109 protein-coding genes, 3 pseudogenes and 1 riboswitch (2 of these 113 cut by a window edge) are annotated in these 112,151 nt (G+C 59.4%); of the genes and pseudogenes, 56 read left to right on the top strand and 56 right to left on the bottom strand.

Features of this window, described 5'->3' with window-relative positions:
• Positions 1-188, top strand: partial view of a translational GTPase TypA gene (typA, locus tag OYW20_RS24805; RefSeq protein WP_268798497.1) — the 3' portion only. Its footprint begins 1,633 nt before the window's first position; only the last 188 of its 1,821 coding nucleotides appear in the window; the start codon falls outside the window, past its left edge; the stop codon is at positions 186-188.
• A 193-nt stretch (positions 189-381) separates the two neighbouring features.
• Here typA and OYW20_RS24800 read toward each other — a convergent pair whose 3' ends face one another.
• The 3 genes from OYW20_RS24800 to OYW20_RS24790 all read right to left on the bottom strand — a co-directional run bounded on the left by OYW20_RS24800 (position 382) and on the right by OYW20_RS24790 (position 3,717).
• Complete coding sequence (locus tag OYW20_RS24800) at positions 382-837, bottom strand: YkgJ family cysteine cluster protein (RefSeq protein ID WP_268798496.1); 456 nt, start codon at positions 835-837, stop codon at positions 382-384.
• A gap of 119 nt (positions 838-956) precedes the next feature.
• On the bottom strand, positions 957-2,345 hold the full coding sequence (locus tag OYW20_RS24795; protein WP_268798495.1) for a GTPase/DUF3482 domain-containing protein: 1,389 nt from the start codon (positions 2,343-2,345) through the stop codon (positions 957-959).
• Positions 2,338-3,717 (bottom strand): DUF2868 domain-containing protein, encoded by a 1,380-nt coding sequence (locus tag OYW20_RS24790; protein WP_268798494.1) that lies wholly within the window; start codon positions 3,715-3,717, stop codon positions 2,338-2,340. Before OYW20_RS24790 ends, OYW20_RS24795 begins: the two co-directional genes overlap by 8 nt.
• Positions 3,718-3,945: 228 nt before the next feature.
• Here OYW20_RS24790 and OYW20_RS24785 point away from each other — a divergent pair, with 228 nt between their 5' ends.
• On the top strand, positions 3,946-4,458 hold the full coding sequence (locus OYW20_RS24785; RefSeq protein ID WP_268798493.1) for a dihydrofolate reductase: 513 nt from the start codon (positions 3,946-3,948) through the stop codon (positions 4,456-4,458).
• Positions 4,459-4,698: 240 nt separating this feature from the next.
• Positions 4,699-5,754 carry a haloacid dehalogenase-like hydrolase gene (locus OYW20_RS24780; RefSeq protein ID WP_268798491.1) on the top strand — a complete coding sequence of 352 codons (1,056 nt, stop codon included), beginning with the start codon at positions 4,699-4,701 and terminating at the stop codon, positions 5,752-5,754.
• 44 nt (positions 5,755-5,798) lie between these two features.
• Here the strand turns inward: OYW20_RS24780 and OYW20_RS24775 are convergent, their stop codons facing one another.
• Positions 5,799-7,067: a DASH family cryptochrome gene (locus OYW20_RS24775; RefSeq protein ID WP_268798490.1), complete on the bottom strand. Its 1,269-nt coding sequence runs from the start codon at positions 7,065-7,067 to the stop codon at positions 5,799-5,801.
• A 161-nt stretch (positions 7,068-7,228) separates the two neighbouring features.
• On the opposite strand from OYW20_RS24775, the gene OYW20_RS24770 reads away from it, so the two are divergent.
• Positions 7,229-7,690: a DUF3429 domain-containing protein gene (locus OYW20_RS24770; protein ID WP_268798489.1), complete on the top strand. Its 462-nt coding sequence runs from the start codon at positions 7,229-7,231 to the stop codon at positions 7,688-7,690.
• A gap of 79 nt (positions 7,691-7,769) precedes the next feature.
• Here OYW20_RS24770 and ilvD read toward each other — a convergent pair whose 3' ends face one another.
• Positions 7,770-9,617 (bottom strand): dihydroxy-acid dehydratase, encoded by a 1,848-nt coding sequence (gene ilvD, locus OYW20_RS24765; RefSeq protein ID WP_268798488.1) that lies wholly within the window; start codon positions 9,615-9,617, stop codon positions 7,770-7,772.
• Between the two features lie 428 nt (positions 9,618-10,045).
• Between ilvD and OYW20_RS24760 the strand changes: the two genes are divergently transcribed.
• A complete protein-coding gene (locus OYW20_RS24760) occupies positions 10,046-10,486 on the top strand; it encodes an REP-associated tyrosine transposase (RefSeq protein ID WP_268798487.1) in 441 nt (146 codons plus the stop codon).
• 172 nt (positions 10,487-10,658) lie between these two features.
• Here the strand turns inward: OYW20_RS24760 and OYW20_RS24755 are convergent, their stop codons facing one another.
• Positions 10,659-11,855, bottom strand: coding sequence for a class I SAM-dependent rRNA methyltransferase (locus tag OYW20_RS24755; RefSeq protein ID WP_268798486.1), 1,197 nt, complete (start codon positions 11,853-11,855; stop codon positions 10,659-10,661).
• Between the two features lie 192 nt (positions 11,856-12,047).
• Here OYW20_RS24755 and OYW20_RS24750 point away from each other — a divergent pair, with 192 nt between their 5' ends.
• The 3 genes from OYW20_RS24750 to OYW20_RS24740 all read left to right on the top strand — a co-directional run bounded on the left by OYW20_RS24750 (position 12,048) and on the right by OYW20_RS24740 (position 14,227).
• Positions 12,048-12,914 carry an HDOD domain-containing protein gene (locus tag OYW20_RS24750; RefSeq protein ID WP_268798485.1) on the top strand — a complete coding sequence of 289 codons (867 nt, stop codon included), beginning with the start codon at positions 12,048-12,050 and terminating at the stop codon, positions 12,912-12,914.
• Positions 12,915-12,950: 36 nt separating this feature from the next.
• Entirely contained in the window at positions 12,951-13,763 is an 813-nt protein-coding gene (mutM, locus tag OYW20_RS24745) for a bifunctional DNA-formamidopyrimidine glycosylase/DNA-(apurinic or apyrimidinic site) lyase (RefSeq protein ID WP_268798484.1), read from the top strand.
• A gap of 113 nt (positions 13,764-13,876) precedes the next feature.
• Complete coding sequence (locus OYW20_RS24740; protein ID WP_268798483.1) at positions 13,877-14,227, top strand: multidrug transporter; 351 nt, start codon at positions 13,877-13,879, stop codon at positions 14,225-14,227.
• Here the strand turns inward: OYW20_RS24740 and ggt are convergent.
• The 6 genes from ggt to OYW20_RS24710 form a co-directional block, all read right to left on the bottom strand.
• Complete coding sequence (gene ggt / locus OYW20_RS24735; RefSeq protein ID WP_268798482.1) at positions 14,209-15,966, bottom strand: gamma-glutamyltransferase; 1,758 nt, start codon at positions 15,964-15,966, stop codon at positions 14,209-14,211. The genes OYW20_RS24740 and ggt overlap by 19 nt on opposite strands.
• 78 nt (positions 15,967-16,044) lie before the next feature.
• Positions 16,045-16,296: a YfhL family 4Fe-4S dicluster ferredoxin gene (locus OYW20_RS24730; RefSeq protein WP_268798481.1), complete on the bottom strand. Its 252-nt coding sequence runs from the start codon at positions 16,294-16,296 to the stop codon at positions 16,045-16,047.
• Positions 16,297-16,397: 101 nt separating this feature from the next.
• Positions 16,398-16,877 carry a pantetheine-phosphate adenylyltransferase gene (gene coaD / locus OYW20_RS24725; protein WP_268798480.1) on the bottom strand — a complete coding sequence of 160 codons (480 nt, stop codon included), beginning with the start codon at positions 16,875-16,877 and terminating at the stop codon, positions 16,398-16,400.
• A 123-nt stretch (positions 16,878-17,000) separates the two neighbouring features.
• Positions 17,001-18,593: a GMC family oxidoreductase gene (locus tag OYW20_RS24720; RefSeq protein WP_268798479.1), complete on the bottom strand. Its 1,593-nt coding sequence runs from the start codon at positions 18,591-18,593 to the stop codon at positions 17,001-17,003.
• Positions 18,594-18,630: 37 nt separating this feature from the next.
• A complete protein-coding gene (locus OYW20_RS24715) occupies positions 18,631-19,176 on the bottom strand; it encodes a twin-arginine translocation pathway signal protein (RefSeq protein ID WP_268798478.1) in 546 nt (181 codons plus the stop codon).
• Between the two features lie 67 nt (positions 19,177-19,243).
• A complete protein-coding gene (locus OYW20_RS24710; RefSeq protein WP_268798477.1) occupies positions 19,244-20,683 on the bottom strand; it encodes a coniferyl aldehyde dehydrogenase in 1,440 nt (479 codons plus the stop codon).
• A 91-nt stretch (positions 20,684-20,774) separates the two neighbouring features.
• Here OYW20_RS24710 and OYW20_RS24705 point away from each other — a divergent pair, with 91 nt between their 5' ends.
• From OYW20_RS24705 to OYW20_RS24695, 3 genes are all read left to right on the top strand, one after another.
• Positions 20,775-21,971 carry an MFS transporter gene (locus OYW20_RS24705; protein ID WP_268798476.1) on the top strand — a complete coding sequence of 399 codons (1,197 nt, stop codon included), beginning with the start codon at positions 20,775-20,777 and terminating at the stop codon, positions 21,969-21,971.
• 72 nt (positions 21,972-22,043) lie between these two features.
• Entirely contained in the window at positions 22,044-22,715 is a 672-nt protein-coding gene (locus OYW20_RS24700) for a TetR/AcrR family transcriptional regulator (RefSeq protein WP_268798475.1), read from the top strand.
• A 62-nt stretch (positions 22,716-22,777) separates the two neighbouring features.
• Positions 22,778-23,632 (top strand): sulfurtransferase, encoded by an 855-nt coding sequence (locus OYW20_RS24695; protein ID WP_268798474.1) that lies wholly within the window; start codon positions 22,778-22,780, stop codon positions 23,630-23,632.
• A gap of 241 nt (positions 23,633-23,873) precedes the next feature.
• On the opposite strand, the gene OYW20_RS24690 is transcribed toward OYW20_RS24695, so the two are convergent.
• From OYW20_RS24690 to OYW20_RS24675, 4 genes are read right to left on the bottom strand one after another with little or no spacing between them, the layout of a single operon-like run.
• On the bottom strand, positions 23,874-24,884 hold the full coding sequence (locus OYW20_RS24690; RefSeq protein ID WP_268798473.1) for a hydrolase: 1,011 nt from the start codon (positions 24,882-24,884) through the stop codon (positions 23,874-23,876).
• Between the two features lie 40 nt (positions 24,885-24,924).
• Positions 24,925-25,542: a 16S rRNA (guanine(966)-N(2))-methyltransferase RsmD gene (gene rsmD, locus OYW20_RS24685; protein WP_268798472.1), complete on the bottom strand. Its 618-nt coding sequence runs from the start codon at positions 25,540-25,542 to the stop codon at positions 24,925-24,927.
• Entirely contained in the window at positions 25,542-27,035 is a 1,494-nt protein-coding gene (locus OYW20_RS24680; protein ID WP_268798471.1) for a M16 family metallopeptidase, read from the bottom strand. The genes rsmD and OYW20_RS24680 overlap by 1 nt, the downstream gene beginning before the upstream one ends.
• Positions 27,028-28,383, bottom strand: coding sequence for a M16 family metallopeptidase (locus OYW20_RS24675; protein WP_268798470.1), 1,356 nt, complete (start codon positions 28,381-28,383; stop codon positions 27,028-27,030). Before OYW20_RS24675 ends, OYW20_RS24680 begins: the two co-directional genes overlap by 8 nt.
• Before the next feature lie 303 nt (positions 28,384-28,686).
• On the opposite strand from OYW20_RS24675, the gene ftsY reads away from it, so the two are divergent.
• From ftsY to OYW20_RS24650, 5 genes are all read left to right on the top strand, one after another.
• The gene (gene ftsY / locus OYW20_RS24670) at positions 28,687-30,183 is read left to right on the top strand and encodes a signal recognition particle-docking protein FtsY (RefSeq protein ID WP_268798469.1); all 1,497 of its coding nucleotides are present in this window, start codon (positions 28,687-28,689) and stop codon (positions 30,181-30,183) included.
• Positions 30,180-30,851 carry a cell division ATP-binding protein FtsE gene (gene ftsE, locus OYW20_RS24665; RefSeq protein WP_268798468.1) on the top strand — a complete coding sequence of 224 codons (672 nt, stop codon included), beginning with the start codon at positions 30,180-30,182 and terminating at the stop codon, positions 30,849-30,851. Before ftsY ends, ftsE begins: the two co-directional genes overlap by 4 nt.
• A complete protein-coding gene (gene ftsX, locus OYW20_RS24660; protein ID WP_268798467.1) occupies positions 30,848-31,870 on the top strand; it encodes a permease-like cell division protein FtsX in 1,023 nt (340 codons plus the stop codon). The genes ftsE and ftsX overlap by 4 nt, the downstream gene beginning before the upstream one ends.
• A 132-nt stretch (positions 31,871-32,002) precedes the next feature.
• Positions 32,003-32,857, top strand: coding sequence for an RNA polymerase sigma factor RpoH (rpoH, locus tag OYW20_RS24655; protein WP_268798466.1), 855 nt, complete (start codon positions 32,003-32,005; stop codon positions 32,855-32,857).
• A gap of 104 nt (positions 32,858-32,961) precedes the next feature.
• Positions 32,962-33,300 carry a hypothetical protein gene (locus tag OYW20_RS24650; RefSeq protein ID WP_268798465.1) on the top strand — a complete coding sequence of 113 codons (339 nt, stop codon included), beginning with the start codon at positions 32,962-32,964 and terminating at the stop codon, positions 33,298-33,300.
• Here the strand turns inward: OYW20_RS24650 and mtgA are convergent.
• The gene (gene mtgA / locus OYW20_RS24645; protein WP_268798464.1) at positions 33,278-33,988 is read right to left on the bottom strand and encodes a monofunctional biosynthetic peptidoglycan transglycosylase; all 711 of its coding nucleotides are present in this window, start codon (positions 33,986-33,988) and stop codon (positions 33,278-33,280) included. The two genes, OYW20_RS24650 and mtgA, sit on opposite strands and share 23 nt — an antisense overlap.
• Before the next feature lie 80 nt (positions 33,989-34,068).
• Here mtgA and OYW20_RS24640 point away from each other — a divergent pair, with 80 nt between their 5' ends.
• From OYW20_RS24640 to OYW20_RS24620, 5 genes are all read left to right on the top strand, one after another.
• Positions 34,069-34,452: a DUF423 domain-containing protein gene (locus tag OYW20_RS24640; protein WP_268798463.1), complete on the top strand. Its 384-nt coding sequence runs from the start codon at positions 34,069-34,071 to the stop codon at positions 34,450-34,452.
• A 115-nt stretch (positions 34,453-34,567) separates the two neighbouring features.
• Positions 34,568-34,768 carry a sulfur carrier protein ThiS gene (gene thiS / locus OYW20_RS24635; RefSeq protein WP_268798462.1) on the top strand — a complete coding sequence of 67 codons (201 nt, stop codon included), beginning with the start codon at positions 34,568-34,570 and terminating at the stop codon, positions 34,766-34,768.
• Positions 34,769-34,832: 64 nt separating this feature from the next.
• Positions 34,833-35,627, top strand: a complete 795-nt coding sequence (locus tag OYW20_RS24630) for a thiazole synthase (RefSeq protein WP_268798461.1) — start codon at positions 34,833-34,835, stop codon at positions 35,625-35,627.
• Between the two features lie 55 nt (positions 35,628-35,682).
• Positions 35,683-36,396 (top strand): tRNA (guanosine(46)-N7)-methyltransferase TrmB, encoded by a 714-nt coding sequence (trmB, locus tag OYW20_RS24625; protein ID WP_268801227.1) that lies wholly within the window; start codon positions 35,683-35,685, stop codon positions 36,394-36,396.
• 181 nt (positions 36,397-36,577) lie between these two features.
• Complete coding sequence (locus OYW20_RS24620) at positions 36,578-37,018, top strand: hypothetical protein (RefSeq protein WP_268798460.1); 441 nt, start codon at positions 36,578-36,580, stop codon at positions 37,016-37,018.
• Positions 37,019-37,217: 199 nt separating this feature from the next.
• On the opposite strand, the gene OYW20_RS24615 is transcribed toward OYW20_RS24620, so the two are convergent.
• From OYW20_RS24615 to OYW20_RS24575, 9 genes are all read right to left on the bottom strand, one after another.
• Positions 37,218-37,541, bottom strand: a complete 324-nt coding sequence (locus tag OYW20_RS24615) for a DUF3392 domain-containing protein (protein ID WP_268798459.1) — start codon at positions 37,539-37,541, stop codon at positions 37,218-37,220.
• Positions 37,542-37,560: 19 nt separating this feature from the next.
• Complete coding sequence (hemW, locus tag OYW20_RS24610; protein WP_268798458.1) at positions 37,561-38,775, bottom strand: radical SAM family heme chaperone HemW; 1,215 nt, start codon at positions 38,773-38,775, stop codon at positions 37,561-37,563.
• A complete protein-coding gene (rdgB, locus tag OYW20_RS24605) occupies positions 38,772-39,368 on the bottom strand; it encodes an RdgB/HAM1 family non-canonical purine NTP pyrophosphatase (RefSeq protein WP_268801226.1) in 597 nt (198 codons plus the stop codon). Before rdgB ends, hemW begins: the two co-directional genes overlap by 4 nt.
• Positions 39,365-39,817, bottom strand: a complete 453-nt coding sequence (locus OYW20_RS24600) for a DUF4426 domain-containing protein (RefSeq protein WP_268798457.1) — start codon at positions 39,815-39,817, stop codon at positions 39,365-39,367. The genes rdgB and OYW20_RS24600 overlap by 4 nt, the downstream gene beginning before the upstream one ends.
• A 35-nt stretch (positions 39,818-39,852) precedes the next feature.
• Entirely contained in the window at positions 39,853-40,473 is a 621-nt protein-coding gene (gene metW / locus OYW20_RS24595) for a methionine biosynthesis protein MetW (RefSeq protein WP_268798456.1), read from the bottom strand.
• 7 nt (positions 40,474-40,480) lie between these two features.
• On the bottom strand, positions 40,481-41,620 hold the full coding sequence (gene metX, locus OYW20_RS24590; protein ID WP_268798455.1) for a homoserine O-succinyltransferase MetX: 1,140 nt from the start codon (positions 41,618-41,620) through the stop codon (positions 40,481-40,483).
• A gap of 181 nt (positions 41,621-41,801) precedes the next feature.
• On the bottom strand, positions 41,802-42,392 hold the full coding sequence (locus tag OYW20_RS24585) for a YggT family protein (protein WP_268798454.1): 591 nt from the start codon (positions 42,390-42,392) through the stop codon (positions 41,802-41,804).
• 10 nt (positions 42,393-42,402) lie between these two features.
• Positions 42,403-43,221, bottom strand: coding sequence for a pyrroline-5-carboxylate reductase (gene proC / locus OYW20_RS24580; RefSeq protein ID WP_268798453.1), 819 nt, complete (start codon positions 43,219-43,221; stop codon positions 42,403-42,405).
• 25 nt (positions 43,222-43,246) lie between these two features.
• Positions 43,247-43,933 carry a YggS family pyridoxal phosphate-dependent enzyme gene (locus tag OYW20_RS24575; protein WP_268798452.1) on the bottom strand — a complete coding sequence of 229 codons (687 nt, stop codon included), beginning with the start codon at positions 43,931-43,933 and terminating at the stop codon, positions 43,247-43,249.
• Positions 43,934-43,987: 54 nt separating this feature from the next.
• Here OYW20_RS24575 and OYW20_RS24570 point away from each other — a divergent pair, with 54 nt between their 5' ends.
• A complete protein-coding gene (locus tag OYW20_RS24570; RefSeq protein WP_268798451.1) occupies positions 43,988-45,022 on the top strand; it encodes a type IV pilus twitching motility protein PilT in 1,035 nt (344 codons plus the stop codon).
• Between the two features lie 88 nt (positions 45,023-45,110).
• On the opposite strand, the gene OYW20_RS24565 is transcribed toward OYW20_RS24570, so the two are convergent.
• A complete protein-coding gene (locus OYW20_RS24565) occupies positions 45,111-45,845 on the bottom strand; it encodes a C40 family peptidase (protein ID WP_268798450.1) in 735 nt (244 codons plus the stop codon).
• Positions 45,846-46,095: 250 nt separating this feature from the next.
• Here OYW20_RS24565 and OYW20_RS24560 point away from each other — a divergent pair, with 250 nt between their 5' ends.
• A complete protein-coding gene (locus OYW20_RS24560) occupies positions 46,096-46,512 on the top strand; it encodes an NINE protein (protein WP_268798449.1) in 417 nt (138 codons plus the stop codon).
• A 124-nt stretch (positions 46,513-46,636) separates the two neighbouring features.
• On the opposite strand, the gene OYW20_RS24555 is transcribed toward OYW20_RS24560, so the two are convergent.
• The 7 genes from OYW20_RS24555 to gshB all read right to left on the bottom strand — a co-directional run bounded on the left by OYW20_RS24555 (position 46,637) and on the right by gshB (position 52,819).
• Positions 46,637-47,908, bottom strand: coding sequence for a dihydroorotase (locus OYW20_RS24555; RefSeq protein ID WP_268798448.1), 1,272 nt, complete (start codon positions 47,906-47,908; stop codon positions 46,637-46,639).
• Positions 47,905-48,909, bottom strand: coding sequence for an aspartate carbamoyltransferase catalytic subunit (locus tag OYW20_RS24550; protein ID WP_268798447.1), 1,005 nt, complete (start codon positions 48,907-48,909; stop codon positions 47,905-47,907). Before OYW20_RS24550 ends, OYW20_RS24555 begins: the two co-directional genes overlap by 4 nt.
• A 26-nt stretch (positions 48,910-48,935) precedes the next feature.
• Positions 48,936-49,457 (bottom strand): bifunctional pyr operon transcriptional regulator/uracil phosphoribosyltransferase PyrR, encoded by a 522-nt coding sequence (gene pyrR, locus OYW20_RS24545; RefSeq protein WP_268798446.1) that lies wholly within the window; start codon positions 49,455-49,457, stop codon positions 48,936-48,938.
• Positions 49,458-49,532: 75 nt separating this feature from the next.
• Entirely contained in the window at positions 49,533-49,973 is a 441-nt protein-coding gene (gene ruvX, locus OYW20_RS24540) for a Holliday junction resolvase RuvX (RefSeq protein WP_268798445.1), read from the bottom strand.
• Entirely contained in the window at positions 49,973-50,542 is a 570-nt protein-coding gene (locus tag OYW20_RS24535; RefSeq protein WP_268801225.1) for a YqgE/AlgH family protein, read from the bottom strand. Before OYW20_RS24535 ends, ruvX begins: the two co-directional genes overlap by 1 nt.
• Positions 50,543-50,725: 183 nt before the next feature.
• On the bottom strand, positions 50,726-51,628 hold the full coding sequence (locus OYW20_RS24530; RefSeq protein WP_268798444.1) for an energy transducer TonB: 903 nt from the start codon (positions 51,626-51,628) through the stop codon (positions 50,726-50,728).
• 234 nt (positions 51,629-51,862) lie between these two features.
• Complete coding sequence (gshB, locus tag OYW20_RS24525; protein ID WP_268798443.1) at positions 51,863-52,819, bottom strand: glutathione synthase; 957 nt, start codon at positions 52,817-52,819, stop codon at positions 51,863-51,865.
• 252 nt (positions 52,820-53,071) lie between these two features.
• On the opposite strand from gshB, the gene pilG reads away from it, so the two are divergent.
• The 6 genes from pilG (at position 53,072) to OYW20_RS24495 (ending at position 63,103) form a co-directional block, all read left to right on the top strand.
• Positions 53,072-53,482: a twitching motility response regulator PilG gene (gene pilG, locus OYW20_RS24520; RefSeq protein ID WP_268798442.1), complete on the top strand. Its 411-nt coding sequence runs from the start codon at positions 53,072-53,074 to the stop codon at positions 53,480-53,482.
• Between the two features lie 45 nt (positions 53,483-53,527).
• Positions 53,528-53,893, top strand: a complete 366-nt coding sequence (pilH, locus tag OYW20_RS24515; protein WP_002551739.1) for a twitching motility response regulator PilH — start codon at positions 53,528-53,530, stop codon at positions 53,891-53,893.
• A 16-nt stretch (positions 53,894-53,909) separates the two neighbouring features.
• Positions 53,910-54,449, top strand: a complete 540-nt coding sequence (locus tag OYW20_RS24510) for a chemotaxis protein CheW (protein ID WP_268798441.1) — start codon at positions 53,910-53,912, stop codon at positions 54,447-54,449.
• A 73-nt stretch (positions 54,450-54,522) separates the two neighbouring features.
• Positions 54,523-56,562, top strand: a complete 2,040-nt coding sequence (locus OYW20_RS24505) for a methyl-accepting chemotaxis protein (protein ID WP_268798440.1) — start codon at positions 54,523-54,525, stop codon at positions 56,560-56,562.
• A 27-nt stretch (positions 56,563-56,589) separates the two neighbouring features.
• Positions 56,590-62,619 carry an Hpt domain-containing protein gene (locus OYW20_RS24500; protein ID WP_268798439.1) on the top strand — a complete coding sequence of 2,010 codons (6,030 nt, stop codon included), beginning with the start codon at positions 56,590-56,592 and terminating at the stop codon, positions 62,617-62,619.
• Positions 62,612-63,103, top strand: coding sequence for a chemotaxis protein CheW (locus OYW20_RS24495; protein WP_268798438.1), 492 nt, complete (start codon positions 62,612-62,614; stop codon positions 63,101-63,103). Before OYW20_RS24500 ends, OYW20_RS24495 begins: the two co-directional genes overlap by 8 nt.
• A 42-nt stretch (positions 63,104-63,145) precedes the next feature.
• Here OYW20_RS24495 and OYW20_RS24490 read toward each other — a convergent pair whose 3' ends face one another.
• Both OYW20_RS24490 and OYW20_RS24485 read right to left on the bottom strand, forming a co-directional pair.
• Positions 63,146-63,433: a type II toxin-antitoxin system RelE/ParE family toxin gene (locus OYW20_RS24490; RefSeq protein WP_268798437.1), complete on the bottom strand. Its 288-nt coding sequence runs from the start codon at positions 63,431-63,433 to the stop codon at positions 63,146-63,148.
• Positions 63,411-63,659 carry a CopG family ribbon-helix-helix protein gene (locus OYW20_RS24485; RefSeq protein WP_268798436.1) on the bottom strand — a complete coding sequence of 83 codons (249 nt, stop codon included), beginning with the start codon at positions 63,657-63,659 and terminating at the stop codon, positions 63,411-63,413. The genes OYW20_RS24490 and OYW20_RS24485 overlap by 23 nt, the downstream gene beginning before the upstream one ends.
• A gap of 390 nt (positions 63,660-64,049) precedes the next feature.
• On the opposite strand from OYW20_RS24485, the gene mdcA reads away from it, so the two are divergent.
• From mdcA to madM, 9 genes are all read left to right on the top strand, one after another.
• On the top strand, positions 64,050-65,729 hold the full coding sequence (mdcA, locus tag OYW20_RS24480; RefSeq protein WP_268798435.1) for a malonate decarboxylase subunit alpha: 1,680 nt from the start codon (positions 64,050-64,052) through the stop codon (positions 65,727-65,729).
• The gene (locus OYW20_RS24475) at positions 65,729-66,619 is read left to right on the top strand and encodes a triphosphoribosyl-dephospho-CoA synthase (protein WP_268798434.1); all 891 of its coding nucleotides are present in this window, start codon (positions 65,729-65,731) and stop codon (positions 66,617-66,619) included. Before mdcA ends, OYW20_RS24475 begins: the two co-directional genes overlap by 1 nt.
• Before the next feature lie 2 nt (positions 66,620-66,621).
• Entirely contained in the window at positions 66,622-66,921 is a 300-nt protein-coding gene (locus OYW20_RS24470) for a malonate decarboxylase subunit delta (RefSeq protein ID WP_268798432.1), read from the top strand.
• Positions 66,914-67,765: a biotin-independent malonate decarboxylase subunit beta gene (locus tag OYW20_RS24465; protein WP_268798431.1), complete on the top strand. Its 852-nt coding sequence runs from the start codon at positions 66,914-66,916 to the stop codon at positions 67,763-67,765. Before OYW20_RS24470 ends, OYW20_RS24465 begins: the two co-directional genes overlap by 8 nt.
• Positions 67,762-68,565 carry a biotin-independent malonate decarboxylase subunit gamma gene (mdcE, locus tag OYW20_RS24460; protein ID WP_268798430.1) on the top strand — a complete coding sequence of 268 codons (804 nt, stop codon included), beginning with the start codon at positions 67,762-67,764 and terminating at the stop codon, positions 68,563-68,565. The genes OYW20_RS24465 and mdcE overlap by 4 nt, the downstream gene beginning before the upstream one ends.
• Positions 68,566-69,201 (top strand): malonate decarboxylase holo-ACP synthase, encoded by a 636-nt coding sequence (locus OYW20_RS24455; RefSeq protein ID WP_268798429.1) that lies wholly within the window; start codon positions 68,566-68,568, stop codon positions 69,199-69,201. It abuts the gene before it with no gap.
• A complete protein-coding gene (gene mdcH / locus OYW20_RS24450) occupies positions 69,198-70,133 on the top strand; it encodes a malonate decarboxylase subunit epsilon (RefSeq protein ID WP_268798428.1) in 936 nt (311 codons plus the stop codon). The genes OYW20_RS24455 and mdcH overlap by 4 nt, the downstream gene beginning before the upstream one ends.
• A gap of 66 nt (positions 70,134-70,199) precedes the next feature.
• Entirely contained in the window at positions 70,200-70,604 is a 405-nt protein-coding gene (gene madL, locus OYW20_RS24445) for a malonate transporter subunit MadL (protein WP_268798426.1), read from the top strand.
• Between the two features lie 5 nt (positions 70,605-70,609).
• Positions 70,610-71,374 carry a malonate transporter subunit MadM gene (madM, locus tag OYW20_RS24440; protein WP_268798425.1) on the top strand — a complete coding sequence of 255 codons (765 nt, stop codon included), beginning with the start codon at positions 70,610-70,612 and terminating at the stop codon, positions 71,372-71,374.
• A gap of 300 nt (positions 71,375-71,674) precedes the next feature.
• On the opposite strand, the gene OYW20_RS24435 is transcribed toward madM, so the two are convergent.
• Positions 71,675-72,595, bottom strand: coding sequence for a LysR family transcriptional regulator (locus tag OYW20_RS24435; protein WP_268798424.1), 921 nt, complete (start codon positions 72,593-72,595; stop codon positions 71,675-71,677).
• Between the two features lie 161 nt (positions 72,596-72,756).
• Between OYW20_RS24435 and trhA the strand changes: the two genes are divergently transcribed.
• The 8 genes from trhA to hydA all read left to right on the top strand — a co-directional run bounded on the left by trhA (position 72,757) and on the right by hydA (position 80,525).
• A complete protein-coding gene (trhA, locus tag OYW20_RS24430) occupies positions 72,757-73,374 on the top strand; it encodes a PAQR family membrane homeostasis protein TrhA (RefSeq protein ID WP_268798423.1) in 618 nt (205 codons plus the stop codon).
• A 350-nt stretch (positions 73,375-73,724) separates the two neighbouring features.
• The gene (locus tag OYW20_RS24425) at positions 73,725-74,501 is read left to right on the top strand and encodes a transporter substrate-binding domain-containing protein (protein WP_268798422.1); all 777 of its coding nucleotides are present in this window, start codon (positions 73,725-73,727) and stop codon (positions 74,499-74,501) included.
• A gap of 49 nt (positions 74,502-74,550) precedes the next feature.
• Positions 74,551-75,228, top strand: a complete 678-nt coding sequence (locus OYW20_RS24420; protein WP_268798421.1) for an amino acid ABC transporter permease — start codon at positions 74,551-74,553, stop codon at positions 75,226-75,228.
• Positions 75,225-75,959, top strand: a complete 735-nt coding sequence (locus OYW20_RS24415) for an amino acid ABC transporter ATP-binding protein (RefSeq protein ID WP_268798420.1) — start codon at positions 75,225-75,227, stop codon at positions 75,957-75,959. The genes OYW20_RS24420 and OYW20_RS24415 overlap by 4 nt, the downstream gene beginning before the upstream one ends.
• 22 nt (positions 75,960-75,981) lie before the next feature.
• Positions 75,982-77,229: a cysteine desulfurase-like protein gene (locus OYW20_RS24410; RefSeq protein WP_268798419.1), complete on the top strand. Its 1,248-nt coding sequence runs from the start codon at positions 75,982-75,984 to the stop codon at positions 77,227-77,229.
• An 18-nt stretch (positions 77,230-77,247) separates the two neighbouring features.
• Positions 77,248-78,120 carry a MurR/RpiR family transcriptional regulator gene (locus tag OYW20_RS24405; RefSeq protein ID WP_268798418.1) on the top strand — a complete coding sequence of 291 codons (873 nt, stop codon included), beginning with the start codon at positions 77,248-77,250 and terminating at the stop codon, positions 78,118-78,120.
• A 55-nt stretch (positions 78,121-78,175) separates the two neighbouring features.
• The gene (locus OYW20_RS24400) at positions 78,176-79,072 is read left to right on the top strand and encodes an allantoinase PuuE (RefSeq protein ID WP_268798417.1); all 897 of its coding nucleotides are present in this window, start codon (positions 78,176-78,178) and stop codon (positions 79,070-79,072) included.
• Positions 79,073-79,085: 13 nt separating this feature from the next.
• Positions 79,086-80,525, top strand: a complete 1,440-nt coding sequence (gene hydA / locus OYW20_RS24395; RefSeq protein ID WP_268798416.1) for a dihydropyrimidinase — start codon at positions 79,086-79,088, stop codon at positions 80,523-80,525.
• Positions 80,526-80,581: 56 nt separating this feature from the next.
• Here hydA and OYW20_RS24390 read toward each other — a convergent pair whose 3' ends face one another.
• The 3 genes from OYW20_RS24390 to OYW20_RS24380 form a co-directional block, all read right to left on the bottom strand.
• Entirely contained in the window at positions 80,582-81,178 is a 597-nt protein-coding gene (locus tag OYW20_RS24390) for a YceI family protein (RefSeq protein WP_268798415.1), read from the bottom strand.
• Between the two features lie 29 nt (positions 81,179-81,207).
• Positions 81,208-81,759, bottom strand: a complete 552-nt coding sequence (locus OYW20_RS24385) for a cytochrome b (protein ID WP_268798414.1) — start codon at positions 81,757-81,759, stop codon at positions 81,208-81,210.
• 271 nt (positions 81,760-82,030) lie between these two features.
• On the bottom strand, positions 82,031-83,833 hold the full coding sequence (locus OYW20_RS24380; protein WP_268798413.1) for a flavin monoamine oxidase family protein: 1,803 nt from the start codon (positions 83,831-83,833) through the stop codon (positions 82,031-82,033).
• A 235-nt stretch (positions 83,834-84,068) separates the two neighbouring features.
• Here OYW20_RS24380 and OYW20_RS24375 point away from each other — a divergent pair, with 235 nt between their 5' ends.
• Both OYW20_RS24375 and OYW20_RS24370 read left to right on the top strand, forming a co-directional pair.
• A complete protein-coding gene (locus OYW20_RS24375) occupies positions 84,069-85,475 on the top strand; it encodes an adenosylmethionine--8-amino-7-oxononanoate transaminase (RefSeq protein WP_268798412.1) in 1,407 nt (468 codons plus the stop codon).
• A gap of 63 nt (positions 85,476-85,538) precedes the next feature.
• Entirely contained in the window at positions 85,539-86,258 is a 720-nt protein-coding gene (locus OYW20_RS24370) for a 16S rRNA (uracil(1498)-N(3))-methyltransferase (RefSeq protein ID WP_268798411.1), read from the top strand.
• A 57-nt stretch (positions 86,259-86,315) separates the two neighbouring features.
• On the opposite strand, the gene OYW20_RS24365 is transcribed toward OYW20_RS24370, so the two are convergent.
• The 4 genes from OYW20_RS24365 to ahcY all read right to left on the bottom strand — a co-directional run bounded on the left by OYW20_RS24365 (position 86,316) and on the right by ahcY (position 92,138).
• A complete protein-coding gene (locus tag OYW20_RS24365) occupies positions 86,316-88,226 on the bottom strand; it encodes a DEAD/DEAH box helicase (protein ID WP_268798410.1) in 1,911 nt (636 codons plus the stop codon).
• A 267-nt stretch (positions 88,227-88,493) separates the two neighbouring features.
• Positions 88,494-89,588 (bottom strand): hypothetical protein, encoded by a 1,095-nt coding sequence (locus OYW20_RS24360; protein ID WP_268798409.1) that lies wholly within the window; start codon positions 89,586-89,588, stop codon positions 88,494-88,496.
• A gap of 111 nt (positions 89,589-89,699) precedes the next feature.
• The gene (gene metF / locus OYW20_RS24355) at positions 89,700-90,545 is read right to left on the bottom strand and encodes a methylenetetrahydrofolate reductase [NAD(P)H] (RefSeq protein ID WP_268798408.1); all 846 of its coding nucleotides are present in this window, start codon (positions 90,543-90,545) and stop codon (positions 89,700-89,702) included.
• 183 nt (positions 90,546-90,728) lie between these two features.
• On the bottom strand, positions 90,729-92,138 hold the full coding sequence (ahcY, locus tag OYW20_RS24350) for an adenosylhomocysteinase (protein WP_268798407.1): 1,410 nt from the start codon (positions 92,136-92,138) through the stop codon (positions 90,729-90,731).
• A 21-nt stretch (positions 92,139-92,159) separates the two neighbouring features.
• A riboswitch (S-adenosyl-L-homocysteine riboswitch) is annotated at positions 92,160-92,271 on the bottom strand.
• A 191-nt stretch (positions 92,272-92,462) separates the two neighbouring features.
• On the opposite strand from ahcY, the gene OYW20_RS24345 reads away from it, so the two are divergent.
• Positions 92,463-92,867 carry an acyl-CoA thioesterase gene (locus OYW20_RS24345; RefSeq protein WP_328284799.1) on the top strand — a complete coding sequence of 135 codons (405 nt, stop codon included), beginning with the start codon at positions 92,463-92,465 and terminating at the stop codon, positions 92,865-92,867.
• A 112-nt stretch (positions 92,868-92,979) separates the two neighbouring features.
• Here the strand turns inward: OYW20_RS24345 and otnI are convergent, their stop codons facing one another.
• From otnI to ltnD, 5 genes are all read right to left on the bottom strand, one after another.
• Positions 92,980-93,771: a 2-oxo-tetronate isomerase gene (otnI, locus tag OYW20_RS24340; RefSeq protein ID WP_268798406.1), complete on the bottom strand. Its 792-nt coding sequence runs from the start codon at positions 93,769-93,771 to the stop codon at positions 92,980-92,982.
• 22 nt (positions 93,772-93,793) lie between these two features.
• Positions 93,794-95,251, bottom strand: a complete 1,458-nt coding sequence (locus OYW20_RS24335; RefSeq protein ID WP_268798405.1) for a GntT/GntP/DsdX family permease — start codon at positions 95,249-95,251, stop codon at positions 93,794-93,796.
• An 81-nt stretch (positions 95,252-95,332) separates the two neighbouring features.
• On the bottom strand, positions 95,333-95,971 hold the full coding sequence (gene otnC / locus OYW20_RS24330) for a 3-oxo-tetronate 4-phosphate decarboxylase (protein ID WP_268798404.1): 639 nt from the start codon (positions 95,969-95,971) through the stop codon (positions 95,333-95,335).
• Positions 95,968-97,257 carry a 3-oxo-tetronate kinase gene (gene otnK, locus OYW20_RS24325; protein ID WP_268798403.1) on the bottom strand — a complete coding sequence of 430 codons (1,290 nt, stop codon included), beginning with the start codon at positions 97,255-97,257 and terminating at the stop codon, positions 95,968-95,970. Before otnK ends, otnC begins: the two co-directional genes overlap by 4 nt.
• A gap of 10 nt (positions 97,258-97,267) precedes the next feature.
• Positions 97,268-98,173, bottom strand: a complete 906-nt coding sequence (gene ltnD, locus OYW20_RS24320) for an L-threonate dehydrogenase (protein ID WP_268798402.1) — start codon at positions 98,171-98,173, stop codon at positions 97,268-97,270.
• 790 nt (positions 98,174-98,963) lie between these two features.
• Here ltnD and OYW20_RS24315 point away from each other — a divergent pair.
• A complete protein-coding gene (locus tag OYW20_RS24315; protein WP_268798401.1) occupies positions 98,964-99,698 on the top strand; it encodes a hypothetical protein in 735 nt (244 codons plus the stop codon).
• 160 nt (positions 99,699-99,858) lie between these two features.
• Here OYW20_RS24315 and OYW20_RS24310 read toward each other — a convergent pair whose 3' ends face one another.
• Together OYW20_RS24310 and OYW20_RS24305 are read right to left on the bottom strand one after the other, a co-directional pair.
• Positions 99,859-100,674, bottom strand: a complete 816-nt coding sequence (locus tag OYW20_RS24310) for a DeoR/GlpR family DNA-binding transcription regulator (protein WP_268798400.1) — start codon at positions 100,672-100,674, stop codon at positions 99,859-99,861.
• 241 nt (positions 100,675-100,915) lie between these two features.
• Positions 100,916-101,293, bottom strand: a pseudogene (locus OYW20_RS24305) (sigma 54-interacting transcriptional regulator); the annotation flags it as partial.
• Between OYW20_RS24305 and OYW20_RS24300 the strand changes: the two are divergent.
• Positions 101,287-101,793: pseudogene (locus tag OYW20_RS24300) on the top strand (formate/nitrite transporter family protein); the annotation flags it as partial. The pseudogenes OYW20_RS24305 and OYW20_RS24300 overlap by 7 nt on opposite strands.
• 70 nt (positions 101,794-101,863) lie before the next feature.
• Here the strand turns inward: OYW20_RS24300 and OYW20_RS24295 are convergent.
• On the bottom strand, positions 101,864-103,123 hold the full coding sequence (locus tag OYW20_RS24295) for a cation:proton antiporter (RefSeq protein ID WP_268798399.1): 1,260 nt from the start codon (positions 103,121-103,123) through the stop codon (positions 101,864-101,866).
• Positions 103,124-103,390: 267 nt separating this feature from the next.
• On the opposite strand from OYW20_RS24295, the gene OYW20_RS24290 reads away from it, so the two are divergent.
• Complete coding sequence (locus OYW20_RS24290; protein WP_268798398.1) at positions 103,391-104,161, top strand: response regulator; 771 nt, start codon at positions 103,391-103,393, stop codon at positions 104,159-104,161.
• A gap of 29 nt (positions 104,162-104,190) precedes the next feature.
• Positions 104,191-105,537, top strand: coding sequence for an ATP-binding protein (locus OYW20_RS24285; RefSeq protein ID WP_268801224.1), 1,347 nt, complete (start codon positions 104,191-104,193; stop codon positions 105,535-105,537).
• 84 nt (positions 105,538-105,621) lie between these two features.
• On the opposite strand, the gene OYW20_RS24280 is transcribed toward OYW20_RS24285, so the two are convergent.
• Complete coding sequence (locus tag OYW20_RS24280; protein ID WP_268798397.1) at positions 105,622-107,592, bottom strand: TonB-dependent receptor domain-containing protein; 1,971 nt, start codon at positions 107,590-107,592, stop codon at positions 105,622-105,624.
• Between the two features lie 112 nt (positions 107,593-107,704).
• Positions 107,705-108,868: an MFS transporter gene (locus tag OYW20_RS24275; RefSeq protein ID WP_268798396.1), complete on the bottom strand. Its 1,164-nt coding sequence runs from the start codon at positions 108,866-108,868 to the stop codon at positions 107,705-107,707.
• Positions 108,869-109,089: 221 nt separating this feature from the next.
• Here OYW20_RS24275 and OYW20_RS24270 point away from each other — a divergent pair.
• The 3 genes and pseudogenes from OYW20_RS24270 to OYW20_RS24260 all read left to right on the top strand — a co-directional run.
• A pseudogene (locus OYW20_RS24270) lies at positions 109,090-109,497 on the top strand (EamA family transporter); the annotation flags it as partial.
• 13 nt (positions 109,498-109,510) lie between these two features.
• Positions 109,511-109,897, top strand: coding sequence for an MAPEG family protein (locus OYW20_RS24265; protein WP_268798395.1), 387 nt, complete (start codon positions 109,511-109,513; stop codon positions 109,895-109,897).
• Positions 109,898-109,921: 24 nt separating this feature from the next.
• A complete protein-coding gene (locus OYW20_RS24260) occupies positions 109,922-110,371 on the top strand; it encodes a c-type cytochrome (protein ID WP_268801223.1) in 450 nt (149 codons plus the stop codon).
• Between the two features lie 111 nt (positions 110,372-110,482).
• Here the strand turns inward: OYW20_RS24260 and OYW20_RS24255 are convergent, their stop codons facing one another.
• Together OYW20_RS24255 and ligB are read right to left on the bottom strand one after the other, a co-directional pair.
• Positions 110,483-110,902 carry a DUF1090 domain-containing protein gene (locus tag OYW20_RS24255; protein WP_268798394.1) on the bottom strand — a complete coding sequence of 140 codons (420 nt, stop codon included), beginning with the start codon at positions 110,900-110,902 and terminating at the stop codon, positions 110,483-110,485.
• A 59-nt stretch (positions 110,903-110,961) separates the two neighbouring features.
• Positions 110,962-112,151, bottom strand: partial view of an NAD-dependent DNA ligase LigB gene (gene ligB, locus OYW20_RS24250; protein WP_268798393.1) — the 3' portion only. 496 nt of this gene lie beyond the right edge of the window; 1,190 of the gene's 1,686 nt are visible here — the last part of the coding sequence; its start codon lies off the right edge, out of view; its stop codon occupies positions 110,962-110,964.

Here is a 112,151-nt window from a genome sequence, read left to right as displayed (position 1 = left end):
ACATGCGTGCTTCCGGTAAAGACGAAACCATCGCTCTGGTTCCGCCTATCCGCTTCACGCTGGAACAAGCGCTGGAATTCGTTCAAGAAGACGAATTGTGCGAAGTGACTCCAAAGTCGATTCGCCTGCGTAAGAAAATCCTTGGCGAAAGCGAGCGTACCCGCGCTGCCAAGAAAAGCGGCAACTGATTAGTTTTTAATCAGCCGTAAAAAAACGCCCCCGACCGCAAGGTCGGGGGCGTTTTTGTTTGCGCTGAGCGGGTTGATGCTGCGCGATGTCGGTGTAGGAACGCGCCTGCCCGCGATAACGTAATTCGTCGCGCCAGTAATATCGGCTGACACGACGCAATCGCGGGCAAGCGCGCTCCTACAGCAAGCCCCATCAAAACTTCAGCGGCGCACGCCCTGTGTTTGAGCCCAGCGTTCCGCGATCTTCACGCACAACGGCTTTGGGTATGTACGCGCAGTAGCCTGGGCGCGGCCCGATTTTCGGGTGATTGCGGCAGGTGTCGGGGCGTTTTTCGTAAATCGTGCACAAGCGGCTTTTGCGGTCCAGGTACAGGCAGTCGTTGTTGCTCATGCGCTGCAAAGTAAAAATCCCGGTCTTCTGATTGAAGCGCTCGACGATCCCTTCCTTCTGCAAACGCTTGGCGATGTTCTTAGGGTTTTCGCCCATTTCGAACTCATCAACGATGCCAATCCGGATCAGATCCTTGATCTTGGTTTCTACCGGCAATGTGCAGCAACTGGAAATGCAGCCTCCGCACATGTGGCTGGAATATTTGGCCCAGGTATCGAGACGGTCGATTTCTGCGGCAGCGATCAAGGTGGGTTTCATGTGTATCCGGTTCCGGGTGTATCGGGCGCGGGATCATACCGGGGCTGACGCGTTAACAGTATCCCCAAATCATCGGGGCGACTGTCGGCGTTATTTAGCGGTTCACGCACCCAAAATGCTCAAGCGGTATTGAGGCTTGCAGCCAGCGCTTCAATCGACTCCTGTCGCTCGGCCTGATTCAACTTCGAATGCGGGTTAAGCGACGACCACTGCGGGTGAGCGCGCGCTTTGCGCAAGTCGTCGGGGAGCTTGCCCTCGCGCCACGTTTTGTCCTGCGGGGCGCTCAGTTTGATGCTGTCCATCGCCGCGTGTCCGCGGGCTTCCAGCGCTAACAGCAGTTGCCGCTGCCGCAATGCCAACAGCCTCAGCACTGCGTCGTCGACCGTCAGTTCGCGTTGACCTTTGATCTTGCCCAGTAGTCGGCCGCCGTAACTGCGCGCAGTCTGCAACGCACCGCCGGCAATCGCCCCCACCAGCGCCGCAGCTCCCAAGGTGATTCCGCCCACCAGCAGGTCCACGCCAGCACCTGCCGCTGCACCTGCCGCGATTCCGCCACCCACCCGAACGCCCAGCAATTTCAGGGTTTCGGGGTTGAAAAGATCATCACCCCAGCGTCCGTCGAGCAGTGGCAGGTCACTGGCCGAAGCGTCCTGAGGGCGAAATGCGTAGAGCGTGAGCAGCGACTCGACGCAGCGTTGTTCACGTTGGCGCACGGCCTTACGCAGGTCCGAAATGGCCGTTTGCACTTGATCGGATTGCGTTGCGACGCTGCGACGACACGCCGCGCAATCGAGCAGTAATTCGGCAATCAACCGCGCAGCGCTATGCCGCCGCGCCACGCGCTGGAGGTGTTGATCGGCGATGAGCCTTTCCAGCTGGGGACGTGATGTTTCAAGCAGCAGCGCCAGACTCTCATACAGCCTTTGCTCGCCATCCTCGGGCGGCGCCACGCTGTCGAAACGCACCAGCGCGTGCAACCCCAGTCGCGCAAGTGCCTCGCGCCAGGCGGGCTCGCGGTGTTGCGCGCTGCTGACGAAATTCAGGACGGGCAGCAAAGGTTTCCCGCAACTGGCGAGCACGGCCAGTTCATCGCGGTATTTGGCAAGCACTGGCTCACGGGCGTCGATGACGTACAGGCCGGCATCGGACTCCAGCAACTGGCGCAGTACCTTGGCCTCTTGCTCGAATCGTTGACGCGCCTCGCTGCCTTCCAGAAATCGCGCCAACCGGGCAGGGCCGTCGAGCCTTTCGCCCGGCCGATCGAGCTGCTCCAGATAATCAAGCAATGCAATGGCGTCTTCCAAGCCTGGCGTGTCGTACAACTCCAGCAGCGCTTCGCCGTCCACCGACAGGCGGGCGCCTTCAACGTGCCGAGTGGTGCTGGGTCGATGGGACACATCACCGAAACCGCCATCGCGGGTCAGTGTGCGCAGCAGGGACGTTTTGCCGACATTAGTGTGGCCCACGACGGCCAGCCGAAGCGCTTGAGTGGTTTTGCTGTCAGTCATGCCCCGTCTCCAGCCACGTCAGCGGCGCAGTGTCCGCCCAGTTCACTTCCAGTTGTTGGAGCGCCGCGTGCCAGTCGCCGAGGCGATCAGCGTCCAGCGCCTGACCGGTGGGTGCAGGCAGCAGCCAGACCCGTGTCGAGCCCGCGCAGCGAGCCAGCTCCGCGATCAGCGCAACACTGCCACGATCGGGCGAGCGCCTCGGGTCGCAGGCGATAGCAAGGCGTGCGGGGGGAAATCGAGTGAGTTGATCAAGCAGTTTTTTACGGGATTCGCGACTGTCCAGAATCCCGGCATCTGCCACGGTACTGGGCAGTTTGGGTGGCCAGCTTCTCTGATCGTCCAGCTCGATGGCGACCAGTAATGCGCCGTCGCTCTCAAGGGAACTGGCGCCCTGCAACACCTGATGCAGATGCTCTGGCGCTGCATCGTTGACTCCAAGGCGCTCGCTGCTGGGCATCAACCGCTCACGCAGCTGGGCATATCCGGGCAGGTTCAGATCCAGCGCTAATTGCGTTTTGCCGCGCCGCCATCGCCAGAAACACAGCAGTGCCAACAGCAAACGCGGCGCAATGCCATACACCAGCAGCACACCGACCAACCAGGCCGCCCACGCCTGGCGGGCATTCTCAACGATGGAGGCGCTGTCGCCGCTTGCGCGGATCATTGCGTCGCTCGGGACGCTGAAGCCCAGCACTGAGGGGATCTGGCCAAGGGTGTGAGTCAGCGCCACGAACGTGTCGCTGCCCAGAATGGTGGTCTCCCAGACGAAACCGTAGCGTCGGGTCGCCATCAGCATCAACAGCATCACCAGCGCGCTAAACAGCGCCAACAGCCACAGACTGTGGATAAGTGTGCCCAGCGCCCAACGGTTCAGACGTTTGCGTTGCAGCAACAAAATCAGTGCCGGGCCCAATTGAGCGGCTTGGGCGTCGCGGGCGAGCTTTTCACTCAGCCACAGCCATAAACGTCCCAGGCTTGCCGTGCTTTCTCCGGCGAAGATCAGGCCGAGCGCCCAGCTCACTAGCAGGATCAGGTTCAAGCCCAGCAAGCTGCCCAGTGCCCAGAACACGTTGACCGGGGTCTGTCCGTCGCCCAATGCGGCGAAGGCCAGGCCTGCGCCACTGAAGACTGCAATCACCGCCAGTACGATCAGCGATAACCGGGCGCCTTGCTTCCAGTGGTGCAGCGCGGCACGCATTCCGTCGCGCTCTGCCAGCCAGTGCGCGCGGTGTTTGATTCGGGTCAGCAGATCACCACCCTCAGCACGGGCGCGGCGGTTGGCTTCGGCGTCTTCGAGGGCGCCAGCGTGTTCTTCGCGCAGGCGCACGGCTTCGGTCAGCCACAGGTCATCGAGTGGGGTCAGCGCAGTCACACGGCATCTCGTTAATGAAGTCAGGGCAAGCATACCTGCTGCGGGCAAAACCGCGCACGGCAGCAGGATTGTGGTGCTTGGACCGTCTTAATCGCGAGCAAGCTCCCTCCCACTGATGTGTCCTCATTGTGGGAGGGAGCTTGCTCGCGATGCGGCGTCAAGGCGACTCGATATTTCGGATCAACTGCCAGGCTGAGCATTATCCTGCGCTCTGGTATTCTCGCCGCCATGAAAAAACATCTCCCTCTCAGTCTGATTGCCGCCCTGGGCCAAAACCGGGTGATCGGCGTCAACAATTCAATGCCCTGGCATCTGCCGGGGGATTTCAAGTATTTCAAGGCGACCACCCTCGGCAAGCCCATCATCATGGGTCGCAAGACTTGGGATTCGCTGGGTCGTCCGTTGCCCGGCCGGCTGAACCTGGTGGTCAGCCGCCAAGCCGAGCTGACGCTCGAAGGCGCCGAAGTGTTCACTTGCCTTGAAGACGCCATTACCCGCGCCGAAGCCTGGGCCAAGGAGCAGGGCGTTGATGAGGTGATGTTGATCGGAGGCGCGCAGCTTTACGCGCAAGGTCTGGCGCAGGCTGACCGGTTGTACCTCACGCGCGTCGATCTGAGCCCTGATGGGGATGCGTGGTTTCCGGAGTTTGATGAAGTCGACTGGAAGCTGGTCTCCAATGAAGAGCATCCGGCCTTGAATGACAAGCCGGCGTACGGCTTTGAGGTCTGGGAGCGCGGTTAAGACCCTTTCGCGGGCAAGCGAGCTCCTGCACTCGACTCCGGTAAATCTTTAGGCGCGCGCTTGCCCGCGATGGCTTCGCTGCGGTGTTTACTCTGTCACAAAAGTGTCGTTTTCTACCTTTTTGTCGCGAATCGCCCCCACGGTGACGCCATCAGAACGCGCGCGGTCGCTGACATACCCAAACAGTAACCGCATTTTGCTACGGTCAAATCCTTGAATCAAAAAGGGGAGGACACTTTTATGAAGCTCGTACCAAAACTATTGGCCGCTGCACTCTGTCTCGGCCTGGCCAGCCACGCTTTCTCCACAGAGCTGAAACACTGGCCGGAACCTGCCGCCAAACAACTCAACGAAATGATCGCCGCGAACGCCAACAAAGGTAGCTTCGCGGTGTTCGACATGGACAACACCAGCTACCGGTACGACCTGGAAGAATCGCTGCTGCCGTTCATGGAAAACAAAGGGCTGATCACACGTGAGTCTCTGGACCCGTCCCTCAAGCTGATCCCGTTCAAGGACACCGCCAACCACAAGGAAAGCCTGTTCAGCTACTACTATCGCCTCTGCGAAATCGACGACATGGTCTGCTATCCGTGGGTCGCGCAAGTGTTTTCCGGCTTCACCCTCAAACAGCTCAAGGGCTATGTTGATGAGCTGATGGCGTCCGGCAAGCCGATCTCGAGTACCTATTACGACGGCGATGTGGTCAAAGCCATCGAGGTCAACCCGCCGAAAGTTTTCACTGGTCAGGCCGAGCTGTACAACAAGCTGATGGAGAACGGCATTGAGGTCTACGTCATGACCGCTGCCTCCGAAGAGCTGGTGCGCATGGTCGCGTCCGATCCGAAGTACGGCTACAACGTCAAACCGCAGAACGTGATTGGTGTAACGACGCTGTTGAAGAATATCCAGACCGGCGAACTGACCACTTCGCGCAAACAGATCACGGCTGGCAAGTACGACGAGAAGGCCAATCTGGGCCTGGAATTGACGCCGTATCTATGGACGCCCGCCACGTGGATGGCTGGCAAGCACGCTGCCATCCTGACCTATATCGATGAATGGAAAAAACCGGTGCTGGTGGGCGGCGACACACCGACGAGCGATGGCTACATGCTGTTCCACGATGTTGACGTGGCCAAGGGTGGCGTTCACTTGTGGATCAATCGCAAAGACAAGTACATGACCCAGCTCAACGGCATGATGGCCAAGCACGCAGCAGCGCAGGCCAAAGAAGGCTTGCCGGTGACTGCGGACAAAAACTGGGTGATCGTGAAGCCTGAAGAGATTCAATAACCGGCTCGCCAGGCAGCACGGCGATTGATCGTGCTGCCTTGGTGCTAGGCCCATAACCGTCGATAAACGCCGTCCGCGTCATGGTCACTTGCCTGCTTGACCGTGTTGAAACGCCGTCCTCCCCTTGGGTCCGTCCCGAATCCCGCGATATACAGCCAATTGCCCTGATTGCTGTAAACGTCGTAATCCACCAGTTGCGCCTCAAACCAGGCAGCCCCCGCACGCCAATCGCATTTAAGGTCATGGATCAGGTAGCTGGCGACGATCTGGCGCATGCGATTGGACAGGTAACCCGTGGCGGCCAGCTCGCGCATGCCCGCATCGACCAGAGCTTCCCCGGTTTCGCCGCGGCACCAGCGCTCGAACCCCTGCGCGTTGTGATGGGGCAAGTCGCTGCCAATCAAACCGCTGGGCCGGTAAAGAAGCCGTCCATATTTGAGGTGCAGGAAACGAAAGTAGTCGCGCCACAACAGCTCGAAAAAAATCCAGTACGTGCTGTCGTTGGCACCTTGCGCAGCTTCAAAACGTTTCAGCGCTTGATCGATCTGTGGGGCCGACAATGCGCCCTGCGCCAGCCAGGCAGAGAACTTGGTGGAGTCATCCACCGCGCTCAGGTTATTGCGCGTGGCCTTGTAACTGTTCGCCAACCGACGCTCGAAATACTGATGCAAATGCGCCTGTGCTGCGTTCTCGCCACCACTGAAGGCTGGCGTTTGGTAAGGAAACGCGGAGCGCGGATCAAGATCGGGCAGCACAAGGGGGCTGATCGGTGCGGCAACCAAGCCCTGTGGAGGTGCCGGTATCGTTGTCGGCACCGGCACAATCGGGCGGGCCTGCGTGTGTGCTTTCTCAATCAAGCGTCGGAAGCTGCTGAACACATCGGGCAATTGGTCAACGCTCATCGGCAGTGCCTCAAGGCTGAACACGCTCGATTGCCAGTGATCTTCCACCGTCAGTCCGGCTGAGCGTAGCGCCTCGACCTGAGCATCCTCCTCGGGCGCGGCGATGCGTTCGCAGATAATTTTTTCGGCGCCAAAACGCTGTGCAAGCACCAGTAGTTGCTCAATGGGGTCGCCCTCTATCTGCATCAGCGCACTGCCGCGAGCGCTCAATTGATCGGCGAGGGCGCGCACTGCCGTTTTTTCGAAATACTCACGATGGCAGCCCACACGCTGAAATCCCCAGGCCGTCGACGCCTGCGTCGGCGTGCAATACACGGGCAATAAGGTGTGAGCCTGCTCGCACGCGAGCGTGAACGCGGGATTGTCGGCAAGCCGAAGGTCTTGGCGAAACCAGTAGATCAAGGTACTCATGGGCAGGTCTCGTTCGTGGCGGTTTTAGGGCTGACAGGTACGCTTAGGACCTATGGCTTCGCCCAGGGTTGCCGGTGTTTGCAGTTGAGTCAGGAGACAGTGAACCCTGACAGTGCTTTTGGGCCTACAGTCTTGAGTGCCATTCACTTTAAGGAGCTGAAATGAACGTGTCGTCCTCGACTTCGCCGCCAACGCCTGTTGGCTTGTTGGGTTATGGCGGTCTTCTGCCCTTTATCGGGCTGGTGCTGGTGATCCCTTTCTCTGACGAGCATGGAGAGTTTCTGGGGCGGGCGCTCGTCGCCTACGGCGCTGTCATTCTGAGCTTCGTCGGCGCCTTGCATTGGGGGTTCGCCATGACGCTGCACGACATGAGCCCTGAGCAACGCCGTGCCCGATTCATCTGGAGCGTCTTGCCTGCGCTGATCGCCTGGCCTTCGACATTGCTGCCGGTGCCTTTGGGGTGTGTGCTGCTGATTGCCGGCTTCGCCGCCCACTATTGGCAGGACAGGCACTTGGTGCGCACGCTGCCTTTGCCTGATTGGTACTTGCCGTTGCGCATCCAGTTGACGTCCGTTGCGAGCGTTTGCCTGCTGATTGGTGCGATTGCTGTGGCGATCCGCTGACATATCGCAGGATTGCGCGAAGTCTGCAGACAGAAAAACACCCCGACGTGCGGGGTGTTTTTCATCGAGCTGAAGGTGCTTAAGGCACCAGTTTGTCCAGCATCGCCTTGTCACGTACGGCGCCCTTGTCAGCGCTGGTGGCGAGCAATGCGTAGGCTTTCAACGCCGTGGTCACTTTGCGTGGACGGAACTCGACCGGCTTCCAGCCTTTCTTGTCCTGCTCGGCACGGCGGTCGGCCATTTCTTCATCGCTGATCATCAGGTTGATGCCACGGTTCGGAATGTCGATCAGCACTTTGTCGCCATCGCGAACCAGACCAATCGCACCGCCCGCCGCCGCCTCAGGCGAGGCGTGACCGATGGACAGCCCGGATGTACCGCCCGAGAAGCGGCCATCGGTCAGCAGTGCACAGTCTTTGCCCAGGCCTTTGGATTTCAGGTACGAGGTCGGGTAGAGCATTTCCTGCATGCCCGGCCCGCCTTTCGGACCTTCGTAGCGGATGATCACGATGTCGCCGGCTTTCACTTCGTCGGCGAGAATGCCGCGCACGGCGCTGTCCTGGCTTTCGAAGATCTTCGCGTTGCCTTCAAACACATGGATCGACTCATCGACGCCTGCGGTTTTCACCACGCAACCGTCCACCGCGATGTTGCCGTACAACACGGCCAGACCGCCTTCCTGCGAGTAAGCGTGCTCGACACTGCGGATGCAGCCGTTCTCGCGGTCGTCGTCCAGTGTTTCCCAGCGAGTCGACTGGCTGAACGCGGTTTGGGTCGGAATACCCCCGGGCCCTGCCTTGAAGAAGTGGTGCACGGCTTCGTCGGTGGTCTGGGTGATGTCCCATTTGGCGATGCCTTCGGCCAGGGTTTTACTGTGCACGGTCGGCAGGTCGGTGTGCAGCAGACCGCCACGGGCCAGCGAGCCGAGGATGCTGAAGATGCCGCCAGCGCGGTGCACGTCTTCCATGTGGTACTTCTGGATGTTCGGCGCCACTTTGCACAGCTGCGGCACTTTGCGCGACAAGCGATCAATGTCACGCAGGTCGAAGTCGATCTCGGCTTCTTGAGCAGCGGCCAACAAGTGCAGGATGGTGTTGGTCGATCCGCCCATGGCAATGTCCAGTGTCATAGCGTTTTCGAACGCTTTGAAGTTGGCGATGTTGCGCGGCAGCACTGAGTCGTCGTTGTCACGATAGTAGGTTTTGCACAGGTCGACGATGGTGCGACCCGCCTGCAGGAACAGCTGCTCGCGGTCGCTGTGGGTCGCCAGTGTCGAACCGTTGCCTGGCAGCGCAAGGCCCAAGGCCTCAACCAGGCAGTTCATCGAGTTGGCAGTGAACATCCCGGAGCACGAGCCGCACGTCGGGCAGGCGCTGCGCTCGTATTCGGCGACTTTCTCGTCACTTGCGCTTTCGTCTGCGGCGATGACCATGGCGTCAACCAGGTCGAGGCCGTGGCTGGCCAGTTTGGTTTTGCCGGCTTCCATCGGGCCGCCGGAAACGAAGATCACCGGGATGTTCAGGCGCAACGCGGCCATCAGCATGCCAGGGGTGATTTTGTCGCAGTTGGAAATGCACACGATGGCATCGGCGCAGTGGGCGTTGACCATGTACTCGACCGAGTCAGCAATGATCTCGCGGCTCGGCAGCGAATACAGCATGCCGTCATGGCCCATGGCGATGCCGTCGTCCACGGCAATGGTGTTGAATTCTTTCGCCACGCCGCCTGCGCGTTCGATCTCGCGGGCAACCAGTTGGCCCAGGTCCTTGAGGTGAACGTGGCCCGGTACAAATTGGGTAAAGGAGTTGGCGATGGCGATGATCGGTTTTTTGAAATCTTCGTCCTTCATGCCCGTGGCGCGCCACAAAGCACGCGCGCCGGCCATATTGCGGCCGTGGGTGGACGTTTTCGAACGGTAATCAGGCATTGGAGCACTCCGGCAAATCGGCTAATCAAGGAAGGGAGTGAGCTTCTAGTGACGTCGCTTGCAAATGGCAGTGACCGGATGCAGCGAAGAAACCGACAGCGTCGCAGGATCGCCGCGCGCTCGGCCTGAGCTCATAAACCCGCCGGGGGATGATGGCGATGAATAGCGGTGATTCTACACCTGTGGGGGCGGGAGGGAATGGTGCAAGCGGTAGTGTGAGGTTATCTGGGATCGGAAGGTCAATGTTTGGGCGTCCTGCCCGCCCGCGCTAGTGAAGCAGCTCGCAGTCTCGCGCCGTCGCACCCTATCTGTAGGAGCGCGCTTGCCCGCGAAAGCGTCAGTGCAGACACATCAGGAACCTCTATTTGCCGATCGACTGTGGCGCGTCCACTAATCTGCTTCCTGAGCGGATCAGGGAGGCCAATGGAATGCCAGCAACTCAGCGAGGCGAAGCTTTACGTAAAGGGCGTTACTCCGGGGCGGGCCAGATTTATTTGCTGACATCTGTAGTCCAAGGGCGACGACCGCTTTTTGCCGACTGCCAAGTTGGCCGTTTTGTGGTCAAACAATTTCAGATTGCTCAACAGGAAGGGAGGGCCAACACCCTGGCTTGGGTTGTCATGCCAGATCATTTCCATTGGCTCGTTGAGTTGAAGGCAGAGAGCCTTGGAACTTTGATGCGCAAAGTTAAGGCAGGGAGTGCCCTTTCAATCATGAGAGCTATGCAAGCGCCGGCGAAGGTTTGGCAAAAGGGCTATCACGACAGAGCGGTGAGGCGTGAAGAAGATCTTCAAAGTATTGCGCGTTATATCGTAGCCAATCCGTTGAGAGCCGGATTAGTTAAGAGAATTGGAGACTACCCACTGTGAGACGCGGTGCGGCTATAAACATTTCGCGGGCAAGCGCGCTCCTACAAAAGAGCGCGTTGCACCATCGGAATACGATCAGCGGGTTACGCGTTGGTAGTTGACCGTAGTGTTAATGGCGATCAATTTTAGGCGCGCGTTTTCCCGCGATGGCGTTCGTTCGAGCGCCGGGGTCTTAACTATTCGGCAACAACCGGCACGTAATGCTCTTGATGTAGCGCGTTTCGGCAATCGCTGGATGCACCGGATGATCGGGGCCCTGGCCGCCGCGTTCGAGCAGCTGAATGTTGCGGTCCAGGTGGCGTGCGCTGGTGAGAAGGATGTTTTGCAGATCGTCCTCGGGCAAGTGCATGGAGCACGATGCGCTGACCAGGATGCCGTCTTTGCTGAGCAGGCGCATGGCTTGCTCGTTCAGGCGGCGGTAGGCGCCTTCACCGTTCTTCATGTCCTTCTTACGCTTGATGAAGGCAGGCGGGTCGGCCACGATCACGTCGAAACGCTCTTCGCCGGCTTTCAGCTCCTTCAGCGCTTCGAACACGTCACCTTCAATGCACGCGACCTTGTCTGTGAAGCCGTTCAGTGCTGCGTTGCGCTCAACGCCGTCCAGTGCAAAAGACGACGCATCGACACAGGTCACGTCTGCGGCGCCAAATGCCGCAGCCTGCACGCCCCAGCCGCCGATGTAGCTGAACAGATCCAGCACGCGTTTGCCTTTGACGTACGGTGCCAGGCGTGCGCGGTTCATGCGGTGATCGTAGAACCAGCCAGTCTTCTGACCTTCCATGACCGGCGCTTCGAATTTCACGCCGTTTTCCTCAAGCGCGACCCACTCCGGTACCAGGCCGAACGCGGTTTCGACGTAGCGGTTGAGGCCTTCAGCATCACGTGCCGCCGAATCATTTTTCAGCAAAATGCCGCTCGGCTTGATCACCTGAATCAATGCCGCCAGCACGTCATCCTTGTGCGCTTCCATGGTAGCGGAGGCCAGTTGCACGACCAGAATGTCGCCAAAACGGTCAACCACCAACCCCGGCAACAGGTCCGAATCGCCGAAGACCAAGCGGTAGAAAGGCTTGTCGAACAGGCGATCACGCAAGGAAAGGGCGACGTTCAGGCGATGCACCAGCAACGACTTGTCCAGCGGCAGCTTGACGTCGCGTGACAATAAGCGCGCACAGATCAGGTTGTTGGGACTCATGGCGACGATGCCCAAAGGCTTGCCGCCTGCGGCTTCCAGTATGGCCTGCGCGCCTGGAGCAAAGCCGTTGAGCGGGGTGGCGGCAACGTCGATTTCGTTGCTGTATATCCACAGGTGACCGGCGCGCAGGCGACGATCGGCGTTGGCTTTGAGGCGCAAGCTAGGCAGGGACATGACGTCGCTCCTGAAAAAAGAGCGGGATTATAGCGCGGGATTCCGGCTCACGAGCGCGATCATCGGAATTAAACGGCTAGTGGTCGGTTGACCTGAACAAGGCCTGCAAGAAGTCTCAACGTTGTCCTTGAGCGGTTGTCGAAGATGTGCCCGTAGAGGTTAGAATCGTCTCTTGTCCTTGAGTGTGCACTTATGTCCCAAGAGTTAACGTCCGAGCAGATCCAGCAGGTGCTGCAAGAGATCAGTGTTCCGCCTCAGCCGCAGATCATGGTGGATCTGCAGATGGAGCAGTACATGCCTGACCCTGACCTGGGGGTCATTGCGCGCTTGATTTCTCAAGATCCCGGACTTTCCGGCGCTCTGCTTAAAATCGTTAACTCGTCCCATTACGGCCTCACCAACAAGATCGCCTCTATCCAGCGGGCGGTTAACCTGTTGGGCAGCCGGTCCGTCATCAACCTGATCAACGCCCAGTCGATCAAGGGCGAGATGAGCGATGAAACCATCGTTGTCCTGAACCGTTTCTGGGACAGCGCTCAAGACGTAGCGATGACCAGTCTGACGCTGGCCAAACGTATCGGCTCGCAAACGGTGGACGAATCCTACGCATTGGGCTTATTTCACGACTGCGGCATTCCCCTGATGCTCAAGCGCTTCCCGGATTACATGGATGTACTCGAAGAAGCGTACGCCAATGCAGGCCCGGAAAGCCGCGTCGTGGACACCGAAAACCGTTTGCTCAATACCAACCACGCCGTTGTCGGCTATTTCACTGCCAAGTCCTGGCGTTTGCCGGAATATGTGACTAACGCGATTGCCAACCACCACAACGCGCTGGCGATTTTCCAGGATCAATCAGGTCGTAACGCGCCGCTTAAAAATCTGCTGGGCATCCTGAAGATGGCTGAACACATTTGTGCGTCCCATCAGGTGCTGGGCAATCAGGCGGTCGATCACGAGTGGGACAGCATCGGTCATCTGGTGCTGGACTATGCCGGCTTGTCCGATTACGACTTCGAAAATCTCAAAGAAAGCATTCGCGAGCTGAGCGCGCATTGATCCTGCCTTCCCGTTCGCGTCCCCACCGAGCCGACCATGCCTGAATTACCTGAAGTCGAAACTACCCGGCGCGGCATTGCGCCCCATCTGGAAGGCCAGCGCGTGAGCCGGGTCATCGTGCGTGATCGGCGTCTGCGCTGGCCTATTCCCGAAGACCTGGATGTGCGCCTGTCCGGGCAGAAAATCGTGGTGGTCGAGCGGCGCGCCAAATATTTGCTGATCCAGGCAGAGGTCGGCACGTTGATCAGCCATTTGGGTATGTCGGGCAATTTGCGGCTGGTGGAGGCCGGGCTACCGGCGCTCAAGCATGAGCATGTGGACATCGAACTGGAGTCCGGCCTGGCGCTGCGTTACACCGACCCGCGACGATTTGGTTCGATGTTGTGGAGCCTGGACCCTCATAACCACGAGCTGCTGATTCGCCTTGGCCCTGAACCGCTGACGGACCTGTTCGACGGATTGCGCTTGTACGAGCTTTCACGTGCGCGATCAATGGCGGTCAAGCCGTTCATCATGGACAACGCGGTGGTGGTCGGCGTCGGCAATATTTATGCGACCGAGGCCTTGTTCGCGGCAGGAATTGATCCAAGACGGGAGGCCAAGAGCATTTCCAAAGCTCGCTACGTCAGGCTAGCCATTGAGATAAAACGCATCCTGGCGGCCGCCATTGAGCGTGGCGGTACGACATTGCGCGACTTCATTGGGGGCGACGGCCAGCCGGGTTATTTCCAGCAGGAATTATTTGCCTATGGGCGCGGCGCTCAGCCGTGCAAGGTGTGTGGCACGGAGCTGCGCGAGGTCAAGCTGGGTCAGCGGGCGAGTGTTTTTTGTCCAAAATGCCAGAAGTAATGTTGATCGCCGCAAAAACCTGTTGGAGTCTTGCGGCGTTCTGCCCTTGCGCAACCCCTGCCCCCGTTTATAGTGAGCAACATCACCCACCGCCGAGCCTGAAGGATCACGCCATGAGCCCGTTTCGTACTCTCGCTGCCAGTCTGGCGTTGTGCTTCGGGTTGCAAGTGACCCCGGCGTTTGCCCAGTACCAGACCCAGACCGAAGCCACCGGTAGTGGTGATCCGGTGTATCAAATCCAGAACCCGCCCGCTTTTGCGATGATTGCAGACCTGGTGATAGCGCGGCCGTTGCTGGTGGTTGCGACAGTGGTCGGCGCCGGTTTATTTGTGATCGCGCTTCCATTCACCGCTGCGGGCGGTGGCATTGGTCGAACCGGGCAGGCGCTGGTGGTCGATCCTGCAAGGTCTGCTTTCGTCCGCTGTCTTGGCTGCACCGGCGAGGGCTACGGCAGGCAGGAATGATCCGCGCACGTCTTCACCTGGCGCAGCGGGGTATCGGGTCGAAACACCATTGAAACCCCTATCCCTCTGGGATCACTTGCGGCTTGGGTGCTGGCATTGTTTTTGTTCCAGAACAACACTTGCTGATCCCCGTAGGGTTGCTTCATTTCATTCAGCCGATAACCGCGCGCCTGCAGATCGGCCAACTCATCGCTCGTAAACGCCCCCGGCTCGTAGTCCACCACATTGGGCAGGTACTGATGGTGGTAGCGGGCGGTCGCTGTCCAATTGACCACCGGTTGCTCATCCAGATACTGCAGCATCGACAGCAGCACCGCGCTGGGAACACGGCTACCGCCCGTTGTGCCAAAGGCGGCGAAGGCTTGGGGGCTTTCGATGAAGCTGGGGCTCATGCTCGACAGCGGACGCTTACCCGGCAGAAGTGAATTGGGCGGGCTGCTCACAAGCTCAGGCCTTTTGCTGTTTTGGGTGCCACGGCCCGGGTCAATCGCGAAGTCGTCCATCTGGTCATTGAGCAGCACACCCGTGCCCGGCACGGTGAAGGCCGAACCGAATGGAAGATTGACCGACAGCGTTGCCGCAACCGCATTGCCTTCGCTGTCGAGCACGGCAAAGTGCGTCGTGTTATCGCCTTCGCGCCACCTCGGTGCAGGTGGCAGGGCTTCATTAGGCGTCGCCATACGCGGATCTATACGGGTGACATGCTGCATCAGATAGTTGGGCGCCATTACCTGAGCGATCGGGTTGGGGACAAAGTCAGGATCACCAAACAGGCCCCGATCACGATAGGCGCGGCGCAGCACTTCAATGACGTAATGCGCGCGGTCTACCTTTCCCGATTCTCGCCATGGCAACTGTTGCAGCATGAACAGGCTCTGAGCCAGCGTGACGCCACCTGCGGACGGCGGCGGAGCGGTAATCAGCTCGCGCTTATCAGCCATCAAAAAGCGCAAAGGCTGGCGGGTGACCACCTCGTACTGCTCGAAATCATGAAAGCTCCAGACGCCGCCCCCGTCACGAACTCCCTCGACCATCGCCTGCGCCGTCAAGCCGTTATAGAAGCCTGCGCGCCCCCTGTCTGCCAGGCGATCCAGCGTTGCCGCGAGTTCGGGCTGTTGAATGATGTCGCCCAGCGCCGGTACGTTGTTGTTGCGCAAGAACAGCCGCGCGCTTTCTTTGTTGTTGCGCAAGGCAAACAGCCGCCAACTTGCGCGCTCCCGGTAAATCTCGTCGACGGCGAAGCCCTGGTGAGCGATACGGATCGCCGGGGCGAGGGATACGGTGAGTGGCAGTCTGCCGTAGTGTTCGGCCAGCTCGACCAAGGCTGCGGGTATGCCGGGTATTGCGGCAGCCAGCGGGCCGTTTAACGACAAGTCAGGCTGCACGATGCCGTGGCGCAGGTACAACGCTGACGTGGCTTTGAGCGGGGCTTTTTCGCGTGCGTCCAGAAATTGGTACTGGGTGGGCTCACCGGCCTGGCGCAGCAGAAAGAAGCCGCCGCCACCGAGCCCCGAGGCGTAGGGTTCGACAACGCCCAGTACCGCGCTGATGGCGATGGCGGCGTCGAACGCGTTGCCACCCGCAATCATGACTTCTCGACCAGCGGCGGTCGCTTGCGGGTGTGCGGTGGCGATGGAGGCTGTGTCGGGATGGTCAGGGGTGGCTTGGGCTGACGACAGGGCAAACGTCAACAGCCATGCACCCACCAAAAAAGGAGTCTGCTGGAGATTCAAGGTCATGCGTCTCTCGCTTAAGTCGATAAAGGCAGTACTGCCAGTGTCTTCGGCGAAAGCGCGGATGCCGATGGGGAGCCTTGATCAAGCCTTGGTTGTGATGATCTCGTACTTTGCCATCAATTGTTCTTTGCTCTCCACGTGGTTCTCATCGAGAGGAATGCAGTCTACGGGGCACACCTGCTGGCACTGAGGCTCGTCGTAGTGACCGACACATTCGGTGCACAGGTTCGGATTGATCACGTAGATCTCCTCCCCTTGAGAAATAGCCTCGTTCGGGCACTCGGGTTCGCAGACGTCGCAATTGATGCAATCGTCGGTGATGATCAGGGACATGGATACTCCTGCCACGGTCGATGCCGGGGCATATGAAAACTAATGCGACGAATTGTGCCGTATTAGCGTTCCAGATGCACCCAGGCTTCGACGCAATGCCCTTAGCGTTTGAACTTCTCGTTGAGGGCTTGCCCGACGGCCGGGTGGACGAATTTGCTGATGTCACCGCCTAACGCTGCGATTTCCCTGACCAGCGTAGATGAAATGAATGAATAGCGTTCTGAGGGGGTGAGAAAAAGACTTTCGACGTCCGGGGCCAATTGACGATTCATGTTCGCCAGCTGGAACTCGTATTCGAAGTCAGAAACCGCTCGCAGCCCCCGCAACAGCACATTGGCGTTCTGTTCCTTGGCAAAATGCGCGAGCAGTGTGGAGAAGCCAACCACCTCGACATTGGGCAAGTGCTTAGTCACTTCACGCGCCAGTTCCACGCGCTCTTCGAGAGTAAACAACGGGCTTTTCTTGGGGCTGGCTGCCACGGCAATGACCACTTGATCGAACAGGCGCGAGGCGCGTTCGACCAGGTCGCCGTGGCCCTTGGTGATCGGGTCGAAGGTGCCTGGATACAACACTCGGTTCATCGCGTCGTCCTGGTCGGAGTTCGTTGGGGATCTGGATGGTATATCAGCAGACTCTGTCGTGAAAGACGGAGAGTCAGGCCGCAAACCGTGTGCGGGCGACGCCTGGATCGACGTTGGCAGCCATCAAACCTTGAGTCGGGCCGCCAGCGCCGCCGTCAATTGAGCGCTCAGACCGTACACCGACAACTGTGGATTGGCGCCAATGCTGGTCGGGAATAACGAGCCGTCATGGATCGACAGATTTTCCAACTGGTGATGCCGCCCCAGACTGTCCGCGACGGCTAGTGCCGGATCCTCCCCCATCGCGCAGCCGCCCATCACGTGAGCGCTGCCCAGGCGGGTGCGGAAAATCTGCATGCTCAACCGGTCAATCATCGCGCGTGACTCAGCCAGTGTCTTCGAGGGCCGGGCGTCGGCGTGCACGGGCATTACGCGTTTGGCTCCGCCGGCAAACTGTATTTCAGCCATGCTGTGAAATGCCCGATGGATGCCATCCCACGCGTAGGAAGACACCTCGTAATCCAGCACCGGCGTCCGGTCGTTGCGCAATTGCACGCTGCCGCCGACGCTCTCCGGGTGAAAACCGTCGCGTAACAGGGCCAGCATCATGTGTGTATGGGGAAGTTGGGCCATGCGGTCGGCATTCTCCTGACCCAAACCGCCCAACAACGTACTGGCGAGCGAGGGTTGCAGGGGCGGGACTTCCAGCTTGTAAGCCATTGGGCCGTCGGTGCCGTCGATCCACTGGAAATGATCGGAATAAACCGATTGCGGCGCCCCGTAGAACGGATTGATCACCTCATCGAACTGCCCGGTCGAAAAGCTCGTCAGGTGCAGAAATGTGCGTTTGCCCAGTCTTTGATTGGGGTCAGGCGCCTGCGAGCGCATCAGCAGGGCGGGGCTGTTGATGCCACCCCCGGCCAGCACTGTGTGGCGGGCCTTGACCGTGATCTTTCTTCCGTTTGGCGCTACGCACCGGTCGTCCATGCCCAGGCATTCCACCCCTGAGACTTTGCCATTCTCAATGATCAGCGTGTCGGCGCGGGCCAGATACAGCAGCTCGCCGCCGTTTTCCAGCGTCGCGGGGATTGTCGTGACCAGCATCGACTGCTTCGCGTTGGTCGGACAGCCCATGCCGCAGTACCCCAGGTTCCAGCAACCGCGCACGTTGCGCGGGATCACTTTCCAGCTGTATCCCAGTGCTTCGCAGCCCTTGCGAATGACGTCATTGTTGGCGTTCGGCGGCATGATCCAGGGGGCGACGCCCAGGCGCTTCTCCATTTTTTCGAACCAGGGTGCCATCTCCGCGGGGCTATGCCCTTTGACACCGTGCGCATCGGCCCAGTGCATCAGGGTTTGCGCGGGTGTGCGAAAGCTCGACGTCCAATTGATCAAGGTCGTCCCGCCCACCGCCCGGCCCTGCAATACAGTAATCGCGCCGTCCTTGCTCATGCGGCCGATGCCTTCCTGATAGAGGGTGGAGTAGGCCTGATCCTCCAGCATCGTGAAGTCGGTGCTGGTTTTCAGTGGCCCCTCCTCGACGATCAGCACCTTGAGCCCGGCTGCGCTGAGGATTTGCGCTGTGGTGCCGCCGCCCGCGCCACTGCCGATGACGACCACGTCTGCCTCCAGCGTCAGGTCGTCATCGAGCCTTGAGCCGTCGTAGGTCTTCCAGCCCCTGGCAAGGCCTTCACGGAAGATATCGGGAACCGGCATAAAACCTCGGCTGCTTGTTATGAATAACGTCCGCCGCTCAGACTTTTGGCGGGCCTGGGTAGCCGCAATGCGCCCACGACGCCGGGCCGCTGTACCACGCCATCATGATCAGTTGCAGCAAGGCGCTGTGGCCCATGCGTAACAGTTTGATGGAGCTGTTTTCCCAGCGGTCCAGGAAGTGCTGAATATCCGTCGCATCAGCGTTTTGCCAGCGGCCCCAAATACCGGTCAGCGGCCCGCGCGTAATTGTCAGGGCCAACACGTCGAACAATTGCTGCGTCAGCTTGAACATTTCCGGCGACAGGTGGGCAAGGGCGTCATCGGCGCTGCGCAACGTCGCTTCGGTAGCGTCTTGGGATGACGTGCCCGACAGGCTGCCTTCAAGCATGACCGGGATAAGCGCCCTTAAAAATGGCAGGTCGCTGTCGCGCAGCACGCTGAAGCCATTGGCTGGGGTGCTGCTTGAGCAACCACTCAGGCTCGCCGTGACGCCAGCGGTGCTGAGAAAGGCGCCGGCACAGGCGCCAATTTTCAGCACGCCCCGGCGCGAAATGTCTGGGGTTTGAGGCAGTGGGTCGATCATGGTTTTTATCTTTATTGTCATTGCCGAACCATTACAGGAGCGCGCTCCTGCACATGGTGCCGATTCGTTATCGGATGAACAGTTTGTAGATCAACTTCTGAATGGCCTTCCCGTAAGGAGGATAGATCAGCCGTGCGGCGTTGAAGCGTTGCTTGATGAACACGCCTTTCGCTTTGCTGAACGTCAAAAAGCCTTCATGTCCATGGTAATGGCCCATTCCTGAGGCGCCGATGCCGCCGAACGGCAAGTCGTCTTGGGCGACGTGCAACAGCGTGTCGTTAAGACACGCTCCGCCGGAATGGGTCTGCTCCAGCACGCGCTGCTGCTCGGCTTTGTCGTAGCCGAAGTAGTAAAGCGCCAGGGGGCGAGGGCGTTGATTGATGTAGTCGAACGCCTCTTCGATACGGTCGTAAGGCACGACGGGCAGCAGCGGTCCGAAGATTTCGTCCTGCATGACAATCATGTCGTCGCTAACGTCGAGCAGCAGGCTGAACGGCATCCGCCTGCCTTGGCCCTGACCGAACAGCGAAATAACCTTCGCACCTTTGTCGCTGGCATCGGCGAGGTAACTGTCAAGCCTGGCCATCTGCCTTGGATTGATGATCGCGGTGTAGTCCGGATTGTCAGCGAGCGTCGGATAAAACCCGCTGACCGCCTGTCGATAGGCCTCAACGAATCCCTCCACACGGTCTCGGGGCACCAGGACGTAATCAGGGGCTACGCAGGTTTGACCGGCGTTGAGCGTTTTCCCAAAAGCGATCCGTTCTGCGGCGTCCTTGAGCGGCACATCGCGAGCAATGATTGCGGGAGATTTGCCACCCAGCTCCAGTGTGACCGGCGTCAGGTTTTCTGCCGCAGCCCGCATCACATGCCGGCCGATGCTGGTGGCGCCGGTGAACAATAAATGATCAAACGGCAATCGCGAGAACGCCATGCCGACCTCCGCTTCGCCCAGCACAACGCTGACCAAATCCTGCGGAAACACCGTGGCAAAGAGCCGCTTGATCACGTGTCCCGTTGCTGGCGTGGACTCGCTGAGCTTGAGCATTACCCGGTTGCCAGCGGACAGCGCACCCACCAGCGGCCCGATGGCGAGGAACAGCGGGTAATTCCACGGCACGATCACCCCGACAACACCCACTGGCTGATACATGACCTTCGCCGACGCAGGCTGAAAGGCCAGCCCGACTGTGCGCCGTGATGGTTTCATCCACTTTTTCAGATGACGACAGGCGTAATGAATGTTGTGCAAGCTGGGCATCAGCTCGGCGAGCAGGGTTTCATCGGCGCTGCGATGACTGAAGTCGCTGCTGATGGCGTCGATCAATGCCTGTCGCTCGTTGCTGAGCAGCGTACGAAGCGTCTTCAGCCATTGAAGGCGTTGCTCCGCCGTTGGCATCGGATTGGCCGCGAAGGCCCGACGTTGATCGGCAAATGCCTGCTCCAGTGAGCTGTGCTGAAGGTCTGGACGATCTGACGCTTGCAACGGCACGGACTCGGCAGGCATCTTGGCGGTTCCTTTTAGAGTTTTAGGACTTTTCTAGAGTCAATGCTCTACAAAGTCAACATCCTACCTTCGCGGAAGACATGGAGTCTCGATGCGCACGGATTACCTGGCGTTCTTCTTCTCGCTGTTTCTGTCCCGACTGGCCGATCAGATTCTGTTGTTCCTCGTGCCGTTGATTGTCTTCCAGGCCACCGGCAGTGCGTCATGGGCCGGGTTGGCATTCTTTGTCGAGACGCTGCCGCGTTTTCTGGCTTTCCCTTTTTGCGGCGCGCTGTGCGACCGGTTTTCACCGATCAAAGTCCTGCACATCAGTCAGGCTTATCGTGCGGTGTCCTGCGTCGTGGCCGTGCTCTTGTATGCCGCGTTCGATGGCATTTACTGGCTGGTCATTTTGTCGGCGGTGTGTGGCGTGCTGACGACCCAAGGCGTGATGGCGCGTGAAGTGCTGATGCCGCAGGTGTTCGCGCAGTACCGCTACGCCAAAACGCTGTCGTACTCGCAAATTGCCGATCAGGCAGGGCTGGTTATCGGGCCGTTGCTGGCGGCACTGCTGCTTGAGGTTTTCGCATGGCATGAGGCAGTGATGGGGGCCGCTGCGCTCTTTTTGCTGGCCGATCTGGCGATGTGGGTCTGGAAGCGTCACGCCGTAATCACGGTGCCGCGCGCCGAGGAGCAAACGGACATCTGGATCACTCCACTGAAAATCGCATTCGGGCATATCGCGTCGACGCCCGAATTGCAAAAAATCATCACCTTGGCGTTCGGCGTGAACCTGATAGTGGGTGTGACGCTGGCGACCTCGGCTGCCATGGTGATCGGTTCCTTTGGCGAAACCAAGGACTACTTCGCCGGGCTTCAGGCGGGCGGGGCCCTTGTCACCATCGTTATCTTGTTCGTGCTGGCGAAAGTGGAGTTGCCCTTGAGGCTGCTGGGCGCTGCCTCGTATTCGTTGATCGCGCTGGGCGCGCTGATATGCGCGACAAGCCCAGGGTCGAGAGGTTATGTGGGTGGTTTTTTGCTGATTGTCGGTTTCGACAAGATGTTCAATATCTACATCCGCAGCATTCGTCAGCGAGTGATTCCGGTGCGTGATTTTGGCAAAACGGTGGGCGTGATTACCTTGCTTAACAACCTCTCCCAGCCACTCGCCGGGTTACTGGTCGGATTACTGGCGACCTCGGCAGGGCCGCGCGGCGTAATCCTCGGCTTGCTGTTGCTGACCTGCGTGATCGGAGCGGCGGCCACACGGATGTTCAAAACAACTGTCGCCTCGGCTGCCGATTCTTGAAGGCTGCACCCGGGCTGAATGCTTGCGTTAAGATCTGGCATCCCCTGTTACATCTGGACATTCGAGCTGAACATGGCCCCACGCATCAAAACCCGTGAGCGCATCGTGCAGAACAGCCTTGAGCTGTTCAATCAGCAGGGCGAGCGCAGTGTCAGCACTAACCATATCGCGGCGCACATGGAGATTTCGCCGGGTAATCTCTATTACCACTTCCCCAACAAGCAGGCGATCATCGCCGAGCTGTTCACTGAATATGAGCAGCGGGTGGACAGCTTTTTGCACCCGCCCAAAGGTCGCCTGCCAACCGTCGAAGACAAGCGGCATTACCTCATGGCGATCCTCGATTGCATGTGGCGCTACCGTTTTCTGCACCGAGATCTTGAGCATCTGCTCGAAACCGACCCGGAACTTGCTGCGCGCTACCGGCGTTTTTCCCAGCACTGCCTGATTCAGGCAACGGCCATTTACGGGGGGTTCGTCGAGGCGGGAATCCTTGCCATGGACAACGTGCAGATTGAATCTCTGACGCTCAATGCGTGGATCATCCTGACGTCCTGGGTGCGGTTTCTCTGCACGATGCGCGAGAACGCTGCTTATTTGAGTGAAGACGCCATCCGCCGCGGCGTGTACCAGGTGCTGGTCCTGGAAATGGCCTACGTCACACCGCAGGCACGCAGCGCGGTCACCTCGCTGTGTGAAGAATTTTACGTTCCACTGACCCAGTCACTGGAGGATGCGGACTGAAGCTTGTCTATGTGTTCATATCAAACGCTTGATCCTCTTTTTATTGCCTGCAGGAGCCCGTCATGTCCATCGCGCAACTGATCAGCCCGTCACAACTGGCCGAGCGCCAACAAGAGCCTGGGTTGGTGATTCTCGATTGTCGTTCCTCCCTCGAAGATCTGGATTACGGACAGCGCAGTTATGCGGAGGGACACATTGAGGGATCTTGCTACGCGGATTTGCTCAATGATCTGAGTGGCGCTGTCAAGAAAGGTGTGACCGGTCGCCATCCGTTGCCTGATGCCGACGTTTTGATTGATCGATTGCAGACGTGGGGCGTGAATAGCGACAGTGACATCGTGCTCTATGACGACGGCCCCGGTGCCTACGCTGCGCGCGCATGGTGGCTGTTGGCGTGGCTGGGCAAACGCGATGGCGTGTTTATCCTCGACGGTGGCTTGAAAGCCTGGCACGCGGCAGGCTTGCCGTTGAGCCTGGATTCGCCGACACATAAACACGGTTTTTTCAGCGGCCAGCCAGATCCATCGCTGGTGCTGACAGCCGATGAGCTTCAGGCACGTCTTGGTCAGCCTGAAATGACCTTGATCGACGCGCGAGCACCTGCGCGTTTTCGGGGAGAAGTTGAGCCGATCGACCCGGTGGCGGGGCACATTCCGGGCGCTCAATGCGCCGCGTTCACTGACAACCTTGGCCCGGACGGGCGGTTTTTGCCGGCGCAGCAGCTCAAGCAGCGTTTTGCCGAAAAGCTGGCGGGTCGCTCGCCCGACCATCTGGTTGCGTACTGCGGTTCCGGGGTGACGGCCTGCCATAACCTCTTTGCGTTGTGTCTGGCGGGATATCCACTGGGAGCCTTGTACGCAGGCTCATGGAGCGAATGGATCACCGATACCCAGCGCGAAGTGGCAACCGGCGATTAAGGGGGACTGGCTGCGCAGCGGCCCGAATCGGCGCTTTGGTTCAGCCTGACACACCGCGGTGTCAGGTTTTACTGCCGTTGCCCGGCAGATCGTCAGCAAGCTGGACTCCCACGCCCTTCGGGCAGAATCAGAACGCGCCAATTCCTGTAGGAGCGCACGAGCAGCGCGAGGCCGCGATGGGCTGCGCAGCGGCCCCAACCCAGACACCTCGATCACTCTGAAACACCGCCTACTGACTGACCTACAAACCGCGAGCGCCGTGCACGTCCAGCAACCACGCCGGGATACGGCGTTCCAGGTAGTAGGTTGGCTTGTTGATCGAGCCATCGACAAAGCCGACGTGGCCGCCGTGTGGTTGCAGATCGAATTGAATGCTGGCCGAGAGCTCCGACAACTCGGGCAGGCTGTGCTTGAACACGAATGGATCATCCAGCGCCTGAATCAGCAGCGTCGGTGTACGGATATCTCCCAGAAAGTAGCGACTTGAGGCCCGTCGATAATAATCGTTGGCATCGGTGAACCCGTTCAGAGGCGCAGTTACCCGTCCGTCAAAGTCCCAAAAGGTGCGCATGTTTTCCAGCGAGCCCAAGGCCGCGAGTTCCGCAAGCCCCTCGCTCAGTCCTTCGTGTTGAAAGCGCCGTTGTTTGTCCTTGATGTAGCCCACCATCTCACGCATGAAATGCCGCTGATAAACCTTGGAAAACCCTTGCCCGATGCGGTCTGCGCACTCGTCCAGACGAAACGGCACCGACACGGCGACAGCCCCGTGCAACTGGCTGTCCAGGCCTGACTCGCCAAGATGCTTGAGCAAAATGTTGCCGCCCAGTGAATACCCCACCGCATACAGCGGCGCGAGCGGACGGGCTGCGCGCAGGTGGGCAATGACAGCTGCGAGGTCTTCGCTGGCGCCGGAGTGATAACTGCGTGGGAGTAAGTTGGGCTCGCCGGAACACCCGCGCCAGTTCAGGGCGACGCTGGCCCAGCCTTGCTTTGCCATGGCGTATTGCAAGCCAGCGACGTAGGGCGAGTTGGAAGACCCCGTCAGACCGTGCAGCACCAGCACCAGAGGTGCGTCAGCCTCCTGCGGGCCGTGCCAGTCCATGTCCAGAAAATCGCCGTCTTCCAGCCAGATCCGCTCGCGCGTGCGGTCCAGGTGAACGGTCTTTCGCCACAGCGGCCCCCACAAGGTTTGCAGGTGAGGGTTGCGCAGGCCAAGGGCGGGTTTGAAAGACAGCGGACGAGAAGTCTGCACGTGCAACTCCGGCGACGGTTCACGGATGTAAAGCGGGGTGTCAGCTTGGCGTTACGCTTCTTTCCCACAGCGCGTAGTACACCTGTCCGGCTTTCTTTTCTCGGTGCAGGCGCCAATTGCCGGGTAAGCCGAGCGTTGACGGGGCCGTTTCGCTTTCAGTGTAAATCCACGCGTCATCGGCCAGCCAGTTACGCTCCTCCAGCAATGTGCACGCTGGCACGAGCAGGTTCTGGTGGAAAGGCGGATCCAGAAAGACCACGTCGAACTGCTCGGCAGGCTGCGTCTCCAGATAGCGCAATGCATCGTCCTTGGCTGCTTTGCCGACGGTGCATTGCAGCGTGCCCAGATGTTCACGCAGGTTGGAAACGGCGGCAGAGTTGCTGTCCAGCGCCAGGCCCATGCTTGCGCCGCGAGACAATGCCTCCAGATACAAGGCGCCGCTGCCCGCGAACGGGTCAAGCACCCGGGCGCCTGCTATGTACGGTGCCAGCCAGTTGAAGACGGTTTCCCGAACCCGATCCGGCGTAGGGCGCAGGCCTGGGCTGTCAGGGAAACTCAAACGACGACTGCGCCATTCGCCGCCGATAATCCGCAAGTGGCCGAGGCCTGTATGGATTTTGTGCCCTTTGTGGATGCGGGGCGGCTTGGTAGTAGACATTAATGCTCCGGAACGCCGAGAGGTTTCTCGGCCGGTTTATCAGTGGGCAGCGGCAGCGGTTTCTGTGGCACGGTCGGACCGGCAGTCACAATGACCAGCTTGTCTGCATCGAGGTGTTTGTTCATGACGGCCTTGACCTGATCGACGGTCAGCGCCTGCGATTGCTGCATGAAGTTCTCGAGGTAGTTCAGCGGCAGGTCATAAAAGCCGATGGCGCCCAGTTGGCCGACAATCGCAGCGTTGCTGGCGGTCGACAGCGGAAAGCTTCCCGACAGTTCGCGCTTGGCATCATCGAGTTCTTTTTGGGTAGGCCCGTTGGCAAGGTAGTCACGGACGATGTCCTTGACCAGCTTCAAGGTGTTCTCACTGAGTTCGGCGCGGGTTTGCAGCCCGATCATGAATGGGCCTTGAGCCTGCATCGGCGTGAACCCCGACGACACGCCATACGACAGGCCACGTTTTTCACGGACCTCGGTCATCAACCGGCTACCAAAACCGCCCCCGCCCAGCACTGAGTTCCCCAGCGAAAGTGCTGCGTAATCCGGATCGGCACGGTTGATGCCCAGCTCGGCCAGCATCAGGTGCGTCTGCTTGGACGGGAATTCGATGTGAGTCTCGACGGCCTTGGGCTCGACGGGTTGCGGCATCTTTGGCAACGCCGGGCCTTTGGGCAACGAAGCGGAAACCTGTGCAGCAACCGCTTCGGCTTCGCTGCGAGACAGATCGCCCACCAGCGCGATCACGGTGTTCCCGGCAGCGTAAGCCTTGGCGTGGAACGCCTTTAACTGAGCGACGGTGATCGGCGGAATGCTTTTGGCATTACCTTCGCTGGAGTGCGCATAAGGATGGTCGCCGTACAGCCGCTTGAACAACTCGTCCCCAGCCAGCTTTCCAGGATTCTGCTTCTGGTACTCAAAGCTTGCCAGCAACTGGTTTTTGATCCGCGCAAGGGAATCTGTCGGGAACGTCGGCTTGCCAACCACTTCAGAAAACAGCTTCAACGCCGGCTCGCGCTTATCGGCCACGCTCAGGCTGCGCAGCGAAGCCACCGCCATGTCACGGTAAGAGCCGTTGCCGAAGTCAGCGCCCAACCCTTCGAAGCCTTCGGCGATGGCGCTGACGTCCTTGCCCTTGATGCCCTCGTTGAGCATGGCATTGGTCACCAGCGCGATTCCGGGGATTTTCTGGTCCTGGCTGCTGCCCGCTGCAAAGGTCAGGCGCAGGTCGAACATCGGCAGTTCGTGGGCCTCGACGAACAACACCTTGGCGCCTTCGGCGGTTTTCCAGGTCTGGATGTTCAGGTCGCGGCGGGCAGGCGCTTTGCCGTCGAGTTCTTTAAGCGATTGTAGCGTGTTGGCCGGGTTGGCCTGGGCCGGTGCCTCGGCGGTGGCATCAGCCACTGCGCTGTTGGCGCCCAACAAAGTCAGGGTCATGGCGATCAGCAGCATGCTGGCCCGTGGTCGCGCAGGGCATTTAGCGTTGCGCTTATTCATGGGATTTCTCCTCGGGCAAAACATGCGCGATGGCAAGGCGTTCGCGGGTGAAGTAGGTGCGAGCCGCCTTCTGGATGTCTTCCGGGGTCACGCTTTGCAGGGCGTTGAGTTCGTCGTCGATCAAGGTCCACGACAGGCCTACCGTTTCCAGTTGGCCGATGGTGGTTGCCTGGCTGGTGATCGAATCGCGCTCGAACACCACGCCTGCAATGACCTGGGCACGGACTCGCTCAAGCTCCTCTTTTGAAGGCGGTTTGGTCTTGAGTTCATTGAGCAGGCGCCAGATGCCGGCTTCGGTGTCTGCGAGGGTTTTTTTCTTCTGCGCGTTCGGCGTGGCGTTGATCGTGAACAGCGTGTCGCCTCGGGTGAAGGCGTCGTAATCCGAGGATGCGCCGCTGACGAGTTCCTCGCCGCGCTCAAGACGCGCCGGAATACGCGCGCTGTAGCCGCCATCGAGCAGTGCGGAGATCAAACGCAGAGCGTTGACCATGCGCGGGTCATCTGCGGTCGACAGGCTCGGCACGTTGAAACCGTACATCAGGCTCGGCATCTGCGTGGCTACGTGCACGGTGATCTTGCGCTCACCGGGTTCGGCCAGCTCCAGCGGTTTTTTCGCAGGCGGCACGTCGCGGCGCGGTATCGGGCCAAAGAAGCGCTCGGCCAACGCCTTCACTTCGTCAGGTTTCACATCCCCCACGACCACCAGTGTCGCGTTGTTCGGGACGTACCAGGCTTCATACCAGTGGCGCAGTTCCTCGACCTTCATCCTGTCCAGATCTGCCATCCAGCCGATGGTCGGCGTGTGATAGCCGCTGGCGGGATAGGCCAACGCCTTGAATCGCTCGTACGCCTTGGAGTGCGGCTTGTCATCGGTGCGCAGGCGGCGCTCCTCTTTGATGACTTCTATTTCGCGGCTGAACTCTTCAGGCGGCAGGCGCAGGCTTGCCATGCGGTCTGCTTCGAGTTCGAAGGCGACGCCCAGGCGGTCTCGCGCCAACACTTGGTAATAAGCCGTGTAGTCGTCGCTGGTGAAGGCGTTTTCCTCAGCCCCCAGGTCGCGCAGGATCAACGAAGCCTCGCCGGGACCGGCCTTGGAGCTGCCTTTGAACATCATGTGCTCAAGTGCATGAGACAAGCCCGTCTGGCCCGGCGTCTCGTAGCTTGAGCCGACCTTGTACCAGACCTGGGAGACCACGACGGGTGCGCGATGGTCTTCGCGGACGACGACCTTGAGGCCATTGTCGAGCGTGAATTCATGAGTGGCTTGTACGTCGGCAGCCGTGGCTGTCAGAGGCAGGCAAATCGTGCTGAGCAGCAGGCCTGCGGCGCAGCGGGCTAGAGCATTCATTCGTAATCGGAACCTTCAAAGCGGCCAGCTTGAACTTAGCGCTGGCGGGCGCGGGGGTGTTAGGATAGCGGCCAGTTTGCTTGCCGACTATGGCTAAGACGTGTGCTTGGGAATCGGACTACGAACAAATAGTCTTGCCAGCGCTAACCTGTAGGCGCTGCCGAAGGCTGTGAAGCCGCCCCAGACGGACTTGCGCTCAGCCGGCCGATGAACAAGCGGACATAAAAGCAGTCTGTTTCGCATCAATAGAATTTTTCAGAGGCGCCGCTCTGGCGCGTCGCTACCGTGAGATAGCCGTCCTCCATGTTTGGTTCCAACGACGACAAGAAGACCCCAGCCCCGGCTGGCGAAAAAAAAGGCCTGTTCGGATGGCTGCGCAAAAAGCCGCAGGAAACCGTCGCCGATCAGCCCCAGGACTTATCCCCAGCAGCGCCTGAGCCGGTTGTCGAGCAGACGCCAGTCGTTGCTGAGCCGCAGATTGCCCCGGCAATTTCGACCGAGCCAGCGCCCCAGGTCGTAGCGTCGGTCGAGCCTTCACGGTTCACCGAACCACCCGCCGCCGACAGTGCCAATTTCCAACCCTGGCTCAAGCTTCCCGTAGCAGAAGAGCCCGTCGCCCTTACCGACGAGCAACAGCCGCATGTAACCCCAGAGATCCCGACGCATACCGCCTCGCATGTCGAGCCCGCAAACGTCGAGCCTGTCGCTGCCGAGCTGCCAGTCACCGTCGCGCCGGTAACTCCTGAGCCGGTCATCGAGCCGGTGCCGGTCTTCAAGGCGCCTGCGCCTGTCGTTCAGCCTGAGCCAGTGGCGCCGGTTGTTGCGGCTGTCGTTGCGCCCGTGGAACCAACGCCGGTGGAATCAAAACAGCCGGGGTTCTTCGCACGTCTCAAGCAAGGTCTGTCGAAGACCAGCGCCAGTCTTGGCGAAGGCATGGCCAGCCTGTTCCTGGGCAAGAAGGCCATCGACGACGACATGCTCGATGAGCTTGAAACACGTCTGTTGACGGCCGATGTCGGCGTCGAGGCTACATCGCTCATCGTGCGAAACCTGACGCAAAAGGTCGCGCGCAAGCAACTGACAGACAGTGATGCGCTTTACGCATCGCTGCAGGCCGAGCTGACCGCCATGCTCAAACCGGTCGAAGCACCGCTGGTCATCAAGAGCGAGCACAAGCCGTTCGTGATCCTGGTGGTCGGCGTCAACGGCGCAGGCAAAACCACCACCATCGGCAAGCTGGCGAAGAAGCTGCAGCTCGACGGCAAGAAAGTCATGCTGGCCGCAGGCGATACGTTCCGCGCTGCGGCGGTGGAGCAGCTTCAAGTATGGGGCGAGCGCAACAATATTCCCGTGATCGCCCAGCACACAGGTGCTGATTCCGCGTCGGTGATTTTCGATGCCGTGCAGGCCGCCAAGGCTCGTGGTGTCGATGTACTGATCGCTGACACCGCCGGTCGTCTGCACACCAAAGACAACCTGATGGAAGAGCTGAAAAAGGTTCGCCGGGTGATAGGCAAGCTCGACGCCGAGGCGCCGCATGAGGTGCTGCTGGTACTGGACGCAGGCACCGGTCAGAACGCTATCAACCAAGCCAAGCAGTTCAATCAGACGGTCAATCTCACGGGCCTTGCGTTGACCAAGCTGGACGGCACGGCCAAAGGCGGCGTGATTTTTGCGCTGGCCAAACAATTCGGCCTGCCAATCCGCTATATCGGGGTCGGCGAAGGCATTGATGACCTGCGTACGTTCGAGGCTGAGGCGTTCGTTCAGGCCTTGTTCGCGGAGCGGGAGCGCACATGATTCGTTTCGAGCAGGTTGCAAAGCGCTATCCAAACGGTCACGTCGGCCTTCATGAGCTGAGTTTCCGCGTGCGCCGTGGTGAGTTTCTGTTCGTGACCGGGCACTCCGGCGCAGGCAAGAGCACGTTGCTGCGCCTGCTGCTGGCGATGGAGCGTCCTACCTCCGGCAAGTTGCTGCTTGCGGGCCAGGACCTGGGCCAGATCAGCAACGCGCAGATTCCCTTTCTACGCCGGCAGATTGGTGTGGTCTTCCAGAATCACCAGTTGTTGTTTGATCGCACGGTGTTCAACAACATCGCGTTGCCATTGCAGATTCTCGGGCTGTCGAAGGCTGAGATCACTAAACGCGTTGATTCCGCGCTGGAGCGTGTGGCGTTGTCGGACAAAGCCGAGTTGTACCCCGGGGACTTATCTACCGGCCAGCAGCAGCGCGTCGGCATCGCCCGCGCCATCGTTCATCGCCCTGCGTTGCTGCTGGCTGACGAACCCACGGGTAACCTCGACCCACGATTGGCTGCGGAGATCATGGGTGTTTTCGAAGACATCAACCGCTTGGGCACAAGCGTGCTGATCGCAAGTCACGACTTGGCGCTGATCGCACGCATGCGTCATCGCATGCTGACCCTGCAACGCGGTCGACTGATCGGTGACGGGGAGGCCGGGGTATGAGTGCTACCCGTAGCCCTAAAGTATCCGAGCGTGTCGCGCCAAAGGCCGGCGAGCCTGACCCGAAGAAGAAAAAGCGTAACGAAGACGACGGTCCGGATTTCGGCACGCTGTTTCATGCCTGGATCGAGGCGCATCGTTCGAGTGTGATCGACAGCGTACGCCGCTTGGGCAAGCAACCTATCGGCAGCTTCTTCACCTGTCTGGTCATGGCCATTGCACTGAGTCTGCCAATGGGTTTGTCGCTGTTGCTGAGCAATGTCGAACGCTTGGGCGGGTCATGGCAGCGTGCAGCGCAGATCTCGCTTTATTTGCAACTGGATGCCTCACCCAGCGAGGGAGATGCGCTGGTCGGCCAGATAAAAGGCATGCCCGGCGTCGCCGATGCGCAGTACATCAGCCGCGATCAGGCGCTCAATGAGTTCCAGCAGCAGTCGGGTCTGGGCGAGGCTTTGAAAGAGCTGCCTGAGAATCCTTTGCCGGGCGTAGTGGTCGTGACTCCGGATGAAGTTGACAAACCGGCGCTGGAGGCGTTACGTACGCGTCTAGCCGAATTGCCCAAAGTTCAGCAGGCTCAACTGGATCTGGTCTGGGTAGAGCGACTGGCGGCTATTCTCAAGCTGGGTGACCGCTTCGTGTTCGGCCTGACAGTACTGCTGGTGCTTGCACTGTTGTTGGTCATCGGTAACACCATCCGTCTGCACATCGAGAACCGTCGTACGGAAATCGAAGTCATTAAACTGGTGGGCGGCACTGACAGCTACGTGCGCAGGCCCTTCCTTTATATGGGCGCGCTGTACGGGCTGGGAGCAGGGCTCCTGTCGTGGGGTGTTTTGGCGTTTGGCCTTAACTGGTTGAACGAGTCCGTCGTCAGGCTCGCCGGGTTGTACGGCAGCAATTTCTCCCTGGCTGGAGTGCCGCCCGCAGACGGGTTGTCGCTATTGCTAGGGGCGGTGTTGTTGGGGTATATCGGTGCGTGGATTGCAGTGGCGCGCCATTTGAGAGAGCTGGCACCTCGTTAAGTTATTGTTCAGTTAGTCCATGTATATTTTGTCTCATCTATTGACTTTTCAGCTCAGGGAACTTGTTTAGCGGTCCCCGGTCAATTTCGCAGTGCTGAACTGCACGAATACGTGAGTCGGAGGTTTTTTCGTATGACCACTTCTTTGCAACCTGCTTATGCCTTGGTCCCGGGTGCAAACCTGGAGGCCTATGTGCACACGGTCAACAGCATTCCGCTGCTGACACCTGAGCAGGAGCGTGAACTGGCCGAGAGTCTCTATTATGAGCAGGATCTTGGGGCGGCTCGGCAGATGGTGCTCGCCCACCTGCGTTTTGTTGTGCATATCGCACGCAGTTATTCCGGATACGGTTTGGCCCAGGCCGATCTCATCCAGGAAGGTAACGTCGGCTTGATGAAAGCCGTGAAGCGTTTCAACCCTGAGATGGGTGTTCGTCTGGTGTCCTTTGCAGTCCACTGGATCAAGGCTGAGATTCACGAATTCATCTTGCGCAACTGGCGCATCGTGAAAGTCGCGACGACCAAGGCCCAGCGCAAACTGTTCTTCAATCTGCGCAGCCAGAAGAAACGTCTGGCCTGGCTGAACAACGAAGAAGTGCATCGTGTGGCCGAAAGCCTCGGCGTTGAGCCACGTGAAGTTCGCGAGATGGAAAGCCGTTTGACCGGTCACGACATGGCGTTCGACCCGGCTGCTGAAGCCGACGACGACAGCGCGTTCCAGTCGCCTGCCAACTATCTGGAAGATCATCGCTACGATCCAGCGCGTCAGCTGGAAGATTCCGACTGGACCGATACGTCCACCGCGAACCTGCACGAAGCGTTGAACGTCCTTGATGACCGCAGCCGTGACATTCTCTACCAGCGCTGGTTGGCAGAGGAAAAGGCCACGCTGCATGACTTGGCAGAGAAGTACAACGTCTCGGCCGAGCGTATTCGCCAGCTGGAGAAGAGCGCGATGAACAAGCTAAAGGTCTCCATCGCTGCGTAAGCGCGAAACGGTAGAACTGAAAACGCCCCGATCTGATCGGGGCGTTTTTTTTTGAGGTGCTACGACTTTTTGTAGGCGTTATCAAAACGCTGCAACCGTGATGCATGCTTTTGGCTTTTGCTTCTGCCGAAGGCGTGGGAGTCCGGCCGGGCGGCGTTCCGTTTACCGACGATCTGCCGGGAACCGGCAGCAAATCCAACGCACTCGGTGTGTCTGGCTCAGCCGAGGTGGCTGATCCTTGGGGCCGCTGTGCAGCCCATCGCGGCCTCGCGCTGCTCATACGCTCCTACAGGGATTTTTGGTGCGCTTGGGTTTTGATTTTTTCCCTCGGGCGTAAAGGCTTGATCTTGAAGCTTTTGATTCTGCCGAAGGCTGGCCGATCATTTTCAATCAGGAGGGATTTGCTGGCGGTGGATGTGATTACCAGCGCCGACTGTGATTGAGTCCGGTCAGATACTCATCACCGCCCAATTGCCGCATCTGCTGACGAATCCAGCCAGCGCGTCGCGACACATAGCTGCTGGGTCGACTTGCACTCCATTCCCGAGGATTGGGAAGTACCGCCGCCAGATAACTGGCCTGCTGTGTCGAGAGCTGACTGGCATTGACGTTGAAATGATGTTGCGCCGCTGCCTGTGCGCCAAAAACGCCGTCATCCCATTCGACGCTGTTGACGTACACCTCAAGAATCCGCTGTTTTGACCACAGGATTTCGATCAGGCCGGTAAACCAAGCCTCCAGCCCCTTGCGCAGGTAGCTGCGGCCGGACCACAAAAACAGGTTTTTCGACACTTGCTGGCTCAACGTACTGGCACCGCGTATCGAACCGCCGCGCTCGTTGTGAGCCAGTGCCGCCTGAATCGCATCGATGTCGAAACCCCAATGCTCGGCGAACTTTTGGTCTTCGCCGGCAATAACGGCGATCTTCAGGTCGTCGGAGATTTTATCCCAGGGTTCCCAGTCTCGTTGCAGGTCAATGGGTTGCCCGTTGAACCACGATTCGACCTTGCGTTCTACCATCAGCGCGGTGAACGGCGGTGGCACCCACCGCAAAATCAGAACCAGCACGACACTCGCTGCGGCGAACCAGAGCAGGACTTTGACAACACGTTGAAGCAGTAAACGCAGCATAGAGATGTCTTGGCCGAACCTGTCGAGCGGGCCATTATACAGACCATGCGCCAATGAATGATTTTTGACTGGAGTTCCACATGCTTCGAACCTTCCTGATGCTGGCTGCTTTCTTTGGTTTCACCGGCGTTGCCCTCGGCGCGTTTGGCGCTCACATCCTCAAAAATCGCCTGAGCACCGAATACATGGCGATTTTCCAGACAGGCGTTTTGTATCAACTGATCCATGCGCTGGCGCTTTTCGGGGTAGCGCTGCTGGCCATGCAGATCCAGGGACGCCTGGTCACTTACGCAGGCATCGCCTTCACACTGGGCATCATCCTGTTCTCTGGCAGCCTTTACCTGCTGAGCCTCACCGGTGTCACCAAGCTGGGCATCATCACCCCGATTGGTGGCCTGTGCTTCTTGCTCGGTTGGGCAATTCTGGGCTGGACCGCCTGGCAGTTGGGCGTCGAAACCCTCTGATCGGCGCACCATGTGACCAACGCCGCGCGAGACGAATGGCGCGGCTTGGCCTTGGTCCAGCCCGACTGATCGGGCTAGAATGCTCGCCCTCTAAAATGAAGGCTGCCGACCCCGCATGCGCATTCAGTTGAACGGCGAACCCTATGAACTGCCCGACGGCGAAACCGTTGCGGCGCTGCTGACCCGCCTTGAGCTCACCGGTCGGCGAATAGCGGTCGAACTCAATCTGGACATCGTCCCGCGCAGCCAACATGCGTCCACGTCCCTGCGCGAAGATGATCAGGTCGAAGTGGTCCATGCGATCGGTGGCGGCTAGATCAGCATCTGGCGCTGCACCGATCCAGCAACAGCAAAAACCTCAACCCTGAAGAGGATTTCCGATGAGCAACGTTCGTAGCGACAAGCCCTTCATCGTGGCCGGTCGGACTTTCCAGTCGCGCCTGTTGGTAGGCACAGGCAAGTACAAAGACATGGAAGAGACCCGCTTGGCCATCGAAGCCTCGGGAGCGGAGATCGTGACCGTTGCCGTGCGCCGGACCAACCTGGGCCAGAACCCGAACGAGCCGAACCTGCTCGATATCCTGCCGCCAGATCGTTACACCATCCTGCCGAACACCGCAGGTTGCTACGACGCCATCGAGGCTGTTCGCACCTGCCGCCTGGCTCGTGAACTGCTTGACGGTCACAACCTGGTCAAGCTGGAAGTGCTAGCCGACCAGAAGACCCTTTTTCCCAATGTCATCGAAACCCTCAAGGCCGCTGAAACGCTGGTCAAGGACGGCTTCGACGTGATGGTGTACACCAGCGACGACCCGATCATCGCCCGGCAACTGGCCGAAATCGGCTGCTGCGCAGTCATGCCGCTGGCTGGACTGATCGGCACGGGGCTGGGGATCTGCAACCCGTACAACCTGCAGATCATTCTGGAAGAATCCAAAGTCCCGGTGTTGGTCGATGCCGGAGTCGGCACTGCCTCCGACGCCACCATCGCCATGGAACTGGGCTGCGAGGCGGTGCTGATGAACTCGGCAATCGCCCATGCGCAGCAACCGGTGTTGATGGCTGAAGCCATGAAGCACGCAATTCTGGCAGGTCGCATGGCGTACCTTGCTGGCCGTATGCCGAAAAAACTCTATGCCAGCGCGTCCTCGCCGCTGGATGGCCTGATCAAGTAAGAGCCTGTTGATGATTGACTCACAAACGCCAGACCCACTTCTCGAAGAAGAAGTGATGAAAGAAGAAGACGCAAGTGCGGCAGGCGATGAGCGCCAGCATCGGCGCATCAAAAGTTTCGTGATGCGTGCTGGCCGCATGACCGAGGGCCAGCAACGCGGTCTGGATCAAGGCACGCCGCTGTTCGTGCTGCCTCTGGCCGAGTCTCCGGTCGACTTCGATCAGGTCTTCGGCCGCTCTGCGCCACGCACGCTGGAAATCGGCTTCGGCATGGGCCATTCGCTGCTTGAAATGGCTGCAGCGGCGCCGGAGCATGATTTTATCGGCGTTGAAGTGCATCGGCCGGGTGTTGGCGCATTGCTCAATGGCGTGCTGACGCAAGGTTTGACTAATCTCAGGGTCTACGACTGCGATGCGATTGAGGTGCTCAACCGCTGCGTGGCGGATAACAGCCTGGATCGCTTGATGCTGTTTTTCCCGGACCCATGGCACAAGTCACGCCACCACAAGCGTCGTATCGTCCAGGCAGAGTTCGCCGAGTTAGTGCGCTCCAAGTTGAAACCCGGCGGCGTACTGCACATGGCAACCGATTGGGAGCCTTACGCCGAGTACATGCTGGAAGTGATGAACGTCGCGCCGGGTTATCGCAACCTGGCCGAAGATGGTAAATGCGTGCCGCGCCCTGCAGAGCGACCTATTACGAAGTTCGAGCGCCGCGGCGAGCGTCTCGGGCATGGCGTTTGGGATTTGAAGTTCGAAAAACTGTCCTGATTGCTTCCTGGATCAAGCGCCCGCTATCAAGCGGGCGCGCTTCGGTCGTTCTCGTGTGAAAAGTCCTACTTGTTTTAGAGAGTGATCCACTCCCACGGGTAGACGCGTCCGGCGTTTTTAATCCGACCATCCACATACCCTCTCGCGGTTGCATATTTTCTTCCTAGCGAGAGTGTAAAAAATGAAAAAACTAATGGGTCTGGCTGCGGTTGCAACCTTGATTGCTACCACGAGCGGCTGCGTCAGCTACAACATGAGCCAACCTGCTGCACCCCTTTCGGGCGAAGTTAAAACCGACCTGAAAGCTGATGTGAAGGTTGGTGAAACCATCACCGGCGAGTCGTCGACCAATGTGTTGTTCGGCTGGTTGAACATCGGTGGAGACCACCAGTTCGCCGATGGCGTCACTTACGGTGCAGGCGGCGGTTCCGCAATGGGCCTGCCGCTGCCGGATCCAGTCGCCAATGCCAAAGCAGCAGCGGCCTACAAAGCTGTTAAATCTTCAGGCTCTGACCTGATCGTTGCACCGCGCTACGAAGTCACCGTCAAGGACTACTTCATCTTCAAACAGGTGAACGTCAAAGTGACCGGCAACAAAGGCAGCATCCAGAGCATCCGCTGACAGGTGCGCATTACGGGCCCGGCGCACCCGCATCTGGCCTGAAAAAAAGGGGAAGCTTCGGCTTCCCCTTTTTCATGATTGCACCACCTGTAGGCGCGAATTCATTCGCGAGAGTCCCGTAAGGCCCACAGATTTTCGTCGCGCGAGCCATCTATTCGCGAACGAATTCGCTCCAGCAGATGGCGGACGGCAATCGCGATCACTTGCGATCAGCGATCACTCCAATCAGTACCAAAACCACCAGCAATACCGGTGCAAGGCTGTAGTTGTTGAATTGGCTCAGGCCGCGCACCACCCACGGCGTGGCGTAGATCAGCGCCGCGCCGCTGCCGATGGTGCAGAGCAGCGCCATGACCGGAATGCGCAACGCGCCCGCAAAACTGCTGAGGCGGCCTTCGATCCAGCCTTTGATGTCAGCGCCAAACAGGATCAACAGACAACCCACCAAGGCCAGCGCGATTTCTGAGAGATTGCTACGGCTCCAGCGCGAGACGGTGGCGAGCAGGTCGAGAATGAGGTCCATGCAGTGTCCTTAACGAAGCCTAAATGAGGAAGTATTGCAGCAGATCATTGAGAAACAGCTGGCCGTGTGAAGTGGCGACAAGACGTGTCGGGTCAGTCTCCAGCAAGCCGCGTTGTTCGGCCTGTTGGCGGGCGCTGGCCAGAGATTCGACACTCAGGCCGGTGCGCTGCTGGAACAGCGCAGCGTCTACGCCATTTGTCAGTCGCAGCGCGTTCATCAAAAACTCAAACGGCAGTTCTTCGGCGTTGAGTGTTTTCTCCCCCGCCTGAAAAGGCTTGGCCGGATTTAGATAATCTTTCGGCAAACGGGTTTTCCAGGTGCGCACGATGCGGCCATCAGGGTGGCTCAATTTGCCATGGGCACCGGCACCGATGCCGATAAAGTCGCCGAAGCTCCAGTAGTTCAGGTTATGCCGGGCGGGTTTTCCCGGCTGGGCGTAGGCCGAGACCTCGTACTGCGCGTAGCCGTATTCCGCGAGCAGGGCCTGACCTGCCTCCTGAATGTCCCAGAGCGTGTCGTCTTCGGGCAAGACCGGCGGCTGATTCCAGAACACAGTGTTGGGCTCAAGCGTCAGCTGATACCAGGACAGATGCGTTGGGCCCAGCGCGATAGCCTGGCGCAGATCGCTCAGCGCATCGTCTTGAGACTGGTCCGGTAACCCGTGCATCAAATCCAGGTTGAAGTTATCGAAGCCAGCGTTGCGCGCCATATCTGCCGCTCGCACCGCTTCATCACCATTGTGAATTCGGCCCAAGGCTTTGAGTTTGGCTTCCTGAAAGCTTTGAATCCCGATCGACAGGCGATTGATGCCCAGCCCGCGATACGCGCTGAACTTGGCTTGTTCGAACGTACCGGGATTGGCTTCAAGCGTGATTTCGATGTCTGGCGCGAAACGAATCCGCTGTTCAACGCCCTTCAGCAAGCGCCCCAGCGAATCGGCACTGAACAGGCTGGGGGTGCCACCGCCGAAGAAGATCGATGTCAGTTCGCGGCCGTAAACGTGATGCAGATCCTGATCCAGGTCCGCCAGCAGGGCGTCGACGTATTCATCTTCAGGCAGTACGGGGCTTGCCGTGTGCGAATTGAAATCACAATACGGGCATTTGCGCACGCACCACGGGATGTGGATGTACAACGACAGCGGTGGCAGTTGAGGCAGCGCGGCGCGTGGTGCTTCTGACGAAAATCCGGCCTCGCCGAGATACAGAGGCCGTGCGGTGGAGTCTTGGGTCATTTCAAGCCCAGACGCTGTCGCAGAATCGCCATGGCGCGGGCACGATGGCTGAGCAGGTTCTTGCCGGCCGGAGTCAGTTCGGCACTTGAGCAATCGCGCTCAGGCACCCAGAACAGCGGGTCATAACCGAAGCCATCTGCGCCGCGTGCGGCTCGCAGGATCCGGCCTTGCCACAGACCTTCGCAGATAATCGGCAGCGGGTCATCGGCATGCCGCACCAGCGCCAGCACGCAGACAAATTGAGCGCCGCGCTGATCGTCCGGCACGTCCTTCAATGCTTCCAACAGCTTGGCATTGTTGGCGGCATCGCCTTGACCATCGGCATAACGTGCGGAGTAAATCCCGGGCGCGCCTCCCAGAAAATCCACCGCCAGCCCTGAATCGTCCGCCAGGGACGGCAGACCGGAGAGCCGCGCCGCATTGCGTGCCTTGAGGATCGCGTTCTCAATGAACGACAGACCCGTTTCCTCTGGCTCGACGGCGCTGAACTCGCCCACCGAGCGCAGCTGCACGCTGTTGCCGAGCATGGCCTGGAGTTCTTTCAGTTTGCCAGCGTTATGGCTGGCCAATACGAGCTGGGTGAGTTTCATTATTGGTCCGAAAAGATTTCCTGGTTGAAGCTGAACGCATGTGCGTCGCCGTCGCCTGCTTTCACGTTGACCGTGAAGGTGTAAATAGCTGAAGCGTCAGGGTCCACCGCGAACTGTGCGAGGTAATTGACCGAGCCACTCATGTTGCTCTGCTTGAACGTCAGCGGTTTGCTTCGACCGGTCAGGTCTTTTACCGAGCCCGTCACGTTGGCCGGGACTGTCTTGCCATCCTTGATGGCCACAATGTTGAGCACACCCTGGCTTTTACTGCGAATGACACCGGCTTCCTGAGCGATGGACGGTTGCAGATTGCCTGACGCAAAAGCGTTGTAGTGAACGGTCAGGTCGCCGAATTGCTCCTGTCTCTCCGGCTTCGCATTGTCGGCGGCCATCAAAGGCGCGGCCAGCGCGAGCACGAAGAGGGCACAAAGCAACGCAGTCAGGCGACGCATGATCGTTCTCCTTGTTTCGGGAGCGCTGTACAGGATCAGATCGCGATCTGGTGGTCCTGCAAGCCAGGGCTGCTGACCCTGTAAATACCAATTTCACCCAGCAGGTTAGGCCACAGTTTGCTTGCCCAGCCATGCCGGTGCTGCTGATCGACAGCCAGCCGATCAATGACCTTTGCCTGACGTCCCCGGCACAGCGCTTCGAAGTCTTCGAACGTACAGAAGTGAATGTTCGGCGTGTTGTACCAGGTGTAGGGCAAAAACTCTGACACCGGCATTCGCCCTTTGCTCGCTAAATACCAGCGGCAGCGCCAATGACCGAAGTTGGGGAAGGTGATGATGCACTGGCGACCGACACGCAGCATTTCGTCGAGGATGCGGTCCGGGTAATGCACCGCTTGCAGCGCCTGGGTCATGACCACGACGTCGAAGCTGTTGCTGGCGAAGTTGCCCAGGCCCTTGTCCAGATCCTGTTCGATCACATTGACGCCCTTGGCCACGCAGCGCGCAATGTTCTCGGCGTCGTTTTCCAGGCCGTAACCGGTCACCTGTTTGTTGTCGCGCAGCCAGGCCAGCAGCTCACCGTCGCCGCAACCGAGGTCGAGCACGCGGCTGCCGGCAGGAATCCAGTCTTGGATGATGTCCAGGTCGGCTCTCATGGTGTCCTCAGATCTCAATTCGGTTCATGTAGCTGGAGAAGGCCTGCAAGTAGCGCGGAATCGGGATCAGGAAGGCGTCGTGGCCCTGCGGCGCATCGATCTCCAGATAGCAGACGTCTTTTTTGGCCGCCATCAGCGCATCGACCAGCTCACGCGAGCGCGCCGGCGAAAAACGCCAGTCGGTGGTGAATGACATCACGCAGAACTTCGAACTGGCGTTGGCAAACGTTGCGGCCAGGTCGTCGTTGAAATTGGCTGCCGGATCGAAGTAGTCCAGCGCCTTGGTCATCAACAGGTAGGTGTTGGCGTCGAAACGGCCAGAGAACTCTTCGCCCTGATAGCGCAGGTAGCTTTCGACCTGAAACTCGACGCTATGGAAGTCGTAGTTGAGCTTCTCGCTCTTGAGGCCGCGGCCGAATTTTTCGCCCATGGAGTCGTCGGACAAATAGGTGATGTGCCCGACCATGCGCGCCAGCATCAGGCCACGCTTGGGAATCACTCCATTCTCCTGGAACGAGCCGCCGTGGAACTCGGGGTCGGTGAGGATCGCCTGACGCGCGACCTCGTTGAACGCGATGTTCTGCGCCGACAGCTTGGGCGCTGACGCAATAGCCAGGCAGTGACGCACGCGGTCCGGGTAGCTGATGGTCCACTGCAGTGCCTGCATGCCGCCCAGGCTGCCGCCGACGATGGCCGCCCACTGCGCGATGCCGAGAGTGTCGGCCAGCAGCGCCTGGCTGTTGACCCAATCCTCTACGGTCAGGACCGGGAAGTCGGCGCCAAATGGCTTGCCGTTTTCCGGGTTGATGCTGCTAGGGCCTGTGGAGCCATTACAGCCGCCCAGGTTGTTAAGGCTTACGACGAAGAAGCGACGGGTGTCGATAGGCTTGCCGGGGCCAATGCAGCTGTCCCACCAGCCTGGCTTGCGGTCTTCGCTGCTGTGATAGCCCGCCGCGTGGTGGTGACCCGACAACGCGTGGCAGATCAACACCGCATTGCTGCGGGCTGCGTTGAGGGTGCCGTAGGTTTCGTAAACGAGGTCGTAGGCCGGCAATGATCGACCGCAGGCCAGTGCCAGTGGCTCGCTGAAATGCGCCAGTTGCGGCGCAACCAGACCGACAGAATCTTCGGGAAAGACCGTGGACATCGACCCTGCTCTCGTTAAATGAGGCGTAAGTCTAAAGACCGCCGGGGGTAGCGGCAACAAGCATGGTAACTGCGCTGTTTTTGTAGGAGCGCGCTTGCCCGCGATTGCGATGTATTTACCGATAGAGATGCATCGGCTGTGTCGCCGCCATCGCGGGCAAGCGCGCTCCTACAGGATTGGATCAGATCAGCCGCCACAGCTCCTGCGGCATGCCGGCGTAAGCTGCCAGTTGTGGCATAAGGTAGGACTGCACCACCTGAATGGCCAGAAACGCGAAGATCGGCGAAATGTCCATGCCGCCCAGATTGGGGATGATGCGGCGAAACGGCGCAAGGATCGGCTCGCTGATCTGGTAAGCGAGTTCTGCCGCCGGGTTATGGCTGCCCGGTGCGATCCAGGACACGATCACCATGATGATCATCGCCACCCAGAAGATCTTCAGCAGCAATGAAGTGACGCCCAGGATCGACCACATGAACAAGTGAGGAATATCGCCAATCGTGCCGTAGGTCATCATCAGCACAAAGGCCATCAACAGCGCCTGAATGACGATGGCCAGCAACAGGGACGAGGTATCAAGCCCAAATACGCTCGGCACGATGCGGCGAATCGGCTTCAGCAGCGGCTGCGTGGCGCGCACTGCGAACTGGCTCAGCGGGTTGTAAAAGTTAGCCTTGACCAGCTGTAGCACGAAGCGCAGCAGAACGATGGCGAGGTAAAGGCTGATCAGCGTTTGTACAACGAACACCGTAGCGCCAGTGAGTGCATTCATAGACTTCTCCTTATTTGCCCAGAACTTCGGCCATTTCGGCAGAGCGGTGGGCGGCGGCACTGAGTGCGTTTTCGACGATGGCTTCGAATCCGTTGGCCTGGAATGATTTGATTGCAGCTTCGGTAGTGCCTGCAGGTGAAGTAACGCGGCGGCGCAGTTCGGCGGCATCGACATCGCTGCCGGTAGCCATCAGCGCTGCACCCAGCGCAGTTTGCAGCGTCAGTTTGCCCGCAACGTCGGCAGGCAGACCAAGCTTCACGCCCGCAGCTGTCATCGCTTCGATCAACAGAAAGAAGTAAGCCGGCCCGCTGCCAGACACCGCTGTCACGGCGTCCAGTTGTTGTTCCTCGTCCAGCCAAAGCGCGATGCCCACGGCCGACAGCAGCGCCTCGGCCTGATCACGTTGCGCAGCGCTGACTTCTGAGGTTGCGTACAAGCCGCTCACGCCCTGACGCAACAGCGCCGGCGTGTTGGGCATGCAGCGCACGATGGGCTGCTCGCCCAGCCAGATCTTCATGCTCGCGCAGGTGATACCTGCGGCAATCGAGACCATCAACTGATTGGGCTTGAGGTGCGGGCGCAAGACTTCGCAGACGGTTTTCATCATCTGCGGCTTGACCGCCAACAGCACTACGTCCGCGTCCTCGACAGCCTGAGCATTGTCTGCGAACACCTTGATGCCATGTTCGGTCGACACGCGCTCGCGGGTTTCTTCGCCGGGATCGCTGGCGCGGATCAGATCGGGTTCGACGCCTTGCGCGCGCAGGCCGCCAATCAGGCTGGCGGCCATGTTGCCTGCGCCGATGAATGCGATGCGAGTCTTGCTCATGAACGAATTCCTGTGGGGCAAAGGGTTAGTGCTGGCCGTAATCACGGGCGCCAAACAGGGCAGTACCGATCCGAACCCAGGTAGCGCCTTGAGCAATGGCAGCCTCCAGGTCGTGGCTCATGCCCATGGAAAGCGTGTCGAGTGGCAGCTTTAGTGAGTCCTGCAGCGTGCGAACGGTGGCAAAAGCTGCGTTCTGTTCGTCGTGATTGTCTGTGGGTTCCGGAATTGCCATCAGGCCGCGCAGTCTCAGATTGGGCAGGGCGCAAATGGCATCGACCAGTGCGGGCAAATCTTGTGGTGTGCAGCCTGACTTGCTGTCCTCGCCGCTGACGTTGACCTGGATGCAAATGTTAAGCGGCGGCAGTTCAGCGGGGCGCTGTTCGGACAGCCGTTGAGCGATTTTCAAACGGTCCACGGAATGCACCCAAGCGAAGTTTTCGGCGATAGCGCGCGTCTTGTTCGATTGAATGGGGCCGATGAAATGCCAGATCAAGGGCAGGTCGGCCAATTCGAGCTGTTTGCTCAGGGCTTCCTGAAGGTAGTTCTCGCCGAAATCGTGCAAACCGGCCGCATATGCTTCACGCAGGTCGTTTGCCGGTTTGGTCTTGCTCACCGCGAGCAGCCCAACGGACGCCGGGTCGCGCTGCACCGCATGCGCAGCGGCTTGAATTTGCTCACTGAGCGTTGAAATGTTCTCTGCTATCGTGGACATTGATTTGCGCCAGCAGGGGTAAAGTCTGCGGCATTCTATGTGATGAGGAGCTGTATGGATATTACCGAGCTGCTTGCCTTCAGTGCCAAGCAAGGCGCGTCGGACTTACACCTCTCGGCTGGTCTGCCGCCGATGATTCGGGTCGACGGCGATGTGCGGCGAATCAACCTGCCGCCACTGGACCAGAAACAGGTTCAAGGGCTGATCTACGACATCATGAATGACAAGCAGCGCAAGGACTTCGAAGAAGATCTGGAAACGGACTTCTCGTTCGAAGTGCCAGGCGTCGCGCGCTTTCGGGTCAACGCGTTCAACCAGAACCGGGGCGCAGGCGCTGTGTTTCGAACCATCCCGTCCAAGGTCCTGAGTATGGAAGACCTGGGGATGGGAGAAGTGTTTCGCAAGATTACCGACGTGCCGCGCGGGCTGGTTCTGGTTACCGGGCCGACCGGCTCGGGCAAGTCGACGACGCTGGCGGCGATGGTCGATTACCTCAATGCCAACAAACATCACCATATCCTCACGATTGAAGACCCTATCGAATTCGTTCACGAATCCAAGAAGAGCCTGATCAACCAGCGCGAGGTGCACCGCGACACCCACGGTTTTTCCGAGGCGTTGCGGTCGGCGCTGCGCGAAGACCCTGACGTGATTCTGGTGGGCGAGCTGCGAGACCTGGAAACGATCCGGCTGGCGCTGACCGCTGCCGAGACTGGCCACCTTGTCTTCGGCACGCTGCACACCACGTCGGCGGCGAAAAGTATCGACCGCATCGTCGATGTGTTCCCGGCGCAGGAGAAGTCGATGATTCGTTCGATGCTGTCTGAGTCGCTACACGCAATCGTGTCGCAGGCGCTGCTGAAGAAGGTGGGCGGCGGGCGAGTGGCGGCTCACGAGATCATGATCGGCACGTCGGCGATCCGAAACCTGATCCGCGAAGACAAGGTCGCGCAGATGTATTCGTCGATTCAGACTGGCGGGGCGCTTGGGATGCAGACGCTGGACATGTGCCTCAAGGACCTGGTCAGCAAAGGCATCATCACGCGAGAAAGCGCCCGCGAGAAAGCAAAAACGCCCGACAATTTCTAGTTGTCAGGCGTTTTACGCACACGAATCAATCAATGTGGGAAGGAGCTCCCTCCCACAATTCCCACAATCACGTCAAATCGGCACGGTGTTAACGCTGCGCCAAACGCGCCGTTGGCTTGCGCGACGAAGGCGGTTGCTTCGGCAAGACACGTTTGGCAACCACGTAATGGCTGTCCCAATACGGCTTGTTCAGCGTGTCGACCGTGACCGACTTGCCACGACGCGGCGCGTGTACGAACTGGCCATCGCCCAGGTAAATCGCGACATGGTTCACCGTGCGGCTCTTGATGTTGAAGAACAACAAGTCGCCCGGCTTCAAGTCCTTGCGATCAACCTTCTGCCCGTGACCTTCGGCCATGGCATTGGAGGTGCGCGGCAAATCGACTTCGCTCACGTTGTTAAACGCATATTTAACCAGACCGCTGCAATCGAACCCTTTTGTCGGGCTAGTGCCGCCCCAACGATAGGGAGTACCGATGGCGTTCATGGCGCGATTGACGACGGTGCTGCTTTGTTTGGTGTTACCCGGCGCCATGCTGGCGAGGGCCACGGTATTCTTGGACACTTTGTGGGAAGACGGACGATTGGACGTCTTGCCATTGCGCGTTTTACGCTTGGAGGTCGCCAGTGGAGCGGCGGTCTCTTCCAGTGCAGCCATCGCGGCCCGTTGAGCGGCGATGTTGCGCGTTACTGTCTCCGAAGACTGGGTCTTGGCGGTGAAGCCGTTGAAGCTGGAGGGTAACGGTTGCTCACGGTTGGTGGCGTGGGCGGCCAGTGGCACAAATAGGCAAATGGTTAGCCATGTCTTGAAAAATGGACGCATTAGGCAGGGCTCATGTTGGTCAGCGCGAAACTTTATAACAGCTTTTTTTGCTGTTTCGGACCCGCTTGTCGAATCATTTACTGCCCTGCGGGTCAGTTTTGACACTAAAACTGTCACAAACCAATGAGTAACCCCTTTAGTTACAAGGGTTTGCCGAATGACTGAGAGGTTCCCGCCATACGTCGGAACAGGTCACAAAAGTCACAAACTTTACGTCTATTTTTTTCTATCAGCACAAACGAGGCCGCCGATGAATACCTATCAAGTGGATGCACAACGTCACGACACTCACAGCAAGATCTTGGGATACCTGCTCTGGATTGTCGGATTTACCGGCGCGCATCGCTTCTATTACGGCAAACCGGTGACCGGAACGATCTGGTTTTTCACGCTGGGGTTGTTTGGGATTGGTTGGCTGATCGACGTATTCCTCATCCCGTCGATGGACCGTCAGGCAGACCTGCGATTCAACGCCGGCTCAACCGATTACAGCGTCGCCTGGATTCTGTTGGCCTTTCTGGGCGTGTTCGGCGTGCACCGTATGTATCAGGGCAAATGGATCACCGGGATCATTTATGCGCTGACAGGTGGGTTGTTCCTGATCGGGGTGCTTTATGACTTCTGGACGATGAACGACCAGATTTCGATGAAGAATGCCCGGCGGTGATCGACCCGTCGTACGCCTGTGGGAGCGCGCTTGCCCGCGATTGCGTCAGCTCATCCAATCTCGATGTGGTCTGACACACTGCTATCGCGGGCAAGCGCGCTCCTACAAGGGTTATGCCGGGAGCTTACGCGGTGTAGCTGATCCGGCCATCCACGAACGTGTACTTCACTGCGCTGGGCAGGCAATGGCCGAGGAATGGGCAGTTTTCGCCTTTGGACAGCCACTTTTCCCCCGCAACCGTTGAGGCTGTCGGGTCGAACAGCACCAGGTCTGCCGGCAAACCCGCTGCCAGCTTTCCGGCAGGCAGGCGCAACGCGGCGGCAGGCCCGGCACTGAGGCGCGACAGCAGCGTCGGCAGATCCAGCAAATCGTCTTCGACCAATGTCATCGCCAGTGGCAACAGCAGCTCAACGCTGCTCATGCCGGGCTCGGTTGCACCGAACGGCGCGAGTTTGGCGTCACGCTCATGGGGTTGGTGATGGCTGGAAATCGCCTGAATCACACCCGATTTCACGCCTTCACGCAGCGCGTCGCGGTCGGCACGGGTGCGCAGGGGCGGCTGCACGTGGTAGACGCTGGAGAAGTCGATCAGCGCCTCGTCCGTCAGAATCAGCTGGTAGAGCGCCACATCGGCCGTGACGGGCAACCCACGGGCCTGAGCCTGTGCAATCAGCTCCACCCCCCTTGCTGTGGTCAGTTGGCTGAAATGCGCCCGCACGCCGCTTTGTTCGACCAGCAACAAGTCGCGCGCCAGCGCCACGGTTTCAGCCGTCTCCGGGATGCCGGCCAGACCCAGGAACGCCGCCGTTGGGCCATCGTGAGCCAGGCCGCCCTCCGCCAGGTCGTAGTCCTGAGAATTGAAGATCACCGTCAAATCAAAGGTTGCGGCGTACTCCAGCGCCCGGCACAGCGTGCGATTACTGCGAAAGCTCACCAAGCCGTTGGTAAACGCTACGCAACCCGCATCGCGCAGCGCGATCAGCTCAGCCAACTGCTCGCCTTCCAGGCCTTTGCTCAGGGCGCCAATCGGGAACACTTTGCTGTGGCCGGCCTCACGCGCCCGGTCGAGAATCAACTCGGCGACAGCGGAAGTGTCCAGCACCGGTTTCGTGCGTGGCGGGCAACACAGGCTGGTCACACCACCGGCTGCGGCGGCGAGGGTTTCGCTGGCGATGCTGCCTTTGCGGCTGTAGCCCGGTTCGCGCAGGGACACATTGAGATCCACCAGGCCAGGTGCGGCGATCAAGCCGTGGGCATCAATGGTCTCCGAGGGCTCGAAACCGGTAGGCGCTGCGCCAAAGGCCAGAATCTTGCCGGCTTCCAGGTGGAGATCGGTGACTTGATCCAGACCGCTGACAGGGTCAATGACGCGAGCGCCGAGGATACTGAACTTCACTGGGCGTTCTCCTGCTGGAACTGACGTTGCGCGGTTTGCCCGCTCATGGCCATGGACAGCACGGCCATGCGCACGGCAATGCCGTACGTGACTTGATTGAGGATGACCGAGTGCGCGCCGTCGGCAACGGCCGACTCGATTTCCACGCCACGATTGATCGGGCCGGGGTGCATGACGATGGCATCGGGTTTGGCGCCAGCCAGCCGCGCAGTGGTCAGGCCGAACAGGCGGTAGAACTCGCCCTCGCTGGGCAGCAGCCCGCCCGACATGCGCTCGCGCTGCAAGCGCAACATGATCACCACGTCCACGTCTTTCAGGCCTTCAGCCAGGTCGGTGTAAACCTTCACGCCGTATTGCTCGACGCCGATGGGCAGCAGCGTCTTGGGCGCGACCACGCGGATGTCCGGGCAGCCCAGTGCTTTGAGCGCGATCATGTTCGACCGCGCAACGCGTGAGTGCAGGATGTCGCCAACAATGGCCACCGAAAGGTTCTCGAAGCTGCCTTTGTGGCGGCGAATGGTCAGCATGTCGAGCATGCCTTGGGTCGGGTGCGCGTGCCGTCCGTCGCCGCCGTTGATGATCGCGACCTCGGGGCAGACATGCTCTGCGATGAAGTGCGCCGCGCCGGAGTCGCCGTGACGTACCACGAACATGTCGGCGGCCATGGCTTCCAGGTTGCGCAGCGTGTCGAACAGCGTCTCGCCCTTGCTTGTGGAAGATGTCGACACATTGAGGGTGATGACGTCCGCCGACAGCCGCTGTGCGGCCAGCTCAAACGTGGTCCGGGTGCGAGTCGAGTTCTCGAAGAACACGTTGCACACCGTCTTGCCGCGCAACAGCGGGACTTTTTTCACCGCCCGCGCACCGACCTCAAGAAACGAGTCAGCGGTGTCGAGGATTTCGGTGAGCAGCTCGCGGGGCAAACCGTCGAGCGAGAGGAAATGCTGCAGCTGACCCAGATGGTTGATCTGCAGCGGGCGCTTGGCGTCGAGAGGCGTCATCGCAAAGGACTCGTGTTAAAGGGCGGCTAGAGGGCGGCGGAATCAGTAGAGAGGTCTTGCAGCTCAAGCGTCAGCGGCGTTGGGCCGGACAGCTTCACACGCTCATGGGCCGCGAGCGAAAGCGTTGCGCCGACCACGTTGGGACGAATCGGCAGCTCTCCGGCGTCCAGGTCCAGCAGTGACACCAGCGTCACGCTCGCAGGGCGGCCGTAGTCGAAAAGTTCGTTCAGTGCGGCACGGATGGTGCGCCCGCTCATCAACACGTCATCGACCAGAATCAAATGCTGACCTTCGATCTCGAACGGCAGCTCGGACGGACGAACCTGAGGGTGCAGGCCGTTCTGGCTGAAGTCGTCGCGATAGAAAGAAACATCCAGCGTGCCAAGCGCAGAGTCGTTGCCCAGCGCTTGCAGCAGCGCCTGCGCAACCCACACGCCGCCGGTACGAATGCCGATGAAGCGTGGCTCGCTTATTTCACGTTTATTCAGGTGCGCCGACAGATCGATGGCCATCTGGCTGATCAGGTCGGCGGGGTTCGGCAGGCTCATGGTTGCTCCTTCAGGTGCCCGGGCGCGCTCTGGCGCGACACTCAGGCTAAATCTCGATTCGGTACAGCTAATGCGTCAGACGTTGAACAGCGCGGTGTTGGCTTCCAGCCAGCCTTGCAGCAATAGCGCAGCCGCGATTGCATCCACCGGGTTGTCCCGATAACTGCCGCGCTGGCCGCCTCGTGCCATGCGCTCGCCCTTTGCTTCGAATGTCGTCAGGCGCTCATCGTGGGTGTAGACCGGCAGGTTGAATCGGCCATTGAGCTTGCGCGAGAACTTTTCGGCGCGGGCGCTCATGTCGCTCGGCGTACCGTCCATGTTCAGCGGCAGGCCGACTACAATCGCGTCGGGTTTCCATTCGGTGATCAGCGCCTGAACCTTGTCCCAGTCCGGAACGCCGTTCTGCGCCTTCAAAGTACATAGCTCGCGAGCCTGGCCGGTGATCACCTGGCCGACCGCAACGCCGATCTGTTTGGTGCCGTAGTCGAAGCCCAGCAACAGGCGCATGCCAGCCATCAGGCGTGCCCCGCCTGGCTTGTCAGCAGGTTCAGGTTGATGCCCAGCTTGGCGGCGGCTGCGTCGAGGCGCAGTTCACTGTCGACGTCGAACAGGATGGCAGGATCGAACGGGCAGTTGAGCCAGGCATTGGCGGCAAATTCTGCCTCCAATTGGCCTGCGTCCCATCCGGCATAGCCCAGAGTGATCAAATTCTGATCAGGGCCGTAGCCGTCTGCAATCGAAAACAGCGCGTCTTGCGAGGTCGACAGCGCGACACCGCCCAGATCGACGGTGGCTTGAAAGATTTGCCCGGGCGGGTGCAAGACGAAGCCACGGTCGGTTTGAACCGGACCGCCGATATGAATAGGGATGTGTTGGCAGTGCGCTGACGCCGGTAACTCCGGTCGCAGCTGTTCGAGAATGTCCGCCAGTGACAGGCTCTGCGGGCGGTTGATTACCAATCCCATGGCGCCATTGGCGTTGTGCTCGACGACGTAGGTCAAGGTGTGCGCGAAATTCTGGTCGTGCATGTGGGGCATGGCGATCAGAAACTGATGCTTGAGGTAGGACGGAGTGACGTTTTTCATGAGCCCTAGTGTGGCGTCGTGGGCCAGCGCTGACAACTGGCAGATCCAACCGGTTTTAATATCTGGGGTGTAGCTTTCATTGTAGGAGCGCGATTGCCCGCGATTGCGTTGAGCCAACCAGCTTTTTTTTGCCTGATCCACCGCAATCGCGGGCAAGCGCGCTCCTACAGGGTTCATCAATTGCTAATTACTGGACAGCTTATCCCCGCGCGCAAACTTCCAGGTGCGGATGATCTCCAGCCGGTCGATGTCGGCGAGATCGCCGGTGAACGGTGCAAACGGCGCCGCCAGCCGCACGATCTTCTGCGCCGCCTGATCCAGCAACGGCTGGCCAGATGACTCCAGAATCAACACTTCATACAACGAGCCATCGCGATTAATGGAAACCATCATGCGCAAGCTGCCATAAATCTGTTTGCGTCGGGCTTCTTCGGGGTAATTGAGGTTGCCGACGCGCTCGATCTTCTTGCGCCAGTCCTCCTTGTACCAGGCGCCCTTGTCTTTCATGGTCGACGCAGCGCTCAGACGATGAATTTTCGGACGCTTGGCGTAAGCCTGTTGCTCGTTCGAAAGTTCGGCCTCAAGACTGGCGATTTCATTGTTGAGTTGAGCGCTGTCGAAGGTCGGCGCAGCTTTTTTGTCCTCTTCAGGCTTGACCTCTTCGCGCTTGGCGGCGGTCTTCTCTTTGGCCGGGGCCTTGGTGGCGACGGCCGTCTTCGGCGCTTCCTGCTTGACCACCGGTTTGGAGGAAGGAGGCGGCGTGACTTTATTGATCTGGGTGTCCTGGTACGGCGCGATTTCGGTGACTTTGGGCACGGCTTTCTTGTCGAGTGTGCCGCTGCCTTGCTGGTTTTCCTGAGCGAGAAAATCAGCATCCTTGGGTTTGATGTCGCTTTTGAATGGCGCGAGGGTGATTTCGAGGGTCTGGCTGATGGTTTCAGGTTTGACGTAGGTAAAACCCACGCCAAGGATCAGCGCCAGGTGGACAAGCGCAGCAATGAGCAGCGTAAAACCCAGTCTGTCGGCGGGCCGCACAGCGGTACGCGCGAGCGCCGGGGGAAGATCGTTGTCGACCACAGCGTTCATTGGCGATCCGGGATCACAAAAGCCAGCATTGCAAACCAACCTAGGGCGTCATTCGGGCCGCGCATGATAACGCACTGTTTGCCGATATCAGGGCTTTGATGCGGACAGATCGATTAGTGGAGACCCGGACGCATGGTCCACGGTTGTAGCAGCGCGCTTGCCCGCGATTAAGGTGTGTCAGACACGAATATGTGACAGACAAACCGCAATCGCGGGCAAGCGCGCTCCTACAAGTCATGCGCGTGCTTTGAGCTTCTTCTCGATCACGTCCATCAACATCCCGCCAATGTCGGTACCAAACGCGTTGTCGATTTCGCGAATGCAGGTCGGGCTGGTGACGTTGATTTCAGTCAAGTGCTCGCCAATGACATCGAGCCCGACAAACAGCAGGCCTTTTTCTCGCAGGGTCGGGCCGATCTGGGCAGCGATCCAGCGATCACGGTCCGTCAGCGGACGCGCCTCGCCACGGCCGCCGGCCGCCAGGTTGCCGCGGGTTTCACCAGCCGCCGGAATACGGGCCAGGCAATACGGCACCGGCTCACCGTCCACCATCAGGATGCGTTTGTCGCCATCCTTGATCGCTGGCAGATACGCCTGAGCCATGATTTGTTCCTGGCCGTGTTTGGTCAGGGTTTCCAGGATCACCGACAGGTTTGGATCTGTTGCGCGATGACGGAAGATCGACGCGCCGCCCATGCCGTCCAGCGGCTTGAGGATGACGTCGCCGTGCTTGGCAGCGAACTCACGCAGAATGTCCGAGCGACGGCTGACCACTGTCGGCGGCGTGCACTGCGGGAACAACGTGGCAAACAGTTTTTCATTGCAGTCACGCAGGCTCTGCGGCTTGTTGACCACCAGCACGCCAGCACGCTCGGCTTGCTCCAGCAGGTAAGTGGAGTACACGAACTCCATGTCGAACGGCGGATCCTTGCGCATCAGGATCACGTCCAGATCGTCCAGACCGCTGTCGACTTCAGCCTCCAGCTCAAACCAGTGCGCCGGATCGGCAAACACTTTCAGCGGCTTCATCCGCGCACGGGCCTGGCCCGCGTCCTGGTAAAGATCGTGCTGCTCCATGTAGAACAGCGACCATCCGCGCGCTTGCGCTGCAAGGAGCATGGCCAGCGAGCTGTCCTTTTTATAGGAGATGCGCTCGATGGGGTCCATGACAATTCCTAGGCGAACGCTCATGGGCAATATCCTCTGGTCGGTAATGGCCGCAATGGCCTGAAAATAGGCGTCAGGGTGGCGCTGTGGATGCTCGGGGTCAAGGGGCACACGCTTTATGGATTGCGTCTGGAGAGTGTGCTAAAAAGGCTCGGCATCTGGCCTTGTGCCTATTGCCTTTGACCCGTCTAGATCGGGGTTTGACGATCCCGTCCCTTACCATACACCCGGCGCAAGGCGAGCCATTCGATTCGCCGCGGCGAGGGTAGAGCAGACATGGAACAGCATTCAGCCCCATTGAAAGTAATGGTCATCGACGATTCCCGCACGATTCGTCGTACCGCCGAGACGCTGTTGAAAAACGTCGGGTGTGAGGTTATTACCGCCATCGACGGTTTCGACGCGCTGGCCAAGATTGCCGATAACCATCCGCGAATCATCTTTGTCGACATCATGATGCCCCGCCTCGACGGCTACCAGACGTGTGCGCTGATCAAAAACAACCGGGCATTCAAATCGACGCCGGTGATCATGTTGTCATCCAAGGACGGACTCTTTGATAAAGCCAAGGGTAGGATCGTCGGCTCTGATCAGTTTTTGACCAAGCCTTTTAGCAAGGAAGAACTGCTGAGCGCGATCAAGGCGCATGTGCCGGGTTTCGTCGCAGTAGAACAACAACTATCTTAAAACTGACCCACTGTTGATGGGCGGCTGTTCCTATGGGGAAACACCATGGCTCGAATTCTGATCGTCGATGACTCGCCGACCGAAATGTACAAACTGACCGGCATGCTTGAAAAGCACGGGCATGAGGTGCTGAAGGCCGAAAACGGTGCGGACGGTGTCGCACTGGCACGTCAGGAAAAACCTGATGCGGTGTTGATGGACATCGTCATGCCCGGCCTCAACGGCTTTCAGGCGACCCGTCAGCTGACCAAAGACGCTGACACCAACATGATCCCGGTGATCATGATTACCACCAAAGATCAGGAGACTGACAAGGTCTGGGGCAAGCGCCAGGGCGCGCGGGACTATCTGACCAAGCCCGTGGACGAAGAAACACTCATGAAAACCCTGAACGCGGTTCTTGCAGGCTGATCGCCGGCAGGTAGCCATGGCTCAGTCTCAGACCGCCTTCCAACTGCTGCTCGATATCGACCAGCGATGCCGTTCGCTTGCAGCGGGTTTGCCTTTGCAGGAGACCCGTCAGCAAGGCTGGAGCGGCATCGGTTTTCGCATGGGCGAGCGCCTCTACGTCGCGCCGATGGGGGAGGTGGGTGAAATCCTTCACGAGCCTCGCTTCGCGGCATTGCCGGGCGTAAAGCCGTGGATCAAGGGCGTGGCCAATCTGCGTGGACGGCTGCTGCCGATCATGGACTTGTGCGCGTTCTTCGGTCAGGAGCTTTCAGCCCTGCGCAAACAGCGGCGTGTTCTGGTGATCGACCACCACGACGTGTTTGCCGGGCTGCTGGTGGATGAAGTATTGGGCGTGCAGCACTTCAATGAGCGCAGCCTGATGCCCGACACGCCAGGCAATTGTGATCCAGCGGTCGCGCCGTTCGTGCAGGGGCAATTTTTGCGTGAGCAGGCCTGGCTGGTGTTCAGCCCTGAAAAGCTCGTGCAATCGCCGGGCTTCATGGACGTTGCGCTGTAATGGGACGAATCAATACTGTGCTCATCCGTTTCCAACACCCGAATTCTGTGGGGGCCAGGCGGGGGCCTGAATTATGAGTAATGTCGGCAAATCACTCGAAGGCGCGCGCAGCCGGTCGCTGATTCTTGGCCTGTTCGTGGCCTTGATCATTTTCATCATGTTGCTGTTTGCCAACTTCGCTTACCTGAGCACGCAGTCGAACTATGACAAGCAGTACATCGGCCACGCTGGCGAGTTGCGCGTCCTGTCTCAGCGCATTGCCAAGAACGCCACCGAAGCCGCTGCTGGCAAGGCAGCCGCCTTCAAGTTGCTGGCCGATGCGCGCAATGACTTCGACCTGCGCTGGCAGCACCTGAAAAAGGGCGATCCCAAAACCGGGTTGCCCGCTGCGCCTGCCAATGTCGAGGGCGAACTCAAGGATGTGCAGAACGACTGGGAAAACCTGCGCAAAAGCACCGACGTGATCCTGTCTCGCGAGCAAACCGTGCTTTCTCTGCATCAGGTGGCTGCGACGCTTGCCGAAACCATTCCCCAGTTGCAGGTCGAGTCCGAGAAAGTCGTCGATATCCTTCTGCAAACCCGGGCGCCCGCAAGTCAAGTCGCGTTGGCCCAACGCCAGTCCTTGCTCGCCGAACGTATCCTCGGCGCTGTCAATACCGTGCTCTCCGGCGATGAAACCGCTGTGCAGGCCGCCGATGCCTTTGGCCGCGACGCCAATCAGTTTGGTCGCGTATTGAGTGGCATGCTCGAAGGCAATCCAGCGCTGAAAATCACCCAGGTCGAAGACCGTGACGCCCGCGCGCGACTGGCCGAGATCGCCGAGCTGTTCCAGTTCGTGTCAGGTTCGGTGGATGAGATTCTCGAGACGTCCCCCGAGTTGCTCGATGTACGTGAGGCTGCCAGCAACATCTTCAACCTGTCGCAAACCCTGCTTGACGAGGCCTCGGTGCTGGCCGACAGCTTCGAGCACATGGCAGGCGGACGAGTGCTGCACAGCTACGGTGGCTACGTGCTCGGGCTGTTGGCGCTGGGGTCAATCATCCTGATCGGGCTGGTGATGGTCCGGGAAACCAATCGGCAATTGCGCGAGACCGCAGAGAAAAACGACCGCAATCAGACGGCAATCATGCGGTTGCTCGATGAAATCGAAGACCTCGCCGATGGCGACCTGACGGTGGCCGCCTCCGTGACCGAGGACTTCACCGGGGCCATCGCGGACTCCATCAACTATTCCATCGACCAACTGCGTGAGCTGGTGGCGACTATCAACCTTACCGCCGAGCAAGTCTTTGGCGCAGTCAAGGACACGCAAACCACGGCCACCCAACTGGCCGCGGCGTCCGAGCATCAGGCGTTGCAAATTGCGGCGGCATCCAACGCAGTCAACCTGATGGGAGCTTCGGTCGATCAGGTGTCAGCCAATGCCACGGAATCTTCCCGGGTGGCCGAGCGCTCAGTGGCCATTGCCAACAAAGGCAATCAGGTGGTGCATAACACTATCAACGGCATGGACAATATTCGCGATCAGATTCAGGACACCTCCAAGCGCATCAAGCGCCTTGGCGAGTCTTCGCAAGAGATTGGCGACATTGTCAGCCTGATCGACGACATTGCCGATCAAACCAATATTTTGGCGCTTAACGCAGCGATTCAGGCATCCATGGCGGGCGATGCTGGACGTGGTTTTGCGGTGGTGGCCGACGAAGTACAGCGGCTGGCGGAGCGTTCGTCGTCAGCCACCAAGCAGATTGAAACCCTGGTGCGGGCGATCCAGAACGATACCAACGAGGCCGTGATTTCCATGGAGCAGACCACCACTGAAGTGGTACGCGGTGCACGCCTGGCGCAGGATGCAGGCGTTGCTCTGGAAGAAATCGAAGGCGTTTCCAAAGTGCTTGCGGCGTTGATCGAAAGCATCACCAACGCAGCCGGGCAGCAAGCGGCGCTGGGTCAACAGATCGCCGAAACGATGACCGTGATCCAGCAGACCACCACCCAAACCACCTCCGGCACTGCCGCCACCGCCAAGAGCATGGGCAACCTCGCGAAAATGGCCAGTGACATGCGGCGTTCGGTTTCGGGCTTCACCTTGCCGACCCGAGACAGGCTTTGATCGCCTTGGGTATTGAGCGGAGTCAACATGGCTGATCGGCACGACTACGTGGCCCTGGAGTGGGTCAAGGGCGAGATAGCCGAGACCCTCACGCAGGCCCGGCAGGACCTGGAAACCTTCGTCGCGAGCCCGGAAGACTCGACGGCGATGGACGGCTGTCTGGACGCCATTCATCAGGTTCATGGCAGTTTGCAGATGATCGAGTTCTACGGCGCAGCACTGCTGGCCGAAGAAATCGAACAACTGGCGTTGGCGCTGCAACAGGATCGCGTCGGCCAGCGCGCCGAAGCCGTGCAGTTGCTGAAGCTGGCGCTGACGCAACTGCCGATCTATCTGGACCGTATTCACTCGGCACGCCGCGATTTGCCGTTGGTGGTCTTGCCGCTGCTCAACGATCTGCGCAGTGCGCGTGGCGAGAGCCTGCTGTCTGAAACCAGTCTGTTCGCCCCGCAACTGCTGATCGTCCCGCCGCTGGAGGCTGAAAAGCTCGCTCTGCGCGACAACCCGGAGCTGCCTGCCCTGTTGCGCAAATTGCGACAGACCCTGCAGACCGCGCTCGTCGGGCTGCTGCGCGAGCAAGATCTGCAAAAACAGCTGGGCTACATGACCAAAGTCTTCGCCCGGCTTGAGTGGTTGTGCAAGGACGCGCCCTTGGGTGCGCTGTGGTGTATCGCTTCCGCGTTGGTGGAAACCATGGCCAGTGGCAACTTTGCCAACAGCCCCGCGTTGCGCAGCCTGTTCAAAGATGCCGACAAAGAACTCAAGCGTCTGCTCGACCAGGGCATTGCGGGCATCAACCAGCCGGCGCCGGACGAGCTGCTCAAAAGCCTGCTGTTTTACATCGCCAAGTCCGACAGCAAAGCGCAAAAGATGCTCGACCTGAAGGAGCAATACGGACTCGATGACGCCCTGCCGCACAGCGCGGTCGTGGATGAAGAGCGCGCACGCATGGCCGGGCCGGATCGCGACGCGATGCGCTCAGTGATCGTCGCCCTGTGTGACGAGTTGGTCCGCACCAAAGAGCGGCTGGACGTTTTCGTGCGTGGCAATCGCCAGCACGTCAGTGAGCTCAACACGCTGTTGCCGCCGTTGCGGCAGATCGCCGATACCCTTGCCGTGCTGGGGTTTGGTCAGCCGCGCAAGGTGATCATCGATCAGTTGGCGGTTGTTCAGGGGTTGGCTCAAGGCCAGCGCGAGGCCAGCGACGCGTCTTTGATGGACGTCGCCGGCGCCTTGCTTTACGTGGAGGCGACGCTGGCGGGCATGGCTGGCACGGTTGATCAGAGCAGCCGCGAAGAGAGCCGTTTGCCCACCACCGACCTGAGCCAGATTCACCAGTTGGTGATCAAGGAAGCCCGCGTCGTGCTGCAACAGGCCAAGGATGTGATCGTCGATTACATTGATGGCGACTGGGACCGCGAGCGTCTGGAGCCCTTGTCGGCTTTGCTGGTGCAGGTGCGCGGTGCGTTGGCGATGATCCCGTTGGCGCGAGCGTCCGGGCTGTTGTCAGCGTGCAACGACTACATCCTCGATCACTTGCTGATCGAGGAAGATCGCCCGGCTCAGGGCCAGCTCGACAGCCTCGCCGACGTTATTACCGGCGTCGAGTATTACCTCGAGCGCATGGCCGAGGACCCGGAAGCCCCCGGCGAGCATGTGTTGGACATGGCTCAGGAGAGCCTCGCCAGGTTGGGATACTCGCCTGCACCCGGCATCGTGGATCTGCCGGTACTGGAAGAAGTCATCAGCGATCAGGAAATGCTTGAGCTGCGCGCCCGAGAGGCGTTGGTCAGCCCCACCCAGACCATCGCTGATGTGCTGGCCAGCCCCGTTTCGGCGATCAACCCGCCGGCGCGCCACGTGCCTACCAGCTTGCTGCCGCCGCCCAAAGGCGAACAGGCGGTGGATGATGAACTGCGTGATGTGTTTCTGGAAGAAACCGACGAAATGCTCGCCGCGTTGCGCCACTATTTGCCGCGCTGGTTTGCGGATACCGATGATTTCCCCGCCCTGACTGAAATCCGTCGTGCCTTCCATACGCTCAAGGGCAGTGGGCGGATGGTGCGCGCATTGATCTTGGGCGAGCTGGCCTGGTCGGTGGAGAACCTGCTCAATCGCGTACTCGAAGACAGCGTCGAACCTGACGCTGCCGTGCTCCAGCTGTTGATCGATGTGCAAACGCTGCTGCCCGACGTGATACGCGATTTCGCCGAAGACGTGCAGCGTCAGCGCGACGATGTCGACAAGCTGGCGGCACGTGCGCATGCACTGTCCCAAGGCCTGGACCCCGAAGCGGCGGTGACGGCGGCTGATGCCGAGCCAGTTGTTCAGACTCCGGAGGACCCGGTAGAAGAGGGCTTCGACCCGCAGTTGCTGGGGATATTTCGTCAGGAAGCGCATACCCATCTGGAAACGCTCAATCGTTTTCTTGAGTCCGCCCATGACATCGACTCACTGACCTTCAGCGATGAATTGCTGCGCGCGCTGCACACGCTCAAAGGCAGCGCCTACATGGCCGGCGTTTTACCGATCGCCGAGTTGGCCAGCCCGCTTGACCAACTGGTGCGCGAGTTCAAGACCAACCAGATCCCCGTGGGCGAGTCCGAAATCGAGTTGCTGCGCCGCAGTGAGCCGCTGTTTCGCGAAGGGTTGGCGCATCTGGACGAAGACCCGCTGATGCCCATCGCAGGTGCCGCGCCGCTGATCGAATCTGCGCGCGCCTTGCTCGACGAGCGCATGGCCGCCGCGATGAGCACTGCCGAGGACGGTGTGCGCCTCCGGCGTAACCCCAAGCTGATCGAGACCTTTCTGACTGAAGGGATGGACATCCTGCTCGACGCCGAAAGCCTGCTCAACCGCTGGCGAGCGCATCCCGGCGAGCGTCAGGAATTGAGCGCGTTGCTGGACGAACTGACCATGCTCGGACACGGCGCTCACATGGCGGATCTGCCGCAAGTGGATGAGCTGTGCGAAGCGCTGCTTGACCTGTACGGCGCGGTGGAGGAAAGCAGTCTCGGCATCAGTGAGCGCTTCTTTGTCGAGGCGGAAAACGCACACGAAGCCCTGATCAACATGCTTGATCAGGTAGCCGCCGGCCAGCAGGTGGAGGCATGCCCGGAACGTATACAAGCGCTGCGTGAGCTGCTTGACGAGGCGCTTGATCCGGGTGCCATGGGCGTGATCAAAACCGCCAGCGACGGCACGCTCAATATCACCGACCTGAGCGCTGTGGTGCCTGATGAACCAGTCGTGCCTGAACCGGCTGAGTCCCGTGACGGGCTGGATCAGGAAATCGTCGAGATATTTCTCGAGGAAGCCGCCGACATTCTCGACAGCGCAGGTCACGCCCTGCAGCGCTGGCTGGACGACCCTGAAAACCCGATGCCGCTTTCTTCATTGCAGCGTGACTTGCACACGCTCAAGGGCGGCGCGCGGATGGCGGAAATCGAGCCGGTGGGAGACCTCGGTCATGAGCTGGAGTCGTTGTATGAATGCCTGATCGACCGGCGATGCAGCCACAGCCCTGAGCTGGCTGAGTTGTTGGTGCGCAGTCACGATCATCTGGCCTTGATGCTCGATCAACTGCAACACAACATGCCGCTGACCTCGCCCCAGGCGGTGGTCGAAGCCATACGCTCCTTTCGTCAGAACAACTGTTATGGACAGGTCACGGAGGCTGAGGCCCCGCCCGCTCGCAACGTCGAATCGATGATCCACACCCTGGACGAGCGCGATCCTGAGCTGCTGGAGATCTTCCTCGAAGAAGGCTACGAGATCATCGAAAGTGCGGGTGCGGCCTTGGTGCGCTGGCAGGCAGAACCGCAGAACACGCTGGAAGTGGAGAATCTGCTACGTGACCTGCACACGCTCAAGGGCGGCGCTCGCATGGTTGAGATCGCACCTGTTGGCGATCTCGCTCACGAACTTGAATCGCTTTATGAAAACCTTGCGTCCGGCGGGCTGAAGGGAAACAACGCGCTGCTCAACGGACTGCTGCAAAGCGGCCACGATATGCTGGCCGACATGCTTGACGCGGTGCGCGCCTGCGAGTCTTTACCTAACCCGGCGTTGCTGATCGACAGCATTCGTCAGTATGCGTCCACGGGCGGCATGCCCGAGGCGGTGAGCAAGCCGGTCGAAGTCCCCAGAATAGAGCCGACACCGACGGATGCTGCCGCGCTCCTTTCGCCTGCGGAAACCGATGCCGAGCGCACAGGGCCGGAGATGGTCAAGGTGCCTGCCGAGCAGTTGGAAGAACTGGTCAATCTGGCGGGTGAAACGTCTATTTTCCGTGGCCGGATCGAGCAGCAGGTCAGTGACGCGCAAGTGACGCTCGTTGAGATGGAAACCACCATCGAGCGGATGTGCGACCAGTTGCGCCGCCTCGACATGGAAACCCAGGGCCGGATTGTCAGCCGTGATCAAACCCAGGCCGAGCGCTTGGGTTATGAAGATTTCGACCCGCTTGAAATGGATCGCCACTCGCAATTGCAGCAATTGTCGCGGGCGCTGTTCGAGTCGGCCTCTGACCTGATGGACCTGAAAGAAACGCTCGACGCCCGTGCGCATGACGCCCAGACCCTTTCGCAGCAGCAAGCGCGGGTCAACACCGAGCTGCAGGAAAGCCTGATGCGCACACGCATGGTGCCGTTCGAGCGCATGGTGCCGCGCCTGCGCCGGATCGTGCGGCAGGTGTCTGGCGAGTTGAACAAGAAGGTCAGGTTCGACGTCATCAATGCCGAAGGCGAAATGGACCGTAACGTGCTCGAACGCATGGTTGCGCCGTTGGAGCATATGCTGCGCAACGCCATCGATCACGGCCTTGAGAGCACGGAGAAGCGCCTGGAAACAGGTAAGCCGGAGGCCGGGCACATCACGCTCAGCCTGGCTCATGAAGGCGGCGACATCGTCATTGAAATGAGCGATGACGGCGCCGGTGTCGATTTTGAAGCGGTGCGGCGAAAGGCGATCAAGCGCGGCATGATTGGCCCGCACACTGTACTGAGCGAGCACGACACGCTGCAGTTCATTCTGCAGGCTGGCTTCTCTACGGCTGAGACCATCACCCAGATTTCCGGGCGCGGCGTGGGCATGGACGTGGTTCACGCTGAAGTCAAAGAGCTGGGCGGGTCGATGGTGATCGACTCCAAGTCCGGGCAGGGCGCACGGTTTCGTATCCGTCTGCCGTTTTCGGTGTCGGTAAACCGGGCGCTGATGGTGCAGTGCGGCGAAGAACAATACGCCGTGCCGCTCAATAGCATCGAAGGCATCGTGCGGGTGATGCCTGTGGAGCTGGAAACGTATTACAAGGCCAGCCCGCCACGCTATCAATATGGTGAGCGCACCTACGAGCTGCGCTATCTGGGTGAGCTTTTAAACAGCGGCCAACCACCAAAATTGATCGGTCAGACCCAACCGTTGCCGGTGCTGCTGGTGCATGTGCATGACCAATGGCTGGCGGTGCAGGTCGATGCGTTGGCCGGCACACGCGAGATTGTGGTGAAAAACCTCGGTGCGCAGTTCGCCGGGGTGAAGGGTATTTCCGGCGCAACGATTCTGGGGGACGGCCGGGTGGTGTTTATTCTTGACCTGTTCGCCCATATCCGCAGGTTCCATGCGCGGCAGCTGGCGTTGCAGGCGTCCGGCCAGGCCCCGGCGAATTACGCCGAAGTGGAGCAGGTCAAACCCCTGCTGGTGATGGTGGTGGATGATTCGGTGACTGTTCGCAAGGTCACCGGGCGGCTGTTGGAGCGCAACGGCATGAACGTGCTGACCGCCAAGGACGGGGTCGATGCCATGGCACTGCTGAAAGAACACACCCCGGACATCATGCTGCTGGACATCGAAATGCCGCGCATGGATGGATTTGAGGTCGCGAGCAAGATCCGTGCGGACGACGTGTTCAAGCACTTGCCGATCATCATGATCACTTCACGCTCCGGTCAGAAGCATCGTGACCGCGCGTTGGCGGTGGGGGTGAATGAATACATGAGCAAGCCTTATCAAGAGGCCGCGCTGCTTGAAAGCATCGCGTACTGGAGCAATGTGCATGTCTGACACGACCAGCCAGACCGCGCGCCTGACCAGTCTCACCGGCCTTTTGCTGCCGTTGAGCGACCGTTATTTGTTGCTGCCCAATGTCGCCGTCGCCGAGTTGATCGATTACCAGGACAGCGTGGCCGACCCGGACGCGCCGCAGTGGTATCTGGGGCCGATCAACTGGCGCCATCGCACGCTGCCGCTGCTCAGTTTCGAAGCCGCTTGTGGCAGCCGCGCACGGGTTGGCGGCCGTGCCCGAATCGTGATTCTCAATGCGCTCGGCGGCCGACCGGATTTGAAGTTCATCGCGCTGCTGACCCAAGGCATTCCACGTTCGTGCAAGGTCGACAACCAATTGAGCTACGTCGACGTGCCGCTGGACTCGCTGGAACTGGCCGCCGTGCAGGTCGGCGAAACCGTCGCCAAGATCCCCGATCTGGTAGGACTGGAACAGTGGCTGGTTGATTCAGGAGTGGTGCAGGTGGCTGGGCCGGGGCTTTGACAGGCGGCTGATTTTGCCTGGAGCTGGCGCGACACGAGCTTGTTAGCTAAGCGTCCGCTCGGCGCGGTGATGCAGAACTCTTAAAATCTGGACCTGATTTTTTTTGACTCGGTAAGGGGCAATAAACGGGTGCCGTGGAAAAACCAGCTCTCTTACACCCGGCGTCTGCGAGGGGTGGCCCATCCCGCTAAATGTGCCCAACTGCTCCAGGACTTCGAGCATTCGCAGGATCACTGCGCTGGCTGCAGAACCTCCAGCAACCGAAGCGCAATATTCGTGAATTCCGTCCAGATCGCTTTGGGCTTTTTCAGTCAGCGCTATTTTGAGCACGCTTTACCCACTTGGCTTTTACGATTTGCAGGTCGGTCATTTCACCCGCTTCGGCATCCGCGATACCTTCGGCAATCGCTTGCAAATGCCACGACTCCGACTCCAGATAACTCGTGAGTGCACGCTTTAGATGGTACTGCCGGTCTCGGTCTGTGGCAGATGCCAACTGATCAAGCTTATCCACCAAATCTTCCTCTGCTCGAAACGACAGCACTGGCGATGCCATGAAACCTCCAAATCCTGATGTATACGTTGTATACGGCGGTAGGAAAGCACCTTCCTCTTGCTCAGGTTGTAAAGTTTCAAGTGCTTGCTCGACCAGGCTTACATGGGAGGAGCTTACCCTTGGGCACTAACCGCGCTGCGTTACATAGAGATTGTTTCAACACCGCACCCTGAGGGTCCATGAGCCGATTAAAAGGTCTATTCGGCTCACGAAATGAGCCGAATAGACTCTGCTACGCAGAAGCAGCATTTCAGGTAGTAACGCCCGACGCATCGTCTATCGTTACCCTCACCGTAACGATTCGGCTATTTGCTTGATTGATGCACGCAACCTTTCGCTCCTAATGTGCCCCACGACAGCGAAACTCGTGGAGTCAGCATGACAACGTTCATGACTACAAAAACAACGAAACTCGACCCGCGCTGGTCGCGTCGTCGCAGCGAAAAACTGCGCCGACTCGAGAGCGTGCGGTCCTTGGCCGATGGCGTGGTACTGCCGACCGACAAGATTGTCGCGGCGCTCGAAGCCTTGATCGCGCCCGGTGATCGCGTCGTGCTTGAGGGCAACAACCAGAAACAGGCTGATTTCCTTTCTCGGTCTCTGGTCAAGGCCGACCCGGCCAAACTGCACGATCTGCACATGATCATGCCCAGCGTCGGGCGTGCCGAGCACCTGGATCTGTTCGAACGCGGCATCGCCCGCAAGCTGGATTTCTCCTTTGCCGGTACGCAAAGTCTTCGCATCAGCCAGTTGCTGGAAGACGGGCTACTGGAAGTCGGGGCGATTCACACCTACATCGAACTCTATTCCCGCCTGCTGGTGGACCTTATCCCCAACGTCGTGCTGTCGGCCGGGTTCATGGCGGATAGGGCGGGGAATATCTACACCGGCGCCAGCACCGAAGACACCCCCGCGCTGATCGAGCCGGCTGCGTTCAGCGACGGCATTGTTATCGTCCAGGTCAATGAATTGGTCGACGATGTCAGCGATCTGCCTCGCGTCGATATTCCGGCTTCATGGGTCGATTTCGTGGTGGTGGCTGACAAACCGTTCTACATCGAACCGCTGTTCACCCGCGATCCTCGCCATATCAAGCCGGTACACGTGCTGATGGCGATGATGGCGATCCGCGGGATCTACGAAAAACACAACGTTCAGTCGCTCAACCACGGCATCGGTTTCAACACCGCGGCCATTGAACTGATCCTGCCGACCTACGGTGAATCCCTCGGCCTCAAAGGCAAGATCTGCCGCAACTGGACGCTCAATCCTCACCCGACATTGATCCCCGCCATCGAAAGCGGCTGGGTCCAAAGCGTGCATTGTTTTGGCACCGAGCTGGGCATGGAGAACTACATCGCGGCTCGGCCGGATGTGTTCTTCACCGGGCGCGATGGCTCCATGCGCTCCAACCGGATGATGTGCCAGCTGGCGGGTCAGTACGCCGTGGACCTGTTCATCGGGGCGACCTTGCAAGTGGACGGCGACGGCCACTCTTCCACTGTCACCCGTGGCCGACTCGCGGGCTTCGGTGGCGCACCGAACATGGGCCACGATCCGCATGGGCGACGTCACGCAACGCCTGCCTGGCTCGACATGCGCCAGCAGACCGGCGATGGCCCGGACGCCTACCTTGAGCGTGGCAAGAAACTTGTCGTACAAATGGTCGAAACCTTCCAGGAGGGCGGCAAGCCGACCTTCGTTGAAACCCTCGACGCGGTAGAGGTGGCGAAGAAAAGCGGCATGGCGCTGGCGCCGATCATGATCTACGGCGACGACGTCACCCACTTGCTCACCGAAGAAGGCATCGCTTACCTGTACAAGGCGCGCAGCCTTGAAGAGCGCCAGCAAATGATTGCTGCCGTGGCGGGCGTCACCTCCATCGGCCTGCGTCACAACCCCAAGGATACCGCGCGGATGCGGCGGGAAGGGCTGATCGCCCTGCCTGAAGATTTGGGCATCCGGCGCACCGACGCCAGCCGTGAGCTGCTTGCCGCCAAGAGCATTGCCGAGCTGGTTGAATGGTCCGGTGGTTTGTACAGCCCGCCTGCGAAATTCAGGAGTTGGTGATGCGCGCTCAACACAACACTTACATCAGCCCACCCCGGCACTTGTCATTGTCTGATCGATTGGCTGATCTGGCGGTGGACGCGCTGATCGACGAGGCAGACCTGTCGCCTAAACCTGCGCTGGTGGATCGACGCAGCAACGGTGCACACCAGGATTTGCATGTGGGCTTGATGCACGCGTCGGCACTGTCGCTCTGGCCGGCGTTCAAGGAAATCGCTGCAGCAGCTCTCGAGATCCGCGAGATCGGTCAGCCGCTGCGTGAAGCCGTAGGCCGCATTGGCCGTGAGGGTGAGGCCGCGATGATGCGCACCACCCAAGGCGTCAATACGCATCGTGGCGCGATCTGGGCGTTGGGTTTACTGGTCGCGGCCGCAGCGCTCGACGAGGATGACCTGACCCCTGGCGGTTTGAGCCTGCGGGCTGCAAAACTGGCGTTGATTGAAGACCGCAATGTGCCGTCGCAGCGCCTCAGCCACGGCAGCGAAGTTGCACGCAAGTACGGCGCGATCGGCGCTCGCGAACAAGCGCAGTTGGGCTTTCCGGCGGTGATCCAGCTCGGCTTGCCGCAGCTGCACCGCAGTCGCGCCACCGGCAACGGTGAACAGAACGCCCGGCTCGATGCATTGCTGGCGATCATGACCACGCTCTCCGACACCTGCGTGCTGTACCGCGCCGGCGAAGAGGGCTTGGCGGCCATGCAAAACGGCGCTCGACGGGTGCTGGAGGCCGGCGGCAGCGCCAGCCTGGCCGGACGCCGCTGTCTGAATGAACTGGATCGACAACTGCTCAGCCTGAATGCATCGCCCGGTGGCGCTGCCGACCTTCTCGCTGCGTGCCTGTTTATCGACTGCCTTGAGCCTGCGCTCGGCAACCTTTCGAGGAATGTCTGATCATGGAAACCCTGTCTTTTGAATTCCCTGCCGGCCAGCCGTCCAAAGGTCGTGCGCTGGTGGGCTGTGTCGGCTCCGGTGATCTGGAAGTGCTGCTGGAGCCCGGCCAGCCCGGTACGTTGTCGATCCAGGTGGTGACGTCGGTCAACGGCAGCTCAGCGCGCTGGGAGAACCTGTTCGCACGCATGTTTGACGGTCAGAACCCGCCCGCGATGAGCATCGATATTCACGACTTTGGCGCGACGCCAGGTGTGGTGCGTTTGCGGTTGGAACAAGGTTTCGAGGAGATCGGCCATGACTGACAGCGCCCGCTTGTTACAGCAACACAGCTTCGTTGAACTCGGCGCCCGGCAGCGTGCGCGAGCCGTTCTGGACGAGGGCAGCTTCCGCGAGTTGATCGGCCCGTTTGATCGCATGATGTCGCCCTGGCTTGCAAAGCAGGGCGTGGTGCCGCAGGCCGATGACGGCGTGATCGTCGCCAAGGGTCTTATCGCTGGAAAACCGGTCGTGGTCTGTGCCATCGAAGGCGGCTTTCAGGGCGGCAGCATGGGCGAGGTCGGCGGCGCGAAAATGGCCGGCGCACTGGAGCTGGCGGCCGAAGACAACCGCAAAGGTATCCCTACTGCCGCTGTATTGCTGCTCGAAACGGGCGGCGTGCGCTTGCAGGAAGCTAATCTTGGATTGGCGGCTATTGCCGAGATTCACGCGGCCATCGTCGATCTGCGTCGCTACCAGCCGGTAATCGGCGTGGTGGCGGGCAGCGTGGGTTGCTTTGGCGGGATGTCGATTGCGGCCGGGCTGTGCAGTTATCTGCTGGTCACACAGGAGGCGCGCCTGGGCTTGAACGGCCCGCAAGTGATCGAACAGGAAGCGGGTATCGAGGAATACGACTCCCGCGACCGGCCCTTCATCTGGAGTCTGACCGGTGGCGAGCAACGTTTTGCCAGTGGTCTGGTGGACGCATTCGTGGCCGACGACATCGAGGCTATCAGCGGGCAAATCCAGGCCCTGCTGCTCAAAGGCACGCCTGAAAAAGAACGCAGCGGACAGCACGCCTTGTTTCTGCAGCGCCTGGCACGGCTCAACACCGAGCCACAGATTGATCCCGTCACGGTGCGCGATCTGTATCAAGGAGAGCCGTCATGAGCACGTATTCAACCCGTGGCCTTAACTGGTTCAAAGCGCTCAGCAACGAGGCAACTGAAATCGAGGAGCTGCCGGCTTCCGTGAAGGCAGCAGACGGCACGCTCGGCGAGCAGGCAGTGCGTTTTTTGGCAGTCGTGGCCGATCCGGACAATCGCTTCCCGCGCGCGCAAAACGGCGAAGTCGGGATGCTCGAAGGCTGGGGGCTCGCCAAAGCGGTGGATGCCGCCATCGAGCTCGACAGCCAGAGCGACACCAAGCGCGCTTTGATTGCCATCATTGATGTGCCGAGTCAGGCGTATGGTCGCCGCGAGGAAGCGCTCGGTATCCATCAGGCACTTGCCGGCGCAGTAGACAGTTATGCCCGCGCTCGTCTGGCCGGGCATCCGGTGATCGGGCTGCTGGTGGGCAAGGCCATGTCCGGCGCATTCCTGGCGCACGGTTATCAGGCCAATCGGCTCATCGCGTTGCGTGATCCGGGCGTCATGGTGCACGCGATGGGCAAGGCGTCAGCGGCTCGCGTGACCCTTCGCAGCGTCGAAGAGCTGGAAAAGCTCGCCGCCAGTGTGCCGCCCATGGCGTACGACATCGAAAGCTATGCCAGCCTCGGCCTGCTGTGGGAGACGCTGTCGGTAAGCCAGATCGAACAGCCGACCGCTTCTGACCTGACATCGGTCCGTGATTGTCTGATCGCTGCGATCAACGACGCCAAATCGTCCCCCCACGACTTGAGCAGTCGCTTGGGCGCATCCAACCGCGCAGCGTCTTCAAAAGTGCGCGAGCTGTTGCGGGCGCAGTGGTAAATGAACGCCCGCGTCGCTGTGCGTCCCCACGATTTGCTGTGGGGCTTGCCGTTGTCCGCGCTGGCGGAGGATGCGCCGTCGTGGTGTGTCGAGGTGGTCAGCCTTGGCCATCCGGTGGTGGTGCGTCGTGCTCGGGTTGATGCGGGCTACGTGGCAGTGGGCCTGCGCGGCCAGTCGCGGGATCAGCGTTATGCGGCAGTCATGGCGCTGCGCGAAGTCCAGCGGGTGGTTGAGCCAGAACAGCTTGCCGCTTGCATGAGCCACAGCAGCGCCAGCGATTGGCCGGCGCTGAGCACGCTGCGTCGGATTCGGCCGCTCATGGACTCGCTCGGCTTGCCTTGGGGTGTCGTCGGCAGCGCAGGGTTTGAGTTGGCCAGCGGCATTGCGGTGCTTCGTCAGCAGAGTGATCTGGACTTGATCCTGCGAACGTCACGCTTTATGGATCGCACCACGGCTGCTCAGTTGATCGAGGCGCTGGACGAGGCGAGTTGCCGCATCGATCTGCAGTTGCAAACGCCGAGCGGCGCGGTGGCGTTGCGCGAATGGGCCGGACAATCGCGCCAAGTGCTGTTGAAGTCAGAAGACGGCGCGCGGTTGGTGGAAAACCCATGGCGCGTTCTGGAGTCAGTCGGATGAGCAGCTTTTGGGTCTATCCCGGCCAGGGCGCACAACAACCGAACATGCTGCGCGGGTTGCCAGAGCTGCCATTGATCAGCGAATGCCTGCGCGAGGCGAGCGACGCGCTGAACGAGGATGTCATGGCGCTGGATACGCCTGAAGCGTTGCAATCCACGCGCGCGGTTCAGCTTTGTCTTTTGATTGCAGGTGTCGCCTGTTCACGCCTGCTGATGGCGCAAGATTGTAAGCCCGATTACGTGGGCGGTCTGTCGATTGGCGCGTATCCGGCTGCGGTCATCGCGGGCGCCTTGGGGTTTGCCGACGCCGTCAGGCTGGTCGCGTTACGCGGCGAACTGATGCAAAGCGCCTATCCCGAAGGCTACGGCATGAGCGCATTGATCGGTCTGGATCAGACGCTTGTGGAAACCCTCATCGGCGAGGTCCATAGCCATCGCACGCCGGTTTATCTGGCCAACATCAACGCTGACAACCAGTTCGTCATCGCGGGCAGCACACAGGCGATGGAGCAGGTGGCAGCGTTGGCCAAGGCACAAGGCGCCGCGACGGCCAAACGCCTGGCGGTCAGCGTGCCGTCGCATTGCGAGTTGCTGGCGGAACCGGCGCAACGGCTCGCCGAAGCATTCGGCAAGGTTTCGGTGCAGGTGCCGGCCATCCGTTACCTCAGTGGGAGCACGGCGCGGCCGGTACTCAACGCAGACAAATTACGTGACGACCTGGCATTCAACATGTGCCGCGTCGTCGACTGGCGCAGCACGGTGCAGACTGCTTACGAGCGTGGCGTGCGCCTACAGATCGAATTGCCGCCCGGTACTGTATTGACCGGGCTGGCGCGCAGGGTTTTTGAACAAGGGTCCGCAGTCGCCTTTCAGGGTGCCCGGCTGGATACGCTGAGCGCGCTGTCGCGAGAGGAGGAACGCCGTAACCCATAGACCGACTGCTGCTTTCGAAGATCACAAAAACAACAACTTCGACGATGCAATTTGAGGATAAAAATAATGATTATTTATGGTGTGGCTTTTCTGGCTTTTTGCACGCTGGTGGGCATTTCAGTGGGCGAGTATCTGGGCAAGTTGATTGGCGTTCCTGCCAACGTCGGTGGTGTGGGTATCGCCATGCTGCTTCTGATAGGTCTGGGCAGCTGGTTGAGCAAACGTGGTTACCTGGATACCAAGACCGCACAAGGTGTGGAGTTCTGGAGTGCAATCTATATCCCTATCGTCGTTGCCATGGCGGCGCAGCAGAATGTTTACGGGGCTTTGAAAGGTGGCCCGATGGCGATAATCGCCGGGACCCTGGCAGTCGCCATATCCTTCCTGCTGGTGCCGGTGCTGACGCGCCTGGGTCAAAAGAAAGAGCCTGACGCTGATATCTCCACTCCTTCCACCAAGACTCTGGGGTAATCAGCATGTATGACGCCATTTTAAAGGCCATCAACGGCTACGGCCTGGTGAGCGGCTTCGCGATCATCGGCATCACAATGTGGGTGTCTTACTGGATCTCGAACACGTTCACGAAAGGTCGGTTGCACGGTTCGGCAATCGCGATTCTTCTGGGGCTGACTCTGGCCTATGTAGGCGGCGCAATCACAGGCGGCCAGAAAGGCATCGTCGATCTGCCTTTGCTCTCAGGTATAGGTTTGCTCGGTGGTGCAATGCTGCGCGACTTCGCGATTATTGCCACCGGTTTTGGTGTCAGCGTCGATGAACTCAAGCGCGCCGGATACGTGGGCGTGTTTTCGCTGTTCGTTGGAGTAGGCACATCATTTGTTGCTGGCGTCGGTGTGGCGATGGCTTTTGGCTACACCGATGCGGTCAGTGTCACAACGATAGGCGCCGGCGCAGTGACTTACATTGTGGGTCCAGTCACGGGAGCGGCCATCGGCGCCAGCTCAGAAGTCATGGCGCTCTCGATTGCTGCCGGATTGATCAAAGCGATTCTGGTCATGGTCGTTACGCCTCTTGTGGCCCCCTTGATCGGTCTTAACAATCCACGCAGTGCGGTTATCTTCGGCGGTTTGATGGGGACCTCCAGCGGTGTAGCGGGTGGTCTGGCTGCCACTGACCCCAAACTGGTGCCGTATGGTTGTCTGACGGCTGCGTTCTATACCGCGCTGGGCTGCCTTTTGGGTCCCTCGTTGTTGTTTTTATTGATGCGCGGGATCTTGGGTTGAGATAGCGAGGGAACGATGGTTGCGCTGGACTTGGGGGGTTATACGCAGATTGCCTTTGATTCTGGCCGGAGGCCTTAAGAGTCCAGCTTGCTGACGATCTGCCGGGAACCGGCAGTCAATCGGGTAAGTGCGGGGCCTCAGTTAAACCGGGATGTCCGGTTTTGCGACCGGTGCCCGGTCGATCGCCTGCAAGCAAGGCTCCTACGCCCTCCGGCAGAAGCGGGCATTCGTTGATCGTTCTCGCACGGAGTGGAGGAACGATCATCTGGTTTGCAGTTTGCAGTTTGCAGTTTGCAGTTTTCAGCTTTGGGTCAACCGATTGGTGTACATCCGACACTCCGCAAGCAGCGCGAGCAGGTTCGGGTCGCGCTCGCGGGCTTTGAGGAATACCAGGCCAATGTGCTGCTGCATCCGGTAGCGCTCCTGCAACGGGATCAGGCGCACTCTGTTTTCGTATACCGCGGCGATTCGGCCCGGCAGCAGCGCGTAACCCACGCCAGAGCTGACCATGCTCAGCAGCGTGAAAATGTCATTGACCTGCATCGCCACCTTCGGCTCGAACCCTGCCTGCTGGAACACCCTCGATCCGTCCCGATGGGTTGCAAATCCCTGAGTAAGCGTGATGAACGTCGCTTCACGCAGGTCGCTCAAGTCGACCTCGCTGTGCTGCGCGAACGGCGACTCGACCGGCGCGGCCAGGAAGATATCGTCCGAGAACAACGGCAAGTGCTCACAGTCAGGATCGTTCACCGTCTCGTTGAGAGACACCAGAATCGCGTCCACTTCCATGTTCTTGAGTTTGTAGAACAGGTCGATATTGGAGCCGAGTATCAAGTCGATATTGAGTTCGCTGCGGCGTATTTTCAGCCCCATGATCAACTGTGGAACGGTCTTCACCGTCAGCGAATACAGTGCTCCGAGCTTGAAGCGCGCCGCCGAGAAACCTGCTGCCTGACGCGTCAGCTCAACAGTGGCGAGCACGTCCTGCACAAGCTTTTGCGCGCGTTCTTCAAGCGCGTACGCGCTTTCCAGCGGCGTCAGATTGCGCCCCTCGTGTTTGAACAATGGGCAGCGCAACGCGCTTTCCAGCGAATGAATCGCCCGGTGGACGCTGACGGTGCTGGTCTGCAACTCGACCGCTGCGCGTGACAGATTGCCAGTCCGCATGAACGCCAGAAAAATCTCCAGCTTCTTCAGGGTCAGCTCTTCGTCGATCTGCATGCGGCCTCTTGTGCTCGGTCTTTGTGGTGGGGTGCAGCGATTGTGCCCAAGTCACGAAGACATGGCTTCACTTAATAAGGGTGGGCCTGAAACACACATTGCGCTTTTGTCTCATTCGTTGGAGCCTTGCCGGTGTTGTAAGTCAGAGAGGTGTTTCAAGGATGTATTACGGTGAAAAATTCAACGCCTGGACCCACTTGGTCGGCGCGATTCTGGCGTCTGTCGGGGCGGTCTGGCTGCTGGTCATCGCAAGCTTTACCGACGATGTCTGGAAAATCGTCAGCGTCGCCATTTACGGCGTGACGCTGGTGTTGCTGTACAGCGCTTCGACCGTGTACCACAGCGTACGGGGGCGAGCGAAAGCGATCATGAAAAAGGTCGATCACTTTTCGATCTACCTGCTGATTGCCGGCAGCTATACGCCATTTTGCCTGGTGACATTGCGCGGGGCCTGGGGCTGGACACTGTTTGGCATCGTCTGGGGGCTGGCAGTGATTGGCATTGCGCAAGAGATCAAGCCGCGCTCTGAGGCGCGCGTCATGTCGATTGTGATCTACGCGGTGATGGGCTGGATTGTGCTGGTGGCTGTCAGCCCGTTGCTGGCTGCGCTGGGCACTGTCGGGTTCACGTGGCTGGCCACAGGAGGCGTGCTGTATACCGTCGGTATCATCTTTTTCGCCCTTGATCACCGGCTACGGCATGCACACGGGATCTGGCACCTATTCGTGATTGCCGGGAGTGTGCTGCATTTCGTGGCGATCACTTTCTACGTTCTATAGCGTTTGATCTAGTAGGAGCGCGCTTACCCGCGATGGCGCCGTGTCAGATGATTTGATATCGGATTAATGACGACATCGCGAGCAAGCGCGCTCCTGCAGTGGATGATTGTCCGCGCCCTGCTTCAGTGCATCAGCCTCAACACTTCTCCTCGATTCCCACTCCCCCCGGCAGCCCGCAAGCCCTGCGTATTTGCACCAAACCGGATTACGTTTGCCCTCAATTGAAGCATTTGATTCATTAATTTTAATTGTTGAATTATTTGATTCGTAGCCATAGTCTGATTCTCGAAACGCCTGCTCAAGTGGTGAGGCGGCCTTCTTGGACTGACTGATTAATCGGGGAGCAAGACATGAATGTGAAAGTACTCTTGAGCATGGCCGTGGCAACTGCATTTTCCGCCTCCACCTGGGCGGCAGACTGGACCGTTGGGGCCAACGTCGGCAACGTCCCGTGGGAATTCCAGGACGCCAAGGGCGAGATCGTCGGCTTTGAAGTCGATGTCGTCAAAGAGGTTGCCAAGCGCGCCGGAAAGACGGTCGAGTTCGTCAACATCCCCTTCAATGGCCTGTTCAGTGCCGTGCAGTCCAAGCGCGCCGACATCGCTATTTCATCGATCACCATCACTCCCAAGCGCCTTGAGTCGGTCGGTTTCGCCCAGCCCTATTACGACAGCGACCAGTCCCTCGCGGTCCTGGCCAAATCCGGCATCACCGGCTTGAAAGACATGGACGGCAAAGTGGTTGGCGTTGATACCGGCTCCACGGGCGACATGTGGGTTGCTGCGCATCAGGCCGAGTACAAATTTAAAGACGTCTCACGTTACGAAGGGCTATCGCCTGCAATGCTCGACCTCGCGTCTGGCCGTATGGACGGCTACGTCAGCGACATCCCGGCGGTCTTGTACTACATCAAGGACAAGCCGCAATACAAAGTGGTAGCGCGTATTCCGACCGGTGAAAAATACTCGTTGATGCACGCCAAAGGCTGGGCATCGGCGGGTCAGGTCAACGACATCATCACCCAGATGAAGAAAGACGGCGTGATCGCCGGCCTGCACAAGAAGTGGTTCGGCGCGGATGCCGATGCTGATTCGAGCTCCGTCAAAGTGGTCGATGTACTCAAGTAAAGCCTGACTGCTCAAACCCGCTCAGCCGATTCAACATCAAGGAACCGCAATGGAGTTGTTACAGACTTTCTTCAACTGGGGCGTGTTTGTCGATGCGCTGCCACTGATGCTGCGCGGCCTGGGCGTGACGGTGATGCTGGGCGTGGTCAGCATCGTCCTCGGGCTGGTGGGCGGGCTGTTGCTGGCAATGCTGCGGTTGTATTCCTACGCGCCGATTCGTTTTCTCGCTAGGGTCTACATCGACGTACTGCGCTCGATTCCGCTGCTTGTGCTGCTGGTGCTGATCTACTACGCGCTGCCATTCGTGGGTATTCGGTTGTCGTCGTTCGCGGCGGCGACGGCGGCGTTGTCGCTGGTATCGAGCGCCTATTCGGCGGAGATTTTCCGTTCCGGCATCGAAGCCATTCCTCGTGGTCAGTTCGAAGCGGCTGCGTCTCAGGGCATGAGCTTTTTCAACACCATGCGCGACGTCATCCTGCCGCAAGCGATGCGCATCGTCATGCCGCCCATGACCAGCAATTGCATCAACGTGATGAAAGACACTGCCTTGGCCTCGGTGGTCGCCATGCCTGATTTGCTCAAGCAGGCGACCCAGGCACAAGCCCTGTCCGCCAACCCTACGCCGCTGGTGGGCGCGGCGGTCATGTACCTGCTGTTGCTGCTGCCGCTGGTGCAACTGGTGAGCTGGATCGAACGGCGCAATGGCTCCGCGAGGAAAAGCGCATGAGTGCAGTTATCGAAATCGAACGCATGGCCAAGTTCTACGGCTCATTCCAGGCGCTTGCCGACATCAACCTGACCGTTGAACAAGGCGAAGTGGTGGTGATTCTCGGGCCATCGGGCTCGGGCAAATCGACGCTGATCCGCTGCATCAACCTGCTGGAGGAATACCAGCAGGGTGACATTCGCGTTGCCGATCAACGCGTCGAAAACGGCTCCAGCCTGGCCGGCATCCGTTGCGAAGTTGGCATGGTTTTCCAGAATTTCAACCTGTATCCGCACCTGACCGTGCTGGCCAATGTGGCGCTGGCGCCTGTGCGTGTGCGCGGTATGTCGCGCAAGGATGCCAATGAGCGCGCACGGTTGTTGCTGGACAAAGTCGGCATGGGCGCCCACGCCGAAAAGTACCCCAGCCAGCTTTCCGGCGGACAGCAGCAACGCGTCGCCATCGCACGAACAATGGCGATGGAACCCCGGGTGATTCTGTTCGACGAACCCACCTCCGCTCTCGATCCAGAGATGGTTGGCGAAGTGCTGGACGTGATGCAGAACCTCGCCCGCTCAGGCGTGACCATGGTGGTTGTCACCCATGAAATGGGCTTTGCGCGCAAGGTCGCCGACCGGGTGATCTTCATGGAGAACGGCCGAATCATCGAACAGAACAACCCGCACGACTTCTTCACGGCCCCGCAAGAGCCGAGAACTCGGGCGTTTTTGCAGGCCATCCTGCATCACTGATCAAACCTTGGAGACTTCTCCCTTGAATGCCCTGGACATCGATTACGTACGCAGTCAGTTCCCCGCGTTGAGCAAAGGCTACGCCTACCTCGACAACGCCGGCGGCTCGGCCGTGCTCAAGCCGGTCGCCGATCGCATCACCGATTACTTGTTGAACAGCGCCGTGCAACTGGGCGCGTCCTACAGCGAATCGGTGAACGCCGGCGCCCGCGTATTGCAGGCGCGCGAATCGGTGGCGCAACTGATCAACGCCCGCACTCCTGAAGAGTGCGTGATGGGCGGCTCGACCACGCACTTGTTGCAGATACTCTGCCGAGCCATCGCACCCTCGATCCAGCCGGGCGATGAAATCATCGTCACCAACTGCGATCACGAAGCCAACATCGGGCCGTGGGTGCGCCTGTGCGAGCAACGTGGCGCAACCTTGCGCGTGTGGGCGGTCAACCCGGACAGCCTGGATCTTGAGCTGAGTGACCTCGATGCATTGCTCAGCGACAAAACCCGTTACGTCGCCATGACCCATGCGTCGAATATCCTGGGCAGCGTTAATCCAGTGGCCGAGGTCGCGCGCAAAGTGCACGCCGTGGGCGGCAAACTGTGTGTCGATGCCGTGGCCTATGCACCGCACCGGCTGGTGGATGTGCAGGCCAGCGGCGCCGATTATTACGTGTTCAGTTTCTACAAAACCTTCGGTCCACACTTTGCCGTGATGTGGGGTAAACGCGAGGCGTTGATTGAGCTGCCGAGCCTGAACCACTTCTTCATCGGTCAGGAGGTCATCCCCTACAAGCTGCAGCCGGGCAACCTCAATTACGAACTGTCTTTTGGCTGCATCGGCATCAGCGATTACCTGATCGACATCGGTCAACGCCTCGGCGTCAAAGGTTCCGAGCGTGAACTGATGCAGGCGGCTTTCGATGCTTTCGAGGTCCAGGAAGATGTGCTGGCCGAAACCTTGCTGGCGTTCCTGCGTGAGACACCGGGCGTAAGAATCATCGGAAAACCACGTGTGACCGACGGCGACCGCGTGCCGACCATCAGCTTTGTGGTCGAAGGCGTCCAGTCAGAAGCCATCGTGCGCCGAGTCGATGGCCACCGAATGGGTATCCGCTTTGGTGACTTCTACGCCCGGCGACTGATCGAACAGCTGGGCCTGACCCCTTACGGTGGCGTGGTGCGGGTGTCGATTGCCCATTACAACAGCGTCGATGAACTGAATCGTCTGGTGGAGCATCTGGCCCAGGCGATCACTGATTTGCGTGCGTCCTGACTTTTATCGAGCCACTTTATGCCTGTACCTCAAACCCTCGCCGAGCTGCGTTCCGCCATCGTGGAACATCAGGACCGCCTGACTGCACGGCAACGTGACGCCGCCAATTACCTGAATGAGCACCCGCATGACGTCGCGCTCAATACCGTGGCGGCATTGGCGAAAATTTCGGAGATTCCGTCTTCGGCGTTCATTCGGCTGGCGCAAGCCTTGGGTTTTGGCGGGTTCAGTGATTTGCAGCGCTTGTTCAAGCAGCCGTTGCAGCAGGCCGGGCAGGGCAGCTTCAAGGAGCGGATTCGTCACTATCGCGGCGAGCAACTGCTGGATGATCCAACCGACGTCGGCGCCATGCTCTCGGCGTTCAGTCGCGCGAACATCGTGTCCCTGGAGCACTTGGCCGAAGGGCAGCAAGTGGAAGCGATTGAAAAAGCCATCGCCCTGCTGCAACAGGCGCGCACCACCTTTGTGGTGGGCATGCGGCGCTCGTTCCCGATGGCGTCCTATCTGAGTTACGCGCTGAGCCGTGTAGGAAGACGCGCCGTGCACATCAGCGGTCTGGGCGGTAGCTTGCGTGAACAGGTCGGTGCATTACACAGCGATGACGTATTGGTGGCGGTGAGCTTTCCGCCTTACTCGCAGGAAACCATCGATGCCTGCGCCCAGGCTGTCGCGGCCGGGACACCGATTGTGGCGATCACTGACAGCCTTCTCAGCCCTGTCGGACAAAAAGCGTCAGTGATGATTGAGGTCAATGACGCCGAGCTTCTGGGTTTTCGCTCGTTGACGGCAGCTTTCTGTATCGCCCAGACCCTGGCCATGGGGCTGGCCTTCCGCGAAGGTCAAAACCTCGACGGCCCCGGTCACGATGCGCTGAAAAACATCGACTGCTGAGCCTTGCGCCTGCGGTTTTTGCTGAACATTTTGGACGTTGCAGGAGACGGTTCCCATGGCATTACCCGTACGAGATCTGGTCGGCTATGGTCGGCAGCGCCCTCAGGGCACCTGGCCCAACGGCGCACGACTGGCCATCAACTTTGTCATCAACTACGAAGAAGGCTCGGAGCGCTCGCTGGCGATGGGCGACCCCGATCAAGAGAGCATGACCGAGTGGGGCAGCTACCAATTCCCCGATGGCGTGCGCAATCTGGCGATGGAGTCGATGTACGAGTACGGCGCCCGCGTCGGCATCTGGCGCATTCTCGACATCCTGCAACAGGCCAACGTCCCGGCAACCTTCCATGCCTGCGCCGTGGCGTTCGAACAGAACCCGGATGTCGCCAAGGCAGCCGTCGAACTGGGCCACGAAATCTGTAGCCACGGTTATCGCTGGGAAGAAGTCTTCCGTCTGACCGAGGCCCAAGAGCGCGAGCACATTCGTTTGGCCATCGAGTCGTTCGAACGCACCTGTGGCAAGCGGCCGGTCGGCTGGTATTGCCGCTATGGCGCCAGTGTCCATACGCGCCGGCTGGTGGCTGAAGAAGGTGGATTTCTCTATGACTCCGACGCCTACAACGATGACGTGCCGTACTTCGTCGATGTCGAGGGCAAGCAGCATCTAGTGGTTCCGTACACCAGCGACGTCAACGATTTCCGTTACTGGAACTCGCCGGGGCTGTCACAGGCGTCGGACTTTCTGGAGTACATGAAGGAAAGCTTCGATGTGCTTTACGAAGAGGCCGCCGACGGCCTGCGAATGATGTCCATCGGCTTGCACCCGCGCATGGTGGGGCGTCCGGGGCGCGTGCGCGCGATCAAGCATTTCATTGAATACGCCCAGGCCCAGGAAGGCGTGTGGTTCACCACCCGGGAAGAAATTGCCAAGGCCTGGATGACCCGCGCCTGACGGAGAGCACGACATGCAGGCTTTCGATCTGATCATCCGCAACGCCAATGTGGTGACCGCGGCAGACAGCTTCTTGTGCGACATCGGTGTGCGTGACGAGAAAATCGTCGCGCTGGGCGTGGGCTTGCAGGGCGCGACTCAGGAGGTCGATGTGGCGGGCAGAACGGTCACACCTGGCGGGATCGACAGCCATGTGCACCTGGACCAACCCACCGGTGACGGTTCGGTGATGGCCGATGATTTCGAAAGCGGCACGCGGTCAGCTGCCTGTGGCGGTACCACGACGGTGATTCCGTTCGCCTGCCAACAGAAGGGAAAAAGCCTTCGCGCAGCCGTGGAGGATTACCACCGTCGTGCAGACGGCAAGGCGCTTATCGACTACGCGTTTCACCTCATCGTGACCGACCCGACTGAAGACGTACTGCGCCGCGAGCTGCCGGAGCTGATCGCCGAGGGCTACACCTCGTTCAAGATCTACATGACCTACGATGCGCTGAAGCTCAACGACCGGCAGATTCTGGAAACCCTCTCGGTGGCGCGGGCCGAAGGGGCGATGGTCATGCTGCACGCGGAAAACAGCGATTGCATCGCCTGGCTGACCGAGCGCCTGCTGGCCGCCGGGCACAGCGCGCCTCGCTATCACGCGACGTCGCGGCCAATGCTGGTGGAGCGGGAAGCCACTCACCGGGCTATTGCCTTGGCGGAGCTGGTGGATGTGCCGATTCTGATCGTGCATGTGTCCGGGCGCGAAGCCATCGAGCAGATTCGCTGGGCGCAAAGTCACGGCCTGAAGGTCTACGGCGAGACTTGCCCGCAGTATCTGTTCTTGACGGCAGACTCTTTGGGCTGCGACGACAGCTTCGAAGGCGCCAAATGCATCTGCAGCCCGCCGCCTCGGGACGCGGCCAATCAGCAGGTGATCTGGGACGGTTTGCAGAACGGCTCGTTTGAAGTGTTTTCGTCGGATCACGCGCCGTTTCGTTACGAAGGGCCGGACGGCAAGCGCGCCCATGGTGAGCGCGCGCCGTTCTCCGAGGTGGCCAACGGCATTCCCGGCATAGAAACGCGCATGGCGTTGCTATGGTCTGAGGGGGTCAAGACCGGGCGCATCACGCCGCAAGAGTTTGTCGCACTGACCTCGACCAATGCCGCGCGGCTGTACGGCCTGTACCCGCGCAAAGGCAGCATCGCCATTGGTGCGGATGCTGACCTGGTGATCTGGGACGAGGGCCTTGATTTCGAGTTGACCAACGATTTGCTGCATCACAACGTTGATTACACACCCTATGAAGGCATGCGCCTGAGTGCCTGGCCGGCGATGACGTTCGCGAGGGGTGAGCGGGTATGGGATGGGCAAGCGTTGGGGACGCCCGGAAGAGGTGCCTTCTTGCCGTGCGCCCGGCCAGAACCGGCCAAGGTGCGCAAGCGCCAGTCAGAGCTGCCAGGCATGTAAGGTAATAAACAAAAACGCCGGCCCTGAGGTCGGCGTTTTTGGTACAGCAGCCCGTCTTACTTGGCTTTGACGCCTTCAAACGAGATGACCAGGTCCATTGTGTCGGACTGTGGACCCAGGTCCATCATCTTGCCGAAATCAGAACGCTTGATCGAGGTAGTGCCCTCGAAGCCTGCACGGTAGCCGCCCCATGGATCCTTGCCTTCGCCCAGGAACGTGGTTTTGACTACGACCGGCTTGGTCACGCCGTGCATGGTCAGATCGCCAGTGACGTCAGCAGTGATTTTGCCATCAGCGTCTTTGCCAGTGGTTTTGACGCTGGTCGACACGAACTTGGCATCAGGGTATTGAGCAACGTCCAGGAAGTCCTTGCTGCTGATGTGCTTGTCACGTTCAGCGTGGTTGGTGAAGACGCTGGCGGTTTTCACGTCGATGCTGATCTTGCTGTCTTCAGGCTTGGCGGCATCGAAGCTGAACGTACCCGTCCAGTCTTTGAACGAGCCGTAGATGAAGCTGTAGCCCAGGTGGCTGATCTTGAAGTTGATGAAAGCGTGCTGGCCTTCTTTGTCGATGGTGTAATCAGCGGCCATGGCCTGACCAGCAGTCAGCAATGCAGTACCGAGGGCCAGTGCAGCAAGGGTCTTTTTCAACATACGAGATTTCCTTTCAATTGAGTAAACGCTCAGGCCTTGCGGCCCAGCATACGAACAAGGGTCGCATCACGATCAATGAAGTGATGCTTTAAAGCCGCCAGGCCGTGGAGTGTTGCAAAGATCACCAGAACCCAGGCCAGATACAAATGCACTTCACCGGCAAGGTCCGCCTGGTCGGGCAGTCCGCTGATCAGTGCGGGCACTTCAAACAAGCCAAACACCGGAATTCCGACACCGTCTGCGGTGGAAATCAGGTAACCGGCAAACATCACCAAAAACAGATCCAGATACAGAAACGCGTGGCCCAGCGTGGCAGCCGTCTTTATCAACCGGCTGTGACTGGCCGGCGCTGGCGGCGGCGGGCTGATGAAACGCCATACCACCCGAATCAGCATGAACAGAAACAACGTGATGCCGATGCTCTTGTGCAGGTCTGGCCCGGCTTTACGCCAAGTGTCGTAGTAACCCAGCCCCACCATCCACAGGCCCAGCGCGAACATGCCGAACACCGTCAGCGCGACGCCCCAATGCAAAACGATGCTGATCCAGCCATAACGAGAAGAAGAGTTGCGTAATTGCATCGCAGATACCCTGTAAAAGCTGTGTGAAAGACTAGCTCTTTACCTATCGAAAGAAAGCGCAAAATTTTGCTTTGAAATATCAGGAAATACGATTGAAATTTCCTGTCGCATTTTTTCTCAGTTCGATTAACAGAATGTTACGGAAACCGATGATGTGTAGGAGATCCCCCTCCGTCCAGACGCCGCCCATTCGCTCCTAGATCAAATACCACCAGGCATAAAAAAGGCGCGGTCGATGGACCGCGCCTTTCTCAAGTCAGCATTTGAGCAATCAGTTGCTTGGCGCCGCTGCCGGGGCTGCTGGTGTTGCTGGTGTTGCAGCCTTTTCAGTCGTTTTGGCCGGTGCTTTTTTGGTGGCTTCGGTCTTGGCTGGCGTTTTATGGGTGGCCGCGGGTTTGGTGGAATCCTTTTTCACAGGTTCCTTTTTCGCGGGTTGTTTCTTCACAGCCTCTTTCTTGACCGGTGCCTTCTTCGCAGGTTCGACGACCGCAGGTTTTGCAGGTTCGACCACTGGAGCTGGTGGCGTGACCGGAGCAGGCGCGGGAGCCGGAGTCGGAGCAGGTTCTGGCGCTTTCTCGGCCGGTTTGGCTTCAGGCTTGGAGCCACCGAACATGTTCGAGAAGAATGCACCTACGCCGCCGCCCGCCTTGGCAGGTTCTGGGGCTTTCGGTGGAGCGACTTTAATCGGCTCAAACGACTTGCCTGCTGCCAGATCCTGGACTTGGCTGGCCGCCCGTTGACCGGTACGCAGTGCGCCTTCCAGCGTGCCCGGGTACAGCGTGTCGGTGTGTTCGCCAGCGAAGGTTACGCGCTGCATCGGTTTTTCCCACAGACGCCAGTATTTGCTGATCTGGCCAGGGCCGAATGCCAGATAGGCGCCGCCGGTGGACGGGTCGACGCTCGAACGGCGAATTTCGTAGCCGGTGTAAGCGCCACGAGCCTGCGGGTAGAAGGTGTGCAAACGAATCAGCACCTGATCCACCATCTGCTTGTCGCCGAACGACTGCATGATCCGCGCGTTGTCGCCGGACAGATTGATCACGGCGTTGGCGCCGCCTTTGAGCGCAGGCTCGATCCACAACATGCCAAGGCCGGTGTTGCTATAGATCTCGCCGGTCATACGCGCTTTGCTTTCCCAGACCGGGGTTTTGAACTTGAGCATGATCTGGTCGTGCCAACCGTAGTTGGTGCTCTTGATCGCGCCCTGATGCTGGGCGTCCAGCGCAGGCGTCAGCGCGATTTTGCTCAACGCCCGCAGCGGTACTGCCAAGACCACGTACTCGGCCTCGTAACCGACCGCGCCAACCTTGACGGTGACGCCATCCTTGTCCTGATTGATCGCCGACACCGGCGAGTTGGTCTTGATGACCTTCAACTGCTTGACGAACTCTTCAGCCAGTACCGCGCTGCCGCCGGGTAACCGTGAGGCGCGACGATCGCGCTCTTCGACGTTACGATTGACCCGCGTCTGTTGTGCCAGATACAGCAGCGACAGGCGCGAAGGCTCGTCATAGCGGGTACGAATCTGTTGATTGATCAACTGACGTGCAGTGGCTGGCAGGCTCAGACGATCCAGCCAATTGGCAACGTTGATCTGATCCAGCGCAAACAACGTGCTGTTGGCCGCAGGGTTTTCCGGGTCAGTGATCGAGCGAGCGATGTCGTCGATGGCCGCGTCGTAGCGTTTCATGGCTTCGGCAGTGGCAGGTTGCTTGGTCGCCAGATCCGCCGCCGAGAAGTACTCGCCATCAATGAGATAGCCAGGCGTACGCACAAATTCGGGCGCTGGTACGGGTTTAAGCTTGAAACGGTCCAGGTACTGATTGAGCACCGGTTGCGCTTTAGCGTTGCCGATCCATTCACTGCCCGCCAGCCCGGAGCGCCCGCCCACTGTGGGTTTGGCCTCCAGCAACGTCACTTGCCAACCCTTCGATTGCAGTTCGTATGCAGCCGTCAGGCCCGCCAGACCGCCACCCACGACAATCGCCGTGTGGGGTTTATCGACAGCGAGCGCCGAAGCGCTGACCAGCCCAACCATCACCAGCGCACAGGCGCGCAGCCAACCAGAAAGCATTCAGCAGAACTCCGGAATAAACAGAGGGAATGTCGGGCTCGATTGCCCGATTCTTCAGAGAGCGGCGAAGGATACGCCAGCCATTGAACGCCCGCCAGCAATGTCAGCCGGGCACCTGAAACGGGGGGCATGGGCGCAAAAGGTTGTCCCGTGGCAGCGCATTGCATAGGCTTGCGCGATTGTTTGTCCCCCGCGTCATGCGAGTGGTCATCCGAACAAGCGGAGGAAAGTACCGATGGGCCTGAATAACCAGTGGATGCAGCGTGACCTCAAGGTGCTGTGGCATCCCTGCACCCAGATGAAAGACCACGAAAACCTGCCGCTCATACCGATCAAACGCGGCGAAGGGGTCTGGCTGGAAGATTTCGAAGGCAAGCGTTATCTGGACGCTGTCAGTTCCTGGTGGGTCAATGTCTTCGGCCACGCCAATCCACGGATCAACCAGCGCATCAAAGATCAGGTTGATCAGTTGGAGCATGTGATTCTTGCCGGTTTCAGCCACCAGCCCGTGATCGAGTTGTCCGAGCGTCTCGTGGCGATGACGCCGGAAGGCCTGACGCGCTGCTTTTACGCAGACAATGGATCGTCCTGCATAGAAGTCGCGTTGAAAATGAGCTTTCATTACTGGCTCAATCGCGGCAAACCCGAGAAGAAACGCTTCGTCACCCTGACCAACAGCTACCACGGCGAGACCATGGCCGCGATGTCGGTGGGCGACGTCCCGCTGTTCACCGAGACCTATAAAGCGTTGTTGTTGGACACCATCAAAGTGCCGAGCCCGGACTGCTACCACCGCCCTGAAGGCATGAGCTGGGAAGAGCATTCGCGCAATATGTTTGCAGCCATGGAGCAGACCCTGGCTGACAACCACGACACCGTTGCTGCGGTGATTGTCGAGCCGTTGATTCAAGGCGCAGGCGGCATGCGCATGTACGACCCCATCTATCTCAAGCTGCTGCGCGACGCTTGCGACCGCTACGGCGTGCACCTGATCCATGACGAGATTGCCGTGGGCTTTGGCCGCACCGGCACCATGTTCGCGTGTGAGCAGGCGGGTATTCGCCCGGACTTCCTGTGCCTGTCCAAAGCGCTGACCGGCGGTTATCTGCCGCTGGCCGCGTGCATCACCACCGATGACGTCTACGACGCCTTTTACGATGATTACCCGACCCTTCGGGCCTTCCTGCATTCCCACAGCTACACCGGGAATCCGCTGGCCTGTGCGGCAGCACTTGCGACGCTGGACATTTTCGAGCAGGACAACGTCATCGAGAACAACAAGGCGCTGGCGACACGCATGAAAACCGCCACTGCGCACCTGGTTGATCACCCGAATGTGGCGGAAGTGCGTCAGACCGGTATGGCAATTGCCATCGAAATGGTCCAGGACAAAGCCACCAAGGCGGCGTATCCGTGGCAGGAGCGCAGAGGCCTCAAGGTCTTTGAACATGCGCTGAGCCGGGGCGCGCTGCTGCGGCCGTTGGGCAGCGTGGTGTATTTTCTTCCGCCCTACGTCATCACGCCGGAACAGATCGACTTCCTGGCTGAAGTGGCCACTGAGGGCATCGACATCGCGACACGCACAAGCATCAGCGTGGCGGTGCGCGAAAACTTCCATCCGGATTTTCGTGATCCGGGCTGATCCCGAATCCATGAACTGAACAAAGATCATGCAAAGAACAGCGAACACCCGAGAGAAACAACCATGAGACTGTCCCGCTTCTTTATCGACGCAGCGCTGAGCCACGGCGAACACGAATTGCCTGAAGCCCAGGCGCATTACATTGGCCGTGTGCTGCGCATGGCCGAAGGTGACGCGGTGCAATTGTTCGATGGCAGCGGCACGGAGTTTCGCGCGACGCTGATCGAGGTCGGCAAAAAACGCGTGCGCGTGCGGATTGATGAAAGCTTTCCAGGGATGACCGAATCATCGCTGCACATCCATCTGGGGCAGGGTTTGTCTCGAGGCGAGCGCATGGACTGGGCAATCCAGAAGGCAACCGAACTGGGCGTGACGCACATCACGCCCATCATCAGTGAGCGCTGCGAGGTACGCCTCAAGGATGAGCGCGCCGAGAAGCGTCAGGCGCATTGGCAGCAAATCGCGATCAGCGCCTGCGAGCAGTGCGGCCGCTCGGTGGTCCCCGTCATAGATGCTCCGGTGACGCTGACCGAGTGGCTCAAGCACACAGCCGCCGACCTGAAGCTGGTTTTGCACCCGGTGGCGGAGCCGCTGACCAGCCACGATAAACCGGCAAGCCTTGCGTTTCTGATCGGACCGGAAGGCGGATTGAATGACGCAGAAGTGGCACAGGCGCAGGACGCAGGTTTTCATGCTGCACGTCTTGGCCCGCGTGTGTTGCGCACCGAAACGGCGCCGGTCGTGGCGCTGAGCATTGCGCAACAGCTGTGGGGCGATTTCTAAAAACGACGCATACAAAAACGCCCCGAACCAGTCGGGGCGTTTTTGTTTCAGCCGAGCTTAACCTTCGCGATTGCGGGTCAGCAGGGCCGGTTTCTCACCGCGTGGGCGGCTTGGCAACTGGTCGAGCTGTTCTGCGGACGGAAAACGATCGCCCTTGGACTCTTTGTGCATGATCTTCGGTGCTGGCTGACCGTCGCGTGGGCCACGAACGGCAGGCTCTTGACGAACAGGCTGATCGTCACCCGCCGGCCGACGGTTGCGCGGTTGTTCTTCACGACGGGCCTGACCATCGCGAGCGGAACCGTTGCGCGGGCCACTGCGCTTGGCGGCAGGTGCACCGGATGCTGGCGCGCCAGTACCCGATGCTGCGCCTGTGCCGCTGCGTGGACCATTACGGCCTTGGCTGGGACCGCGCGGTGCAGGCGCTGCTCCGGTGGCTGGAGCGCCTGGACGGCGACCCCGGCTTTGAGTCTTGTTCGGGTAAGGGCTCACGTAGTCAGCACGGTTGCCGAAGTTATCCACTTCGTCATCCAGGAACTCGTCCGGAGCGCGGTCACCGCGTGGCGCGGACGGCTGAGCCTGACGCGCTTCACCAGAAGGCGTGCCCTGGCGAGGCTTTTGCGGACGGGCGGGACGAGCAGGCCGCTCACCCGACGCGGCTGCGGCGGCCGGTTTTTCCTTGCCCTTGTCTTTGCCTTTGTCCTTGCGACCACCACCGGCGCCGCCGCCGTTGGGGCCGTCGCCACGTGGGCCACGTGCATTGCGCGGGTTGCGCACGTCCGGACGTTCACGTACTTCCGGCTTCTCTGCTTCCACAGAGTTCATGTCGAAACCCATCAGGTCGCCGTCAGCGATTTTCTGCTTGGTCATGCGCTCGATGCTTTTCAGCAGCTTTTCTTCGTCCGGAGCGACCAGCGAGATGGCCTCACCTGTACGTCCGGCACGCCCGGTACGGCCAATGCGGTGGACGTAGTCTTCATCTACGTTCGGCAGCTCGAAGTTGACCACATGCGGCAGTTGGTCGATGTCCAGACCGCGTGCTGCGATGTCGGTAGCAACCATGATGCGGACGTCGCCCGCCTTGAAGTCAGCCAGCGCTTTGGTTCGCGCGTTCTGGCTCTTGTTACCGTGGATCGCAACGGCGGCGAGGCCATGCTTATCCAGGTATTCGGCGAGGCGGTTGGCGCCGTGCTTGGTGCGGGTGAACACCAGTACTTGTTCCCAGGCGCCTGCAGTGATCAGGTGCGCCAGCAAAGAGCGCTTGTGGTTGGCCGGCAGACGGAAAACCCGTTGCTCAATGCGCTCGACCGTGGTGTTCGGCGGCGTGACCTCGATGCGCTCGGGGTTGTGCAGCAGCTTGCCTGCCAGTGCAGTGATGTCCGAGGAGAAGGTCGCCGAGAACAGCAGGTTCTGACGTTTGGACGGCAAGCGTGCGAGGACTTTCTTGACGTCGTGCACGAAGCCCATGTCGAGCATCCGGTCGGCTTCATCAAGCACCAGGATTTCAACGTGGGACAGGTCGACGCTGCCTTGACCGGCCAGGTCGAGCAGGCGGCCCGGGCAGGCGACCAGTACATCGACGCCGCGCGCCATGGCCTGAACCTGAGGGTTGGTGCCGACACCGCCGAAGATGCAGGCGCTGACGAATTTCAGGTTTTTGGCGTAGACCTTGAAGCTGTCGTGAACCTGAGCAGCCAGTTCACGGGTAGGAGTCAGGACCAGGACGCGCGGTTGGCGCGGGCCGTGACGTTGGGATTTGTCCGGGTGACCGGCGGGGAACAGACGCTCCAGAATCGGAAGCGCGAAACCACCGGTTTTACCAGTACCTGTCTGAGCGGCAACCATGAGGTCGCGGCCTTGCAACACGGCGGGAATGGCCCGCTGTTGCACCGGAGTAGGCTGGGTATAGCCAGCGGCCTCGATGGCGCTGACTAAAGCCTCGGAGAGACCGAGGGAAGCAAAGGACATGAGCAATCCTGTCTTAATTAGGGCCACGTTGGCCCAAGGGGGAATAATCTACCCGGCGCGAATGTGCGTTCAGATGACGCAATCCCGTCCGGTACTGTCGGGTCTGTAAGTTCAACTCGTGACATGCGCGCGGGATAAAAAACATGCGCAGCGAGTGTGATCGAGTGCTTTCTGCAAGACCGAGCATCCGGGCGTGAGCCTGGCGGGGACGCCGGAGTATAACAGAGCAATCACACAGCGCTGTGTTCATGCTGCTCAACGGTTTTTTCAGCGTTGGCGGCTGTTTTGACGCTCAAGCAGGTGCTGATAAACCGCGTCGCGCCGATGGCCGAGAATCTGCCGGACCGCCCAATGCTCCAGCCAATGCCTGACCTGATCGGGCGTCAGGTGTCGGCCCATCCGTTGCTCGACGTTACTGAACGCTTTTTCCCACCAGACTTGAGAGCACGCCCTGTCAAACTCGTTGGGATAATCACAGCAACCGTATAGCACCTCGCGTACGAACTGTCGTTGCTCTTGCGGCACCGCCAGCGTCGCACCCTTGTACATGACGCGTTGCCAAGTGGGCGGGCGGGGCAGTTGAGCGGTGACATTGCGCGTGTCGTTCAGGCCGTCTTCACTGGTGGGGTCGTCGCCGTGCTTGCTCAGCCATGCACGCACTTTTGCGCGAAACAGCTGCTTGCGGCTCCAGTAGTGGTGAATCAGGTCGGGGCACTCGTTCACTTCAAGCGTCTTGTGGGCGACAACGGCCAGACAAAATTCTTCGAGAGTGATCGCGCCCGGCGTAAGTGGGAAAAACTCATCCATCAGCGCAACGGAGCGATCAAGAATCTGTGCATCGCTACGCGTCAGGCCAATCACGCCGGAGTTGAGCAACTGCATGTTGTCGTCGGCAAGGCCGCGCTGCGCCAGGGTCTCGGCCAGCGCTGTGTACAGCACCGTCTGCTTGCAGTCGTCGTAACGCAACGTAAGTGCATTACACAGCAGCTTGCCGGGTTCTATGCGCTCGAACAGCTTGATAGGGCTGTCGTGAAAGAAGGTGTCGGTGTCGATCAAAATGGCTTTGTCGAACGCTTCCAACACATTGCGCAATAGAACCTGTTTGCAGCGGAAGTGGTAGCCGTGAGGGCCGCTCCAGGCGCGGCGGGTTTCTGCATCGAGCATACGCACGCGCACAGGCAACTTGCGATAGGGCTCAGGGTTGTCGGTGAACACCTGAATGTCCAGAGCGTGCTCCGGGGTCTGGCGCATACCCGAGAGCGCACTCGCGATGCTGAACACCGCTTCCTGGTGGTAGGTGTCGGCACCGAAGGCCAGGTAAACAAGCTGCGGGCGAGATTCGATTTTAGTAATTGAGGTCAACTGCTGGGTATCCGTCACAATTAATGCGTCTGCAGGTCCTGATTGTGTGCAACCTACAGGCAAGACGTTGCCTTAATGTGACGAATCTTGCCAGACCCGATTCGCCTGTAGTTAACGGGACAACTTCAGGTTGTTCCACACCGCCAGGCTAGGCTCTGCTTGGTTCAGCGTGTAGAAGTGCAGACCTGGGGCGCCTTCTTGCAACAACCTCTCACACATCTCGGTGATGACCTCTTCACCAAACTTCTGGATGCTCGGCGAATCATCGCCATACGCTTCCAGCTGCTTACGAATCCAGCGTGGGATTTCTGCACCGCACGCATCGGAAAAGCGCGCAAGCTTGCTGTAGTTGGTGATGGGCATGATGCCCGGCACGATCGGGATGTCCACGCCCAGCTTGCGCACGCGGTCGACGAAGTAGAAATAGCTGTCGGCGTTGAAGAAGTACTGGGTGATTGCACTGTCGGCACCGGCCTGGGCCTTGCGCACGAAGTTGTGGATGTCGTCTTCGAAATTGCGCGCTTGCGGGTGCATTTCCGGGTAGGCGGCTACTTCGATGTGGAAGTGATCGCCGGTCTCTTCCCGAATGAAGCTGACCAGGTCTGCCGCATAGCGAAGCTCACCGCTGGACATGCCCATGCCGGAAGGCAAGTCGCCGCGCAGTGCGACGATGCGCTTGATGCCGGCGTCCTTGTATTGGGTAAGCAAGCCGCGCAGATCGGCTTTGCTGTCGCCGACGCACGACAAATGTGGCGCTGCAGGAATGTTCGCTTGCTGCTCAAGCTGCAACACAGTGTTGATCGTGCGATCACGCGTGGATCCTCCCGCACCGTAAGTGCAGGAGAAAAAATCGGGGTTGTAGCTGGCCAGTTGGCGCGCCACGTTCATCAGTTTTTCATGTCCAGCGTCGGTCTTGGTCGGGAAGAACTCGAAGCTGAAGCCGTGGTTTTGGGACATTGGAGGGGGCCTCCAGCTGAAAGCCGCAAGCTACAAGCTGCAAGAGGGCATTGCGCCCAATCCCGTGCCCGAAGCCTGCAGCTCACAACTGCGTAATAGCGATGAAGAAGCAAGCGCCAAGCACAAACTGCAAGTAACCGAACCGCTTTTACTTACAGCTTGCAGCTTGCCACTTGCAGCTGCTTAGTAACGATAAGCGTGCGGCTTGAACGGACCTTCGACAGCCACGCCGATGTAGTCGGCCTGGGTCTTGGTCAGCTTGGTCACGACGCCGCCGAAGCCACGTACCATTTCCAGGGCCACTTCTTCGTCGAGCTTCTTGGGCAGGACTTCGACGGTCAGACGCTCGGCCTTCTGAGCGGGGCTCAGGTCAGCGTACTTCTGCTCGAACAGGAAGATCTGAGCCAGAACCTGGTTGGCGAACGAGCCGTCCATGATGCGGCTTGGGTGACCTGTTGCGTTACCCAGGTTAACCAGGCGGCCTTCAGCCAGCAGGATCAGATAGTCATCGTTCTGTGGATCGAAAGTGCCGGCACCGGTGCGGTGGATCTTGTGAACCTGCGGCTTCACTTCTTCCCATGCCCAGTTCTTGCGCATGAAAGCGGTGTCGATTTCGTTGTCGAAGTGACCGATGTTGCACACCACAGCGCGTTTTTTCAGCGCTTTGAGCATGTTCGAATCACACACGTTGACGTTGCCGGTGGTGGTCACGATCAGGTCGATCTTGCCCAGCAGTGCTTTGTCGATGCTCGCTTCGGTACCGTCGTTTTCGCCATCGATGAACGGCGAAACCAGTTCAAAGCCGTCCATGCATGCCTGCATGGCGCAGATTGGATCGACTTCGGTGACTTTAACGATCATGCCTTCCTGACGCAGCGATTGAGCCGAGCCTTTGCCGACGTCGCCGTAGCCAATGACCAGCGCTTGCTTGCCGGACAACAGGTGGTCGGTGCCGCGCTTGATCGCATCGTTCAGGCTATGACGGCAGCCGTACTTGTTGTCGTTCTTGCTTTTGGTGACCGAGTCATTGACGTTGATGGCCGGGATTTTCAGTTCGCCCTTGGCCAGCATGTCCAGAAGGCGGTGAACGCCAGTGGTGGTTTCTTCGGTCACGCCATGGACGCGGTCCAGGATCGCCGGGTATTTCTTGTGCAACAGCTCAGTCAGGTCGCCGCCGTCGTCGAGGATCATGTTGGCGTCCCAAGGCGCGCCATCTTTGAGGATGGTTTGCTCAAGGCACCACTCGTATTCTGCTTCGGTCTCACCTTTCCAGGCGTACACGGCAATGCCCGCAGCTGCGATGGCGGCAGCGGCCTGGTCTTGAGTGGAGAAAATGTTGCAGGACGACCAGCGTACTTCGGCACCCAGGGCAACCAGGGTTTCGATCAATACGGCGGTCTGAATGGTCATGTGGATGCAGCCGAGGATCTTCGCGCCCTTGAGCGGTTGCTCGCCGGCGTACTTGCTGCGCAGACCCATCAGGGCCGGCATTTCGGATTCAGCAATGATGGTTTCGCGACGGCCCCAGGCAGCCAGGGACATGTCGGCGACTTTGTAGTCGTTGAAATCGTTGGGCGTCAGTACAGCGCTCATATAGAGCCTCCATTCGTAGTAGGCGAATGGGCGCCGTTGTGCGTTTAAAGCTTGATCGACAAGCGAGTGCCTGATCAAACAACGCCCCATCCGAGCCTGACAGGTTTGACCTGCTGCAGCGCCCCTCGGACAGGTGGCGGGAGAACGGTATCAAGAAGTGATGACCGTTTTTTGAAGCGGTGGCGATTATCTTTCTTTGCGCTTCAAGCTGCAAGCGACAAGCGACAAGTTGAAGCACACTGGTTTTTACTTGCAGCTTGTGGCCTGAAACTTGAAGCTGGGGGCTCATCTGCTACCAGCCTCCCAACACTGTCGGAGCTCCCCATGAATTTTCACACTCGCAAATGGGTAAAACCCGAAGACCTGAACCCCAATGGCACGTTGTTCGGCGGCAGTCTGCTGCGCTGGATCGACGAAGAGGCGGCTATTTACGCCATCGTTCAGTTAGGCAATCAGCGCGTGGTGACCAAGTACATTTCGGAGATCAACTTCGTCAGCGCCTCGCGCCAGGGCGACATCATCGAATTGGGCATCACGGCCACCGAGTTCGGTCGCACCTCAATTACCCTGACGTGTCAGGTGCGCAACAAAATCACCCGCAAGAGCATTCTGACGGTTGAGAAGATGGTGTTCGTGAATCTGGGTGAAGACGGCCTGCCGTCACCGCACGGCAAGACCGAAATCACTTATGTGAAAGATCAGTTCAAGGACGAAATCATCAACGAGTGAAGGGGGTTCACCCGTAGAAGCGCGCTTGCCCGCGATAACGATCTGTCTGTGCCAAAAGTGCTGGCTGACAGGAAGCCATCGCGGGCAAGCGCGCTCCTACAAATTCAAAGCATCAGGCCGGGTTTTTCGCCTGCCAGTCCCGGAGCCATTGCAGCCCTTCGGTGGTGTCGCCTTTTGGGCGGTATTCACAGCCTACCCAGCCGGTGTAGCCCAGGCGGTCAAGCTCTTCGAACAGGAACGGGTAATTCACTTCGCCAAGGTCCGGCTCGTGACGATCAGGCACGCCAGCAATCTGGATATGCCCAATGCCTGCGAAATCGCGACGCAGTTTGGTCACCACATCGCCCTCGACGATCTGGCAGTGATAGCAGTCGAACTGCACCAACAGATTGTCAGCGCCGATGGCCTTGCGAATATCCTGGGCCTGATCCTGACGATTGAGAAAGAAGCCCGGAATGTCCCGTGTGTTGATCGGCTCGATCAGCACATTGATCCCCACTTTTGCCGCTTCCTGGGCGGCATAGCTGAGGTTTTCCAGATAGACCGCGTGATAACGCTCGCGCAGGTCTTCGCTCGGCAACAGGCCCGCCATCGCGTGAATACGGTCATTGCCCAGCACGGCCGCGTATTCCAGTGCTTTTTGAACGCCAGAGCGGAATTCGCTTTCACGGCCCGGCAATGAGGCGATGCCTCGTTCACCCTTGCTAAAATCCCCTGGGGGCATGTTGAACAGCGCCTGCTCCAGGCCGAAGTCGTCCAGCCGCAGTTTGATTTCAGCCGCGGTGTAGTCGTAGGGGAAGAGGTACTCGATCCCTTTGAATCCATCCGCCGCAGCGGCGCCGAAGCGGGCCAGGAAATCGTGTTGCGGGTACATCATGCTGAGGTTGGCAGCGAAACGAGGCATGGTAACTCCTGTCTTCAAAAGGTCAGACGAAAGGCCAGAGCAGCAGGGTAATCAGGAACCCAAGCGTGCCCAGCACAGTGACCAGCACTGTCCAGGTGCGCAAGCCGTCAGCGACGTTCAGGCCTGCCAGCTTGGTGAACATCCAGTAACCGGCGTCATTGATGTGCGACATGGCCAGACCGCCACCACCCATGGCCAGACACAGCAGGGCCAGGTGGTTCGGCGTGAGGCTGAGGGTCGCGATCAGCGGGCTGAGAATGCCGGCCGTGGTCACCAGTGCAACGGTGGTGGAACCTTGTACGGCTCGCAGCAGAAGGGTCAGCAAAAAGCCCAGCGCCAGGACGGGCAGGCCTGTGGTACGCAATGCTTCGGAGACGACAGCGCCGATGCCGGTGTCGACCAGCACTTTACCGAACACGCCACCTGCACCGGCGATCAGGATCACCATCGCCACACCCGGCAATGCCGAGCCGATCACGTCGGACACTTGAGTGCGGCTCCAGCCACGACGGGTGCCCAGCAACCAGGCACACAACAGTGTGTCGATCAGCAGCGCAACCAGCGGCGCGCCCAGTACCGTCAGCACGCTGCGCAGCAGGGAGTCGGCAGGCAGCATGGTGGTCGCCAGCGTACCCAGCAGAATCAGCACGATCGGCAGCAGAATCAGCGCGATGATCAAGCCAAAACCCGGCGCCGGAGCAGGTGGCAGCGAGGCAGCAAGACTGCTGGCGCTTTCTTCCAGACCCAGCTTCTTGGCGTGCGCCGCTTCAGTGGTATTGCTGTAATCGCCCTTTTGCCAGGCTTGCAGGTCGGCGTTGGTGATATGCGGGCCGTAGACTTCGGCGCGAATATCGTCGGTCATCGGGTAGACCTTGCGGGTCATCCGGCCAGCGATGAAGTAACCCGCCAGGCTCAGTACCGCAACCATCGGGATACCGAACATCAGCACGCGTCCAAGGTCTGCGCCCAGCTGGCCGGCCGCGGCGACAGCGCCAGGGTGTGGCGGCAGGAAGGCATGAACCGAGAGCAATGCAGCGCACATCGGCAGTGCGAACAGCAGCAGCGGTTTGCGGGCAGCACGGGCTACGCCGTACGCCAGCGGCATGAGAATGATCACGCCTACTTCGAAAAACACCGGAATACCGACGATAAAACCGGCAACCGTCAGCGCCAGCGGAGTGCGTCGGTTGCCGAAGCGTTTGATCAGGGTTTTGGCCAGTGCCTCGGCACCGCCGGACAGTTCGATGATGCGTCCGATCATGGCGCCCAACGCGATGATGATTGCGATGTGGCCAAGGGTTTTGCCCATGCCGCCTTCGATGGTCGCCACCAGGTCCGCAGGTTTAACCCCTGCAACCAAAGCCACGATGATGCTGACCAGCATCAGTGCCACGAACGGCTGGAATTTGTACTTCAACACCAGCAGCAGCAACAGCGCGATACCTGCACCGGCGATCAACATCAGTATGAGAGGGGTCATGTTGTGTCCTGTTGTTATTGTTGTCCGGCCGAAACCGGGATGCCGGAAGCCGCACCGCGGCCTCCAATCAAACGCTGCCTGTTACCAGTTGGCGCCGAACGTCTGGCGCAATTCTTCCAGCGCCGCTGCGTCCAGCGGTGCCGGCTTGGGGTTGCTCATCAGCCACAGGCGAGCGGTTTCTTCGAGCTCTTCAAGGGCGTAACAGGCTTTTGCCACCGAGCTTTCCCAGATGACCGGACCCAAGCGCTCAAGCATTACGCCGCGCACGCTGTTAGCCAGCTGCGCGACCTGCTCGGCGACTTTGGGCGAGCCCGGGCGCTCGTAAGCAATCAGCGGAATGTGGCCAACCTTCATCACCTGATACGGAGTGAGTGGCGGCAGAATGTCGTTTTGTTGCCAGACGCCAGCCAGAGTCAGCGCCACCAGATGCGTTGAGTGGGTGTGCACCACGCCGCCTACGCCCGGATTGCGGTCATACACCTGGCGGTGCAGGGCGAGGGTTTTCGACGGCTTGTCGCCGGACACCCATTCCCCGGCCAGATTGACCTTGGCAATGGCTGCCGGGTCGAGGCGTCCCAGGCAAGCATCGGTCGGCGTGATCAACCAGCCGTCTTCCAGGCGTGCGCTGATGTTGCCAGCGCTGCCCACCGTGTAGCCGCGACCATAGAGCAGTCGACCGATGTCGCAAATCTCCTCGCGCTGCTTGTTTTCAGCACTCATTGCGCACCTCCGGCCAGCTGTTTCAGGGCTTTGTCAAAGAAGTCGCGGCCGCCGAAGTTACCGGACTTGAGCGCCATCGCCAGCGGTTGAGCGCCTGTGCTCTGAGTTGCCGGAACGCCCGGATCAATCTGCGCGCCGATTTTCAGCAGTTGCACGCCCAAGGCTTGCACCACGGCACCGGACGTTTCGCCACCTGCCACCACAAAGCGACGAACACCGGCTTGCAGCAGTCCGTTTGCGATCTGGCCCAATGCGTCCTCTACCAAGGCACCGGCGCGTTCGACGCCCAGCTTTTGCTGCACGGCTTTGACTTCATCCGGTGAGCTGGTGGCGTAGATCAAAACGGTCTGGCCCGCATCGCGTGCGAATGCCAGTGCCTGTTCAACGACCGGCTTGCCATCGGCCAGCGCCAACGGATCAATGCGCAGCGCAGGGCGATTGGCTTCAAGCCATGCCGCAACCTGGCCGTTTGTGGCGACCGAAGCGCTGCCGGCAAGTACTACTTCGCCACCGCGGATGTCTTCGAGTTTCGAGGCGTCGATGTCGCGCAGCTTGCCGGCTTTGCGGAAGTTGCCCGGCAGCCCCAGCGCCAGTCCCGAGCCGCCGGTCAGCAGCGGCAGGTCGGCGCAGGCTTCTCCGAGTGTGTACAGATCCGCGTCAGACAGAGCATCGGCAACCGCCATGCTCACGCCATCAGCGCGCAGCTCGGCGATGCGTGCACGCACCTTCTCAACGCCTTGGGACACGCTGTCGTAACGCAGCAGGCCTACTTTCTGTTGGGTTTGCGATTGCAGCACCCGCACGAGGTTGGCGTCGGTCATCGGCGTCAGCGGGTGGTTCTGCATACCGCACTCATTGAGCAGTTGGTCCTGCACGAACAAGTGACCGCGGAAGATCGTCCGACCGTTCTCCGGAAAGGCCGGGCAAGCCAGGGTGAAGTCGCTGCCCAGTTTTTCCAGCAGCGCTTCGCTGACCTGACCAATGTTGCCGGCCGCGGTGGAATCGAATGTTGAGCAATATTTGAAGAAGATTTGCTCGCAGCCGCGGTCCTGCAGCCATTGCAGTGCTTCAAGGGACTGGGCAACGGCTTCGGCGGCTGGAATGGTGCGCGACTTCAGCGCGATGACGATTGCATCGGCATCAAGGTCGGCCAGCACGTCTGCGCCGGGAATACCGATGCTTTGCACCGTGCGCATGCCGCCGCGCACCAGCATGTTCGCAAGGTCGGTAGCGCCGGTGAAGTCATCGGCGATGCAGCCCAGCAATGGGCGAATAGTGGCGCTCATTGTCTGGGCCTCAGGCTTGGTCTGGCTTGGCAACGGGCAGGGTGATGCCCGGGAAAATCTTGATCACGGCGGAGTCGTCTTCGCGGCCAAAGCCTGCGGTCGAGGCCTGCATGAACATCTGGTGTGCGGTGGACGACAACGGCAACGGGAATTTGCTGGCACGGGCGGTATCCAGTACCAGGCCCAGGTCCTTGACGAAGATATCGACGGCAGACAGCGGCGTGTAATCGGCTTTGAGGATGTGTGGAACGCGGTTTTCGAACATCCACGAGTTGCCGGCGCTGTTGGTGATGACTTCATAGAGGGCATCGGCGTCGACGCCTTCACGCAGGCCCAGGGCCATGGCTTCGGCGCTGGCGGCGATGTGCACACCGGCCAGCAACTGGTTGATGATTTTGACTTTGGAACCCAGGCCGTGAACGTCGCCCAAGCGATAAACCTTGCCTGCCATGCCGTTGAGGATCGCATCAGCCTTGGCATAGGACTCGGCCGGGCCGGAGGTCATCATGGTCATTTGGCCTGAAGCAGCCTTGGCCGCGCCGCCGGAGATCGGGGCGTCGAGGTAAAGCAGGGTTTGTTCGGCGAGGCGCTCGCCCAGCTCGACCGCGAAGGTCGGGGCGACAGTGGCGCAGCCGATGACCAGGCTGCCGGGTTTCAAGGCGGCGATGGCGCCGTTTTCACCGAAGAGTACGGTTTCGGTTTGTTCGGCATTGACCACGACGGTGACGATGACGTCGCACAGTGCAGCCATTGCGGCAGGGGAATCACAGGCAACGCCGCCTTCGGTGGCGAATTGCTCGGTGACGGCGGTGCGCACGTCACAGGCATGGACGTTGAAGCCGTTGCGCAGCAGCGAGCGGGCAATGCCCAAACCCATGGCGCCCAAACCGATCACGCCGACGTTCTTGTTATTCATGATCTCTCTCCTCGGATCGCGCGCCGAAGGCAATGCATCAGCGCTCGAAGGTTGTTCGAATCTGTGAAAACGATAGTGAACCTGTGATCAGATAATGTGAAGTGTTTTTTGAATTAACAAAGTTTAACATTGCCGCGAGCAGGCGAGAATAAGCCCCGGTGGGCTGTCGGGGCTTTAATAGGCCTGCTTATGCGGGATGGGTACAGATTTGCATCTGTAGGCCCGGCTTGCTGGCTAACCCAGCTGATCCGTCACCAGTGCATCGCCTGATTCAAAGCCTTCGCCAGCAAGCCGGCTCCTACGGATTGAGGTCAGCGCCGGTCAGCGAGGCGTGTCCACCGACGCCAATTTGGAGTTGTGCTCCGGCGCTGAGTACGGACGGGCAGTGCGATGAACGAAAACATAGCTTTTATGCGTTCTAGTTATTTTTTATCGAAGTAAAAAATTGCTTTTTGAGTGCTGATAGTTTGATGGTCTTTTGGCTAAAAATAAATTGTTATTTCGTTTTTTGAGTTAACGTTGATGATTATTATTCGAGCTGATTAAATTAACTTGCTGATCTGAATCGCATTTTTAGGAGTCGACAGGGTTAGCGATGGATATACGTTGGGTGTGAGCCAAACTTATTCGCCATGTGAACAGGCCCGTGAATTAAAAATTACGGTTCATTGTCACTGTTTTTAAAGTTTTCCCAACTTGACCTTTTTGTTATCTGGAATAATAGTAGGTATAAGGTCTGGCCGTTCATTTCGGCTGATCGCTGCAAGAGACCAATAAGGAGATTGTCGCTATGCCAGCCATAAAAGTGATTTTTCAAAGGAATACCTGGGGATCAAAAGCAACCTTCGACGGTGTGATTGAGCCTTCAGGTGCGACCGGATACGCATTTTCTGGCACGCTCATCGCTACATCGAGCCTTGATAGGAGTAATTGTTGTTTTGATAACACGGTTCGGCTTGGTCATGGTGGTACTTCTGGAGAATATATGTATATCGAGCGGAAGGTAGAAGAGTTAGAAGATGAGACTCGGAATTCCTTTTCGGTTAGCGGAGAAGGGCTAAGGGCATCCAATGAAACAGTGGATTTTCGTTTAGGTTTCAACGAGGGTCTCAATGGTGAGTTCACGTACGCAGATAAAATCATAAGTGAAGTAGGTGGCCCTTCCCAAAAAGTATTGGCTTCTTACATAGCCAAAGACAAATATGATAATACACGTTATGACGTGCGTTTCAATGGCACCGCTCGCGCCGATGGTCCAAAAAACTATAGTGTTGTGGGCATCCTCGACGCTTACCTGATGGGCGGAGCATTAACCACTCAGTACGTTACCATCGGCCATGGCTCCTCAAGCGGGAGTTGGCACTACAGTACTTACGCTATTGATGACACTCCACAGAGCGTTAAGTTTTTCGGTACCCGCAAGGTCGGTGAAAAAATCATGGTCGTCGTAGGTGCTACCAGCGAAGTTGCTAATTTGTATGGCTACGGAGACGCGGTGACCGTTGAAATTCCCGACGCGTTCTGATGTTGATGGATAGTACGACCGGGGCAATTCGAATGCGCGCTTGTGCGCAATCTTTGTAACGACCGAGCCCACTCATAATAGTGGGCTCTGGGACAGAGCTTGACGTTGTGAGTGCTCGCAAGGTCCATTGCAGTAGCTCATATGCGGAATATCGTTAGTGTCATTTGTCTATCGAGGCCAGCAGCACGTCAACCCCAAAAGCTCGAATGCTATCCGCAGCACCGTGGGCAAGGCGGTCGTCGCTGATGATCGTGTCGAACTGCTCAAGCCCGGCGACTTTGTACATGCCGAACGTGCCGTATTTGGAGCTGGTGGTCAGCAGCACCGAGCGCGATGCCGACTGCATCGCTGCTTGTTTGACCTCGACCTTCAGCGCCGAGGGGGTGGTGGTGCCGCGTTGCAGATCCCAGGAGCTGGTGGACATGAATGCCACATCAGTCGCCAGTTGGCGCAAAGTCGCTGCTGCCAGCCCGCCCACGCATGAGCGATTGGGATGGTCCAGCAGCCCGCCGGTATGAATCACATCCACGTGCGCTGCATCGGCCAAGGCACTGACCACGCCAAAATCGTTGGTGACCACAGTCATCCCGGCCAGCGCCACAATGTGCGGCACGATCTCCAGGGTGCTGGTGCCCGCATCCAGGTACACCGTCATTTCGGGGTGCAGCAAACTGGCAGCCAGCCGCGCCATCGCCTGTTTGTGCGGCAACTCGATCACGGCTTTGGATTGGTGGCTGGGTTCGCTGTGCACCTGGCTGGCGATGCGCACACCGCCGGTTACCGAATAGGCGCGTCCGCTTTGCTCAAGCAGCGCGATGTCACGGCGAATGGTCATGTGTGAGCAATCGAACATTTCCACCAACTGGTGGACGCTCAATACCTGGTGTTTGCGCAACTGACGCAGCATCAATTCCCGACGCTGTTCGGGAATCATCGGTGTGCCGCCAACGACGGCAATCTCCTCTTTGCTGGACATGCGTGCTCCTGAGCCCCGGAAAACCGCCAGCACGGGCTGGTGGTCGTGGCATCTTAGCCAATCGAGCCACGCATGACAGCAATGGCGGGTCTACCGGCTGCACGTTTTTCTCGCGATAGGTGTTGGCCGGTCGATTCTTAATCCCGGGCCTGGTGTCGCTTCTTGAAGTCCTTTTTATAGTCCCTCGGGTCGATGTTCCACTTTTGCAGGCGTGAAGCGAGGGTGGAGGGCTTGAGCCCCAGAGGACCGGAATATCTTCCACCCGCTCGCGCAGCGGCACCGATCTGATAGGGAACACGTTCAAGCGAAAATACAGGTCCTCTCGGAAAACACCCATCTTGACCATCTCGCGCAGATCACGATTGGTCGCTGCGATAACACGTACGTTCACGACACAGGTCAGGTTATCGCCCACGCGCTCGAATTGTTGGTCCTGCAAAACCCGCAACAGCTTGCTCTGTAGTTCCAGCGGTATTTCTCCCACCTCATCGAGAAACAGGGTGCCGCCGTCGGCGAGTTCAAAGTGTCCTATGCGATGACTGACTGCGCCGGTGAACGCCCCTTTTACGTGGCCAAAAAACTCACTTTCAAATAGGTCGCGGGGAATCGCGGCGCAATTGGGGGCTGGTGTTTGTTGGCAACTTCGCAGGCGCGCTGACGGTTGCTTTCATCATGGCCTTCGTCTTTACCTACGGATTCAATGCAGACCTCGGCGCTGTGGATCACAAAATCGCCAGCATTGGTGAGTCCCGCACGCTTGGTTATGCCGCGTACGGCACAGCGGGCTGGGTGACGATCTTTCTGCGTGGAATGCTTTGCAACTGGATGGTCTCAATGGGCGTGGTAGGCGCCATGATTTCCACGTCCGTGAGCGGCAAGTTAATCGCCATGTGGATGCCGATCATGTTGTTCTTTTTCATGGGTTTCGAGCATTCGGTGGTCAACATGTTCCTGTTCCCATCGGGCATGATCATGGGCGGCGGATTCTCCATCATGGATTACCTGGTCTGGAATGAAATCCCGACGGTGCTCGGCAATCTCGCGGGCGGCCTGGCGTTTACTGGCCTTACGCTTTACTGCACCCACGCAAGAACCGCCCCCAAGCGCACGTTCTCTTGACGGCGCGCATTTCAAGCCACATAGCCATTCAGCCTGACGCCGAGTGGCTACGTGACGATGCAATCACAGCTCAGTGACCTGCGGTTTGCCCGGCCGGCTGGTCGCGGGTCACCGCCTTGACCAGCTTGCCGATGCTCAAGCCCTGCAACAGGATCGACGACAGCACCACGATGTAGGTAATGCTCAGCAGCAAATCGCGCTCCGGGCCCAATGGCAACGCCAGCGCCAGTGCGACCGAAACCCCGCCGCGCAGGCCGCCCCAGGTGAGGATGCGAACAGTGCCACGCGGCACTTCACGCCAGCGGCGCATCAGCAGGATGGCCGGGGCTACCGTCAGCAGTCGCGACAGCAGAATCGCCACCGCCAACAGACCTGCTGCCAGCAGGTGCAACCACGAGAACGGCAGCAGCAAAAGCTCCATGCCGATCAACGCGAACAGCAACGCATTGAGCATGTCGTCGAGTAGCTCCCAAAAGCCATCCAGGTAGCGGCGCGTCATGTCGTTCATTGCCAGGTTGCGTCCCAGGTTGCCGATGATCAGCCCGGCGACCACCATCGCAATCGGTGCTGAAACGTGCAGCTCGGTGGACATCGCCGAGCCGCCGATCACCAGCGCCAGGGTCAGCATGACTTCGATCTGATACTGCTCGATGCTTTTGATCATCAGGTACACCGCGTAGCCGATCAGCCCGCCGAACACTGCACCGCCAATGGCCTCGTGCACGAACAGCATGGCGGTCTCGCCCACCGTCGGGGTTTCGCCCAGTTGGGCAATTCCCAGCAACACGGTGAACACCACAACGGCGGTGCCGTCGTTGAACAGCGACTCACCGACGATGGTGGTTTTGAGCGGTTTGGAGGCGTTGGCAGTCCGCAACACGCCGAGTACCGCAATCGGGTCGGTGGGCGAAATCAACGCGCCGAACAACAGGCAATAGAGAAAGCTGATGTGCCAGCCAAACATCGCGAAAGTCCAGTACGCAAGGGCGCCGATCACGGTGGTGGCGATCAACACGCCGAAGGTCGCGAGCAGGCCGATGGGCCAGCGGTAGTTTTTGAGGTCCGCCAGATTGACGTGCAAAGCGCCAGCGAACAGCAGGAAGGACAGCATCCAGTTCATCAGCAGATCGCCGAAATCGATCTGGCCGATCAGGCTTTGCACGCGCTCTTCCATGCCCGGAAAACCCATCAGGCTCAGGGATTGGAGAATCAGCGAGAACAGCAGGGCGGTGACCATGACACCGATGGTGGGCGGCAGGCCGATGAAGCGGAAATTCACGTACGTGAGTAGCGAAGTGAGGCAGATAAAACCAGCGGCGAGTTCAAGCATTCGGAGTCCTGTCATTGCGATTCAAATCCCGTCCGGCCGCGCAGGGGTGCAAGCGTCGGACAGGGGTTTGATGTGATAACGATGGATGCAGGCACATTCATCGCAGTCCCTGTTGGGGTCAGGCATTGACACACAAATGTGTGTGCGCGTTGCAAATGGGTGCCGCCGCGAAAGGCATCGGCTATGATCCCGTCGTGTTAATGGGAAGCATATGCAACTGCAGAGTTCCCCCACGCTGCTCCCCGCTCGCACACTCACCGGCCCTTTATGACGCTCGATACTCAATCGGTCTCAACGCCCTGCGCGCCCCGCATTCTGGTGGTCGATGATCACCGCAAGATCCGCGATCCGCTGGCGGTGTATTTGCGTCGGCACGCTTTTGATGTGCGCACCGCTGAAGACGCGGCCGGTATGTGGCAGTTGCTCAAGCAGCAGGCATTTGATGTGGTGGTGCTGGACGTCATGCTCCCCGATGGCAATGGTTTTGAGTTGTGCGCGCTGCTTCATCGGCGCGCCAATGTTCCGGTCATCCTGCTGACCGCCCGCGACGCATCGGCTGACCGGGTGAGGGGCCTTGATCTGGGCGCCGACGACTACGTGACCAAGCCGTTCGAGCCGCGCGAGCTGGTGGCCCGGATCAACAGTGTGCTGCGTCGGCGCGGTACGCCGACTGCCGCCCAGACCATTGAAGCAGCCGACACGTCAACCGCTGTGCAGCGCTATGAGTTCGCCGGTTTCAGCTTCCATTCCACGACCGAAACACTGACGCGTATCGATGGCAGTGCCGTCAGGCTCAGTACCGCCGAAGCCCGGTTATTGAACGTGTTCCTCAAGCACCCTAACGTCACGTTGGACCGCCAGCGCCTGCTTGACCTGACGGCGCGCCCTGGCAGTGACGTGTTTGATCGGGCAATCGACCGGCAGATCAGCCGCCTGCGCCGCAAACTGGCGGACGATCCGCTACAACCGGAAGTGCTGCGCACGGTTTGGGGCGGCGGTTATTCGCTGGCAGCGTCTGTCAGCGTGGTGACGGAGTGAGTGCTTGGCGCCGCTTCTGGCCGACCGGCATGACCCAGCAACTGGGCGTGCTATTGCTGTTGGCCCTGCTGGCTTCAAACGCCATTGCGATGCTGTTTTTGCAACGAACGGGCGCGTTGATCCACCCGCTTTCCCGCACGCTTACCCTTGAGCGTCTGGTGACGGCCTACCACGTTGCACACGAGCTGTCGGCAGCCGACGCGTCTCGGGTACTGGCGGTGATGGCGACCGCCGATGCGGGGTTCTGGATAGCGGAGCAATCCGGTATTGCGCCGTTCGAAGTGCGCGCCGAAGAGCAACGACTGACCCAGGAGCTGCGCGCACGGCTGGCGTTGGGGCCGCAGGTCAGCGTGGACATGCAGCTGGAGCGTACCAGCGGTGGCCCCGCACGTGATCAGGTATTTGCTGCGGCTGGCTGGGCGCCGTTGCGGCTGCGCACCAGCATCGGTCTGCCCAACGGTTTGCGCCTGAACGCGCTGCAACACCCTGCCGGCGCATACGAGTGGAGTCGGTTGCTGGCCTACACATTGCCGGTGACTACGGTGCCGGTGCTGCTGATTGTCATCTTCTTCATGCGCCGCATCGTGCAGCCCGTGAAAACCCTGGCCAAGGCCACCGAGCGCGTCAGCCGTGGAGAGTGGATTGCGCCGCTGCCGCTGTCCGGACCTCAGGAAGCACGGGATCTGACCACCGCATTCAACGTCATGCAGGAGCGCATCGCCCGGCATGTGGAAGGCCGCACGCGCATGCTCGCCGCGATCAGCCATGACTTGAATACGCCGATCACCGAATTGCGCTTGCAGGTGGAATTGATTGAAGACGGCCAGGTGCGCGATGACATGCTCGAAAGTCTTGATGAGTTACGAGCGATGGTGCGCGAGACGCTGGATTTCGTCCGCGGTGATGCGTTGCAAGAGCCGACGCAAACTGTGTTGCTCAACGAGGTGCTTGACGACCTTGCTCGGCGGTACCAGACATTGGAACAACCAGTTACCTGGGACGTGCGCGGCGTGTTGCCATGCCATTGCCGGCCGCTTGCGCTCAAGCGCGCCTTGACCAACCTCATCGACAACGCGCTATGTCATGCGGGGGATGCGGTGGTGAGCGCCTGGCTTGAAGAGGGCGGCGTTATTGCACTTGAGGTTCTCGATCACGGGCAAGGGATCGAGCCGTCGTGGCTGACGCAGGTGTTCGAGCCTTTTGTGCAGGTGGGGCAGGGGGCCGGGGAGGTTAGTCAGGGTGGCGGGCTTGGCCTTGGATTGGCGATCGCCCGCGCGTGCATCCAGGCGCATGGAGGAGAACTGGCCCTGGAAAACCGTCCTCCCGCCGGACTTTGCGCCGTAATACGCCTGCCCGCAGCGCCTGTCCCTTTATGAGCGGGCGCGAAGCCCTACTTATGAAGATTCCACAAGCGCCACACGCTTCAACGGCCTTCGGCCAGAATCAAAGGCGACGGTGTACTAGAACCGGATGGTCGTGCCGGCCCACAGCGTGCGGCCGTAGTTGACGTTGCCGTACGTTTCATCGTCCAGGCGTTTGTCGGTCAGGTTGTACAGCGCGGCATTCAACGAAATGTTGCTGGTCAGTTCGAATGATCCGCCCAAATCCGCCGTGGTGTAGGCCGGTGAGGCTTCATCCGTGAGGGTGTTGCCGTATTCCTTACCGTAATAGCTCAACGCCGCCCAGGCCGATAAGCGCTCGGACAACGACCAGTCGGCCCGTAGGTTGGCTTTTTGTTCGGGGGTCAGGGCCAGTGGTGCACCGGCATTGGCGCCGCTTTTTTGCTCGGAGTCGGTGTAGGTGTAATTGGCCTTGGCTACCAGCGACGGCGTGATGTCCCAGCGTCCGTTCAGCTCAATGCCCCGAATGACTGCCTTATCGACGTTGACCCGATCCATGATGATGTAGCCATTCCAGCGCTCGGCGGTGGTGACGGTCGACAGCTTGTCCTGGAAGTCGTTGTAGAACACCGTCGCGCCTGCGGACAGGTCGTCACGGTTGGACCACATGGCTGACAGCTCGTAGTTGGTGCTGGACTCGGGCTTGAGGTCCGGGTTGCCGAACATCACATAGGTATTGCGCCGCAGATACGCGTAGTCCGCCACCACCGCACGCAGTTCAGGCGCCTTGAAGCCACGCGCGATTCCGCCTTTGAAAGTCCAGTCGTCGGTCGCTCGCCACACACCGTAGATACGCGGGTTGAAATGGGTGCCGTATTCCTCGTGATGGTCCATGCGCAGGCCGGTGGTCAGTGAAAAACTGTCTGTCATCGCCCATTCGTTCTCGGCGAACAGCGCTTTTTGTACCACCGAGAACTCGTAATCGACCCGGTCGCCCAGGCCCTGATTCCAGTCGGTGATGCTGGTCTCATTCCATTGCAGGCCCGTCGTGGTGGTGTGGTGTGCCGTCGGCATGACCAGCTTGGCGTCGAACACCGAGTTTTTTACTACCGGTTTGCGGCCCAGAACGTCAGTCTGGCTGGCGCTGGCCAAACCTTCACGGCTGGATTCTTCCTGGGAGAACGACACGTCCGAAGTCGCCCAGTCCCAGCGGCCTTGATGCGAAAGCGACCAGTGATCGCGGTTGTTTTCCTGCTCGCGGGTGGCCCAGTTGGCGCTCAGGCCATCGCCATTCTTGAGCCGCGTAGCGCCGGCTTCCAGCAGGATGTCGTGATCAATGGTGGGGGTGAACGCGAGGCGCGCCGTCAGATCCCGATGATCAGCCTTGGTGAAGCCATTGGTCTCCTGAATATCATCATCGCCCTGACGATCCAGATAGCGCCCCCAGACCTGCAGCCCCAGCAGGTCTTCCTTGATCGGTCCGCTGAGATAGAACTGCGTCTGTCGCGCATTGCCTTGATCGCTGTGCTGGCGTGCGGAGTAGTCGTAGGTGACCGAGCCGCCCCAGTCCGGCGAAACCTTGCGTGTGATGATGTTGATGACGCCGCCAATCGCGTCGGAGCCATACAACGATGACATCGGCCCCCGGACCACTTCGATGCGCTCGATGGCTTCGGCAGGCGGAATGAAGCTCTGCTCGTACCCGGCGTTGCCGTTGACGCGCGACTCCCGCGCGCTCTGACGTTTGCCATCGACCAGGATCAACGTGTAATCGGCGGGCATGCCACGAATGGAAATGTCTGTCTCATTGGCGCTGCCGTTGACCGTCACGCCTTCTACATCGCGCACCGCATCCGTCAGGTCGCGATAGGAGCGCTTGCGCAATTCGTCGCCGGTGATGATGGTCACTGAGGCAGGTGCCTCTTCAACACTCTGCGCGTAGCCAGACGCCGTGACAGTCATTTCTTCAAGAATGGTCACCGGAGCGGCTGCGCTTTCCTGGGCCTGAGCGCTGGCGCTTTGAGCGATCAGGTACGCCACGGCGAGCTTCGTCATGGTATTGGACGGCCGCAAACGAGTAACAGGTTGCATGAAGATTCCTTACGATTCGGTGGTTAAACGCGAATCGTATGCATCTCCATCCCGCAAGGTTGGACAAGGTGTGACAAGCCTTCGCATGTCGGCTATTGCATGCGCAGGTGAATCAGGCGCGGGCGACGGCCGCTCTGCGCCGCTGCAGATAGATGTAGAACAGAGAGACCAACAGGGTAAGCACCGCCACACCAGCGCCAGTCCACGGCAGCTCGGCCAGATCGACACCGCTGGCGACCACCAGTCCGCCGATCCAGGCGCCTGTGGCGTTACCCAGATTGAACGCGCTCTGGTTCAGCGTTGAGCCCAGGTTCGGTGCTTCGCTGGCCTGATCGATGATCAGCAGTTGCAGGATCGGGCACAGCGCGAAGGCCGTGATGCCCCACAAAAGCAGAGTGATCGCCGCTGGAATTACATGATGGCTGGTCTGACTGAATACGCCGACGATCAGCACTGTCGCCACCGCCATACCGATCAGCGAGGGCAGCAGTCGGCTGTCCGCCAGCTTGCCGCCGAGCATGCTGCCGATGGTCAGGCCGACGCCGAATATCAACAACATGATCGTGATGCCATGCGGGCTGACACCGGTTACGTCACGCAGAATGGGCGCGATGTAGGTGAATACGCTGAACAGGCTGGCGGACGCGAGAACACTCATCAGCAGCGACAGCAGCACGTTGGTCTTGCCGAGAACGCGCAGCTCCAGCACCAGATTGCTCTTGTCCATGGCGATGTGTTTAGGCAGCCAGACCATCTGCGCAATCATCGCGATGATGCCGATGATCGACACCGCCCAGAACGTAGAGCGCCAGCCCAGTGCCTGGCCCAGCGCGGTGCCGAGCGGTACGCCCAATACGTTGGCGAGGGTCAGGCCGGTGAACATCAGGGCAATGGCCTGGGCGCGTTTGTTCGGGGCCACAAGGCCTGCCGCTACGACTGATCCGATGCCGAAAAAGGCGCCATGGCACAGCGCTGTGATCACCCGTGCCGACATCAGCGCGGCATACGTCGGCGACATCGCGCACAACACGTTGCCCAGCACGAACGTCAGCGTCATCCCCAGCAACGTGGCCTTGCGCGGCATGTTGGCAGTGGCGATGGCAAGGATGGGCGCACCGAAAACCACGCCCAACGCGTAACCGGTGATCAGCAGCCCCGCGTCGGGAATGCTGACGCGCAGATCTGCGGCCACCTCTGGCAGCAAGCCCATGATCACGAATTCTGTGGTGCCGATACCGAAGGCGGCGACCGCCAGGGCGAACAATGCGAGTGGCATGCGTAGGTTCCTGATAGCTAGTCTGTGACGCCTTGATCAGGCCAGCGCAAGCGCACCGCCCACGTGTCTCCTGAGACAAACGTTCGGCAGTAGCTGAGATTGTTGGAGTTTGAATGGCGCGACTGAATACGGCTTACGTTGACTTAGTATATCCAGACACTGAAATATGACGAATCAATTATCCTGATCGGAGCGCGACTTTCGTTCGTGCAGCGGTGCAATTGGTGGGGCCGATCGGTTTGTGCATCGACTGCTACACGTGGATTGACGGGCAGGCGCTGGAGCTTGGCGTGGAACCGCTGAATTACCTGGTCTGGCTAACGTTGATCAGCGCGTGGCTGTTTCTTTTGCTGGCAATGGTCGGCAAGCGGCCTGCGTTTTTCTTGTTCTGGCGGGAGTAATGGGCGCTGGGCTTGAGTGTCGGTTTTTGTGTGTTGTTCAGTTATGCGCTGGTGTTATGGGCGATGCAGTTGGGTTCGGTGGCGGAGGCCGCCGCGTTGCGCGAGGTCAGCGTGGTGCTGGTGGTGTTGTTCGGCATGCGCAATCTGAAAGAACCTTTCGGTCGGCCTCGGCTCTTAGCCTGTGGACTGGTATTACTCGGGATGCTTCTGATGAAGCTCAAATTCTAAAAAGGATGTGGCTATGACCGTTGCTTTCTGGTGCGTGTTGATTGTGATTCTGTTGCCGATAGGGTGCGCTGGCATTGCCAAGTTCAGCAGTGGCAAATTCGGTGCCCGGCAAAACCATAATCCGCGAGATTTTCTCGACAGCCTCGAAGGCCTGCCGCGCCGGGCACATGCTGCGCAGCTCAACAGCTTCGAGGCGATACCCGGTTTTGCTGCGGCAGTGATCATTGCTCACATTGCAGGCGTCGCCCAGTTGGTGACGATTGATGTGCTGGCGGTGTTGTTCGTCACCACACGCCTGCTCTACATCATCTTTTATCTGGCCGATTGGGCTGCGGTGCGTTCGCTGGCATGGCTGGCAGGCATGGCACTGGTGGTGTCGTTGTTCATCGTGTCGGCCTGATCGCAGCGCATGCCCTCAATGGCAATGTCGTTAACGTCTGTGGCGTGCCTGTCGTTGGTGTGTCTGGCGCTGAGCGCGTGTGGCGGGGTCGATCCGAACTCGCCGCTGAGCCAGCGCAAGGCCATCTTCAAAGCGATGCTCAAGACCAGCGAGGACCTGGGCGGCATGTTGAGGGGGCGCGTGGCATTCGATGGTCAGCGTTTTGCGGACGGTGCCGTGAAGCTTGACGGTTTGTCCCACGAGCCATGGAAGCACTTTCCGGCCGTGCGCGAAGCCGATCACACCAGCGCTAAAGACGCCGTCTGGCAAAAACAGGCACGGTTTCAAACGCTGGCGCGCTCACTTGAGTCAGCCACGGGTGATCTGGTGGTCGTCAGCCAGATGCGACCTTTTCAAAAAAGCGTCCTCAACCCTGCGATGGAAAAGGTCGAAGACGCGTGTGATGCGTGTCACAAAGAGTTTCGGGATCATTGAGAGGAGCAGGTTCACGCTGCAAGCCAGAAGCCAGAAGCCAGAAGCCAGAAGCCAGAAGCTCAAAGCAGTCCTCGGTTGCTTCTTCTTGCAGCTTAAAGCTCGCAGCTGCTGTTACTCATCATCCTGATCCGGCTGAACCTTCTCCAGCTCAGTCTGAGCGTCCTGCAGTTCTTTGCGTGACTGGGCCAGCTTGTCTTTGCGCTTGTCGATTTTCTCGGGGTCGCCCTTGCTCATGGCTTTGCTCAGATCAGCCTGACGGCGGCTGACTTCGCGCTTCGCTTCAAAGACTTTCTGCTCCTGCTCTTTGAGCAACGCCGCGTCGGTGCAGTTGGCGGTGACTTCACTGAGGGCCTTCTCAAGCCCGGCCTGTTGACTGGTATTGCCTGCGGCTTTGGCCTGATCGATCTGAGTGCTGATGTCCTGACGTTTGGCCGCGCATCCGCTCAGGGCGGGGGCAGGATCGGCGGCGAAAGCGGGGGCGGCGAGAATGCAGAGGGCGGTGAACATCGCCAGTGATGAAAAGGGTTTCATAGAAGCTCCTTGAAAAGATGTCCGGACGCTCAAGACAATCGTCCGGCGCTACAAAATGACTAAAATCCATCGATCCCATGGTCGCGCAGTTGAGCAGCGAGCGCCTGTACCTGCGGGTCCTGAAAAAAAGCGATCAACTGTTTTGCGCGGCCTGGGCCAATGCCCGGCCTTGCTTGCCATTGCTCGATACTGCGTGCCGAGAGCTCGCTCCATTGCCCATCCAGAGGTGCGCTTCCTGTAGGCGGCAGTCCGATAGCCTTGAGCCATACGGTAAACGGCCGCTGTCGGGCGACCTGCAAACTATCGAGCAGTTTAGCGCTGCTGCGCTCCCCGAGGCCGGGAATGTTAACAAGCCCGGCACTGTCGAGGGTCATCCAGTCCAGTAGGCCCTCTATGACACCCGCCTGAAGCAACTTGTCCCACGTGCCTGGACCAACGCCAGCAAGGTTCAGCCCCTTCTTGCCGCTGAGCCAGATCAATCGCGCCCTGAACTGATCCTTGCACGGCATGCTGACTTCCCAACAACTAAGGGCGTGGTAATCGCCGGGCTTGGGAACGAGCATCTCCATTCGCTCGGCACTGCGCGACACAACCCCGTCCAGTCGAGGAATGGTCAAGCCTGCCAGGCTCACGGCCACCTGATCCCCCGGACGAATATCCATTTCCTGCCAACGCGGTAACGAGCCAACACTCAGGCGGCTGATCTTGCGGTCGTCCAGTTGCACCGGTTTGAGCTCCAGCACCGGAGTGATCCGGCCGCTGCGGCCGACCGCGAACTGCACACTGCGGACCTCGGCCAGCACTTGGGCGAAAGGGTATTTCCAGGCCGCAATCCAATGCGGCGCATTGGCTTTCCAGCGCTCAGCCGGCGGTCGCTCGCTTTGGCGCATCACCACGCCATCGGTGGCAAACGGCAGCGGTGAGCGATACCAGTGCTCGCGCCATTTTTGCGCCTGAGCGAAGCCTTCAAGCGGTTCGCTGAAATCCATGCTGTCATCAAATCCCAGCGCTCGAAGCCCTGCGAGCCGGTCCTGAAGGGTGGCGGGTCCATCCGGCCAGTCCCAGACGAAAAGCCCCACCTGCGCGCCTTCTTTTTCGCTGACCGTAGCGCGCGACATCAAGCCTGCCACTTTGCTTCGGGCGTTCAGGCTGCCTGCCTGCGCTTGAACATGCCCATCCAGCTTCCAATACAGTTCGCCCTGCAGAATCAGGCTTTTTTGCCAGGGCAAGTGTTTGGGGATTGCCTCAA

Origin of the sequence: Pseudomonas sp. BSw22131 (assembly GCF_026810445.1) — a bacterium.
GTDB classification, from domain to species: domain Bacteria; phylum Pseudomonadota; class Gammaproteobacteria; order Pseudomonadales; family Pseudomonadaceae; genus Aquipseudomonas; species Aquipseudomonas huanghezhanensis.
The sequence above is the reverse complement of the archived record's forward strand: the minus strand, read 5'-3'. Positions and strand labels throughout refer to the sequence as shown.

Coding starts and splice junctions, on each gene's coding strand:
- metF (WP_268798408.1), bottom strand. CDS start 90,545: ATGTCCCAAAACCACGGCTTCAGCTTCGAGTTCTTCCCGACCAAGACC.
- OYW20_RS24550 (WP_268798447.1), bottom strand. CDS start 48,909: ATGACGCCTCTCGACGCCAAGCGCCCGCTGCAGATCAACCATCTGGGT.
- OYW20_RS24510 (WP_268798441.1), top strand. CDS start 53,910: ATGGCTCAGTCTCAGACCGCCTTCCAACTGCTGCTCGATATCGACCAG.
- metW (WP_268798456.1), bottom strand. CDS start 40,473: ATGAGAGCCGACCTGGACATCATCCAAGACTGGATTCCTGCCGGCAGC.
- OYW20_RS24365 (WP_268798410.1), bottom strand. CDS start 88,226: ATGTCCTTTGCTTCCCTCGGTCTCTCCGAGGCTTTAGTCAGCGCCATC.
- hydA (WP_268798416.1), top strand. CDS start 79,086: ATGCAGGCTTTCGATCTGATCATCCGCAACGCCAATGTGGTGACCGCG.
- madL (WP_268798426.1), top strand. CDS start 70,200: ATGATTATTTATGGTGTGGCTTTTCTGGCTTTTTGCACGCTGGTGGGC.
- gshB (WP_268798443.1), bottom strand. CDS start 52,819: ATGAGCGTTCGCCTAGGAATTGTCATGGACCCCATCGAGCGCATCTCC.
- mutM (WP_268798484.1), top strand. CDS start 12,951: ATGCCTGAATTACCTGAAGTCGAAACTACCCGGCGCGGCATTGCGCCC.
- OYW20_RS24695 (WP_268798474.1), top strand. CDS start 22,778: ATGTCCATCGCGCAACTGATCAGCCCGTCACAACTGGCCGAGCGCCAA.
- mdcA (WP_268798435.1), top strand. CDS start 64,050: ATGACTACAAAAACAACGAAACTCGACCCGCGCTGGTCGCGTCGTCGC.
- metX (WP_268798455.1), bottom strand. CDS start 41,620: ATGTCCACGGTCTTTCCCGAAGATTCTGTCGGTCTGGTTGCGCCGCAA.
- OYW20_RS24425 (WP_268798422.1), top strand. CDS start 73,725: ATGAATGTGAAAGTACTCTTGAGCATGGCCGTGGCAACTGCATTTTCC.
- ftsY (WP_268798469.1), top strand. CDS start 28,687: ATGTTTGGTTCCAACGACGACAAGAAGACCCCAGCCCCGGCTGGCGAA.
- OYW20_RS24570 (WP_268798451.1), top strand. CDS start 43,988: ATGGATATTACCGAGCTGCTTGCCTTCAGTGCCAAGCAAGGCGCGTCG.
- OYW20_RS24785 (WP_268798493.1), top strand. CDS start 3,946: ATGAAAAAACATCTCCCTCTCAGTCTGATTGCCGCCCTGGGCCAAAAC.
- OYW20_RS24470 (WP_268798432.1), top strand. CDS start 66,622: ATGGAAACCCTGTCTTTTGAATTCCCTGCCGGCCAGCCGTCCAAAGGT.
- otnI (WP_268798406.1), bottom strand. CDS start 93,771: ATGCCTCGTTTCGCTGCCAACCTCAGCATGATGTACCCGCAACACGAT.
- OYW20_RS24375 (WP_268798412.1), top strand. CDS start 84,069: ATGGGCCTGAATAACCAGTGGATGCAGCGTGACCTCAAGGTGCTGTGG.
- otnC (WP_268798404.1), bottom strand. CDS start 95,971: ATGAGTGCTGAAAACAAGCAGCGCGAGGAGATTTGCGACATCGGTCGA.
- rpoH (WP_268798466.1), top strand. CDS start 32,003: ATGACCACTTCTTTGCAACCTGCTTATGCCTTGGTCCCGGGTGCAAAC.
- OYW20_RS24700 (WP_268798475.1), top strand. CDS start 22,044: ATGGCCCCACGCATCAAAACCCGTGAGCGCATCGTGCAGAACAGCCTT.
- OYW20_RS24345 (WP_328284799.1), top strand. CDS start 92,463: ATGAATTTTCACACTCGCAAATGGGTAAAACCCGAAGACCTGAACCCC.
- OYW20_RS24505 (WP_268798440.1), top strand. CDS start 54,523: ATGAGTAATGTCGGCAAATCACTCGAAGGCGCGCGCAGCCGGTCGCTG.
- ggt (WP_268798482.1), bottom strand. CDS start 15,966: ATGACCTTGAATCTCCAGCAGACTCCTTTTTTGGTGGGTGCATGGCTG.
- OYW20_RS24415 (WP_268798420.1), top strand. CDS start 75,225: ATGAGTGCAGTTATCGAAATCGAACGCATGGCCAAGTTCTACGGCTCA.
- OYW20_RS24420 (WP_268798421.1), top strand. CDS start 74,551: ATGGAGTTGTTACAGACTTTCTTCAACTGGGGCGTGTTTGTCGATGCG.
- OYW20_RS24265 (WP_268798395.1), top strand. CDS start 109,511: ATGACCGTTGCTTTCTGGTGCGTGTTGATTGTGATTCTGTTGCCGATA.
- OYW20_RS24485 (WP_268798436.1), bottom strand. CDS start 63,659: ATGGCATCGCCAGTGCTGTCGTTTCGAGCAGAGGAAGATTTGGTGGAT.
- OYW20_RS24390 (WP_268798415.1), bottom strand. CDS start 81,178: ATGTTGAAAAAGACCCTTGCTGCACTGGCCCTCGGTACTGCATTGCTG.
- OYW20_RS24295 (WP_268798399.1), bottom strand. CDS start 103,123: ATGCTTGAACTCGCCGCTGGTTTTATCTGCCTCACTTCGCTACTCACG.
- OYW20_RS24575 (WP_268798452.1), bottom strand. CDS start 43,933: ATGTCCACGATAGCAGAGAACATTTCAACGCTCAGTGAGCAAATTCAA.
- OYW20_RS24770 (WP_268798489.1), top strand. CDS start 7,229: ATGAACGTGTCGTCCTCGACTTCGCCGCCAACGCCTGTTGGCTTGTTG.
- OYW20_RS24755 (WP_268798486.1), bottom strand. CDS start 11,855: ATGTCCCTGCCTAGCTTGCGCCTCAAAGCCAACGCCGATCGTCGCCTG.
- OYW20_RS24600 (WP_268798457.1), bottom strand. CDS start 39,817: ATGCGTCGCCTGACTGCGTTGCTTTGTGCCCTCTTCGTGCTCGCGCTG.
- OYW20_RS24795 (WP_268798495.1), bottom strand. CDS start 2,345: ATGACTGACAGCAAAACCACTCAAGCGCTTCGGCTGGCCGTCGTGGGC.
- OYW20_RS24285 (WP_268801224.1), top strand. CDS start 104,191: ATGACCCAGCAACTGGGCGTGCTATTGCTGTTGGCCCTGCTGGCTTCA.
- OYW20_RS24310 (WP_268798400.1), bottom strand. CDS start 100,674: ATGTCCAGCAAAGAGGAGATTGCCGTCGTTGGCGGCACACCGATGATT.
- madM (WP_268798425.1), top strand. CDS start 70,610: ATGTATGACGCCATTTTAAAGGCCATCAACGGCTACGGCCTGGTGAGC.
- ftsX (WP_268798467.1), top strand. CDS start 30,848: ATGAGTGCTACCCGTAGCCCTAAAGTATCCGAGCGTGTCGCGCCAAAG.
- OYW20_RS24475 (WP_268798434.1), top strand. CDS start 65,729: ATGCGCGCTCAACACAACACTTACATCAGCCCACCCCGGCACTTGTCA.
- OYW20_RS24400 (WP_268798417.1), top strand. CDS start 78,176: ATGGCATTACCCGTACGAGATCTGGTCGGCTATGGTCGGCAGCGCCCT.
- otnK (WP_268798403.1), bottom strand. CDS start 97,257: ATGAGCGCCACTATTCGCCCATTGCTGGGCTGCATCGCCGATGACTTC.
- OYW20_RS24385 (WP_268798414.1), bottom strand. CDS start 81,759: ATGCAATTACGCAACTCTTCTTCTCGTTATGGCTGGATCAGCATCGTT.
- OYW20_RS24710 (WP_268798477.1), bottom strand. CDS start 20,683: ATGCCTGCCGAGTCCGTGCCGTTGCAAGCGTCAGATCGTCCAGACCTT.
- OYW20_RS24630 (WP_268798461.1), top strand. CDS start 34,833: ATGAGCAACGTTCGTAGCGACAAGCCCTTCATCGTGGCCGGTCGGACT.
- OYW20_RS24275 (WP_268798396.1), bottom strand. CDS start 108,868: ATGCCACTCGCATTGTTCGCCCTGGCGGTCGCCGCCTTCGGTATCGGC.
- thiS (WP_268798462.1), top strand. CDS start 34,568: ATGCGCATTCAGTTGAACGGCGAACCCTATGAACTGCCCGACGGCGAA.
- ruvX (WP_268798445.1), bottom strand. CDS start 49,973: ATGGCTGGCATGCGCCTGTTGCTGGGCTTCGACTACGGCACCAAACAG.
- OYW20_RS24750 (WP_268798485.1), top strand. CDS start 12,048: ATGTCCCAAGAGTTAACGTCCGAGCAGATCCAGCAGGTGCTGCAAGAG.
- OYW20_RS24615 (WP_268798459.1), bottom strand. CDS start 37,541: ATGGACCTCATTCTCGACCTGCTCGCCACCGTCTCGCGCTGGAGCCGT.
- ftsE (WP_268798468.1), top strand. CDS start 30,180: ATGATTCGTTTCGAGCAGGTTGCAAAGCGCTATCCAAACGGTCACGTC.
- OYW20_RS24455 (WP_268798429.1), top strand. CDS start 68,566: ATGAACGCCCGCGTCGCTGTGCGTCCCCACGATTTGCTGTGGGGCTTG.
- OYW20_RS24640 (WP_268798463.1), top strand. CDS start 34,069: ATGCTTCGAACCTTCCTGATGCTGGCTGCTTTCTTTGGTTTCACCGGC.
- OYW20_RS24315 (WP_268798401.1), top strand. CDS start 98,964: ATGCCAGCCATAAAAGTGATTTTTCAAAGGAATACCTGGGGATCAAAA.
- OYW20_RS24740 (WP_268798483.1), top strand. CDS start 13,877: ATGAGCCCGTTTCGTACTCTCGCTGCCAGTCTGGCGTTGTGCTTCGGG.
- mtgA (WP_268798464.1), bottom strand. CDS start 33,988: ATGCTGCGTTTACTGCTTCAACGTGTTGTCAAAGTCCTGCTCTGGTTC.
- pilG (WP_268798442.1), top strand. CDS start 53,072: ATGGAACAGCATTCAGCCCCATTGAAAGTAATGGTCATCGACGATTCC.
- proC (WP_268798453.1), bottom strand. CDS start 43,221: ATGAGCAAGACTCGCATCGCATTCATCGGCGCAGGCAACATGGCCGCC.
- OYW20_RS24775 (WP_268798490.1), bottom strand. CDS start 7,067: ATGAGTACCTTGATCTACTGGTTTCGCCAAGACCTTCGGCTTGCCGAC.
- ahcY (WP_268798407.1), bottom strand. CDS start 92,138: ATGAGCGCTGTACTGACGCCCAACGATTTCAACGACTACAAAGTCGCC.
- OYW20_RS24715 (WP_268798478.1), bottom strand. CDS start 19,176: ATGATCGACCCACTGCCTCAAACCCCAGACATTTCGCGCCGGGGCGTG.
- rsmD (WP_268798472.1), bottom strand. CDS start 25,542: ATGTCTACTACCAAGCCGCCCCGCATCCACAAAGGGCACAAAATCCAT.
- OYW20_RS24435 (WP_268798424.1), bottom strand. CDS start 72,595: ATGCAGATCGACGAAGAGCTGACCCTGAAGAAGCTGGAGATTTTTCTG.
- mdcH (WP_268798428.1), top strand. CDS start 69,198: ATGAGCAGCTTTTGGGTCTATCCCGGCCAGGGCGCACAACAACCGAAC.
- OYW20_RS24675 (WP_268798470.1), bottom strand. CDS start 28,383: ATGAATGCTCTAGCCCGCTGCGCCGCAGGCCTGCTGCTCAGCACGATT.
- OYW20_RS24380 (WP_268798413.1), bottom strand. CDS start 83,833: ATGCTTTCTGGTTGGCTGCGCGCCTGTGCGCTGGTGATGGTTGGGCTG.
- pilH (WP_002551739.1), top strand. CDS start 53,528: ATGGCTCGAATTCTGATCGTCGATGACTCGCCGACCGAAATGTACAAA.
- OYW20_RS24465 (WP_268798431.1), top strand. CDS start 66,914: ATGACTGACAGCGCCCGCTTGTTACAGCAACACAGCTTCGTTGAACTC.
- pyrR (WP_268798446.1), bottom strand. CDS start 49,457: ATGAGCCTGCCGAACCCCGCCGACCTGATCAGCCAGATGGCCATCGAT.
- OYW20_RS24535 (WP_268801225.1), bottom strand. CDS start 50,542: ATGAAAAACGTCACTCCGTCCTACCTCAAGCATCAGTTTCTGATCGCC.
- OYW20_RS24405 (WP_268798418.1), top strand. CDS start 77,248: ATGCCTGTACCTCAAACCCTCGCCGAGCTGCGTTCCGCCATCGTGGAA.
- coaD (WP_268798480.1), bottom strand. CDS start 16,877: ATGAACCGAGTGTTGTATCCAGGCACCTTCGACCCGATCACCAAGGGC.
- OYW20_RS24780 (WP_268798491.1), top strand. CDS start 4,699: ATGAAGCTCGTACCAAAACTATTGGCCGCTGCACTCTGTCTCGGCCTG.
- OYW20_RS24290 (WP_268798398.1), top strand. CDS start 103,391: ATGACGCTCGATACTCAATCGGTCTCAACGCCCTGCGCGCCCCGCATT.
- OYW20_RS24720 (WP_268798479.1), bottom strand. CDS start 18,593: ATGCCGGTTCCCGATATCTTCCGTGAAGGCCTTGCCAGGGGCTGGAAG.
- ltnD (WP_268798402.1), bottom strand. CDS start 98,173: ATGAATAACAAGAACGTCGGCGTGATCGGTTTGGGCGCCATGGGTTTG.
- OYW20_RS24730 (WP_268798481.1), bottom strand. CDS start 16,296: ATGTCCCTGATCATCACCGACGATTGCATCAATTGCGACGTCTGCGAA.
- OYW20_RS24500 (WP_268798439.1), top strand. CDS start 56,590: ATGGCTGATCGGCACGACTACGTGGCCCTGGAGTGGGTCAAGGGCGAG.
- OYW20_RS24255 (WP_268798394.1), bottom strand. CDS start 110,902: ATGAAACCCTTTTCATCACTGGCGATGTTCACCGCCCTCTGCATTCTC.
- OYW20_RS24560 (WP_268798449.1), top strand. CDS start 46,096: ATGAATACCTATCAAGTGGATGCACAACGTCACGACACTCACAGCAAG.
- trmB (WP_268801227.1), top strand. CDS start 35,683: ATGAAAGAAGAAGACGCAAGTGCGGCAGGCGATGAGCGCCAGCATCGG.
- OYW20_RS24585 (WP_268798454.1), bottom strand. CDS start 42,392: ATGAATGCACTCACTGGCGCTACGGTGTTCGTTGTACAAACGCTGATC.
- ilvD (WP_268798488.1), bottom strand. CDS start 9,617: ATGCCTGATTACCGTTCGAAAACGTCCACCCACGGCCGCAATATGGCC.
- OYW20_RS24620 (WP_268798460.1), top strand. CDS start 36,578: ATGAAAAAACTAATGGGTCTGGCTGCGGTTGCAACCTTGATTGCTACC.
- mdcE (WP_268798430.1), top strand. CDS start 67,762: ATGAGCACGTATTCAACCCGTGGCCTTAACTGGTTCAAAGCGCTCAGC.
- OYW20_RS24370 (WP_268798411.1), top strand. CDS start 85,539: ATGAGACTGTCCCGCTTCTTTATCGACGCAGCGCTGAGCCACGGCGAA.
- OYW20_RS24680 (WP_268798471.1), bottom strand. CDS start 27,035: ATGAATAAGCGCAACGCTAAATGCCCTGCGCGACCACGGGCCAGCATG.
- OYW20_RS24495 (WP_268798438.1), top strand. CDS start 62,612: ATGTCTGACACGACCAGCCAGACCGCGCGCCTGACCAGTCTCACCGGC.
- OYW20_RS24650 (WP_268798465.1), top strand. CDS start 32,962: ATGCTTTTGGCTTTTGCTTCTGCCGAAGGCGTGGGAGTCCGGCCGGGC.
- OYW20_RS24280 (WP_268798397.1), bottom strand. CDS start 107,592: ATGCAACCTGTTACTCGTTTGCGGCCGTCCAATACCATGACGAAGCTC.
- OYW20_RS24760 (WP_268798487.1), top strand. CDS start 10,046: ATGCCAGCAACTCAGCGAGGCGAAGCTTTACGTAAAGGGCGTTACTCC.
- OYW20_RS24800 (WP_268798496.1), bottom strand. CDS start 837: ATGAAACCCACCTTGATCGCTGCCGCAGAAATCGACCGTCTCGATACC.
- OYW20_RS24260 (WP_268801223.1), top strand. CDS start 109,922: ATGTCGTTAACGTCTGTGGCGTGCCTGTCGTTGGTGTGTCTGGCGCTG.
- OYW20_RS24565 (WP_268798450.1), bottom strand. CDS start 45,845: ATGCGTCCATTTTTCAAGACATGGCTAACCATTTGCCTATTTGTGCCA.
- OYW20_RS24705 (WP_268798476.1), top strand. CDS start 20,775: ATGCGCACGGATTACCTGGCGTTCTTCTTCTCGCTGTTTCTGTCCCGA.
- OYW20_RS24335 (WP_268798405.1), bottom strand. CDS start 95,251: ATGACCCCTCTCATACTGATGTTGATCGCCGGTGCAGGTATCGCGCTG.
- OYW20_RS24530 (WP_268798444.1), bottom strand. CDS start 51,628: ATGAACGCTGTGGTCGACAACGATCTTCCCCCGGCGCTCGCGCGTACC.
- trhA (WP_268798423.1), top strand. CDS start 72,757: ATGTATTACGGTGAAAAATTCAACGCCTGGACCCACTTGGTCGGCGCG.
- hemW (WP_268798458.1), bottom strand. CDS start 38,775: ATGACCCAAGACTCCACCGCACGGCCTCTGTATCTCGGCGAGGCCGGA.